This is a genomic window from Amycolatopsis sp. NPDC114505, from assembly GCF_055633615.1.
On sequence record NZ_JBVKDV010000001.1, the window covers coordinates 1,392,634 to 1,504,011 of the forward strand.

At 69.8% G+C, this 111,378-nt stretch carries 111 protein-coding genes and 1 tRNA gene (2 of these 112 cut by a window edge); 63 read left to right on the plus strand and 49 right to left on the minus strand.

Annotation, left to right across the window (positions count from 1 at the left end):
- The 4 genes in view from ACZ7OU_RS07040 to ACZ7OU_RS07055 are tightly spaced (at most 56 nt apart) and all read left to right on the plus strand, a layout consistent with a single transcriptional unit that may run on beyond the window.
- Nucleotides 1-676 carry the 3' portion of an ABC transporter substrate-binding protein gene (locus ACZ7OU_RS07040; RefSeq protein ID WP_470254493.1) on the plus strand. The gene continues 260 nt to the left of window position 1, outside the view, so 676 of the gene's 936 nt are visible here — the last part of the coding sequence; its start codon lies off the left edge, out of view; it ends in the stop codon at nt 674-676.
- Between the two features lie 16 nt (nt 677-692).
- Nucleotides 693-1,625, plus strand: coding sequence for an amino acid ABC transporter permease (locus ACZ7OU_RS07045; RefSeq protein WP_470240272.1), 933 nt, complete (start codon nt 693-695; stop codon nt 1,623-1,625).
- Nucleotides 1,622-2,395, plus strand: coding sequence for an amino acid ABC transporter ATP-binding protein (locus tag ACZ7OU_RS07050; protein WP_470240273.1), 774 nt, complete (start codon nt 1,622-1,624; stop codon nt 2,393-2,395). The genes ACZ7OU_RS07045 and ACZ7OU_RS07050 overlap by 4 nt, the downstream gene beginning before the upstream one ends.
- Before the next feature lie 56 nt (nt 2,396-2,451).
- Nucleotides 2,452-4,767, plus strand: a complete 2,316-nt coding sequence (locus tag ACZ7OU_RS07055; protein ID WP_470254494.1) for an oxidoreductase — start codon at nt 2,452-2,454, stop codon at nt 4,765-4,767.
- Nucleotides 4,768-4,815: 48 nt separating this feature from the next.
- On the opposite strand, the gene ACZ7OU_RS07060 is transcribed toward ACZ7OU_RS07055, so the two are convergent.
- A complete protein-coding gene (locus tag ACZ7OU_RS07060; protein ID WP_470254495.1) occupies nt 4,816-5,391 on the minus strand; it encodes a hypothetical protein in 576 nt (191 codons plus the stop codon).
- Nucleotides 5,392-5,566: 175 nt separating this feature from the next.
- Between ACZ7OU_RS07060 and ACZ7OU_RS07065 the strand changes: the two genes are divergently transcribed.
- The 3 genes from ACZ7OU_RS07065 to ACZ7OU_RS07075 are packed head-to-tail and all read left to right on the plus strand — an operon-like array spanning nt 5,567 to nt 9,769.
- Nucleotides 5,567-7,378, plus strand: coding sequence for an NHL domain-containing thioredoxin family protein (locus ACZ7OU_RS07065; RefSeq protein WP_470255892.1), 1,812 nt, complete (start codon nt 5,567-5,569; stop codon nt 7,376-7,378).
- Between the two features lies 1 nt (nt 7,379).
- On the plus strand, nt 7,380-7,712 hold the full coding sequence (locus ACZ7OU_RS07070; protein ID WP_470254496.1) for a GroES family chaperonin: 333 nt from the start codon (nt 7,380-7,382) through the stop codon (nt 7,710-7,712).
- 8 nt (nt 7,713-7,720) lie between these two features.
- Entirely contained in the window at nt 7,721-9,769 is a 2,049-nt protein-coding gene (locus ACZ7OU_RS07075) for a VanW family protein (RefSeq protein WP_470254497.1), read from the plus strand.
- Nucleotides 9,770-9,773: 4 nt separating this feature from the next.
- On the opposite strand, the gene ACZ7OU_RS07080 is transcribed toward ACZ7OU_RS07075, so the two are convergent.
- Together ACZ7OU_RS07080 and ACZ7OU_RS07085 are read right to left on the minus strand one after the other, a co-directional pair.
- Nucleotides 9,774-10,481: a leucine-rich repeat domain-containing protein gene (locus ACZ7OU_RS07080; RefSeq protein WP_470254498.1), complete on the minus strand. Its 708-nt coding sequence runs from the start codon at nt 10,479-10,481 to the stop codon at nt 9,774-9,776.
- Nucleotides 10,478-11,317, minus strand: coding sequence for a helix-turn-helix transcriptional regulator (locus ACZ7OU_RS07085; RefSeq protein WP_470240278.1), 840 nt, complete (start codon nt 11,315-11,317; stop codon nt 10,478-10,480). The genes ACZ7OU_RS07080 and ACZ7OU_RS07085 overlap by 4 nt, the downstream gene beginning before the upstream one ends.
- Nucleotides 11,318-11,451: 134 nt before the next feature.
- On the opposite strand from ACZ7OU_RS07085, the gene ACZ7OU_RS07090 reads away from it, so the two are divergent.
- A complete protein-coding gene (locus ACZ7OU_RS07090) occupies nt 11,452-12,831 on the plus strand; it encodes an MFS transporter (protein ID WP_470254499.1) in 1,380 nt (459 codons plus the stop codon).
- Here ACZ7OU_RS07090 and ACZ7OU_RS07095 read toward each other — a convergent pair.
- The 5 genes from ACZ7OU_RS07095 to mug form a co-directional block, all read right to left on the minus strand.
- Nucleotides 12,821-13,114, minus strand: coding sequence for a GlsB/YeaQ/YmgE family stress response membrane protein (locus tag ACZ7OU_RS07095; RefSeq protein ID WP_470240280.1), 294 nt, complete (start codon nt 13,112-13,114; stop codon nt 12,821-12,823). The genes ACZ7OU_RS07090 and ACZ7OU_RS07095 overlap by 11 nt on opposite strands.
- Before the next feature lie 145 nt (nt 13,115-13,259).
- Complete coding sequence (locus ACZ7OU_RS07100; protein ID WP_086671054.1) at nt 13,260-13,535, minus strand: GlsB/YeaQ/YmgE family stress response membrane protein; 276 nt, start codon at nt 13,533-13,535, stop codon at nt 13,260-13,262.
- Nucleotides 13,536-13,669: 134 nt separating this feature from the next.
- Nucleotides 13,670-15,505: an acyl-CoA dehydrogenase gene (locus ACZ7OU_RS07105; RefSeq protein WP_470240281.1), complete on the minus strand. Its 1,836-nt coding sequence runs from the start codon at nt 15,503-15,505 to the stop codon at nt 13,670-13,672.
- A 147-nt stretch (nt 15,506-15,652) separates the two neighbouring features.
- Complete coding sequence (locus ACZ7OU_RS07110) at nt 15,653-16,438, minus strand: response regulator transcription factor (protein WP_470240282.1); 786 nt, start codon at nt 16,436-16,438, stop codon at nt 15,653-15,655.
- A 285-nt stretch (nt 16,439-16,723) separates the two neighbouring features.
- Nucleotides 16,724-17,284, minus strand: a complete 561-nt coding sequence (gene mug, locus ACZ7OU_RS07115; RefSeq protein WP_470240283.1) for a G/U mismatch-specific DNA glycosylase — start codon at nt 17,282-17,284, stop codon at nt 16,724-16,726.
- A 105-nt stretch (nt 17,285-17,389) separates the two neighbouring features.
- Between mug and ACZ7OU_RS07120 the strand changes: the two genes are divergently transcribed.
- The gene (locus ACZ7OU_RS07120; protein ID WP_470240284.1) at nt 17,390-17,566 is read left to right on the plus strand and encodes a hypothetical protein; all 177 of its coding nucleotides are present in this window, start codon (nt 17,390-17,392) and stop codon (nt 17,564-17,566) included.
- On the opposite strand, the gene ACZ7OU_RS07125 is transcribed toward ACZ7OU_RS07120, so the two are convergent.
- Entirely contained in the window at nt 17,507-18,142 is a 636-nt protein-coding gene (locus ACZ7OU_RS07125) for a VanZ family protein (protein ID WP_470240285.1), read from the minus strand. The genes ACZ7OU_RS07120 and ACZ7OU_RS07125 overlap by 60 nt on opposite strands.
- A 301-nt stretch (nt 18,143-18,443) precedes the next feature.
- Here ACZ7OU_RS07125 and ACZ7OU_RS07130 point away from each other — a divergent pair, with 301 nt between their 5' ends.
- The 5 genes from ACZ7OU_RS07130 (at nt 18,444) to ACZ7OU_RS07150 (ending at nt 23,052) form a co-directional block, all read left to right on the plus strand.
- Nucleotides 18,444-18,917 carry a GNAT family N-acetyltransferase gene (locus tag ACZ7OU_RS07130; RefSeq protein WP_470240286.1) on the plus strand — a complete coding sequence of 158 codons (474 nt, stop codon included), beginning with the start codon at nt 18,444-18,446 and terminating at the stop codon, nt 18,915-18,917.
- A 52-nt stretch (nt 18,918-18,969) separates the two neighbouring features.
- Nucleotides 18,970-20,049, plus strand: a complete 1,080-nt coding sequence (locus ACZ7OU_RS07135) for a Gfo/Idh/MocA family protein (protein ID WP_470240287.1) — start codon at nt 18,970-18,972, stop codon at nt 20,047-20,049.
- A gap of 51 nt (nt 20,050-20,100) precedes the next feature.
- The gene (locus ACZ7OU_RS07140) at nt 20,101-20,883 is read left to right on the plus strand and encodes an alpha/beta fold hydrolase (protein ID WP_470240288.1); all 783 of its coding nucleotides are present in this window, start codon (nt 20,101-20,103) and stop codon (nt 20,881-20,883) included.
- A 110-nt stretch (nt 20,884-20,993) separates the two neighbouring features.
- Entirely contained in the window at nt 20,994-22,688 is a 1,695-nt protein-coding gene (locus ACZ7OU_RS07145; protein WP_470254500.1) for a bifunctional metallophosphatase/5'-nucleotidase, read from the plus strand.
- 37 nt (nt 22,689-22,725) lie between these two features.
- Nucleotides 22,726-23,052, plus strand: coding sequence for an MmcQ/YjbR family DNA-binding protein (locus tag ACZ7OU_RS07150; protein WP_470254501.1), 327 nt, complete (start codon nt 22,726-22,728; stop codon nt 23,050-23,052).
- Here the strand turns inward: ACZ7OU_RS07150 and ACZ7OU_RS07155 are convergent.
- Entirely contained in the window at nt 23,042-23,569 is a 528-nt protein-coding gene (locus ACZ7OU_RS07155; RefSeq protein ID WP_470254502.1) for a GNAT family N-acetyltransferase, read from the minus strand. The genes ACZ7OU_RS07150 and ACZ7OU_RS07155 overlap by 11 nt on opposite strands.
- Before the next feature lie 100 nt (nt 23,570-23,669).
- Between ACZ7OU_RS07155 and ACZ7OU_RS07160 the strand changes: the two genes are divergently transcribed.
- Nucleotides 23,670-24,320 carry a hypothetical protein gene (locus ACZ7OU_RS07160; protein WP_470240292.1) on the plus strand — a complete coding sequence of 217 codons (651 nt, stop codon included), beginning with the start codon at nt 23,670-23,672 and terminating at the stop codon, nt 24,318-24,320.
- Here ACZ7OU_RS07160 and ACZ7OU_RS07165 read toward each other — a convergent pair.
- Nucleotides 24,317-25,516, minus strand: coding sequence for a cytochrome P450 family protein (locus tag ACZ7OU_RS07165; RefSeq protein WP_470254503.1), 1,200 nt, complete (start codon nt 25,514-25,516; stop codon nt 24,317-24,319). The genes ACZ7OU_RS07160 and ACZ7OU_RS07165 overlap by 4 nt on opposite strands.
- Before the next feature lie 118 nt (nt 25,517-25,634).
- On the opposite strand from ACZ7OU_RS07165, the gene ACZ7OU_RS07170 reads away from it, so the two are divergent.
- Both ACZ7OU_RS07170 and ACZ7OU_RS07175 read left to right on the plus strand, forming a co-directional pair.
- Entirely contained in the window at nt 25,635-25,985 is a 351-nt protein-coding gene (locus ACZ7OU_RS07170; protein WP_470240294.1) for a YciI family protein, read from the plus strand.
- Complete coding sequence (locus ACZ7OU_RS07175) at nt 25,982-27,166, plus strand: RNA polymerase sigma factor (protein WP_470254504.1); 1,185 nt, start codon at nt 25,982-25,984, stop codon at nt 27,164-27,166. Before ACZ7OU_RS07170 ends, ACZ7OU_RS07175 begins: the two co-directional genes overlap by 4 nt.
- A 3-nt stretch (nt 27,167-27,169) precedes the next feature.
- Here the strand turns inward: ACZ7OU_RS07175 and ACZ7OU_RS07180 are convergent, their stop codons facing one another.
- A complete protein-coding gene (locus tag ACZ7OU_RS07180; RefSeq protein WP_470254505.1) occupies nt 27,170-28,903 on the minus strand; it encodes a GmrSD restriction endonuclease domain-containing protein in 1,734 nt (577 codons plus the stop codon).
- Nucleotides 28,904-29,082: 179 nt separating this feature from the next.
- Nucleotides 29,083-29,153, minus strand: a tRNA-Gly gene (locus tag ACZ7OU_RS07185).
- A 109-nt stretch (nt 29,154-29,262) separates the two neighbouring features.
- Here ACZ7OU_RS07185 and ACZ7OU_RS07190 point away from each other — a divergent pair.
- Both ACZ7OU_RS07190 and dcd read left to right on the plus strand, forming a co-directional pair.
- A complete protein-coding gene (locus tag ACZ7OU_RS07190; RefSeq protein WP_470254506.1) occupies nt 29,263-30,456 on the plus strand; it encodes an oxygenase MpaB family protein in 1,194 nt (397 codons plus the stop codon).
- A 23-nt stretch (nt 30,457-30,479) separates the two neighbouring features.
- Entirely contained in the window at nt 30,480-31,061 is a 582-nt protein-coding gene (gene dcd, locus ACZ7OU_RS07195; protein ID WP_329053741.1) for a dCTP deaminase, read from the plus strand.
- On the opposite strand, the gene ACZ7OU_RS07200 is transcribed toward dcd, so the two are convergent.
- A complete protein-coding gene (locus ACZ7OU_RS07200; protein WP_470254507.1) occupies nt 31,058-32,254 on the minus strand; it encodes an FAD-dependent oxidoreductase in 1,197 nt (398 codons plus the stop codon). The two genes, dcd and ACZ7OU_RS07200, sit on opposite strands and share 4 nt — an antisense overlap.
- A 73-nt stretch (nt 32,255-32,327) precedes the next feature.
- On the opposite strand from ACZ7OU_RS07200, the gene ACZ7OU_RS07205 reads away from it, so the two are divergent.
- The 3 genes from ACZ7OU_RS07205 (at nt 32,328) to ACZ7OU_RS07215 (ending at nt 38,168) form a co-directional block, all read left to right on the plus strand.
- Nucleotides 32,328-32,798 carry a MarR family transcriptional regulator gene (locus ACZ7OU_RS07205; protein WP_470240303.1) on the plus strand — a complete coding sequence of 157 codons (471 nt, stop codon included), beginning with the start codon at nt 32,328-32,330 and terminating at the stop codon, nt 32,796-32,798.
- A 106-nt stretch (nt 32,799-32,904) separates the two neighbouring features.
- On the plus strand, nt 32,905-37,323 hold the full coding sequence (locus ACZ7OU_RS07210) for a DUF7507 domain-containing protein (protein WP_470254508.1): 4,419 nt from the start codon (nt 32,905-32,907) through the stop codon (nt 37,321-37,323).
- Nucleotides 37,324-37,478: 155 nt separating this feature from the next.
- Complete coding sequence (locus ACZ7OU_RS07215; protein WP_470254509.1) at nt 37,479-38,168, plus strand: CAP domain-containing protein; 690 nt, start codon at nt 37,479-37,481, stop codon at nt 38,166-38,168.
- 1 nt (nt 38,169) lies between these two features.
- On the opposite strand, the gene ACZ7OU_RS07220 is transcribed toward ACZ7OU_RS07215, so the two are convergent.
- The 3 genes from ACZ7OU_RS07220 to ACZ7OU_RS07230 form a co-directional block, all read right to left on the minus strand.
- Nucleotides 38,170-39,174 (minus strand): cation diffusion facilitator family transporter, encoded by a 1,005-nt coding sequence (locus tag ACZ7OU_RS07220; RefSeq protein ID WP_470254510.1) that lies wholly within the window; start codon nt 39,172-39,174, stop codon nt 38,170-38,172.
- Nucleotides 39,175-39,191: 17 nt separating this feature from the next.
- A complete protein-coding gene (locus ACZ7OU_RS07225; RefSeq protein ID WP_470240306.1) occupies nt 39,192-39,665 on the minus strand; it encodes a DUF742 domain-containing protein in 474 nt (157 codons plus the stop codon).
- A gap of 315 nt (nt 39,666-39,980) precedes the next feature.
- Nucleotides 39,981-42,194 (minus strand): (Fe-S)-binding protein, encoded by a 2,214-nt coding sequence (locus ACZ7OU_RS07230; protein ID WP_470240307.1) that lies wholly within the window; start codon nt 42,192-42,194, stop codon nt 39,981-39,983.
- Between the two features lie 153 nt (nt 42,195-42,347).
- Here ACZ7OU_RS07230 and ACZ7OU_RS07235 point away from each other — a divergent pair, with 153 nt between their 5' ends.
- From ACZ7OU_RS07235 to ACZ7OU_RS07245, 3 genes are read left to right on the plus strand one after another with little or no spacing between them, the layout of a single operon-like run.
- Nucleotides 42,348-42,677 carry a DMT family transporter gene (locus ACZ7OU_RS07235; RefSeq protein ID WP_470240308.1) on the plus strand — a complete coding sequence of 110 codons (330 nt, stop codon included), beginning with the start codon at nt 42,348-42,350 and terminating at the stop codon, nt 42,675-42,677.
- Nucleotides 42,674-43,234, plus strand: coding sequence for a TetR/AcrR family transcriptional regulator (locus tag ACZ7OU_RS07240; protein WP_470240309.1), 561 nt, complete (start codon nt 42,674-42,676; stop codon nt 43,232-43,234). Before ACZ7OU_RS07235 ends, ACZ7OU_RS07240 begins: the two co-directional genes overlap by 4 nt.
- Before the next feature lie 21 nt (nt 43,235-43,255).
- A complete protein-coding gene (locus ACZ7OU_RS07245) occupies nt 43,256-43,690 on the plus strand; it encodes a GNAT family N-acetyltransferase (protein WP_470254511.1) in 435 nt (144 codons plus the stop codon).
- Between the two features lie 42 nt (nt 43,691-43,732).
- Here the strand turns inward: ACZ7OU_RS07245 and ACZ7OU_RS07250 are convergent, their stop codons facing one another.
- Nucleotides 43,733-44,266: a YbhB/YbcL family Raf kinase inhibitor-like protein gene (locus tag ACZ7OU_RS07250; protein WP_470240311.1), complete on the minus strand. Its 534-nt coding sequence runs from the start codon at nt 44,264-44,266 to the stop codon at nt 43,733-43,735.
- A 174-nt stretch (nt 44,267-44,440) separates the two neighbouring features.
- Here ACZ7OU_RS07250 and ACZ7OU_RS07255 point away from each other — a divergent pair, with 174 nt between their 5' ends.
- The 7 genes from ACZ7OU_RS07255 to ACZ7OU_RS07285 all read left to right on the plus strand — a co-directional run bounded on the left by ACZ7OU_RS07255 (nt 44,441) and on the right by ACZ7OU_RS07285 (nt 51,379).
- Nucleotides 44,441-45,211 (plus strand): DUF4097 family beta strand repeat-containing protein, encoded by a 771-nt coding sequence (locus ACZ7OU_RS07255; RefSeq protein ID WP_470254512.1) that lies wholly within the window; start codon nt 44,441-44,443, stop codon nt 45,209-45,211.
- A gap of 29 nt (nt 45,212-45,240) precedes the next feature.
- Nucleotides 45,241-45,474: a hypothetical protein gene (locus ACZ7OU_RS07260; RefSeq protein ID WP_470240313.1), complete on the plus strand. Its 234-nt coding sequence runs from the start codon at nt 45,241-45,243 to the stop codon at nt 45,472-45,474.
- Nucleotides 45,475-45,541: 67 nt separating this feature from the next.
- Complete coding sequence (locus ACZ7OU_RS07265) at nt 45,542-46,984, plus strand: alpha/beta hydrolase (RefSeq protein ID WP_470254513.1); 1,443 nt, start codon at nt 45,542-45,544, stop codon at nt 46,982-46,984.
- Nucleotides 46,985-47,163: 179 nt separating this feature from the next.
- A complete protein-coding gene (dnaK, locus tag ACZ7OU_RS07270) occupies nt 47,164-49,035 on the plus strand; it encodes a molecular chaperone DnaK (RefSeq protein ID WP_470240315.1) in 1,872 nt (623 codons plus the stop codon).
- Nucleotides 49,032-49,739, plus strand: coding sequence for a nucleotide exchange factor GrpE (grpE, locus tag ACZ7OU_RS07275; RefSeq protein WP_470240316.1), 708 nt, complete (start codon nt 49,032-49,034; stop codon nt 49,737-49,739). The genes dnaK and grpE overlap by 4 nt, the downstream gene beginning before the upstream one ends.
- A gap of 36 nt (nt 49,740-49,775) precedes the next feature.
- The gene (gene dnaJ, locus ACZ7OU_RS07280; RefSeq protein WP_470240317.1) at nt 49,776-50,948 is read left to right on the plus strand and encodes a molecular chaperone DnaJ; all 1,173 of its coding nucleotides are present in this window, start codon (nt 49,776-49,778) and stop codon (nt 50,946-50,948) included.
- 5 nt (nt 50,949-50,953) lie between these two features.
- A complete protein-coding gene (locus tag ACZ7OU_RS07285) occupies nt 50,954-51,379 on the plus strand; it encodes a heat shock protein transcriptional repressor HspR (RefSeq protein WP_470254514.1) in 426 nt (141 codons plus the stop codon).
- A 52-nt stretch (nt 51,380-51,431) separates the two neighbouring features.
- Here ACZ7OU_RS07285 and ACZ7OU_RS07290 read toward each other — a convergent pair whose 3' ends face one another.
- The 6 genes from ACZ7OU_RS07290 to ACZ7OU_RS07315 form a co-directional block, all read right to left on the minus strand.
- Nucleotides 51,432-52,982: an ABC-F family ATP-binding cassette domain-containing protein gene (locus tag ACZ7OU_RS07290; RefSeq protein ID WP_470254515.1), complete on the minus strand. Its 1,551-nt coding sequence runs from the start codon at nt 52,980-52,982 to the stop codon at nt 51,432-51,434.
- Between the two features lie 277 nt (nt 52,983-53,259).
- A complete protein-coding gene (locus ACZ7OU_RS07295) occupies nt 53,260-53,793 on the minus strand; it encodes a DUF305 domain-containing protein (RefSeq protein WP_470240320.1) in 534 nt (177 codons plus the stop codon).
- On the minus strand, nt 53,790-54,539 hold the full coding sequence (locus ACZ7OU_RS07300) for a lytic polysaccharide monooxygenase (protein WP_470240321.1): 750 nt from the start codon (nt 54,537-54,539) through the stop codon (nt 53,790-53,792). Before ACZ7OU_RS07300 ends, ACZ7OU_RS07295 begins: the two co-directional genes overlap by 4 nt.
- Nucleotides 54,540-54,684: 145 nt before the next feature.
- The gene (locus ACZ7OU_RS07305) at nt 54,685-55,401 is read right to left on the minus strand and encodes a dienelactone hydrolase family protein (protein WP_470240322.1); all 717 of its coding nucleotides are present in this window, start codon (nt 55,399-55,401) and stop codon (nt 54,685-54,687) included.
- A gap of 53 nt (nt 55,402-55,454) precedes the next feature.
- Nucleotides 55,455-56,630 carry a globin domain-containing protein gene (locus ACZ7OU_RS07310; RefSeq protein ID WP_470254516.1) on the minus strand — a complete coding sequence of 392 codons (1,176 nt, stop codon included), beginning with the start codon at nt 56,628-56,630 and terminating at the stop codon, nt 55,455-55,457.
- Nucleotides 56,631-56,904: 274 nt separating this feature from the next.
- Nucleotides 56,905-58,083 (minus strand): globin domain-containing protein, encoded by a 1,179-nt coding sequence (locus ACZ7OU_RS07315; protein ID WP_470240324.1) that lies wholly within the window; start codon nt 58,081-58,083, stop codon nt 56,905-56,907.
- Nucleotides 58,084-58,405: 322 nt separating this feature from the next.
- On the opposite strand from ACZ7OU_RS07315, the gene ACZ7OU_RS07320 reads away from it, so the two are divergent.
- The 4 genes from ACZ7OU_RS07320 (at nt 58,406) to ACZ7OU_RS07335 (ending at nt 63,801) form a co-directional block, all read left to right on the plus strand.
- The gene (locus ACZ7OU_RS07320) at nt 58,406-58,891 is read left to right on the plus strand and encodes a MarR family winged helix-turn-helix transcriptional regulator (RefSeq protein WP_470240325.1); all 486 of its coding nucleotides are present in this window, start codon (nt 58,406-58,408) and stop codon (nt 58,889-58,891) included.
- Between the two features lie 99 nt (nt 58,892-58,990).
- Complete coding sequence (locus ACZ7OU_RS07325) at nt 58,991-60,178, plus strand: MFS transporter (protein ID WP_470254517.1); 1,188 nt, start codon at nt 58,991-58,993, stop codon at nt 60,176-60,178.
- A gap of 94 nt (nt 60,179-60,272) precedes the next feature.
- Nucleotides 60,273-62,867, plus strand: coding sequence for an ATP-dependent chaperone ClpB (gene clpB / locus ACZ7OU_RS07330; RefSeq protein ID WP_470240327.1), 2,595 nt, complete (start codon nt 60,273-60,275; stop codon nt 62,865-62,867).
- A 178-nt stretch (nt 62,868-63,045) separates the two neighbouring features.
- Entirely contained in the window at nt 63,046-63,801 is a 756-nt protein-coding gene (locus ACZ7OU_RS07335; RefSeq protein WP_470240328.1) for a type III secretion system chaperone family protein, read from the plus strand.
- Here ACZ7OU_RS07335 and ACZ7OU_RS07340 read toward each other — a convergent pair.
- A complete protein-coding gene (locus ACZ7OU_RS07340) occupies nt 63,798-64,484 on the minus strand; it encodes a hypothetical protein (RefSeq protein WP_470254518.1) in 687 nt (228 codons plus the stop codon). The two genes, ACZ7OU_RS07335 and ACZ7OU_RS07340, sit on opposite strands and share 4 nt — an antisense overlap.
- 71 nt (nt 64,485-64,555) lie before the next feature.
- Here ACZ7OU_RS07340 and ACZ7OU_RS07345 point away from each other — a divergent pair, with 71 nt between their 5' ends.
- The 4 genes from ACZ7OU_RS07345 (at nt 64,556) to pyrE (ending at nt 69,177) form a co-directional block, all read left to right on the plus strand.
- On the plus strand, nt 64,556-65,323 hold the full coding sequence (locus ACZ7OU_RS07345; RefSeq protein WP_470240330.1) for an SDR family NAD(P)-dependent oxidoreductase: 768 nt from the start codon (nt 64,556-64,558) through the stop codon (nt 65,321-65,323).
- Nucleotides 65,324-65,398: 75 nt separating this feature from the next.
- Nucleotides 65,399-66,139 carry an ABC transporter ATP-binding protein gene (locus ACZ7OU_RS07350; protein ID WP_470254519.1) on the plus strand — a complete coding sequence of 247 codons (741 nt, stop codon included), beginning with the start codon at nt 65,399-65,401 and terminating at the stop codon, nt 66,137-66,139.
- Nucleotides 66,139-68,586 carry an ABC transporter permease gene (locus ACZ7OU_RS07355; protein ID WP_470254520.1) on the plus strand — a complete coding sequence of 816 codons (2,448 nt, stop codon included), beginning with the start codon at nt 66,139-66,141 and terminating at the stop codon, nt 68,584-68,586. The genes ACZ7OU_RS07350 and ACZ7OU_RS07355 overlap by 1 nt, the downstream gene beginning before the upstream one ends.
- A gap of 27 nt (nt 68,587-68,613) precedes the next feature.
- Nucleotides 68,614-69,177 (plus strand): orotate phosphoribosyltransferase, encoded by a 564-nt coding sequence (gene pyrE / locus ACZ7OU_RS07360; RefSeq protein WP_284749843.1) that lies wholly within the window; start codon nt 68,614-68,616, stop codon nt 69,175-69,177.
- 43 nt (nt 69,178-69,220) lie between these two features.
- On the opposite strand, the gene ACZ7OU_RS07365 is transcribed toward pyrE, so the two are convergent.
- A complete protein-coding gene (locus ACZ7OU_RS07365; RefSeq protein WP_155548112.1) occupies nt 69,221-69,406 on the minus strand; it encodes a CsbD family protein in 186 nt (61 codons plus the stop codon).
- 160 nt (nt 69,407-69,566) lie between these two features.
- On the opposite strand from ACZ7OU_RS07365, the gene ACZ7OU_RS07370 reads away from it, so the two are divergent.
- The 7 genes from ACZ7OU_RS07370 (at nt 69,567) to ACZ7OU_RS07400 (ending at nt 73,213) form a co-directional block, all read left to right on the plus strand.
- Nucleotides 69,567-70,121, plus strand: coding sequence for an RNA polymerase sigma factor (locus ACZ7OU_RS07370; RefSeq protein WP_470240333.1), 555 nt, complete (start codon nt 69,567-69,569; stop codon nt 70,119-70,121).
- Complete coding sequence (locus ACZ7OU_RS07375) at nt 70,112-70,696, plus strand: Asp23/Gls24 family envelope stress response protein (RefSeq protein WP_470254521.1); 585 nt, start codon at nt 70,112-70,114, stop codon at nt 70,694-70,696. Before ACZ7OU_RS07370 ends, ACZ7OU_RS07375 begins: the two co-directional genes overlap by 10 nt.
- Nucleotides 70,693-71,049 (plus strand): Asp23/Gls24 family envelope stress response protein, encoded by a 357-nt coding sequence (locus ACZ7OU_RS07380; RefSeq protein ID WP_470254522.1) that lies wholly within the window; start codon nt 70,693-70,695, stop codon nt 71,047-71,049. The genes ACZ7OU_RS07375 and ACZ7OU_RS07380 overlap by 4 nt, the downstream gene beginning before the upstream one ends.
- Nucleotides 71,046-71,357, plus strand: a complete 312-nt coding sequence (locus tag ACZ7OU_RS07385) for a hypothetical protein (protein ID WP_470240335.1) — start codon at nt 71,046-71,048, stop codon at nt 71,355-71,357. Before ACZ7OU_RS07380 ends, ACZ7OU_RS07385 begins: the two co-directional genes overlap by 4 nt.
- Nucleotides 71,358-71,426: 69 nt before the next feature.
- The gene (locus ACZ7OU_RS07390; protein WP_470240336.1) at nt 71,427-71,849 is read left to right on the plus strand and encodes an Asp23/Gls24 family envelope stress response protein; all 423 of its coding nucleotides are present in this window, start codon (nt 71,427-71,429) and stop codon (nt 71,847-71,849) included.
- A 300-nt stretch (nt 71,850-72,149) separates the two neighbouring features.
- Nucleotides 72,150-72,542 carry a DUF2784 domain-containing protein gene (locus ACZ7OU_RS07395; RefSeq protein ID WP_470240337.1) on the plus strand — a complete coding sequence of 131 codons (393 nt, stop codon included), beginning with the start codon at nt 72,150-72,152 and terminating at the stop codon, nt 72,540-72,542.
- A 14-nt stretch (nt 72,543-72,556) separates the two neighbouring features.
- Nucleotides 72,557-73,213, plus strand: a complete 657-nt coding sequence (locus ACZ7OU_RS07400) for a TrmH family RNA methyltransferase (protein WP_470240338.1) — start codon at nt 72,557-72,559, stop codon at nt 73,211-73,213.
- A 98-nt stretch (nt 73,214-73,311) separates the two neighbouring features.
- On the opposite strand, the gene ACZ7OU_RS07405 is transcribed toward ACZ7OU_RS07400, so the two are convergent.
- Nucleotides 73,312-75,447 carry a molybdopterin oxidoreductase family protein gene (locus ACZ7OU_RS07405; protein WP_470254523.1) on the minus strand — a complete coding sequence of 712 codons (2,136 nt, stop codon included), beginning with the start codon at nt 75,445-75,447 and terminating at the stop codon, nt 73,312-73,314.
- 72 nt (nt 75,448-75,519) lie between these two features.
- On the opposite strand from ACZ7OU_RS07405, the gene ACZ7OU_RS07410 reads away from it, so the two are divergent.
- A complete protein-coding gene (locus ACZ7OU_RS07410) occupies nt 75,520-76,542 on the plus strand; it encodes a glycoside hydrolase family 76 protein (protein WP_470254524.1) in 1,023 nt (340 codons plus the stop codon).
- On the opposite strand, the gene ACZ7OU_RS07415 is transcribed toward ACZ7OU_RS07410, so the two are convergent.
- The 3 genes from ACZ7OU_RS07415 to ACZ7OU_RS07425 all read right to left on the minus strand — a co-directional run bounded on the left by ACZ7OU_RS07415 (nt 76,507) and on the right by ACZ7OU_RS07425 (nt 78,516).
- Nucleotides 76,507-77,028, minus strand: coding sequence for a GNAT family N-acetyltransferase (locus ACZ7OU_RS07415; protein WP_470254525.1), 522 nt, complete (start codon nt 77,026-77,028; stop codon nt 76,507-76,509). The genes ACZ7OU_RS07410 and ACZ7OU_RS07415 overlap by 36 nt on opposite strands.
- Nucleotides 77,029-77,118: 90 nt before the next feature.
- Entirely contained in the window at nt 77,119-77,355 is a 237-nt protein-coding gene (locus ACZ7OU_RS07420) for a hypothetical protein (protein WP_470254526.1), read from the minus strand.
- 144 nt (nt 77,356-77,499) lie between these two features.
- On the minus strand, nt 77,500-78,516 hold the full coding sequence (locus ACZ7OU_RS07425; RefSeq protein ID WP_470254527.1) for a hypothetical protein: 1,017 nt from the start codon (nt 78,514-78,516) through the stop codon (nt 77,500-77,502).
- 167 nt (nt 78,517-78,683) lie between these two features.
- On the opposite strand from ACZ7OU_RS07425, the gene ACZ7OU_RS07430 reads away from it, so the two are divergent.
- Nucleotides 78,684-81,047, plus strand: a complete 2,364-nt coding sequence (locus ACZ7OU_RS07430) for a hypothetical protein (RefSeq protein ID WP_470254528.1) — start codon at nt 78,684-78,686, stop codon at nt 81,045-81,047.
- Here ACZ7OU_RS07430 and ACZ7OU_RS07435 read toward each other — a convergent pair whose 3' ends face one another.
- Both ACZ7OU_RS07435 and ACZ7OU_RS07440 read right to left on the minus strand, forming a co-directional pair.
- A complete protein-coding gene (locus tag ACZ7OU_RS07435; RefSeq protein ID WP_470254529.1) occupies nt 81,048-81,914 on the minus strand; it encodes a LacI family DNA-binding transcriptional regulator in 867 nt (288 codons plus the stop codon).
- 69 nt (nt 81,915-81,983) lie between these two features.
- Nucleotides 81,984-83,021: a LacI family DNA-binding transcriptional regulator gene (locus tag ACZ7OU_RS07440; RefSeq protein ID WP_470240343.1), complete on the minus strand. Its 1,038-nt coding sequence runs from the start codon at nt 83,019-83,021 to the stop codon at nt 81,984-81,986.
- 119 nt (nt 83,022-83,140) lie between these two features.
- On the opposite strand from ACZ7OU_RS07440, the gene ACZ7OU_RS07445 reads away from it, so the two are divergent.
- The 8 genes from ACZ7OU_RS07445 to ACZ7OU_RS07480 all read left to right on the plus strand — a co-directional run bounded on the left by ACZ7OU_RS07445 (nt 83,141) and on the right by ACZ7OU_RS07480 (nt 89,877).
- Nucleotides 83,141-84,157 carry a substrate-binding domain-containing protein gene (locus tag ACZ7OU_RS07445; RefSeq protein ID WP_470254530.1) on the plus strand — a complete coding sequence of 339 codons (1,017 nt, stop codon included), beginning with the start codon at nt 83,141-83,143 and terminating at the stop codon, nt 84,155-84,157.
- Nucleotides 84,154-85,155, plus strand: coding sequence for an ABC transporter permease (locus ACZ7OU_RS07450; RefSeq protein ID WP_470254531.1), 1,002 nt, complete (start codon nt 84,154-84,156; stop codon nt 85,153-85,155). Before ACZ7OU_RS07445 ends, ACZ7OU_RS07450 begins: the two co-directional genes overlap by 4 nt.
- A complete protein-coding gene (locus ACZ7OU_RS07455) occupies nt 85,152-85,961 on the plus strand; it encodes an ATP-binding cassette domain-containing protein (protein WP_470240346.1) in 810 nt (269 codons plus the stop codon). The genes ACZ7OU_RS07450 and ACZ7OU_RS07455 overlap by 4 nt, the downstream gene beginning before the upstream one ends.
- Before the next feature lie 2 nt (nt 85,962-85,963).
- On the plus strand, nt 85,964-86,791 hold the full coding sequence (locus ACZ7OU_RS07460; RefSeq protein WP_470240802.1) for a PfkB family carbohydrate kinase: 828 nt from the start codon (nt 85,964-85,966) through the stop codon (nt 86,789-86,791).
- Nucleotides 86,788-87,423, plus strand: coding sequence for a nucleoside/nucleotide kinase family protein (locus ACZ7OU_RS07465; protein WP_470240347.1), 636 nt, complete (start codon nt 86,788-86,790; stop codon nt 87,421-87,423). Before ACZ7OU_RS07460 ends, ACZ7OU_RS07465 begins: the two co-directional genes overlap by 4 nt.
- 2 nt (nt 87,424-87,425) lie before the next feature.
- The gene (locus ACZ7OU_RS07470) at nt 87,426-88,166 is read left to right on the plus strand and encodes an SDR family oxidoreductase (protein ID WP_470254532.1); all 741 of its coding nucleotides are present in this window, start codon (nt 87,426-87,428) and stop codon (nt 88,164-88,166) included.
- A 72-nt stretch (nt 88,167-88,238) separates the two neighbouring features.
- Entirely contained in the window at nt 88,239-89,279 is a 1,041-nt protein-coding gene (locus tag ACZ7OU_RS07475) for a 2OG-Fe(II) oxygenase family protein (protein WP_470254533.1), read from the plus strand.
- A 184-nt stretch (nt 89,280-89,463) separates the two neighbouring features.
- Nucleotides 89,464-89,877: a VOC family protein gene (locus ACZ7OU_RS07480; RefSeq protein ID WP_470240350.1), complete on the plus strand. Its 414-nt coding sequence runs from the start codon at nt 89,464-89,466 to the stop codon at nt 89,875-89,877.
- A 1-nt stretch (nt 89,878) separates the two neighbouring features.
- Here ACZ7OU_RS07480 and ACZ7OU_RS07485 read toward each other — a convergent pair whose 3' ends face one another.
- From ACZ7OU_RS07485 to ACZ7OU_RS07500, 4 genes are all read right to left on the minus strand, one after another.
- On the minus strand, nt 89,879-90,547 hold the full coding sequence (locus ACZ7OU_RS07485; RefSeq protein WP_470240351.1) for a DedA family protein: 669 nt from the start codon (nt 90,545-90,547) through the stop codon (nt 89,879-89,881).
- A 133-nt stretch (nt 90,548-90,680) separates the two neighbouring features.
- On the minus strand, nt 90,681-91,502 hold the full coding sequence (locus ACZ7OU_RS07490; protein ID WP_470240352.1) for a YceI family protein: 822 nt from the start codon (nt 91,500-91,502) through the stop codon (nt 90,681-90,683).
- Nucleotides 91,499-94,105 carry a DHA2 family efflux MFS transporter permease subunit gene (locus tag ACZ7OU_RS07495; protein ID WP_470254534.1) on the minus strand — a complete coding sequence of 869 codons (2,607 nt, stop codon included), beginning with the start codon at nt 94,103-94,105 and terminating at the stop codon, nt 91,499-91,501. The genes ACZ7OU_RS07490 and ACZ7OU_RS07495 overlap by 4 nt, the downstream gene beginning before the upstream one ends.
- Nucleotides 94,102-94,632, minus strand: coding sequence for a MarR family winged helix-turn-helix transcriptional regulator (locus ACZ7OU_RS07500; protein WP_470240354.1), 531 nt, complete (start codon nt 94,630-94,632; stop codon nt 94,102-94,104). The genes ACZ7OU_RS07495 and ACZ7OU_RS07500 overlap by 4 nt, the downstream gene beginning before the upstream one ends.
- Before the next feature lie 186 nt (nt 94,633-94,818).
- On the opposite strand from ACZ7OU_RS07500, the gene ACZ7OU_RS07505 reads away from it, so the two are divergent.
- Entirely contained in the window at nt 94,819-95,244 is a 426-nt protein-coding gene (locus tag ACZ7OU_RS07505; RefSeq protein WP_470254535.1) for a PPOX class F420-dependent oxidoreductase, read from the plus strand.
- A gap of 72 nt (nt 95,245-95,316) precedes the next feature.
- Nucleotides 95,317-96,708, plus strand: coding sequence for an FAD-binding oxidoreductase (locus ACZ7OU_RS07510; protein WP_470254536.1), 1,392 nt, complete (start codon nt 95,317-95,319; stop codon nt 96,706-96,708).
- Nucleotides 96,709-96,759: 51 nt separating this feature from the next.
- Here the strand turns inward: ACZ7OU_RS07510 and ACZ7OU_RS07515 are convergent, their stop codons facing one another.
- The 4 genes from ACZ7OU_RS07515 to ACZ7OU_RS07530 all read right to left on the minus strand — a co-directional run bounded on the left by ACZ7OU_RS07515 (nt 96,760) and on the right by ACZ7OU_RS07530 (nt 99,710).
- Nucleotides 96,760-97,461, minus strand: a complete 702-nt coding sequence (locus ACZ7OU_RS07515) for a DedA family protein (protein WP_470254537.1) — start codon at nt 97,459-97,461, stop codon at nt 96,760-96,762.
- Nucleotides 97,462-97,506: 45 nt separating this feature from the next.
- Nucleotides 97,507-97,869, minus strand: coding sequence for a hypothetical protein (locus ACZ7OU_RS07520; RefSeq protein WP_470240358.1), 363 nt, complete (start codon nt 97,867-97,869; stop codon nt 97,507-97,509).
- A gap of 25 nt (nt 97,870-97,894) precedes the next feature.
- Entirely contained in the window at nt 97,895-99,046 is a 1,152-nt protein-coding gene (gene nagA, locus ACZ7OU_RS07525; protein WP_470255893.1) for an N-acetylglucosamine-6-phosphate deacetylase, read from the minus strand.
- Nucleotides 99,047-99,137: 91 nt separating this feature from the next.
- The gene (locus tag ACZ7OU_RS07530) at nt 99,138-99,710 is read right to left on the minus strand and encodes an RNA polymerase sigma factor (protein WP_470240804.1); all 573 of its coding nucleotides are present in this window, start codon (nt 99,708-99,710) and stop codon (nt 99,138-99,140) included.
- A 189-nt stretch (nt 99,711-99,899) separates the two neighbouring features.
- Here ACZ7OU_RS07530 and ACZ7OU_RS07535 point away from each other — a divergent pair, with 189 nt between their 5' ends.
- Complete coding sequence (locus tag ACZ7OU_RS07535) at nt 99,900-100,181, plus strand: YciI family protein (protein ID WP_470254538.1); 282 nt, start codon at nt 99,900-99,902, stop codon at nt 100,179-100,181.
- Here the strand turns inward: ACZ7OU_RS07535 and ACZ7OU_RS07540 are convergent.
- The 6 genes from ACZ7OU_RS07540 to ACZ7OU_RS07565 form a co-directional block, all read right to left on the minus strand.
- Nucleotides 100,176-101,168: a PDR/VanB family oxidoreductase gene (locus ACZ7OU_RS07540; RefSeq protein ID WP_470254539.1), complete on the minus strand. Its 993-nt coding sequence runs from the start codon at nt 101,166-101,168 to the stop codon at nt 100,176-100,178. The two genes, ACZ7OU_RS07535 and ACZ7OU_RS07540, sit on opposite strands and share 6 nt — an antisense overlap.
- Entirely contained in the window at nt 101,165-102,022 is an 858-nt protein-coding gene (locus tag ACZ7OU_RS07545) for a metal-dependent hydrolase (RefSeq protein ID WP_470254540.1), read from the minus strand. Before ACZ7OU_RS07545 ends, ACZ7OU_RS07540 begins: the two co-directional genes overlap by 4 nt.
- Nucleotides 102,019-103,491 carry a flavin-containing monooxygenase gene (locus tag ACZ7OU_RS07550; RefSeq protein ID WP_470254541.1) on the minus strand — a complete coding sequence of 491 codons (1,473 nt, stop codon included), beginning with the start codon at nt 103,489-103,491 and terminating at the stop codon, nt 102,019-102,021. Before ACZ7OU_RS07550 ends, ACZ7OU_RS07545 begins: the two co-directional genes overlap by 4 nt.
- 83 nt (nt 103,492-103,574) lie before the next feature.
- Nucleotides 103,575-104,048 (minus strand): pyridoxamine 5'-phosphate oxidase family protein, encoded by a 474-nt coding sequence (locus tag ACZ7OU_RS07555; RefSeq protein ID WP_470240362.1) that lies wholly within the window; start codon nt 104,046-104,048, stop codon nt 103,575-103,577.
- Between the two features lie 2 nt (nt 104,049-104,050).
- Nucleotides 104,051-104,962, minus strand: coding sequence for an SDR family oxidoreductase (locus ACZ7OU_RS07560; protein WP_470254542.1), 912 nt, complete (start codon nt 104,960-104,962; stop codon nt 104,051-104,053).
- A gap of 82 nt (nt 104,963-105,044) precedes the next feature.
- A complete protein-coding gene (locus ACZ7OU_RS07565; RefSeq protein WP_470254543.1) occupies nt 105,045-105,953 on the minus strand; it encodes an aldo/keto reductase in 909 nt (302 codons plus the stop codon).
- 63 nt (nt 105,954-106,016) lie between these two features.
- Here ACZ7OU_RS07565 and ACZ7OU_RS07570 point away from each other — a divergent pair, with 63 nt between their 5' ends.
- Nucleotides 106,017-106,838, plus strand: a complete 822-nt coding sequence (locus tag ACZ7OU_RS07570; protein ID WP_470254544.1) for an LLM class F420-dependent oxidoreductase — start codon at nt 106,017-106,019, stop codon at nt 106,836-106,838.
- A 153-nt stretch (nt 106,839-106,991) separates the two neighbouring features.
- Nucleotides 106,992-108,023 carry a class II fructose-bisphosphate aldolase gene (gene fbaA / locus ACZ7OU_RS07575; RefSeq protein ID WP_470240366.1) on the plus strand — a complete coding sequence of 344 codons (1,032 nt, stop codon included), beginning with the start codon at nt 106,992-106,994 and terminating at the stop codon, nt 108,021-108,023.
- 49 nt (nt 108,024-108,072) lie between these two features.
- On the opposite strand, the gene ACZ7OU_RS07580 is transcribed toward fbaA, so the two are convergent.
- Together ACZ7OU_RS07580 and ACZ7OU_RS07585 are read right to left on the minus strand one after the other, a co-directional pair.
- Nucleotides 108,073-108,939 (minus strand): HIRAN domain-containing protein, encoded by an 867-nt coding sequence (locus tag ACZ7OU_RS07580; RefSeq protein ID WP_470254545.1) that lies wholly within the window; start codon nt 108,937-108,939, stop codon nt 108,073-108,075.
- 114 nt (nt 108,940-109,053) lie between these two features.
- Nucleotides 109,054-110,226: a hypothetical protein gene (locus ACZ7OU_RS07585; protein WP_470254546.1), complete on the minus strand. Its 1,173-nt coding sequence runs from the start codon at nt 110,224-110,226 to the stop codon at nt 109,054-109,056.
- A 286-nt stretch (nt 110,227-110,512) separates the two neighbouring features.
- Between ACZ7OU_RS07585 and ACZ7OU_RS07590 the strand changes: the two genes are divergently transcribed.
- Nucleotides 110,513-110,923 (plus strand): DUF3151 domain-containing protein, encoded by a 411-nt coding sequence (locus tag ACZ7OU_RS07590; RefSeq protein WP_470240369.1) that lies wholly within the window; start codon nt 110,513-110,515, stop codon nt 110,921-110,923.
- A gap of 69 nt (nt 110,924-110,992) precedes the next feature.
- On the opposite strand, the gene ACZ7OU_RS07595 is transcribed toward ACZ7OU_RS07590, so the two are convergent.
- Nucleotides 110,993-111,378, minus strand: the 3' end of a protein-coding gene (locus tag ACZ7OU_RS07595) for a lipase family protein (RefSeq protein ID WP_470254547.1). Its footprint extends 838 nt past the window's final position; 386 of the gene's 1,224 nt are visible here — the last part of the coding sequence; the start codon falls outside the window, past its right edge; it ends in the stop codon at nt 110,993-110,995.

Sequence of the window (111,378 nt, forward strand, 5' to 3'; positions counted from 1 at the left end):
CGACGGCGGCAAGGCGACCGGCTTCGACGTCGACCTCGGCACCGCGATCGGCCAGGTGCTCGGCGTGCAGATGGAGTTCCAGAACTCCTCGTTCGACGGCATCATCCCCGGCATCGGCGCCAAGAAGTACGAGCTGGGCATGTCGTCGTTCAGCATCAACGCCGAGCGGCTGCAGTCGGTCGACATGATCTCCTACTACAGCGCGGGCACGTCGCTGGCGGTGCTGAAGGGCAACCCCGACGGCCTGAAGGTGGACGACCTCTGCGGCAAGAAGATCGCCGTGCAGAAGGGCACCACGCAGGTCGAGGACCTCGACAAGAAGACCGCCGCCTGCACCGGCGCGGGCAAGCCCGCCATCGAGGTCACGCAGCTGCAGGCCCAGACCGACGTCAACCTCGCCCTCACCGCCAAGCGCGTCCAGGGCGAGCTGGCCGACTCCCCGGTCATCGACTACGCGGTCAAGCAGACCAACGGCCAGCTGGAGTCGGTCGGCGCGCCGTACGACACGGCGCCGTACGGCATCGTGCTGCCGAAGAACAGCGGCGACTACGGCAAGGCCGTCCAGGGCGCGATCCAGAAGCTGATCGACAGCGGTGCGTACAAGAAGATCCTGGACAAGTGGGGCCTGAACGCGACCGGTGCGGTCACCAAGTCGGAGATCAACCCGGCCTCTTGAGTTAAGGACTGAGTTCGTGAGCTCCTCCGAAGCGCCTCCTCCCGAGGCGCCGATCGACGCCGCGCCCATCAAGGCCGTCCCGGTGCGCCACTACGGGCGCTGGGTGGCCGGCGTGATCATCGTGTTCGTCGCGTTCATCGTGATCCGCAGCGTGATCACGAACGACGCTCTGCAGTGGCCGGTCGTCGGGGACTACCTCTTCGACGACCGGATCCTGCGCGGCCTGCAGAACACGCTGATCCTCACGGTGATCTCGATGCTGATCGGGATCTTCGGCGGGATCCTGCTGGCCGTCATGCGGCTGTCCCCGAACCCGCTCACGTCCGGCGCGGCGGCCCTCTACATCTGGCTGTTCCGCGGAACTCCGCTGATCACGCAGCTGATCATCTGGAACTTCCTCGCGCTGGCCTACCCGCGGCTCGGGCTCGGGATCCCGTTCGGCCCGGAGTTCGTCAGCTGGGACACCAACCAGCTGATCACGCAGTTCACGGCGTCCCTGCTCGGCCTCGGTCTCAACGAAGCCGCGTACATGGCGGAGATCGTGCGCGGCGGCATCCAGTCGGTCGACTCCGGCCAGCTGGAGGCGTCGAGCGCGCTCGGCATGAGCCGGACGAAGACGCTGCGGCGGATCATCCTGCCGCAGGCGATGCGGGTGATCATCCCGCCGACCGGCAACGAGACGATCTCCATGCTGAAGACGACGTCGCTGGTCGTCGTCATCGGGTACTTCGAGCTGATGGTCGCGGCGCAGACCATCTACTCGCAGAACTACAAGACGGTGCCGCTGCTGATCACGGCCGCGGCCTGGTACCTGTTCATGACGTCCGTGCTGACGCTGGTGCAGATCCAGATCGAGAAGCGGTTCTCGCGCGGCACTTCGCGCGACGTGTCCGGGCGCCAGGGCTGGGCGTCGAGGCTGTTCAGCCGGGGTGGAGGGAACGTCACATGACCCCCGTGGTCTCCGCTCAGCGGATCTGCAAGAGCTTCGGCAGCGTCGACGTCCTCAAGGGCATCGACCTCGAGGTGCACGAGCGCGAGGTGCTCTGCCTGATCGGGCCGTCCGGCTCGGGCAAGTCGACGCTGCTGCGCTGCATCAACCACCTCGAGAAGATCGACGCGGGCCGGCTGTATGTCGACGGCGTGCTCGTCGGCTACCGGCAGCGCGGCGACAAGCTGCACGAGCTGCGCGAGAAGGAGGTGGCGTTCCAGCGCAAGGACATCGGGATGGTGTTCCAGCGGTTCAACCTCTTCCCGCACATGACCGCGCTGGAGAACGTCATGGAGGCGCCGATCCAGGTGCGGCGCGAGCCGAAGGCCCAGGTGCGGGAACGCGCGCTGGAGCTGCTCGACCGCGTCGGCCTCGGCGACAAGGCGAAGAACTACCCGGCGCAGCTGTCCGGCGGGCAGCAGCAGCGCGTCGCGATCGCCCGGGCGCTCGCGATGAAGCCGAAGCTGATGCTGTTCGACGAGCCGACGTCCGCGCTGGATCCGGAGCTCGTCGGCGACGTCCTGGGCGTGATGAAGCAGCTGGCCAAGGACGGCATGACGATGGTCGTCGTCACGCACGAGATGCAGTTCGCGCGCGAGGTGGCGGACAAGGTCCTGTTCATGGACGGCGGCGTCGTCGTCGAAGAGGGCCCGCCCGACCAGGTCATCGGAAGCCCGCGCGAAGAGCGGACCAAGTCGTTCCTCGCGCGCGTTTTGAACCCGAACGCCTGACGAATTCCGTTCACGTTCGCTACCTTGGGAGTGGGTGAGGGAGGGGGGCTGCCGTTTTGACGACCGAAAGCGCATTGCCCCCGCTCGACCCGTTCGCGGGCATTCCCGACCGCCGGTACGAGGTCAAGGCCTCCGACCTGCTGAAACCCGGCAACGGCGGCCTGCTGCGCTGGCGGCGAACGGCCACGAACGCGCCGATCGTCTACGTCGAGGACGCCTACATCACCGGCACGCTGGACCTGCGTGCCGCGGACCTCAAGTACCTCTTCCGGTTCGAGCGCTGCCGGTTCGAACAGCCGCCGGACGTGCGCGAGGCGAACCTGCTCGGGCTCGTGTTCCGCAAGTGCTGGCTGCCCGGGCTCAAGGCCCGCAACATGCGCAGCCGCAACGACGTCCGGCTGATCCGCAGCGTCGTGCAGGTCGACGGCGCCGACCGCGAGATCGAGGAGACCACCGTCCAGCGCGGCGACGACCGCGAACGCGGGATGCCGAACGCCGCGGTCAACCTCACCGACGCCGTGATCGAGGGGTCGCTGGTGCTGACCCGCACGGTGATCGCCCACCCGCACGGCAAGGCCATCCACGCCGACCGGCTGGTGCTCGCCGGCGCGCTGCTGGCGTACCGGATGGTCGCGAACGGCGAAGTCCGCCTCCCCGGCCTGCGGACCGGCGGTAACGTCAACTTCTCCGGCGCCACGCTGAACAACCCGGACGGCTTCGCGCTCAACGGCAACGGCCTGCACATCGGCGGCAGCCTGCTCTGCGAGGTCGACAACTACGGGCCCGCCAGCCAGCGGAAACGCTTCTCGGCGACCGGGATCATGTACCTGCCGAGCGCCACGGTGGACAGCGACATCGTGCTGCGCGAGGCCAAGCTGACCGTGTCCCAGCAGGGCCCGATCGCCGTCGACGCGTGGAAGTCCAACGACCCGTACCTCGACCCGCGGCCGGCGCTGGTCGCCGACCGGATGCGCGTCGACGGCAACGTCGAGCTGTCGGACGGCCTGCAGGCGCTCGGCACGCTGCGCATGGTCAACGCCCGGATCGGCGGCTCGCTGCGGCTGGCCGGCGCCGAAATCAGCGTCGTGCGCGGCAAGTCGCAGCCGTACTACGACCGCGCGCTGCACCTGGACGGCACCGAGATCGGCGGCGACATCGAGGCGACCAGCCTGCGCGTCCCGGCCGGTCAGCTGCGCCTGGCCGACGTCTCCGTCGGCGGCAACTTCCTGGCCTGGAACTCGATGTTCCGCCACCCGGGCCGGGACGTGTTTTCGGCGCGCCGGTCGAAGATCGCGGGCAACTTCCAGCTCACGGACGCGACGATCCACGGCACGCTGCGGCTGCAGGGCGTCGAGGTCGGCGGCTCGATCAACCTGGCCGGGACGCGGCTGACGGAGCCGGGCCTGCGCGCGACCAGCAGTTTCTCGCTCGACATCCGCACCGGCCGGATCGGCCGCGACCTGACGCTGCGTGACAACAACGGCCGCCCGTTCGTCGCCGAGGGCGGCGTCAACCTCGACGGCGCCCAGGTCGCCCGCCGCGTCGACCTGCGTGGGTCGCAGCTGGGTTCGCTGCCCCCGTTCATGGTCGCGTTCGACGCGGGCGACGTCGCGGCGGACGAGTTCACGCTGACGCCGAACCTGGCCCCGGCCGGACGCGTGGTGCTGCGCCGCGCGCACTGCGGGACGCTGACCGACAACGAGGAGTTCTGGGCCGCGTCCGAAGGCATCGAGCTGGAGGACTTCCGCTACGACGCGCTGGGCAAGAGCATCCCGCTGGCCGACGACAAGGCGCTGGACCACCGCATCGACCTGCTTCGCAGGGCGATGCGCGGCTACCGGCCCGGCCCGTACGACCAGCTCGCGCACATGCTCCGCGCGGCGGGCAACGAAGAGCACGCGTCGACGGTGGCGTTGCGCAAGCAGCAGTTCCGGTACGAGGCGCTGGCCCGCGGCTTCAAGTTCTTCGGGCCGGGGGTCCGGCTGTGGAGCTGGCTGCAGCGGTCGATGGTCGGGTACGGCTACCGCCCGGTGCGCGCGCTGGGCTGGCTGTTCACGCTGCTGGTGCTGGGGAGCCTGTGGTTCGGCCTGGGAACAGACGACTGCGTCCACTGGGCCACGTCGGATCCCGCGCACCAGATCATCGCGAACGGCCCGCGGTGCGTGGTGAACCAGCAGGACACCGGGCTGCAGTGGAACCCGGTGATCTACACGGCGGATCTGCTGGTGCCGATCGTGGACTTCGGCAACAAGTCGCGCTGGTACATGCACGGCACGGACAACTGGATGGCGGCCGGGTTCACGGCGTCGGGCTGGATCCTCGCGACCACGGTGGCGGCGGGCGTGAGCCGGATGCTGCGGCGGGAGAGCTAGCCGCTTCTAAGCTTTTCTAGCTTTCGCGCTAGACGGCGTCAGATTCGGCTAGTCGATGAAGCGGGACCAGAAGTCTATGTACCTCGGGCCGTCCGGCGGGGCCGTGCTGATGCCGCCCGTCGCGAACTCGCGGTGCAGGTAGTCCCGCAGGTCGGAGCCGTAGACGATGATGTCCGTCTGGTACACCGACAGCACCGGGTAGCCCGCCGTTTCCGGCAAACCGGGCAGATACCGGTGCCCGCAGACCGGCACCAGCTGCGGGACGTCGGCCAGGCGCCGCCGGGCTTCGCGGACCGCGTCCTCCGGGCCGACCGGGCGCGTGCCCCAGTCCGGCAGCCAGAAGCCGTTGTGTTCGACGTCGTACAGCACGCCGTCGACCGGCCAGGCCAAACGTTTGCGCAGCTGGTCCGCGTTGCCGCAGCGCCAGTCGGGCCAGCGGTCGCCGATCGGAATGCCGGCGGACAGGAACGTGCGGTGGTCCGCGGCGAAACGGAAACCGAACCGGCGCTCGACGTCGTCGAGCTCGGGTCCGGTCAGCCCGGGACGCACCGGTTCCCGGAGGTTCTCCTGCAGGTGCCGTGCCTCCTCGAAGGTGAGGGCGCCGGCCGGCTGGACGGGGGTCATGAGCCGAGCCTAAGCGGCGGTTCACCCCGCCGCGCGTTCTTTTCCGCCGTCTTCACGCCCTGACCGGGGGTGCTCCCGTGGGGTGAGTTTGTTCTCTCATCGGCTGAACTCCGGAACAGAGCGTGAACACATGTAGTTCACTCTTGCCGTGACTTCACCTCGACCGCAGGCTCGCGTGCGCGCCCCCGAGCTGCGCGGCGACGTCTGGCTGAACACCGGCGGACGCGCGCTGACCCTCGCCGAGCTGCGCGGGCGCATCGTCCTGCTGGACTTCTGGACCAGCGGCTGCATCAACTGCCTCCACGTGCTCGACGAGCTGCGTCCGCTCGAAGCCGAGTTCGCGGACGTGCTCGTCACGATCGGCGTCCATTCGCCGAAGTTCCTGCACGAGGGCGAGCGCGCGTCGATCGAGGCCGCGGTCCGGCGCTACGACGTGCACCACCCCGTGGTGAACGACCCGAAGATGGAGCTGTGGTCGCAGTACGCGGTCCGCGCGTGGCCGACGCTGGCGGTCGTCGACCCCGAGGGGTACGTCGTGCACGTCGCCGCGGGCGAAGGGCACGAAGAGGCGCTTCGCCGCATCATCGCGGACCTCGTGAAGAAGCACGAAGCGAAGGGGACGCTTCGCCGCGGCGGCAGCCCGTACGTCCCGGTCGAGGAGCAGGTCAGCGAGCTGCGCTTCCCGAGCAAGGCCGTCGCGACGGCCGAGGGTCGCGTCCTCGTCGCGGACACCGGGCACCACTCCGTCGTCGAGTTCGCTTCGGACGGCGAGACGGTCATCCGGCGCTTCGGCAGCGGCGAGCGCGGTGGCCAGGACGGGCCGTTCGACATCGCGACGTTCGCCGAGCCGTCCGGCATCGCGCTGCTGCCCTACGACGTCGCCGAGCGCGCCGGCTACCACGCCGTCGTCGCCGACACGGCCGGTCACCGGCTGCGCGGCCTCGACCTGATCACCGGCGAGGTGACCACGGTCGCCGGCACCGGCGCGCAGTGGCGCACCGGACCCGACGCCGGCAAGGGCGTCGACGTCGACCTCACGAGCCCGTGGGACGTCGCCTGGTACGGCCCGGTCGGCGGAGTCGTCGTCGCGATGGCCGGCAACCACACGCTGAGCGTGTTCGACCCGGTTTCCGGCACCATCCGCCGCTTCGCCGGCACGACCGTCGAAGGCCTCCGAGACGGCGACGTCGGCGAAGCGTTCTTCGCGCAGACGTCGGGCCTCGCCGCGGACGGCGACAAGCTGTGGCTCGCCGACGCGGAGACGTCGGCGCTGCGCTGGATCGAGCCCGACGGCGAGTCGTTCACGGTGCACACGGCGATCGGCGTCGACCTGTTTTCGTTCGGCCACACCGACGGCCCGGCCGACCAGGCGCTGCTGCAGCACCCGCTCGGCCTGGCCGTGCTGCCCGGCGACAAGATCGCGATCGCGGACACCTACAACAGCGCCGTACGCCGCTTCGACGTCTTCACCCGCGAAGTCACCACGATCGCCACGGGGCTTTCGGAGCCACAGGGCCTGCTGCTGCACGACGGCGAACTGCTGGTCGTCGAGTCGGCGGGCAACCGGGTCGGCCCGCTGCCCGCCGGCGAGCCGACGCTCGTCGCGGGTGACGCGCACGCCGTCCGCAGGCCGCCGACCGTGCTCGCACCGGGCGAGATCGAGTTTTCGGTCGTCTTCACCGCACCGCCGGGCGAGAAGCTGGACGACCGCTTCGGCCCGTCGACGCGGCTCGAGATCAGCGCGTCGCCGCCTTCGCTGCTGGCCGACGGGGTCGGCACCGGGACGGATCTTTCGCGCAAGATCCGGTTCGCCGACGGCGTCACCGAGGGCGTGCTGCAGGTGGTGGCGCAGGCCGCGAGCTGCGACGACGGTGGCGAGCACCCGGCGTGCCGGATCACGCGGCAGGACTGGGGCGTGCCGGTGCGGCTGCAGGCGGACGGGGCGCGGGAGCTGAGCCTGGTCATGGCGGGTGAGCCCGCCGAGTAGCATGCCAACCGTGTCTGACGGGGCGAAACTCGAGATCCAGATGCTGCACGACCGCGTCCTGGTGCGGCTGTCACCGGAAGAGGGCGAGCGCCGCAGCAGCGGCGGCATCGTGATCCCCGCCACGGCGCAGGTAGCGCGGCGGCTCGCATGGGGTGATGTGCTGGGCGTCGGCAACAGCGTGCGCAACGTCAAGACCGGCGACCGCGTGCTCTTCAACCCGGAGGACCAGCTCGAGGTCGAGATCCGCGGCGAGGGCCACCTGGTGATGCGCGAACGCGACATCCACGCGGTGGCGACCGAGCGAACCGAACACGGAACGGGGCTCTACCTGTAGGCGGGGTCGTGGACAACGAGGCGCGCGAGCCTGCCGAGGTGCGGCAGCTCGAGCCGGTGACCCCGGAGCCGGCCGCCGAGCCCACGCCCGGGGAACCTACGCCCGCCGAGCCCACACCCGGGGAACCTGCGCCGGCCGAGCCGCCAGCCGCCGAGTCGAGCGCGGAACCCGAAGCCACGACCGCGGCGGCCGAACTCGCCGCGGATCCGCCCGCCGAGACCGAACCCGTTGCGGAGCCGCCTGTGCCGGAGGCGGCCGTCGACGAGGCTGCCGTCACCGTTGATCTCTTCGCCGATGATCTGCTCGGTGAGCTCCTCGAAACCCCCACCCCACCTCCCGCTCCCGAGACTCCCGCGCGGAGGCTTCGGACCGGCCTCGCCCGGACCATGATGTCCGTCGGGATCGCGCTCGGGCTCTTCGTCATCCTCTACGCCATCGACCTCGTCGCCAGCGCCGGTGATGTTCCGCGGGGGGTCACCGTTGCCGGGATCGATGTCGGTGGGCTTACCCATGCCGAAGCGGAAGCCAAGCTGCGCAAGGAACTCGAGCCGCGGCTCACCCGGCCAGTGGTCGTCCACGGGGGCGATGTGCAGGCCGAGCTCGTGCCCTCGCGGTCCGGGCTCGGGCTCGACTGGCCGAACACCCTCGGGCTCGCCGGGCACCAGCCGCTGAGTCCGATCACGCGGGTCATGTCCTTCTTCAGCTCCCGTGAGGTCGGGGTCGCGACGCGGACCGATCCGAACCAGATCAGCCAGGCCGTGCGGGAGCTCGCCGAGGGCAGGCTGAACCACCCGGCCACCGAAGGCGCGGTCGGGTTCACGGCGGTCGCCGATGGCGGGGTCACGCCCTATCCGATCCTGCCGCGGCAAGGGCAGCAGCTGACCGACCTCGACGGTGCCGTGCACGCCGTCACCGACCACTGGCTCGATCCCGGTGGCGTCAAGCTCGGCATGGCGATCACGCCCGTGAAGGCGACCGCCGCCGGCGTGCAGGCCGCCTACCGGCAGATCGTCTTGCCCGCCGTCGCCAAACCGGTCGTCGTGCACGGCCAGGGCAAGGACGTCCCGCTCACGCCGGCCGCGATCGCGGCGTCGTTCCAGTTCGCCGCGGTCGAGGGCGGGGCCGTCGAGGTCCGCATCGACCAGGGCAAGCTGCAGGCCGCCCTGAAGGACGGGCTCGCGAGCACCGAGACCGACGGCAAGGACGCCCAGATCGTCTTCACCGGCGCCCAACCGGCCGTCGACCCGTCCGAGGACGCCAGGAAGATCAACTGGGAGAAGACCTTCCTGCCGCTCATCGACGTGCTGAAGAAGACCGACGGCCGGGACCTGCCCGTCGTCTACAGCGCGTCGAAGCCCGGCGTGACCACCGACGCCGCCGGCGCGCTCGGCATCAAGGAGGTCGTCGGCGAGTTCACCACCGGCGGCCTGGCCGGCCCCGCCGCGACGAACAACCGGACGCTCGCCGACCGCGTGTCCGGCACGATCGTCAAGCCCGGCGAGACGTTCAGCCTCGGCGCCCGCTCCGGTCCGCGCACCGCCGACAACGGGTACGTGCCCGCCCCGGCCGACGAAGACGGCACCGGCTCGACCGTCGTCGGCGGTGGCGTCTCGCAGCTCGCGTCCACTTTGTACAACGCGGGCTACCTCGCGGGCCTGACCGACGGCGGCCACCTCGAGCACGACCACTACCTCGACCGCTATCCCGCCGGCCGCGACGCCAAGGCCGTCAACGCCGACGGCAGCCCCGTCGAGCTCAAGCTGACGAACGACTCGCCGACCGGGATCGCCATCCAGGCCACGGTTTCCGGTGACTCCGTGACGGTCCGGATCTGGGGCACCCGCCACTACCGCGTCGAGGGCCAGACCGGCGCGCAGACACCCGGCGACCCGCCACCGGTCCAGTTCGGCGGAACCAGCCCGTGCCAGCCCGCCATCGGGACGCCCGGCTTCAGCGTCACCGACACCCGCGTGCTCTACGACGTCTCGACCGGCGCCGAAGTCCACCGGACGTCGCACACCGCGACCTACGGTCCGCGTCCGACCATCCTCTGTTGAGTTGTCAGCGAAGGACCATGCACCCCGCCTCCTCGAAGTCGCGCAGCCACGCCGGCTCCCGGAAGTGCTTGTTCCACCGCAGATCCAGCTTGTCCAGTTTGGACAGACGAGCGATCGACGGAGGAAGGGAGACCAAGAGGTTCTCCCGCAGGTCCAGCTGACGCAGCTCGCCCAGCGAACCGATCGACTCGGGCAGCGCAGTCAACCCGTTGCCCCGCAGGTGCAGCTCCCGCAACGCACCCAGAGAGCCGATCGACTCCGGCAGCGTGGTCAACGCGTTGCGGTACAACCGGAGTTCGCGCAGCGAGGTGAACCCGGACAGGTCCGCGGGCAGCGAGCTCAGCCGGTTGTCCGTGCAGCCCAGGTACCGCAGCCGGCCCAACCGGCCCCACGCCGACGGCAACGTCGTCAGCCGGTTGTCGCTGACGTACAGGTATTCGGTCAGCCCGGCGAGGTCACCCAGCTCGTCCGGCAGTGCATCGAACTCGTTGTGCGCCAGGTCGAGCGTGTGCACCGACTTCAACGCCGAAATCCCCGGCGGCAGCGAAGAAAGCCGGTTCGTCGCGAGGTTGAGCACCTCCAGTTCGGTGTGCTCCCACAACGACGCGGGCACCGACGTGAGCGAGTTCTTGTACAGGTCGAGCCGGGTCACCCCCGGTGGCAGCGAGGGAAACGACGTCAGCCCCCGGCCGCTCAGCTCGAGTGACGTCATGACGGCCGCCGCGTCGAAGGCAGCAACGCCCAGCTGCGCGGGTCGTCCGGAGTGGACACCTGGATCCGCAGCCCCGGTGCCTCGGACACCGCCAGCTCGGTCAGCCGGAGGTCCATCCGGCCGGTCCGCGGGTGGTTCAGCCGCCGCAGCCGGGCCTGGGGTTCGGCGACCTCGTGCCGGGCCCACAGCCCGGCGAACTCCGGGCTCAGCGCCGACAGCCGGCGGATGTCCTCTTCCCAGGACGGATCGCCGACGTGGCTGCCGTACTCGGCGCGCATCCGCGCGACCATGTAGGGGACCTCCTCGTCGTAGTTCACGAAGAACTGCCGCGCGTTCGGTTCGGTCACGCAGCACCACAGCAGGTTCTTGTGCAGGCACGGCAAGCTGTGCCACTCCCAGAACAGCTCCTCCTGGGCCGCGTTCGACTCCAGGATGTCGAACCGGCCGTTGACCAGCGTGGCGGGCAGCGGGTCGAGCGCGCGCAGCACCTCGCGCACCGTGTCCGGCACCGTTTCCACCGTCGACGGCAGCCGCGACGGCGTCAGCTCCGCCAGCCGGTACAGGTGCTCCCGCTCCGGGGGCTCCATCCGCAGCGTGCGCGCCACGGCGTCGAGCACCTGCGAGCTCGCGTTGATCGGCCGCCCCTGCTCCAGCCACGTGTACCAGGTGACGCCCACGCCGGCGAGCAGCGCCACCTCCTCGCGGCGCAACCCGCTGAGCCGGCGACGGGGGCCGGGCGCGAGCCCGACCTCCGCCGGGCCGATCCGCGCGCGGCACGCCTTGAGGAACTGGCCGAGTTCCTCTCGGCGGCTGGTGTGGACCGGTGTCGGGGCCATGCGGACATGGTGCCCGAGGGGTACGACAGTTTTCGACGGATCAGCGGACGACTCAGCGGGCGAAGCAGGTACTCCCAGCACCAGCACCACCAGGCTCTCTCCGCCCGCGACCGAACAACCGCAGGGTCAGAGGCATGACTCTGACCACCCCTGCCCCGGCCACGGACCAGGCCGCCCGGCCGGACCGGCGGCCGTGGTTCGTCCTGGCCGTCCTGCTGCTCGGCCAGTTCATGGCGCTGCTCGACGTCACCGTCGTGAACGTCGCCATGACCGACATCCGCACCGACCTGCACGCGTCCGGCGCCGCGCTGCAGCTCGTCGTTTCCGGCTACACCGTGGGTTACGCGATGTTGCTGATCACCGGCGCCCGCCTCGGCGAGCTGTTCGGGCGGCGACGGCTGTTCGTCACCGGCACGATCGCCTTCACCGTCTGCTCAGCGCTGTGCGGCCTGGCGCCGGACGAAATCGTCCTCATCGCCGCGCGGATCACGCAGGGCGCGGGTGCCGCGCTGATGATGCCGCAGGTCATCAGCGTCATCCAGGCGCAGTTCACCGGCGCCGCGCGGGCCAAGGCACTCAGCGCGTACACCGCGGTCATCTCGGTCGCCTTCGTGGCCGGCCAGGTGCTCGGCGGGGTGCTCGTCGGCGCGGACCTGTTCGGGGCGGGCTGGCGGCCGATCTTCCTGGTGAACGTCCCGATCGGCGTGCTCGTCGCGGTGTTCGCGCTGAAGCTGCTTCCCGCCGGCGCCGCGAAGGCCGGCCGCCGGCTCGACCTCGCCGGGCTCGCGATCGCCGTGCCCGCGGTGGTGCTCGTCGTGCTGCCGCTGGTGCTCGGGCACGAGACCGGCTGGCCGGCCTGGACGTACGGCTCGATGGCCGTGGGCGTGCTGCTGGCCGTGCTGTTCGTGGTCGTGGAACGCCGTGTGCGCGACCCGCTCGTCGACCTCGCCGTGCTCAAGATCCGCGGGGTCGCGCCGGGTCTGGCCACGCTCGCGGCCGGTGTCGCGTCCTACGGCGGCTTCCTCTTCTGCGTCTCGCTGCACCTGCAGTCGGGCCTCGGCAAGACGGCGATGGCCGCCGGCCTGGCGATGGCTCCGGGCGGCATCGTCTTCGGCCTGTGCGGGTTCTTCTGGAACCGGCTGCCGACGCGGGTGCACGCGTGGCTGACCCCGTGTGGTTACGTCGGATCCGCGCTCGCCTACGCGCTGCTCGGGCTGGGCCGCGACGGCGGCGCGTTGTTCTTCGTGGCCCTGCTGCTGTTCGGGCTGTCGATGGGGCCCGCGTTCGGCTCCCTGATGGTGAACGCGCTGACGCACGTCCCGCTCGAGCGCGCGGCCGACGTCAGCGGCCTGCTGACCAGCACGCTGCAGCTGGGCCAGGTCGTCGGCGTGGCCACCTTCGGCAGCCTGTTCCTGACCCTCGCCGTGACGTCGTCCGCGCACGCCCTCACCGTGACGATGACCTGCGCCGCCGTGCTGCTGCTCGCCGGCGCAGGCCTGGCCGTCAGGCGGTAGTGCGGTTGCCGCCCTTGACCCTCGCGTAGATCGCCGAGGCCGCGATGACCCCGACGACGGCGGCGACGATCTGGAAGATGTGCCGGATCCAGTCGATGCCGGAGGTGTCCTTGACGCCGAACACGCCGGCCAGCCAGTTGCCGATGAACGCCGCCACGATGCCGACGACGATGGTCAGCCAGATCGGGATCTTCTGGTCGCCCGGCGCGAACAACCGGCCGAGCACACCCAGGACCAGGCCCACGATGATCGTCGAGATGATGCCCCAAAGTCCGCCGAGCACAGCTGCCTCCTCGGATAGCGCAATAAGCGCCACGGTGACACCGATCCCCGCGAGTCGCCTGCGCAGACCCCCGATGGAGTGAGGGCAAAAAGATCCGGCCCGGTTCGCCCGACGGCGAACCGGGCCGGATCGGCCTGGGAAGGGGTTACCTCGTCACGCCACGGCGTCCGTAGGCGCCCGCGGCGATGCTCACCCCGATGGCGGCGAGGACGACCTGCGTCAGGATCTCCAGCCAGTCGATGCCGTTGGTGTCGGCGTACCCGAGACCGCGCGCGATGGCCGTGCCGATGAAGGCGGCGATGATACCGATCACGATGGTCAGCCAGATCGGGATGCTCTGCTTGCCGGGAGCGACCAAGCGGCCGAGAACACCGATGATCAGCCCGACGATGAGTGCGCTGACGATGCCGGCGACAGTCATCACTTTCTCCTCTCAAGGATCCGCGAACCCGGCCACTCGGGTCCGTCGGACTCGGTGAGCGGAGTGCCCGCACCGGCCGGCCCTGAAACGCGAAAAGGGCCCTCCTCACGTGAGAAGGGCCCTTTTCGTGACCATCAGAAGGCAGCTTCGTCGAGCTCCATCAGCGCGTTGTCGGCGGCTTCGACGATCGCGCGGCGGGCCGTCAGCTCCGGCAGCACCTGCTTCGAGAAGAACGACGCCACGGCGATCTTGCCCTCGTAGAACGGGACGTCCTTGGCGGACGCGCCCGCGTCGAGCTTCGCGATGGCGACCTCGGCGTGCTTGAGCAGCTGCCAGCCGATGAGCAGGTCGCCGACCGACATCAGCAGGCGGACCGTGTGCTGGCCGACCTTGTTGATGTTCTGCGGGTCTTCCTGCGACGTCGTCAGGTAGCCGATCAGCGAGCCCAGCATGCCCTGGGTGTCCTCGAGGGCCTGCTTGAGCAGCCCGCGCTCGTTCTTGAGCCGGCCGTTGCCCGCCTCGGACTCGATGAACTTCGTGATCTCGCCGGCGACGAAGGCCAGCGACTGGCCCTTGTCGCGGACGATCTTGCGGAAGAAGAAGTCCAGCGACTGGATCGCCGTGGTGCCTTCGTACAGCGAGTCGATCTTGGCGTCGCGGATGTACTGCTCGATCGGGTAGTCCTGCAGGAAGCCGGACCCGCCGAGCGTCTGCAGCGACTGCACGAGCTGCTCGGTGGCGCGCTCGGAGCCGACGCCCTTGACGATCGGCAGCAGCAGGTCGTTGACGCCGTGCGCGACCTTCTGGTCACCCTCGCCGGTCCACAGCTGGTCCTGGAAGGACGCCGTGTACAGGTACGTCGCGCGCAGGCCCTCGGCGTACGCCTTCTGCAGCATCAGCGAGCGGCGGACGTCCGGGTGGTGCGTGATGGTGACGCGCGGGGCGGCCTTGTTCAGCATGTTCGGCAGGTCGGCGCCCTGGACGCGCTCCTTGGCGTACTCGAGCGCGTTGAGGTAGCCGGTCGACAGCGTCGCGATGGCCTTCGTGCCGACCATCATCCGGGCGTACTCGATGACCTGGAACATCTGCGCGATGCCGTCGTGGACCTCGCCGAGCAGCCAGCCCTTGGCCGGGGTGCCGTGCTGGCCGAACGTCAGCTCGCACGTCGTCGAGGCCTTGATGCCCATCTTGTGCTCGACGTTCGTGACGTAGGCGCCGTTGCGCTCGCCCAGCTCGCCGGTCTTCGAGTCGAAGTGGAACTTCGGCACGAGGAACAGCGACAGGCCCTTGGTGCCCGGCTTGGTCTCGATGCCGGGACCCTCGGGGCGCGCCAGCACGAGGTGCATGATGTTTTCGCTCATGTCGTGCTCGGCCGAGGTGATGAACCGCTTCACGCCGTCGATGTGCCAGGAGCCGTCCTCCTGCTGGACGGCCTTGGTGCGGCCCGCGCCGACGTCGGAGCCGGCGTCCGGCTCGGTCAGCACCATCGTCGCGCCCCAGGCGCGGTCGATCATCAGCTGCGCCCAGTGCTTCTGCTCTTCGGTGCCGTTCTTGTTCACGATCATCGCGAAGTTCGGGCCCGCCATGTACATGAACAGCGGGGCGTTGGCGCCGAGGATCAGCTCGGACGCGGCCCACTGGACGGTCGGGGGCAGGCCGAAGCCGCCGAGGTCGTTGGTCAGGCCCAGGCGCCACCACTCGCCGTCGAGGAGCTGCTGGTAGCTCTTCTTGAACGACTCGGGGATCTTGACGCTGAAGGTCTTCGGGTCGTACACGGGCGGGTTGCGGTCGGCGTCGGCGAAGGACTCGGCGAGCGGGCCGGTCGCGAGCTTGTTCAGCTCGGTCAGCACACCGCGGGCGGTCTCTTCGTCGGACTCGGCGAGCACACCCTTGCCCAGGCGCTCCTGCACGCCGAGTACCTCGAAGAGGTTGAACTCCAGGTCTCGGACATTGCTCTTGTAGTGGCCCATGTCGTCACTCCAATGTGTTCGGCTCCCCGGCCGGGCACACGTCGCCTTACTCGCCGGTAACTTCAGGATATTACCTGCGGGTAACTGGAGCAAGCAGATCCGCACTTCCGAGTACGGAAATCCGGGCTTCTTCCCGGGAAACAGGGGTCAGCGCTGCCCCGGAAGGGCGGTTGTGTCGGCAGTCACGGGCACGTGACCGTCCTCCGCCCTGGCGACCAGTATCCCGCCGCGGAAGGCGATCGTCACGGCGTGCGTCCGGTCCCGTGCGGACAGCTTGCGCAGGATGCTCTTGACGTGGGTCCGGACCGTCTCGACGGACAGGAACAGCAGCTTCGCGATCGCCGAGTTCTCGAGACCCTCGGCGACGAGCTGGAGCACCTGGTACTCGCGCCGGGACAGCGGCATCCCGCCGCGCGGCCCCGGGGGGCTGTCGTGGGCGAGGCCGTCCTTCGGCACGGTCGACCGCTTCGGCCGGGCGGTGAGCGCGGCCAGCGCCGGATCGATGTACCGGCGCTCGGTGTGGGCCCGCCGGATCGCTTCGGCGAGCCGTCGCGAGTCGATCGACCGCGGCACGATCGCGTGCGCGCCCGCGGCGATCGCGGCCGCGAGGTACTGCTGCGTGCGGTTCGTGTCACGGATGAGCGTGACCAGGACCAGTGCCGGGTCGCCGGCGTTGAGCAGCTTCGTCAGGTGGCAGTTCGGGTCGAGTGCCGAGTCGAGCACGACGACGTCCGGCTTGACCTGCTCGCACAGCTGCAGCGCGGCGTGGTGGCTGGCCGCCTGGCCCGCCCAGTGCAGCCCCTGGCTGCGGTGGACGAGCGCGGCGAGGCCGTCGCGGAAGATCGGGACCGGGTCGACGACCGCCACGCCGAGACTTCGCCCGCCGGGTCCGGCCGGCCCGATCGGCCTGCGGGTGGGCTCGATGCCGTGCATCGTGGGCCTCCGTCTCTGCGCCGTCACTCCTGGGACGCCTGACGCGACCCCTCGGTTCACACGTCCGGCACCGTCCGGTCCCCCCTGCCGGGACCGGCCAAAAGTGACTCCTCCTGCTTGGTACGAGTCGCGATTGCGCAGCTCATGACGCCATCTCCCCCTCATGGCCTAATCCGCCGGTCACAGCAAACTTTGAGTAGAAAACCGTCGGAAGAAGGCGGCTCGACCGGGCTGGGAAGGACCTGATGGGGCGGTGGACGCTACTGAGGGTTGCCCGCTCCGTATTCAACGATTTCGACGACGTTCGGATGCGGCCCGCAGCTCCGCGAACTCCGCCGCCAGCCCGGCCGGCGTCCAGTGCGCGTTGAGGCCGCTCGGGTTCGGCAGCACCCACACGTGGGTGTCCCCGATCCGGTGCTCCTGCCGGCCGACGCGCGCCTTCGGGAAGCCGAACGCGGTCCGGTACGCGGTGATCCCGACGACGGCCAGCCACCGCGGCCGGTGCTCGAGCACCTTCGCCTCCAGGATCCGGCCGCCTTCGCGGAGCTCGTCACCGGTGAGCTCGTCGGCGCGGGCCGTGGTCCTGGCGACGACGTTCGTGATGCCGAGCCCCAGGTCGAGCAGCCGGTCCTGCTCGGCCGGGTCGTAGCGGCGGGGCGTGAACCCGCCGGCGTGGAGGGCGGGCCAGAAGCGGTTGCCGGGACGGGCGAAGTGCAGTCCCAGCGCTCCTGAGTAGAGGCCGGGGTTGATGCCGCAGAACAGGACGTCGAGGCCGGGCGCGATGACGTCCGGGATGGTCGTGTCCTGCGCGGCGGCCAGCTGGTCCTTCGTTGGTCGGGAGCTCACCCGTCCAGGGTTCCCCGGTCTTCCGTCGCGGGGGGTGGCGAACTGACCACAGACCTGCGTAACCTGTTGTGATCTCCCGCACAGCGCCGTACCGAGGAGGATTTCGTGCAGCTTCCGATCGTCCTCGGGCTGGTCGCGCTCGTGCTGGCCGTCGCCGCCCTCGTCGTCGTCCTCGAGGACCGCCGGTCGGCCAAGCGGGCCGCCCTGCGGCGGAAGGCCCGGTTAGCGCGTCTCGGCGAGGTGGACCCGCTCGCGCCGGGCCGGCTGCACGCGGACCGGTGAACGCAGGACCGCCAGCAGCAGCGCCCCGAACACCCAGCCGACGCCCGCGCCGAACGTGTTGTTCATGAGGTCGTCGACGTCGAAGATGCGGTAGACGTACGGCGCCGTCCCGAAGTTCGCCGTGACCTGCGTGAACTCGATCGCCAGTGACGCGGCGAAGCCGATCAGGACCGTGCCGGTCAGGCCGCGGCGCCACAGCACCCGGGCGAACACGCCCAGCGGGACGAACAGCAGCACGTTCAGGCAGGCCTGCTGGAACGTCTGCGTCGTGAACCACTGCGACAGCGGCTCGCCGTGCTTCAGCAGTTCGGTGTGGATGTCGGTGATCCACTGGAACGGGTGCAGCTGCACGGTCTGGCTCAGCCGGCGCGTGCCGAGGCCGGGCAGCGGCAGGAAGACGACCGCCAGGGTCATGCAGCCGTACAGCAGCACCGCGCCGGTGGCCACGATGCCGCGCGGGCGCAGGCCGCCGTGCCGGGCCAGCTGCGTGATCAGCTGCGGCACCAGCACCACGCTCCACAGCGCGAGGAAGCCGATGAACCCGTACTGCAGGGCGGTGACCTGTGCGTTCGTCATGCCACCGACGTTATGGATCATGGCCCGGGCGGCGCTTCGGTCGATGAGCCGGACGCCCCGGACGGCCATCGGCCACTCGGCTGAAGCGACCCTCGGCCGATCGGTCAGTCGTCCTCGCGTTCCTCGGAGCGCTCGGCCCGCCACGCGCTGAACACCGTGCCGCCGATCAGCAGCACGACGACGGCCAGCACCACGAGTACGACCTCGATGCCCATTTTTCCCCCAGTTGCCGGATCGATCGCCTCATCGCGCGCGCGTTAATGGGTGTTACCGAACCCTCCGTGCGTGCGAGCCTGCCCGGATGGTCCACGTGCGACAGCTGACTCCCGACGACGTCCCCGTGCTGCGTGAAATCCGGCTCCGCGCGCTGGCGGACACGCCCGAGAACTTCGGCTCGCTCGTCGCGGTCGAACGCGCCAAGCCCGATGAGGACTGGCGCGAGTGGATCCGTGACCGCGCCTGGTTCGCCGCGTTCGATGGTGAAGACGCCGTCGCGCTCGTCTGCGGCTGGCCCGCGGAGCCGGAATGGCTGGTCTTCTCGATGTGGGTTGCGCCACAGGCGCGTGGCCGCGGAGTGGCCGCGGACCTCATCGCCGCCGTCCGCGAAGCGGCCGTCAAAGCCGGCGCGGAAGCGATCGGACTGCACGTCTTCGAGGGAAACGACCGCGCGCGACGGGTCTACGAACGACTCGGCTTCGTCCTCACCGGCGAGTCCGAGGTCATCACCGGGAAAGGGAGACGTAACCGGATGCGGCTTGCGCTGAACCGGGAATGACCACGACGCTCGGCACGTCGAAGACTTGTACAGGGCAAGGGAAGGAACGCTCATGGCACCGGTCCGGGTCGGCATCGTCGGGCTCAGCGCGAACGGCGGCTGGGCCGCCACCGCGCACGTGCCCGCGCTGGCCGCCGTGGACGGCTACGAGCTCCGCGCGCTGAGCGGGAGCAGCGCCGAGTCGGCGCGGGTGGCCGGGGAGAAGTACGGCGTGCCGCTGACCTTCGGCGACGCCGGGGAGCTGGCGCGGCACCCGGAGGTCGACCTGGTCGTCGTCGCGGTGAAGGTGAGCGAGCACCGCGCGCTGATCGAGCCCGCGCTGGCCGCGGGCAAGCAGGTGCTGAGCGAGTGGCCGCTCGGCGTGAGCCTGGCCGAAACCGAGGCGCTGGCCGAGGCCGCGCGGGGGAAACCGACCGCCGTCGGCCTGCAGGGGCGGTCCGCGCCCGCGTTGCGCTACCTGCGCGACCTCATCAAGGACGGCTACGTCGGCCGCGTGCTCTCGACGTCGTTGATCGGCTCGGGCGGCAACTGGGGGCCGTCGGTCCGGGCCGGGCGCGACTACCAGCTGCACCCCGAAGGCGGGGCGACGATGCTGACGATCCCGTTCGCGCACACCGTCGACGCGTTCGACATGGTGCTCGGCCGGTTCGCCGAGCTGTCGGCGACGATGGCGACCGTCCGGTCCCGGGTGCGCGACGAGGTCACCGGCGACTCGGTCGTGATGACCGCGCCGGACCAGATCGCCGTCAACGGCGTGCTGAACGGCGGCGCGGTCGCGTCGCTGCACCTGCGCGGCGGGTCGTCGCCCGCCACGGACTTCCACTGGGAGATCAACGGCACCGAGGGCACCCTGGTCGTCACCGCGGCGGACCCGCTGTTCTGGATCGCGAAGCTGACGTTGCGCGGCAGCCGGACCGGCGTGCTGGAGAAGCTGACCGTGCCCACCCGGTACGAGCTGCCGCAGCTGGCCGGGCGCAGCGCCGAGCCGTCGTACAACGTCGCGCACGCCTACGCCCGGCACCTCAAGGGCGACCTGCCGGACTTCGCGCACGCCCTGCGCGTGCACCGCGTGCTCGACGCCGTCCAGCGGTCCGCCGACGCCGGGACGCGGGTTCACCCGGACGCAGAGTAACTGTTACCGACGGTAGTAGCTTTTCCGCGGACCCCGACCTACTCTCGGGTAATGGACGACGTTGTCTACGACCGCGCGGGCCGGGGCGAGCCGCTGGTGCTGATCCACGGCATCGGCCACCGCCGTCAGGCGTGGGCGCCGGTGTTTCCGCTGCTCACGCCGCATCGCGACGTCATCGCCGTGGACCTGCCGGGCTTCGGCGAGTCGCCCGAGCCCGCCGGTGGGTACGGCGTCGAGCCCGCGCTGGTGATGTTCAAGGAGCTCTTCACCGAGCTGGGTCTCGACCGCCCGCACGTCGCCGGCAACTCGCTCGGCGGCCTGCTGTCGCTGGCGCTCGGCCAGGCCGGGCTCGTCCGCAGCGTCACGGCGTTGTCGCCGGCCGGGCTGTGGACCCGGCCGCAGAAGATGTACGCGATCGCCACGCTCAAGGCCCACCGCGCGCTCGCCCAGCGCACGCCACCGCACGTCGTGCGCCGCATCGCCGCGACGCCGGCCGGGCGCCGGGCGCTGGTCGGGATGATCGTCGGGAAGCCGGGCCTGCTGACCCCGGACGCCGTCGTCGAGGACGCCCACGCGCTCGCGACCGCGCCGGGGTTCGAGCCGACCGCCGCGCAGTCGCGCGGGGACTTCCGGTTCACCGGCCCGGTCACCGGCGTCCCGGTGACCATCGCCTGGGCCGAGCACGACCGGATCCTCGCCCGGCCACGCGTCGCCGACCTGCGGAAGGTCGCTCCTCGCGGGACGTTCCGGCTGTTGCCCGGCTGCGGGCACGTGCCGATGAACGACGACCCCGAACTCGTCGCGCGGGTGCTGCTCCAGGGAAGCGTTAGGTGACATTCGCTTTACGTCCGTCTTTTGACCCTGGTAGCTGACTGTTCCGCGAGGCAGAATCCTCCGCCGTGCGCCCGTTTGGGGACCTTGGGCGCGAATCGGAGGAAACACGCATGAGGCTTTCAACCCGGCTCGTGGTGCTCGCCGCGGCCGCGCTGGCGACGACCGCGGTGACCACCGCGCCCGCGTCCGCGGGCCAGCGCCCGGACCCCACCACCGACGTCCGGATCATCGGGTTCAACGACCTGCACGGCAACCTCGAGCCGCCGACCGGCTCCAGCGGTCGCGTCGTGCAGTCCGACGGGACCACTGTGGACGCCGGCGGTGCCGCTTACCTGGCCACGCACGTGAAGCAGCTGCGGTCGCAGGTGCGCGACTCGTTCGTCGTGTCCGCCGGCGACAACGTCGGCGCGTCGCCGCTGACCTCGGCGCTGTTCCACGACGAGCCGACCATCGACTTCCTGAACATGCTGGGCGTCAACGCGTCCGTCGTCGGGAACCACGAGTTCGACGAGGGCTACAAGGAACTGCAGCGCATGCAGTTCGGCGGCTGCCACCCGACGGACGGTTGCCAGTTCGACAAGACCTTCAGTGGTGCGAAGTTCCCCTTCCTCGGGTCCAATGTGTACTTCACCAACGGCCTGCCCGCGTTGTTGCCGTTCACCGTCAAGTTTGAGGGCGGCGTGCCGATCGGCGTCATCGGCGCGACGCTGAAGGACCTGCCGTCGGTCGTCACGCCGGAGGCGATCAAGGGCCTGAAGTTCGGCGACGAGGTCGAGGCGATCAACCGCACGGCGAACCTGCTCGACTTCTTCGGCGTCAAGGCCCAGGTCGTGCTCATGCACCAGGGTGACAGCACCGAGCTCGAGGGGCCGAACGACTGCAAGGTCCTGCCGGGCCCGGCCACCGCGATCGCGAAGGCCGTGACCCCGAAGGTCGACGCGATCTTCACCGGCCACAGCCACCAGCAGTACAACTGCGTGATCAACGACCCGGCCGGCCAGCCGCGCCCGGTCATCCAGAGCGCGTCGTTCGGCCGTCTGCTGTCCGTCGTGGACCTGAAGATCAACCTGAAGACGCGCGACGTCGTCCGGTCGGCGACGCAGGCCCGCAACGAGATCGTCACGCGCACGGTCACCCCGGACCCGGCGGTGGCGGCGCTGGTCGCCAACGCCGTGGCGAAGTCGGGCCCGATCGCGAACAAGCAGGTCGGCACCATCACCGCGGACCTGCCGGCGGCGGGCAACGCGGCCGGCGAGTCGCCGCTCGGCGACGTCATCGCCGACGCGCAGCTCGCGGGCACGCAGTCGAACAGCGCGGTCATCGCGATGACCAACCCGGGCGGCATCCGCGCCGACATCACCTACGCGTCGTCCCCGGCCGGCGAAGGCAACGGCGTGGTGACCTACGGCGAGGCGTTCAAGGTCCAGCCGTTCTCGAACATCATGCAGACGATCACGCTGACCGGCGCGAACCTGAAGAACGTGCTGGAGCAGCAGTGGGCGCCGGGGGTGAACCCGAAGTTCCTGCAGATCTCGAGCTCGCTGCACTACAGCTGGTCGGCGTCCGCGCCGCAGGGCTCGCGGGTTTCGAACATCACGGTCAACGGCACGCCGGTCGACCCGGCGGCGACGTTCCGCGTGTCGGTGAACAACTTCCTCGCCGCCGGCGGGGACGGCTTCACCGAGTTCACCAAGGGCACGAACCTGGCCGGCGGGCCGGTCGACCTGGACGCGCTCGTCGCGTACCTGGGCGCCCACCCGAACGTGGCCCCGCCCGCGGCGGACCGGATCACCCAGCTGCCGTAGTCCGGTTTTTCCAAGACGCCGGGTCGACAATGAACCCATGACGACTTGGGAAGACGTCGTCCGCCTGGCCTCGGAACTCCCCGAGGTCGAGGCGGCGACCTGGTACCGCACGCCCGCGCTGAAGGTGGCGGGCAAGGGTTTCGCGCGGCTGCGCACCGAGGCCGAAGGCGGCCTGGTCGTGATGTGCGGGCTCGACGAGAAGGCCGCGTTGCTGGACTCCGGCGACGCGGCCTTCTTCACGACAGCGCACTACGACGGGTACGGCTCGATCATCGTCGACCTCGAGAAGGTCGACGTCGATCAGCTGCGCGAGCTGCTGGAAGAGGCGTGGCGGCTGAAGGCGCCTCGCCGGCTCACCACTTGAGCTCGCCCTTGAGCATGCTCATCAGGATCATGTCGTGGCGCTCGCCGTCCATCGCGACGAACGCCTCGCGGTGGCGGCCGTCCTCGGAGAACCCGACCTTGCGGTAGACGTGCCTCGCGCGCTCGTTCTCGGCGACCACCCAGAGCGTGATCATGTGCAGGCGCATGGAGTTGAAGCCGTAGCGGCACATCAGGCGCAGGGCTTCGGTGCCGTAGCCGCCGCCGTTGCGGTAGCCGGCGTCGCCGATGTAGATGTCCAGCTCGGCGTTGCCGATCTCGGGTTCGGCGTCCCGGAGGTCGACGATGCCGATGAGCTTGCCGTCGGCCTCGATTCCGAGCACGACGAGCTCGTAGCTGTTGACCGGGCGTTCTTCGGCGCGTTTGCGGATCTGCGCGAGCGACCGCGGGTGGCCGTTGTTCATCCACCGGCCGACCTCGGGATCGCTCAGCCACGGGTGGATCTTCTCGGCGTCCTCCGGCTCGAGCGCGCGCAGCCGGACCAGTTGACCTTCGAGCATGGCCTCATCGTGCCCGAATCCGCCGCGGGGTTCGCCTGGTTTTCGCCGTCCGGGCGACCCGGCTCCCGGCCCGCGGTCGCCCGATGGTGGGATATGGCGCATGTCGACCGAATGGCCGCTGCGCCAGGATCCGGAAGCGCCGGTCATCATCGCTCTGGCCCTGGTGAACGCCCCCGACGCCCTCGGCTTCGTCGTGCTGGACGACGAGGACGACTGGTTCATCAGCGACGGCACCGAGCTGTCCGACGACGTGGTGGTCAACCGCGAGAGCTTCGGCAAGATGTCGGTGCGGGAGGCCCTCGAGCTGCTCCCGCAGCTGGCCGCGCTCGCCGGGCTGCCGACGGGGATGGCCGCCGACTGGGACCCCGAGCGCCGCACGTGGCTGCTGTCGTCGGTGACCGGTTCCGACGACGAAGACGAAGACATCCGCCTGCTGTCCCAGCGCCGCGCGGCCTGGGAGTTCGCCGGCTCGCCCGACGACGAAGCCCAGATCAGCACCGGCCTCACCGAGATCCCGGCCGGCTGGCAGCAGCCGGTCCGCGCGGTCCGTCAGGTCGTCCGCGAGCAGGACGGCACCTGGCTGTTCGTCGGCTTCGAGGTCCCCGAGGCGGAGGACTTCGAGGTCGAGGGCCTGGAGCTGGAGCACGTCGCGAACCTGTACCCGGACGTCCGGGCGGTCCTGAAGGCGGCACCGGGCCAGGTCTATGACCGCGAGACGCCGGAGTCCGACTGGGAGCTCGTCGAGGGTTAGACCTCGACCGGTAGGTGGAACAGCCCGCGCGTGATCGGGCTCGGCCACCAGTCGAGTTCGGCTTCTGGTCGGGAGAGCCGCGCGGTCGGCAGCCGGCGGAGCACCGTCTCGAAGGCGACGTCAGCCTGCAAGCGGGCCAGCGCGGCGCCGATGCAGAGGTGAGGCCCGGCGCCGAACGCGAGGTGCCGCCGGTCGGCAGCACGTCGTCCCGGTCGGAACGCGTCCGCGTCGTCGAACGCGGCGGGATCCCGGTTGGCCGCCAGCACCGAGACCAGGATCGGGTCGCCGGGCCGCATGACCTGCCCGCCGATCTCGACGTCTTCGGTCGGAAAACGCCAGGTCGCGTTCTGCAGCGGCGAATGCAGCCGCAGCGTCTCCTCGATGACGGCGGCGCGGTGGGCCGGGTCGGTCCGTGCTCGCGCGGCCTCTTCCGGATGGGTCAGCAGCGCGAGCGCGCCGGTCGAAATCAGCCCGACCGTCGTTTCGTGGCCGCCGATGAGGATCAGGAAGGCCGTCGACGTCACCTCGTCGGCGGACAGCGTGCCCGCGGACTCCTGCGCGACGAGGTCGCTGATCAGGTCGGTCCCCGGCGTCGCGCGCTTGGCGTCGACGACCTCGGTGACCAGCCGTTCCAGGACGTCGGTGGCTTCGCGGACCTTCGAGCCGTCGGTGTCGTCGGCCGAGTCGATGACCAGCGACCACTCGTGGACGTCCTCGCGGTACCGCTCCGGCACGCCGAGCAGGTCGCAGATGATCGCGATCGGCAACGGGTAGGCGAGTTCGGTGACGAGGTCGCCGTGCCCGCGTTCCGCGATGGCGCCGACCAGGTCGTCGGTCACCGTCCGGGCGCGTTCGCGCAGGTTCTCCATCCGGCGCGAGCCGAACGCGCCGGCGCACGCGCGGCGCAACCGCGCGTGGTCGGGCGGATCGGTGTTGATCATGTTCGACGCGAGCGACGGCCGGTGGTCGAGCGGCAGACCCATGCCGGAGCGCCGCCACTCGTCGTTGCCGGCGAACGGGCTCTTGACCAAGGCGGGGTGGTCGAGCGCCGCCACGGCGTCGTCGTACCGGGTGATCAGCCAGGCCCAGGTGCCGGTCGGGCAGGCGAGCCGGTGCGGCGGTCGTTCGCGCAGCCACGCGTACGCGGGTGAGGGGTCGCGATCGAAGTCCGGACCGAACAGTGCGGGCTCTCCCATGCCTCCCACCTTGCCCGCGGAACTTTTCCGGGGACAAGTGTCCCGGCGCGCCTTCGCCCGTTCGTCCTTACAGTGAAAGCCGGCGATCGGCGCCGGTCAGGATCTGTGAGGAGCAGCCATGCCCCAGTACGCCGCGATCATCTTCGCCTCCGACGTCGACCCGACCAAGCCCGAGGCCGCGGACCTGATGAAGGACTACAACGAGTTCCACGACGGCGCCCAGGCCGTGATCCGCGGCGGCGCGGCGCTGTACCCGACCGCGACCGCGACGACGGTCCGCGTCACCGGCGGCAAGGGCGGCGACGTCGTCACCAGCGACGGCCCGTACGCGGAGACGAAGGAAGCCCTGACCGGCTTCTACCTCATCGAATGCGCTGACCTCGACGAAGCCGTCAAGGTCGCGTCGCGCATCCCGGGCGCCTGGGACGGCGCCATCGAAGTCCGGCCGGTCGTCGACTTCAGCAAGTGACGCACGCCGGAGACGCGGTCGCGCGGCTGGTCCGGGACGAGGGCACCCGGGTACTGGCCACGCTGGTCCGCGTCACCGGCAGCGTCGACCTGGCCCAGGACGCCGTCCAGGACGCCGTCGTGCGCGCGCTGGAGACGTGGCCGCGCGACGGCGTCCCGGACAACCCCCGCGGCTGGCTCCTGGTGGCGGCCCGCCGTCGCGCGGTGGACGTCGTCCGCCGCGAAGCGAAGCGCCTCGGGAAGGAGGCGGACGCGATGCCCGCCTTCGACCCGTTCCCCGACCCGGTCTCGGTCCGCGACGACCTCCTGCGGCTGGTGTTCACGTGCTGCCACCCGGCGTTGTCCGTGGACGCGCAGGTCGCCCTGGCGCTTCGGACGCTGGGCGGTTTGTCGACGGCGGAGGTGGCCCGCGGCCTGCTGGTTCCCGAAGCGACGATGGCGAAGCGGCTGACGCGCGCGAAGCAGAAGATCGCCCAGGCCCGGATTCCGTACCGGGTGCCGTCCGCCTCGGAACTGCCGTTGCGTCTTTCCGGAGTGGCGTCGACGGTGTACTTGATCTTCAACGAGGGTTACACCGGCCGGGCCGCTCTCATCGACGAGGCCGTCCGCCTGGCGCGCCTGCTGGCGGAGTTGATGCCCGACGAGCCGACGGCGCTGGGGCTCTTGTCGTTGGTGCTGCTGCAGGACGCCCGGCGTGCGGCGCGCTTCGATTCGTCCGGTCTGCCGGTGTTGCTGGCCGCGCAGGATCGCTCGGCGTGGGACGGTTCGCTGATCAAGGAAGGCGTCGAACTGGTGGGCGTGGGGCTGCGCCGGACGCCATCGGTCCCGAACCCGTACGTCGTCCAGGCGGCGATCGCGGCCTGCCACGACCTGGCGCCGTCGTACGCGGAGACGAACTGGGACGCGGTGATCTCCTGGTACGACGTGCTGGCGTCGGTCCAGGACACCCCGGTGGTCCACTTGAACCGCGCGGCCGCCGTAGCGGAGCGCGACGGACCCGCCGCCGGGCTGGCTTTGGTGGACGCTTTGGAGGCGCTGGACGATTACCCGTGGTGGCACGCGTCGCGGGCGGAGTTGCTGCACCGCCTGGGTTCTCCGTCGGCCGTCGAGGCTCTTGAGCGCGCGGTGGAAACGGGGCTCCCGGACGCCCACGCGGCCCATTTGCGGAAACGGTTGAACTAGCCGTTACGCTATAGGTCCACTCAGGTCCATCGTCACCTTGTCCCAAGTCACCTCCTGAATCAGGACGATGATTGAGGCCAGCCGTTCTGCTATGAATTTGTCGTAGTCGTTCTGCTCGATCGCTGATTCTTGGCCAGCTGCGATCAAGTGAGAATCGAGGACGTCTTCAAGTTTCTGGGCTCCGTAGGTGATGCGCATAAGGTCGAGATAGGCACTGGGTGCCTTCTTTCCGATAACTCGGTTCGTCTCGCTGTCTATTAGTGCACGATTGAGAATCAACTCACTTAGCGTCGCGTTGTTCAAGTAGCCTTTGGGAAACACGTGGTGCGAGTCAACCTTGCGTTCCTGAACTTTGCTGACAGTCAGTTTTTGGGCGGTGTGGAAGTCCTTGGCGCCAGCCCGGATGGTTAGCGCCATGACGCCGGCATGTAGGGCTTTACGTCGGACTGTCGCGAGCCTGAGCTGGGATTCGCTGAGCGAGAAGCGTGCTACGGCTTCGGGTGCCTCGTCGTGCGGATTGATAAGCCAATTTCGTAGCTTCGCGTAGTCGGCGCCGGCCTGACTGTTCGCACCTTGATCAAAGTTCGCGGTGAATGTCGTACACCAGAAGTATCGACTGAGGCGTTCGAGGGCTTCTCCTCTTTCAAGGGTCTTTAACGCCTTGACCTCAGGCCAAGATGCTGCCATTGGAACGACGAGCATGCCGTATGGCAACCAACGTTTGCCAAGTACGCCGTATTCACTCTGCATCAAGTCGAGGACGCCTGCAAATCCCGAGACCACTGGACTCCAGTGTTCGTTAATGTCAGATGCCTTGAGTTTGTTCAGCACGTCGGATCGTTGAGCGGAACCGCGTGCGCGTAGGCACACCGCCTGCAGAATCGCGTAGGGTTCGACGTCGAACTCGCCGAGAATGGAGTGATTGTCTCTAGCCTCGTCCCAGAGATCTCTGAGATTGACTTTTTTCGGATAAAGCTGCGCTGTCAGTAGATCGAATGCGCCCAGCGGTTTACCGGTCTTGTTAAGGGTCTCAAAGATATTGCACACGGCCTCTAAGGGGGTTGATGCCGGGAGTGTGATAACCGGAAAACCGTAGCTCTTGAGCGGAACAAGGTAAGCGTCGCGAACTGCGCGGAGCTGTTTCTTTATGCCCCCTTCGTCTGATGGTCGGGCGACGATGGTTGATGCGTAATTGTCGAGCCATTCGTCGAATTGGTCCAGATTGTTGAAGGGGAAGGCTCCTTCTTTGAATTGCCAATCTAGGGAGTCGACATCGTAGCCGAGCTTGGATGAACGATCAACGGCGAAGATCGCATTCTCCCACTCGACCTCGTCTACGGGCAGCACGCCGCCGTGCTCCGAGAGGAAAGATTGGAATCGGATGAAGTAACGATCATCCGAGGTTCCCATGAGAACTCGGTAGAGCGCGGTCAGGCGTTGCTGACCGTCCAGAACCAGTTCGTCTGGGCGCTTCTCCGTGGGAAGCTCTGGAGCGCCTTCGACCGCGCGCGCGGCGAAGCTGGCACTGGAGTCGCCTTGCTTCCAGAAGAGCAGTGATCCAGCTGGATATCGTGACATGATCGTTCTAAGGAGCTCTAGTGTGCTCATTTTGTCCCACACGAAGTCCCGCTGGAAATCTGGCAGTGCGACCTCCTGGTTGAAGATCCGCTGTAGTAGGTAGCTAATCTGCTTCGCGTTCGCGTCGAACACGGGATCTGCGGCGTATGCGGAGGTCAAGCTGGTCGCTCCTCGTCAGCGTCGGCGAGACGCGTCCAGTGAGCCTCGGACGCGATAACACTCTGCTGAATCGTGTGGGAGCTGCCGCTTGTTACTGATGGGCCGCCCTAGATGTGAAGAAGAGGTGTTCCCGGAACTTCGGGAACACCTCTTCTGAGATGTGTACAACGTGCTCTATGAGCGGATGACGGGAATCGAACCCGCGTATTCAGCTTGGGAAGCTGATGTTCTACCATTGAACTACATCCGCAGTGCGTCGCAAGCATACACGGCGGCGTGATCCCCGTGTCCAGACCCTCCCTCCTTGACGTTAGCGCTTCAAGTGACAACACTTGTTGTCGACCTTGGAGGTGAGCGCCGTGGACGATCCTGAGCTGTTCCGGCACGGTGGGTTCCGGCTGGCCCAACGACTGTTCGTCGCCGGGGACATCCGGGGTGACGAGCGGCAGGTCGCGCGGCTGCGGGAGTTCGCTCAGGTCCAGGACCGGCGGGCCGACGACGTCGTCGCCTGGATGGCGCGGCAACCGAAAGGGCAGGGACGCAGGCTGTTCGAGGATGCCCTCAAGGACGGCGTCAAAGAGGAAGGGCCGCTCAAGGCCTTCTTCGACGAGGTCGACGCCAAGCCCTACTGGGTCGATGACGAGCGGCTCGAGCGTGGCGCCAGGGCCATCACCCGGGCCGGCCTGCTCGGCCTCTTCCCTCTCGGTGACATGTCGCTCATGGGCGGCTACCTCGCGTCGCGCGCCACGAAAGCGCTGGTCGGGACCGGGGAGATCGAATACCAGGCCACGCGGCGGCTCGTCGAGACCGCCACCTGGTGGATCGACGTCACGACCCCCGGTGCCCTCAAGCACGGTGAGCAGGGCTACGCCTCCGCGCTGCGGATCCGGCTCGTGCACGCCCACGTGCGCGCCGCCATGAACCGGCGGGACGACTGGGACTACGACGCCTGGGACCGGCCCGTCAACCAGGTCCAGACCGCCGGCACCCTCCTGCTCTTCTCCCTCGTCTACGTCTTCGGAACGCAGCTGCTCGGCCTCCGCTACTCCGCGCGCGAGCGCGGCGACATCCTGCACCTCTGGCGCTACATCGGGTGGCTCATGGGTGTCGACGACGAGTTGCTGCCCACGTCCGAAGAGGACGCCTGGCGGCTGCTCTGGCTGCTCGCCGCCACCGAGTTCATCCCGGACGACGACTCGAAGCGGCTCGCCAAGGCGCTGGTCGAGGCCAACGCCGCCGTCGGTGAGGGGCGCGGGCCTGTCGGGAAGGTGCTCTCGCACGTCTCCGTCGCCGTGCACTCGTCGATCAGCCGGCTCGTGCTCGGGAAGACCAATGCCGACTTCCTCGGGCTGCCGAACGACCCCGTCGCGCAGGCCGCGATCGTCGCCGTGGCGGGGGTCAACTTCGCCGCCGAGACCGTGCGGCGGTTCATCCCCGGGGCCACCGCGCTGCAGGAACGGATCGGCAAGGCCGGGCGCCGCGGGTACGTGAAGCGGCTCGAGAAGATCTTCGCGCCGGACACGACCTACGCGCAGCACATGCGGGCCGCCTGATCCCACCGGATAGGCTTCCGCCCGTGCTGCTCAGTGACCGTGACCTCCGCAAAGAGCTCGACGCCGGCCGGCTCGGCATCGACCCCTTCGACGCCGGCATGGTTCAGCCGTCGAGCGTCGATGTCCGGCTTGACCGGTACTTCCGCGTCTTCAACAACAGCAAGTACACCCACATCGACCCGCAGCTGCAGCAGGACGACCTGACCTCCCTGGTCGAAAAGGAGGGCGACGAGCCCTTCGTGCTGCACCCGGGTGAGTTCGTCCTCGGCTCGACGTTCGAGCTCGTCACCCTGGCCGACGACCTCGCCGGCCGCCTCGAAGGCAAGTCGTCGCTCGGCCGGCTCGGGCTGCTCACGCACTCGACCGCCGGGTTCATCGACCCGGGCTTCTCCGGGCACATCACCCTGGAACTGTCGAACGTCGCGAACCTGCCGATCACGCTCTGGCCGGGCATGAAGATCGGCCAGCTGTGCATCTTCCGGCTCTCCAGCGCGGCCGAGTTCCCGTACGGCTCGAGTGAGGCCGGGTCCCGCTACCAGGGGCAGCGCGGCCCGACCCCGAGCCGGGCGTACAAGAACTTCCACCGCGTCGACACCTGGCGCTAGGCGGAGATCTTCTCGTTCCAGTCGATGCGGTGATTCCACATGAAGGCGTTCGGGTCCTCGTCGAACGGCTTCGAGAACACCCGCTTGATGAAGAAGTCGCGGATGACGCGCCCGACCGGGCCGATCACCTTCTGGTCGCCGTTGCGCTTTCCCGCCGCGACGACGGCTTCGACGCGCTCGCGCCGCAGACCCTCGTAGGTGGCCAATGCCCGCGCGACGTCCGGCACGTCGCGCAGGCACTTGCCCAGCGTGACGGCGTCTTCGATGGCCATCGACGCGCCCTGGCCCGCCGCCGGTGACGTCGCGTGCGCCGCGTCGCCGATGATCACCATGCGGCCGCGGTGCCAGACCGGGACCGTGGGGAAGTCGAACGTCGGCCACGCCGGGTAGACCTCGCGGGTCGCGCGGATGATGTCCGCCGCCGGCGTCCGGTCGGGCGCCACCAGGTGCAGCAGCTCGGCGCGCAGTTTCTCGCCCGCCAAGCTCGCCAGTTCGGACGTGGTCGGCTCGGTCTTGCGGGCCGGGTTCGCGAACCACCAGACGCGCCCGTCGACCGGGCTGACGACGTGGCAGAAGAACACCCGCTTGCCGAACACCATGTTCAGCACGCCCGGCTCGTCCGGCAGGGTCAGGCCTTCGGCGAACCCGCCGGTGTTGAGCAGCGGCACGTACCGCGGCGCCGGCGCGTCCGGGTCGATGATCGTGCGGACGCGCGAACGGAGCCCGTCGGCGCCGACCAGCAGGTCGCCGGTTGCGTGTGAGCCGTCCGAGAAGTCCGCTCTGACCTGCGAAGACGTCTGGCTCGCGCCGATCAGGCGTTTGCCGTACTCGGCGTGGATCCCGCGCCGGGCGGCCTCGTCGCGCAGGGCGACGTAGAGGTCGGAGCGCAGCACGGTCTGGCTCACCGTGCCGTCCGGCAGCGTGCCGCCGAGGGTGAATTCGGTCAGCCGGGTGCCGTTGCCGAGCCCGATCGACATGCGCGGCGAGTCGAAGCCGGTGCTCTTGACGACGTCCTTGAGGCCCAGCGGCAGCAGCGCGTCCAGGCCGTTCACCGCCAGGGTGAGGAACGCGCCGACGCCCTCCGCGCCCCGGTCGTACGCCTCGAACAACACGGGTTCGTGCCCGGCTTCGTGCAGGGCGATGGCCGTGATCGTGCCTGCGATGCCGCCTCCGATGATCAGTGCCTTGGTCATCTCGTTCGTCCCCTCGAATCTCTTAGAAACTAATTCGTTCTGTCGAACTAAAGAGTGGGCTAGGCTGGGGCCCGTGTCAAGCGAGCGAGCGCAACTGGTCGAAGAAGTCCTGCTCAGGTCGCGGGAGCTGTCGACGGAGACGGTCATGTTCCACACCGCGATCTCCGAGACGCGGGGGCTGTCGGCGGTCGACAGCAAGGTCTTGGACTACCTCGCGCGGTTCGGGCCGCAGACGCCGAAGGACCTCGCGCGGCTCTCCGGCCTGGCGCCCGCGTCGGTGACCGCGATGATCGACCGGCTGGAACGCAAGGGCATCGTCGACCGCCGCCCGCACCCGGACGACCGCCGTCGCGTCCTCATCGCGCTGGACGAACAGGCCATCGCGAGCGGCGTGCACCTCTGGGACAACCTCGTCAAGCGCATGTACGAGTTGTGCGACCGCTACACCGACGACGAGCTCCGCACGGTGATCGGGTTCGTCGAGGGGGCCACCGCCCTCACCCACGAATCGACGGCGAAGCTGACCGGCGCCACGGACGGGTGAAGGTAGAGGCGCGAAGGGCTCGCTCGTGCCAGGCTCCGAAAGGTCGTCCAGGCCCCGGAGGTAGCGCGGAATGCGGTTGTCCGATAGACCGCTTCGCCTAGTTCTCGTGCTGGCACTGGTCTTACTGGCCGCGGCGCTGACGCCGTCGGCCGGCGCGGCGGGCGCCCCGCCCTTCGCGGTGGGCTACGACGACGTCGTCTACGGCGACTTCCTGTACGCGGGCAACGGCGTCCTGCGCTGCCCGGTCGCCGCCGACCACGCGCCGGCCGCCGGCGCGGTCGACACCCCCGCGGCGTGCGCGAACACCGCGGACCGCAAGGACACCCTGGTCAACGACGACTTCTTCATGCAGTGGGCCGACGTCGACGCCGACCCGGGCACGTTCGACTCCGCGAGCGCGTCCGTCCGCATCCCGCCCGGTGCCCGGATCGTCTTCGCCCGCCTGAACTGGGCGGGCAACACGACGGGGACGACGTGCGGCTTCCGCGAGGGCGTTCCCGCTGTTCCGCCGCCGGGGAACCCCGCGACGCAGAACGTGCGGCTTTCGGTGGGCAGCGCGAAGTCCGTCGACGTCAAGCCGTCGGCTTTCGCCGAAGACGGCCCCTATTACTCCGCCCACGCCGACGTGACCAGCCAGTTCGCGGCCGCGCCGACCGGCGCCGCGCTCGACGTGACCGTCGGCAACGTCTGGGCCCCTCGGGGTTTCGACTGCGCCGGCGGCTGGTCGATCGCCCTGGTCTACGCGTACCCGTCCCGCAACCCCGACTTCGCGCCGAACAAGCGCAAGGTTGTCGTCTACGACGGACACGTCCGCCAGGCCTCGGACGTCCCCACGGAAACGACGATCACCGGCTTCCGCGCGGCGGCCGCCGACGCGCACATCGGCGTCACCGCCTACGACGGCGACTGGGGTGGCTCCGGCGACCAGTTGCTCGTCGACGGCACCCCGGCCGCCGAGCCCGCGACCGGCGGGACGTCGAACTTCTTCATCTCCAACGCCGACAACGCGGCCGCGCCGGGGGTGAAGAACAACTTCAGCGTGGACGCGAAGGCGTTCGACGTCGACAGCATCCCCGCGGGCGCGACGAGCGCGAAGCTCGGCTTCGTCACCAGCGGGGACAGCTATCTCGCGCAGAACATGGCGTTTTCCGTGCCGGTGCCCGAACTCCAGGTCGCCCTGCGCGCGACGCGGCCGAAGGCGCACGCCGGCGAGCCCGTGACGTTCGCCGTCGCCGTCACCAACCCGGGCGGCATCGCGGCGTCCGGGGTGCAGGCCGCCGACGAGACCTTTCCGGCCTGCGCCAAGCCTCTCGGCACGCTCGCCCCAGGTCAGACGGTCACGTACGAGTGCACCGGCCCCGCCCCGGCCGACGACTTCACCAACGCGGTGAAGGCGACCGGCACGAGCGCACTCGGCGACGCGCTCGACGGCGCCGCGACCGCCGCCGTCGACGTCGTGCACCCGTCCTTGGGCATGACGAAGACCGCCGAAAAGCCCGCCTACCGCGCCGGCGACACCGCGACCTTCGCGATCAAGGTCACGAACACCGGCGACACCGGGCTTTCCGGCCTGCTGGTCAACGACCCGAAGGTGCCTTCGTGCGCCGTCACCGGGGCTCTCGCGCCCGGCGAAAACCGCACGACGACGTGCACGGCGAAGGCCCCGATCGCCGACGGCGTCAACACCGCGACCGCCGCCGCCACCGACGAGCTCGGCAAGCAGATCACGGCCTCCGCGGACGCGCCCGCGCCGACGATCGCGCCCGCCGTCGAGGTCACCAAGACCGCCGACCCGCCGGTGATCCACGCCGGCGACGCCGTGACGTTCACCGTCGCGGTCACGAACACCGGCGACAGCCCGCTCGCACCGGTGAAGCTCACCGACGACACGACGACGTCGTGCTCGCGCACGTTCGACGGCCTGGCCGCGGGCGCGACACGGACGTACACGTGCACGGCGAACCCGTCCACCACGACGACGTCGCACGTGACCGCCGCCGGCACCGACCTCGCGGGGCAGCCGGTGGCCGCCATTGCGTCGGCGACCGTCACGGTGATCACGCCGGCCCTGACGCTCACGAAGGACGCCGCACCCGGAGTCGTCCGCGCCGGCGACCCGATCATGTTCACGATCACGGTCGCCAACGCCGGCGACGCGCCGCTGACCGAGGTCGCCGTCACCGACGACCGCACGCCGGCGTGCGCCAGGACGATCGGCGCGTTGCCGCCGCGGGCAAGGCAGACGTACACCTGCACGGCACCGGCCCCACCGGACGACTTCACCAACACGGCGGCCGCGTCGGGCAAGGACCAGCTCGGCCGCACGGTGAAGGTCACCGACGACGCCGTGGTCGACGTGATCCACCCGGGGGTGGCGCTCGCCGCGCAGGCTTCGCCCGCCGCGGTCCGCGAAGGCGACAAGGTGACGTGGACGATCACCGCCACCAACACGGGCGACGTGCCGCTGACCGGCGTGACGGTCGCGGACGACCAGGTCGCGGAGTGCGCGAAGTCGCTCGGGACGCTTCAGCCGCAGGCGACTTCGGCGTACAGGTGTACGACGGTCGCGGGCGCCACCGGCTTCACGAACAAGCCGGCGGTGACGGGTGTCGACCCGACGGCCCGGCCGGTGACGGCGAGCGCGGAAGCCGCGTTCACCGTGCAGCACCCCGGCGTGACGATCACCGCGGCGGTCACCGGCGGACCGTTCCGCGAGGGCGACGCCGTGCCGCTGCGGATCACCGTGCACAACACGGGTGACGTGCCCCTGACCGCCCTGCGCGTCACGGACTCGCAGACGCCCGGCAGCCGGGCCACGAGCACCCCGGCCACCGGCCCGCAGGCGCGAGCCACGGGCTGTGCGCAAGCCCTCGACGGCGCCCTCGAACCCGGAGGCACCCGAGACTTCGGCTGCACCCTCACCGCGCCGGCTGACGACGTCACCGCCGCCGTCCAGGTCACCGGCACTCCGCCCACCGGCCCCGCGGTCACCGCGAACGCCCAGGCCACCGCCGACGTCATCCACCCGGCCATCGCGGTCACCAGGACCGTCGACCCGCGAGTCGTCCGCTCCGGCGACACCGTGACCTCGACGATCACCGTCACCAACACCGGCGACAGCGTGCTGCACGACGTCTCCGTGGCCGATCCCGGCGCACCGGCATGCGCCAAACCCCTGGGTTCACTCGAACCGCGAGCCACGCAGAACTACAGCTGCACTCAAGTCGCCGGCGAAGCCGACTTCACCGCCACCGCGAAGGTCACCGGCACCGACGCCACGAACCGTCCCGTGACCGCCACCGCCGGGGAACCGGTCGATGTCATCCACCCGGCGGTCACCATCACGGACGACGCGACGCCCGCGCGGGTTCGGCAAGGCGACACCGTCACGTTCACCCTCGTCGTCATGAACACCGGCGATGTCCCGCTGACCGACGTGTCCATTGCGGACAGTCGCACTCCGGCGTGCGCTCACTCCATCGGCACCCTCCCTCCCGGCGCTCTCCAGCACCACTCCTGCACGGTAAACGCCGGCACCGACAGTTTTGTGAGCTCCGCCACCGCGACTGGCACCGATCCGACGAACCGCCAGGTCGGCGCGACCGACGACGCGGCCTACACCGTCCTGCACCCCGCCCTCGAGATCACGCAGAACGTGCGGGGTCCCTTCCGCCAGGGCGACGCCGTGCCGTTCACCCTCACCGTCACGAACACGGGCGACGTCCCGTTGACCGACGTGAAGGTCAGCGAGCCCTGTGTGAAGGCCTTCGACCGGCTCGAAGCCGGCGCGAACCAGAAGTTCGACTGCGCCACGACCGCGCCGCAGGACGACGTCGTGAGCAAGGCGAAGGTCGTGGCCACGGCCCCGACCGGCCCGCCGGTCACCGCCGAGGACGCCGACGAGGTCGATGTCATCCACCCGGCCGTGAAGATCGCCCAAGAAGCGACGCCGGGCACGGTCCGCGCGGGCGACGACGTCACGTTCACGATCAGCGTCACCAACACCGGTGACGTGCCGCTGACCAGCGTGTCCGTTGTGGACGACGATCCGTGCGCCAAGAAGTTCGCCGCACTGGCGGCCGGCGAAAAGCGGATCTACACCTGCACTCGAAAAGCGCCGGACGACGACTTCACCACCACGGCCGAAGTGACGGGAATGGACTCGACCAATCGCTCCGTGCAAGCAAAAGCCGAAGCGAAAGTCGACATAGTCCACCCCGAGATCGCGCTCATGAAGGACGCGACGCCGTTCGAAGTCCGCCAAGGCGACACCGTCACGTTTTCGATCCTGGTCAAAAACACCGGTGACGTGCCGCTCACCGCCGTGTCCGTCGTGGACGACCACACGACGTCGTGCGCGCGCACCACGCCGGTACTGGCCGCGGACGCCGAAATCACCTACACCTGCACGACTGTCGCAGGTGGGGAAGGCTTCACGGGCAAGGCGACCGTCACCGGCCAGGACCCGACCGGCCGCCCGGTGAGCGCGTCCGGCGACGCGACCTTCAAAGTCCGAAGCGGCTGAATGGAGTAACGCCGGAGCGTCCGATTGCCGCCGGTTCCCGGTCGGTCGTCGAATGCCCGGCGCAAGAAATGTGACCAGTGCGTTCGTAGGGTTCTCGGTGTAATCGTTCCGTGATACGTTCTCGCGCCGTGTCCCCCATTGGTGAACGTGGTCGCGTGGTGATGGTGTCACTCAGTGTGCTGCTCGGCGTTTTCTCCGCCGCGACAGGCACCTGGATGGCCACCGCGGAAGGAAACACGGCCGAACTCGGCGCCGCGGCCTTGGTGCTGCCCGATGCGCCGGGCGGTGCCGGGGGCGGCAGCGGCACGGACCTCGCCGGTGGGCAGTCCCCGACCCCGAAGCAGGCCACGACCGGCGCCCCCGCGCCGACGACGTCCAGCGCGGCACCGACGCCGACCGAGACCTCCGAAGCCCCGAAGCCGACGACGTCGGAACCGGCCCCGCCGCCGACCACCAAAGCCGCGGCCCGCGTCGCGTCCTCGACCGTCGACCAGGTCGTCTCCCTCGTCAACGACGAGCGTGCGCAGGCGGGCTGCAAGGCGCTGACCGCGGAGTCGCACCTGACCGAGGCCGCGCAGGACTACAGCGACGACATGTCGGCCCGGAACTTCTTCGCCCACACCAACCCCGAAGGCGTCACGTTCGACGTGCGCATCAAGAACGCCGGCTACTCGAAGCCGGGCGCGGAGAACATCGCGAAGGGGCAGACGTCGGCGGCGCAGGTCATGGACGCCTGGATGAACTCCGAGGGCCACCGCGCGAACATCCTGAACTGCTCGCTGACGAAGATCGGCGTCGGGTTCACCAAGGCGGGCAACTACTGGGTCCAGGACTTCGGGTACTGAGCTAAGCCGGGTTGTTCCACCGCTCCGCGATGTCGCCGTAGCGGGCCAGCACGGTCGCCCGCAGCTCGGGATCCGTCCGCGGCACCGGCTCGATGAACACCTCGGTGACGTCGTTGAAGGACTCGGTCAGCTCGGCCGCGATCCGGACGCAGGCGCGTTCGAGGTCCGCGGCGCCGAGCGAGTCGTCGAAGTCGACGCGGGTGCAGACGAGGACCTGGTCGGTGCCCATCAGCATCGTCTGCAGGTCCACGACGGCCTCGATCTCCGGCGCGGCGGACAGGTGGTCGCGGACGCCGCGGACGATCTCCGGGTTGGCCTGGCGGCCGATGAGCAGGCCGCGGTTCGTGCGCCCGAGCAGGTAGGCGACGCAGGCGAGCAGCACGCCGATGACGATCGACGCGACGCCGTCCCAGACCTCCGAGCCGGTGAGCTGGTGCAGGCCGATGCCGGCGAACGCGACCAGCAGGCCGATCAGCGCGGCGGAGTCCTCGAAGAGCACGGTCTTCGGGGTCGGGTCGTCGATCATGCGGAGGTACGCCCAGATCGTCCGGTTTTCGGCCTTCGACTCGCGGACGACCTGGCGCACGGCTTGCACCCACGACGTGCCTTCGAGCAGGAAGGCCACCGCCAGGACGATGTAGCTGAGGATCGACGTGCTCTGCGCTTCGCCGTGGCCGAAGAGCGTCGAAACGCCTTCGTAGAGGGCGAACATCGAGCCCGACGCGAAGATCGACACGGCGGCGAGCAGCGACCAGAAGTAGCGCTCCTTGCCGTAGCCGAAGGGGTGCACGCGGTCGGCCGGGCGGTCGGAACGTTTCAACGCCGTCAGCAGCAGGACTTCGGTGAACGTGTCGGCCACCGAGTGGGCCGCTTCGGAGAGCATCGCGCCCGAGCCGGTGATGATGCCCGCGATCAGCTTCATGATCGCGATCGCCAGGTTCACCCCGCCGGCCAGCAGGACGGTCAGCGTGCTTTCGCCACCGGGCTTTTCGGGTTCCTCGCTCACCTTGGTGAGCGTAATGGTCAGAGGCGACGCAGGCCGTGCAGCACGCGTTCCATGAGCGCCGCGGCCGGTCGGCCGTCGGTGTTCACGCGGTTGTCGTGGATCGTGATCAGGCCCTGCTCGGCCATGTCGTCGAGGAGCACGCGGGCGACGCCGAGCGGCACGCTGAGCCTGGCCGCGACCTCGGCGACCGAGCGCGGGTGGTGGCACAGCGTGCGCACCGAGCGGAACTCGCCGGTCAGCCGGGCGCCGTTCCAGTGCGCGCCGGCCCGCGTCGAGACCATGGCCTCGATCGCCAGGTGCCGCCGCGACTGCGTCCGGCCGCGCGTGAGGACGTACGGGCGCACGAGCGTCCGCTGGACGGGAACGTAGCCGATGGGTTCGCCGGTCCGGCGCTGTTCGAAGGGTTCCTCGCTGCGGAGCGCGTGGCGGCCGGAGGAGGGGTGCCGATCGTCCCCGCGTCCAGCCGCTGTGGTCCGCGGGTCCTCGCCCATCCTCGCTGCCCCCTGATTCCGTGATAGTCGAAGTGGCCTCGCTGGCAGCGGTGGCGGCGAGGAAAGGCCAGGATACGCCGGACCACTGGGCTTTTGGCCAAGGTTTCTTGTTGGCCTGATGGGCCATTTCGGTGAATATCATGAACATTATTCGGGAAATCGATTGCCGTGACAAAATCCCAGCTAGTGGACGTGAAGATCCGTGACAACGGGTAGCTCGGCGGCTACGGAAATGCGTGAATAACGCGTTTTCCGCAAAGAAAACGGCCCCGGCCAGGAAGTCCTGACCGGGGCCGTGCACATTTTCGATCTGTGTCACTCTTCTGCGAGTGACGGCGCTCCGAGTGCGATCGGCTTCGGCTCCGGCTTGCGCTTGACGGCTTCGAGCAGCATCTGCGCGACGTCGACGATCTCGACCTTCTCGCTCGCGGCGCCGTCGGCCTGCCGCGCGGTGAGGCCGTCGTTCAGCATCACCTTGCAGAACGGGCAGCCCGTCGCGATCTTCGACGGCGCGGTGCCGAGCGCCTCGTCGACGCGCTCGACGTTGATCCGCTTGCCGATCTTCTCTTCCATCCACATCCGCGCGCCGCCCGCGCCGCAGCACATCGACTTGTCGCCGTGCCGAGGCATCTCGCGCAGCCGTGCGCCGGTCGCGCCGACGAGCTCGCGCGGCGCCTCGTAGACCTTGTTGTGACGGCCGAGGTAGCACGGGTCGTGGTAGGTGACGTCCTCGGCGACCGGCGCCACCGGCACCAGCTGCTTCTCGCGAACCAGGCGGTTCAGCAGCTGCGTGTGGTGCACGACGTCGAACTGGCCGCCCAGCTCCGGGTACTCGTTGGCGAGGGTGTTGAAGCAGTGCGCGCAGGTCACGACGACCTTGCGCGCCTTGCGCTCACGTCCCTCGAACACCGAGTTCAGGACCTCGACGTTCTGCTGGGCGAGCATCTGGAACAGGAACTCGTTGCCCGCGCGGCGGGCCGGGTCACCGGTGCAGGACTCCTCCGAGCCGAGCACCTTGTACTTCACGTCGGCCATGTGGAGCAGCTCGGCGACCGCGCGCGTCGTCTTCTTCGCGCGGTCCTCGAACGCGCCGGCGCAACCGACCCAGAACAGGTACTCGGCGTCGCCCATCTCGCCGTCGAACACCGGGACCTCGAAGTCCAGGTCCTCGGTCCAGGCCAGCCGGTCCTTGGCGTTCTGGCCCCACGGGTTGCCCTTGTTCTCCAGGTTCTTGAACATGCCGTTCAGCTCGCTGGGGAACGACGACTCGATCATCACCTGGTAGCGGCGCATGTCGACGATGTGGTCGACGTGCTCGATGTCGACCGGGCACTGCTCGACGCAGGCGCCGCAGCTGGTGCACGACCAGAGGACGTCGGGGTCGATGACACCGCCGTCGTCGCCGATCAGGGCCTTCTGGGACTCGGCGATCGCGAGGACGTCGATGCCGGCGTACATGTTGTCCCCGGACAAGCCCACTTCGTCGCCCGCCATGTCGCGCTTGCCGCCGGCCATCAGGTACGGCGCCTTCGCGTAGGCGTGGTCACGCAGCTGCGTGATCAGCAGCTTCGGCGACAGCGGCTTGCCGGTGTTCCACGCGGGGCACTGCTCCTGGCAGCGGCCGCACTCGGTGCACGTCGAGAAGTCCAGCCAGCCCTTCCAGCTGAAGTCCTCGATCTTGCCGACGCCGAAGGTGTCCTCGTCCGGGTCGGCTTCCTCGAGGTCGAGGACCTTGCCGCCGCTCATCATCGGCTTGAGCGCGCCGAGGGCGACGCCGCCGTCGGCTTCGCGCTTGAAGTAGATGTTGAAGAACGCGCTGAAGCGGTGCCAGGCGATGCCCATGGTCATCGTGCGCGCGACGACGATCAGCCAGACCGTGGCGCTCATCAGCTTGACGAACGCGAACACCGTGACCAGGTTCGGGCTGGCCGGCAGCAGCTCGCCGAGCGGGTTCGAGACGAAAGCGGCCCAGGTCGGCGTCTCGTGCGCGCCGAGCGCGGCCTTCGCGGCGCGGACGCCGATGATGCCGATGCCCTCGACCAGGACGACGGCCTCGATGAAGTACGCCCACTTGAAGTTGGAGCCCTGGAAGCGCGACTGGCGGTCGGCGCGGCGCGGGTGGTTGCGCTGGCGGATCGCCATCAGCACCAGGATGCCGACGATGGTGCCGAGGCCGAGCAGCTCCATTAGCAGCTGGAACGGCGGGAAGTCGTCGAGGATCGGCCAGCCCCAGCTCGGGACGAAGACCTCGCCGTAGGCCTCGAACAGGGCGAGCGAGCCGAGCAGGAAGCCCCACATGACGAGCCAGTGCGCGGGACCGACGCTGCGCTTGCGGTTCATCCGCGTGTGCGCGGCGAACTCCTTGACCAAGGTCTTCATGCGCGGCATGAAGGGACCGTTGCGCGTCGAGTCGGGCTGCCCGAGGCGGATCACCCGCACGAAACGGGCGATCGTCGCGGCGAACATTCCCCAGGCGACGACGCCGAGCAGGACCGAGATCCCGCCGAGCGTCAGTTGCAGAGCGCCCATCGTTCGGGTGCCTTTCGTCCGGATGGATCAGTGGTGGTGCCGGGAGACTAACCGTCCTTACTGATGAGTAACCCGTTGAGTGGCCCTAAGTCCCACCGATGTGGTGTACGTCGCTCTTTGTTTCGGGACGATCGTTCAGGTAGTTTTCACCCTATGGGTGCGTACCTTCTTCTCGCGTTGGCGATCGTCGCGGAGGTCTCCGCGACGGTCTCCCTGAAGCTCTCCGAGGGCTTCTCCAAGCTCGGGCCGTCGATCGTCGTGGTGGCCGGCTACGCGGTGGCGTTCGTCGCGCTTTCGTACGTGCTGAAGCTGGGGTTGCCGATCGGCGTCGCGTATGCCATCTGGGCCGCGGCCGGCGTCGCACTGGTGGCGATCGTCGGCGTCGTGTTCCTGAAGGAGCCGGTCAACGCGGCCATGATCGCGGGACTGGCACTGGTCATCGGCGGTGTCGTGCTGATCGAAATCGGGAGTGCATCGACGTGAAACTGCAGGTCGACGGCCGCAAGGCCCGCGGGGACAAGCGGCGCGCGGAGATCATCGAGGCGACGCTGCGGGTGATCGAGCGCGACGGCGTCGCCGGCGTCACGCACCGGATCGTCGCGGCCGAGGCCGGCGTGCCGACGACGTCCACGACGTACCACTTCTCGTCACTGGACGACCTGCTGATCGCGACGCTCATCTCGTGCGCCCGCGACATGGCCACCGAGGTCTACTGGATGATCGACCGGGCCCGGTCCCGCGGTTCGCGCGGCGCGGATGAGGTCGCCGGCCTGCTGGCCGAGGCCTTGGGGCCGCGACGCGGGCGCACGATGGCCGAGTACGAGCTGTACCTGCTGGCGGCGCGGAAGCCGGAGCTGCGCCCGGCCGCGCGACGCTGGCTGGACGTACTGACGTCGATGGTCCGCCACGACGACGAGGTGGCGTTCCGGGTGTTCCTCGCGGGCATCGACGGGCTGCTGATCCAGGGCCTGATCGACGACGAGCCGCCGTCCGCGGACGAGCTGCGGCCGGTGGTGGCCTACCTGCTGAAACCGCGTTGACGCGGTCGTTAGCTTCGGATCATGCGGACCTTCGGTGACTACGAGCTCGACGACGACCGGACGCGGCTCGACCTCGACGCGGTGTGGAAGTTCCTCTCGACCGAGGCCTACTGGGGCCGTTGGCGCACGCGTGCACAGGTCGAAGCGGCGATCGACGGGTCATGGCGGATCGTCGGCGCATACCGCGGCTCAGAGCTGGTCGGTTTCGCACGCGCTTTCTCCGACGGCGTCGGCTCGGCGTACCTCGCCGACGTGTTCGTCCTCGGCTCCGCGCGCGGCACCGGCGTCGGCAAGGAGCTGGTCCGCGAGATGATCGACAACGGGCCCGGCGCGGGTTTCCGCTGGATGCTGCACACCGCCGACGCTCACGGGCTGTACCGGCAGTTCGGCTTCGACGAGCACACGAAGGGCCGCTACCTGGAGCGCGAGGGCGTCAACAAGGAAGCCCTGCGCTGACCCGGCGCTGTTGCGGCACCAGCGCCGGGCCCTCCTGCTGACTCAGCCCTTGTTCTCGTACACCGGCGTGATCACCGCGCGGGCCAGGGTGTGCCCGAACATGTTGAAGCCGAGGAACGCCGGTGTCGCGTCCTCCGGGACGTCCAGCTTGTCGACGTCGAGTGCGTGCACCGCGAAGTAGTAGCGGTGCGGGCCGTGTCCGGGCGGGGGCGCCGCGCCGAGGAACTGCTTGACCCCGCCGTCGCCCTTCAACGTCACCGCGCCCTCGGGGAGGCCGGAGCCGTCGCCCGCGCCGGAGGCCAGCTCCGTCAGCGACGGCGGGAGGTTGAACACCGCCCAGTGCCAGAAACCGCTGCCGGTCGGGGCGTCCGGGTCGTAGCACGTGACCGCGAAGCTCTTCGTCTCCGCCGGGAAGCCTTCCCAGGCCAGCTGCGGCGAACGGTCCTCGCCGCCGGCGCCGAAGATGCCGGAGAGGTGGGGCGTGGCCAGGGTTTCGCCGTCGGCGACGTCGGTGCTGCGGAGGGTGAAGGACGGCACGTCGGGCAGGGATTCGTACGGGCCGGGTGCTTGCGGCATGGATCCTCCTGATCACGGAACTGGAGCCTGGCGCCAGGTTAGGCCCCTCGCGCCGCCCCCGCGTGTCAGGGACGGATCTCAGGGTTCTTCGGGGGGTTACCCCCATGTGCCGGGCCCGTGCCGGGCCATAACGTTTTCTCACGCAGAGGAAACAACACTGAGGGGACCACGACCATGGCGCGCCCGCTTCTGGCTCTGGGTGGCATCGTCCTGATCGGCGTCGGCCTGGCGACCGCGTTCGGCTGGGGCTGGGGATCGGACTTCGAGAACAGCAAGACCCTTTCGGAGACCATCCGCAGCGTGAAGCTGGAAGGCGACTCGGGGTCGGTGAAGATCCGCACCGGCACGGGACCTTCGACGGTGCACGAAAAGATCAATTACCACTGGCGCGGCAAGCCGGGCGACACGTTCTTCCGCGTCGACGGCGACCAGCTGGTGCTCACCGACTGCGGGAACAACTGCTCGGTCGACTTCGAGGTGGTCGTGCCCGCGGGCGTGCCGGTCAGCGGCAAGGTCGACTCCGGTGGGCTGGACATCGCCGGGGTGGCGAGCGTGGACGTCCAGGCGGACTCGGGCCACGCCCGCGTCGAAGACGTTCCCGGCCTGGTGAAGCTGCGGCTGGAGAGCGGCGGGATCGACCTGTCGGACGTCGGCGAGGTCCAGGTGCACGCCGACTCGGGCAGCATCAAGGCCGAAGGCGTGCGGGGCCCGGTCGACGTGACGGCGTCGAGCGGGAGCGTCGACTTCACGCTGGCGCGGGCGAACAACGTCAAGATCAAGGCCGACAGCGGGAGCGTCGACGTCGAGGTGCCGGGCGGGCCGTACCGCGTCATCGGCGACAGCGACAGCGGGCGTCGCACCATCGACGTCCCGACCGACGGCTCCGCGCCGAACACGCTCGACCTCACGACCGAAAGCGGGAGCGTCACGGTCCGCGCGGCCTGACCTTTTCCTTACTACGGGGGCTTTTCACCATGGTCAAGATCGAACGGCGCGTGCTGGCGGCCGCGCTGCTGGGGGCCATCGCGATGTTCGGCGTCGTGGGGTTCACCCGGGGGGAGGGGTCCGCGGCGCCGGCGCAGGGGGTGCCGGTCGCCGCGGATTCCCACTATCGAGTGACTTCCTGGGTCGGTACTCCGGCCGAAGTCGTTGTGCAGCAAGGAAACTCGGATTTCTTCCTTTCTTCCTGGACCGGCCACCGCTCCTGAACCGTCGGTGGTCGCTGTTAGGAAGGGTGCACGCCGAAAGCCGGCGTGCAGGGGGAGGAACAAGATCATGGACGTGCGCCGGGTCGCCGCGGTCATCGCGGCGGTCGTGGTCATGGCGGCGGTACCGGCCGTCGCCGCGGCGTCTTCGCTTGCGTGGCACGCATGTGCGACGCCGCAGGAGCCGACAGCCGAATGCGCGACGGTCGACGTGCCGATCGACCACGCGCGACCAGAGCTGGGGTCGGCGCGGCTCGCGCTGGTCCGGTTGCCCGCGCTCGAACCGGGCCGGCGGATCGGCTCACTGCTGGTGAACCCGGGCGGGCCAGGCGGTTCCGGCGTCGGGTTCGTGCAGTTCGGCGGGCTCGCCTCGCCGGACCTCGCGCGGCTGCGGCAGCGGTTCGACGTCGTGGGCTTCGACCCGCGCGGCGACTGGTTCAGCACGCCACGCATCACGTGCGACCCGGCGACGTTGTTCGACCCGGCGCTCGACCGGTTCCCGTCGACGCGGCCGGCGTTCGAGGCGCTGGTGGCGCACAACCGCGCGGCGGGCGAGGACTGCCTGGCCCGGACCGGGCCGTTGCTGGCGAACGCGGACACGCAGAGCGCGGCCGAAGACATCGAGACGATCCGCGCGGCCCTCGGCGAGCCGAGGATCTCGTGGCTGGGTCTGTCGTACGGCACCGAACTGGGTGCGGTCTACGCGTCGAGGCACCCCGGGCGAGTGCGGACGATGGTGCTCGACGGTGCCGTCGACCACGCCCGGCCGCTGTGTCAGGCGATCCTCGAAGAGGCCGCGGCGACCGAAGACGCGCTGGTCCGGTTCGCGGACTGGTGCCGCGGTTCCGCCGACTGCGCCTTGCGGGGGCGCGATGTCCTGCACTTCTACGACGACGTCGTGGCCCGGGCGGCGCGCGGCTCGGTGTGGGCGAGCGACCTGGGCCGCCCGGCGACAGCCGACGAGATCTCGGCGGGCGTCTACAACCACCTCTACATCCGGGCGGAGTGGCCGGCGCTGGGCAAGGCGCTGGCCGCGGCCGGCGGTGAGTTCCCCGACGCCAGGGGGCTGACCGAGCGGAACCAGTTCCTCTCCCCGATCTACGGGGCTTACCGGGCGATCGGCTGCCACGACTTCCCGTCGCCGTTCACCGGTCCGGCGGACATGGGCGCGCTGGCCGGGCTGCTGCGCGCGGTGGCGCCGCACAGCTGGCGGTACTCGGAGTTCTGGGACTTCACCAGTGGCTGCACGGGCTGGCCGGTCCCGGCGAAGAACCCACCACAGCCGCACCCGGTCCACGGCGCCCCGCCGATCCTGGTGGTCGGCGGCGCCCACGACCCGGCGACGCCGTTGGCCTGGGCCCGCGGCCTGGCGGCGAGCATCGACGGAGCGGCCCTGCTGACCCGTACCGACGACGGTCACACGGGGTTGTTCAACTCCGCGTGCGCCCGCGCGGCCGAGGTGGACTACCTGGTGAGTGGGGTCACACCCGCTTCGGGCCAGATCTGCCGCTGAACCCGGGAACAAGAACCCGGACCGGCTCGTTAGGCTGGTTACGAAGGTTGAGTGCAGTCGGCTCAAGTACGACTTGACGAGACGCACGAAGGCCCGACTAAACTTGCCAGAGCCTCGCTCAAGGCGAGGAAGAACGTGCAGGTCACGTACATAGCAGGCTTACACAGGAGGAAAGCACCATGGCGCGAGCGGTCGGCATCGACCTCGGCACGACCAACTCGGTCGTAGCCGTCCTTGAGGGCGGCGAGCCGACGGTCATCGCCAACTCCGAAGGCTCCCGGACCACCCCGTCGATCGTCGCCTTCGCCAAGAACGGCGAAGTGCTGACCGGTCAGCCGGCGAAGAACCAGGCGGTGACGAACGTCGACCGGACGATCAGGTCCGTGAAGCGGCACATCGGCACCGACTGGAAGACCGAGATCGACGGCAAGAACTACACGTCGCAGGAGATCAGCGCCCGCGTGCTGATGAAGCTCAAGCGCGATGCCGAGGCGTACCTGGGCGAGACCATCACCGACGCGGTGATCACCGTCCCGGCGTACTTCGAGGACGCGCAGCGGCAGGCGACGAAGGAGGCCGGGCAGATCGCCGGCCTGAACGTGCTCCGCATCGTCAACGAGCCGACCGCCGCCGCGCTGGCGTACGGCCTGGACAAGGGCGAGAAGGAACAGACCATCCTGGTCTTCGACCTCGGTGGCGGCACGTTCGACGTCTCGCTGCTGGAGATCGGCGAGGGCGTCGTCGAGGTCCGCGCGACCTCCGGTGACAACCACCTCGGTGGCGACGACTGGGACGAGCGCATCGTCAAGTGGCTGGTCGACAAGTTCAAGGCCACGAACGGCATCGACCTCACCAAGGACAAGATGGCGCTGCAGCGCATCCGTGAGGCCGCGGAGAAGGCGAAGATCGAGCTGTCCAGCTCGAACTCGGCCGGCATCAACCTGCCGTACATCACGGTCGACGCCGACAAGAACCCGCTGTTCCTCGACGAGCAGCTCTCCCGCGCCGAGTTCCAGAAGATCACCTCGGACCTGCTCGAGCGCACCCGCAACCCGTTCAACAACGTGATCCGCGACGCGAACATCGCCGTCGGCGACATCGACCACGTCGTGCTCGTCGGTGGTTCCACCCGCATGCCGGCCGTGTCGGACCTGGTCAAGGAGCTGACCGGCGGCCGCGAGCCGAACAAGGGCGTGAACCCGGACGAGGTCGTGGCGGTCGGCGCGGCGCTGCAGGCCGGTGTCCTGAAGGGCGAGGTCAAGGACGTCCTGCTGCTGGACGTCACGCCGCTGTCGCTGGGCATCGAGACCAAGGGTGGCGTCTTCACCAAGCTCATCGAGCGCAACACCACGATCCCGACCAAGCGTTCGGAGATCTTCTCCACCGCGGACGACAACCAGCCGTCGGTGCAGATCCAGGTGTTCCAGGGTGAGCGCGAGATCGCCGCGCACAACAAGAAGCTCGGCATGTTCGAGCTGACCGGTCTCCCGCCCGCCCCGCGTGGCGTGCCGCAGATCGAGGTCACCTTCGACATCGACGCGAACGGCATCGTGCACGTCCTGGCGAAGGACCTGGGCACGAACAAGGAGCAGTCGATGACGATCACCGGTGGCTCCGCGCTGCCGAAGGACGACATCGAGCGGATGGTCAAGGACGCCGAGGCGCACGCCGAGGAGGACAAGACCCGTCGCGAAGAGGCCGAGACCCGCAACCAGGCCGAGACGCTGGTCTACCAGACCGAGAAGTTCCTCAAGGACAACGACGACAAGCTGCCCGAGGACCTCAAGGCCAAGGTCAAGTCCGCGATCGACGAGTCGAACGAGGCGCTCAAGGGCACCGACTCGGCGAAGATCCGTGAGTCGATCGAGAAGCTGAACACCGCTTCGCAGGAGCTGGGCACCGCCCTGTACGCCAACGCGAACGCCGATGCGGCAGCCGGTGCGGCCGGAGCTTCGGGTGCGGCCGGTGGCGACGCCGGTGCGGCCGGCGGCCAGGCCAAGGCCGATGACGTGGTGGACGCCGAGATCGTCGAAGAGGACGAAAAGAAGTGACCCACAGCTACGACGAATCCGAGAACCAGGGCCGCGGCCCCGAGGAGCCGGTGGTCGTGCGGGATCGGCGGCGGGTGGACCCCCAGACCGGGCAGGTTCGCCCGCCCGGTCCGGCCCACGCCGCGCCGGAGCCGGAGGACGCGCCCGTGGAACACGCGGGCCCCTCGCTTGGCGAGTCCATTGTGGACGACTCGGTGTCGGTTTTCTCCGACGTCGAGAAGGAGCTGGCCGAGCGCACCGCCGACCTCCAGCGCCTGCAGGCGGAGTACGCCAACTACCGCAAGCGGGTCGAGCGTGACCGCGAGGCGGTCGTGCTCGGGGCCAAGGCGACGGTGGTGAACGACCTGCTGCCGCTGCTCGACGACCTCGAGCGGGCCGAGCAGCACGGCGACCTCACCGGGGCGTTCAAGGCCGTCGGCGACAAGCTGATCAGCGGCCTGCAGCGCGCGGGGCTCGAGTCGTTCGGCAGCGAGGGCGAAGCCTTCGACCCGAGCGTGCACGAGGCCGTGCAGCACAACACCTCGCCGGAGGTGGCGGGCCCGACGGTGACCGTGGTCATGCGTCGCGGCTACCGCTTCGGCGACCGGGTGCTGCGGGCGGCGCTGGTCGGGGTCACCGACCACGAGCCAGGCGGCCCGGCGGAGCACCCGCCCGTCGGTGGCGAGCTGCCGCTCGGCGGCGGACTCGATGACCAGCAGCAGTAAGCAACATCCGGTTCGACTGGAAGGAGGAGGCGCCCGATGAGTGCTCGGGAATGGGTCGGCAAGGACTTCTACCGTGAACTGGGCGTCTCCTCCGACGCCACCCAGGACGAGATCAAGAAGGCCTACCGCAAGCTGGCCAAGGAGAACCACCCGGACGCGAACGCCGGCAACGCGCAGGCGGAGCAGAAGTTCAAGGCGGTCTCCGAGGCCTACGGCGTGCTCTCCGACGCGAGCAAGCGCAAGGAGTACGACGAGGCGCGGCGGCTGTTCGGCGGCGCCGGGGGCGGGTTCAACTTCCCCGGTGGCGGCGGTACCGGCAGCTTCGACGTCGGCGACATCTTCGGCCAGGCCGGTGCCAACCAGCAGGGCGGCTTCGGCGGGCTCGGCGACATCCTCGGCGGGCTGTTCGGCCGCGGCCGCACGACGGCGGGCGCGACGGCCAACCGGCCGCAGCGCGGGGCCGACGTCGAGACGGACGTCAGGATCGACTTCACCGAGGCGGTCAAGGGCGCGACCCTGCCGCTGCGGCTGTCGAGCCCGGCGACCTGTTCGACGTGCGGTGGCAACGGCGCGAAGCCGGGCACCTCGCCGCGGACCTGCCCGACCTGTTCCGGGTCCGGGCTGGTCAGCCGCAGCCAGGGCGCGTTCGCGTTCTCGGAGCCGTGCCGCGACTGCCGTGGGCGCGGGCAGATCATCGACGACCCGTGCCCCGAGTGCGGCGGCGAAGGGGTCAGCACGCGGACTCGCACGCTGACCGTCCGGATCCCGTCGGGCGTCGACGACGACCAGCGGATCCGGCTGGCCGGCCAGGGCGAGCCGGGCCGGGGTGGCGCGCAGGCGGGCGATCTGTACGTCCGGGTGCACGTGGCCCCGCACGCGCTGTTCGGGCGCAAGGGGCTCGACCTGACGATCACCGTGCCGGTCGACTTCACCGAACTCACGCTCGGCACCACGATCACGGTGCCGACGCTCGAGGGCAAGGTCTCGCTCAAGGTGCCGCCGGGTACCGCCAGCGGACGGGTGTTGCGCGTGCGCGGCAAGGGCATCGCCAAGCGTGACGGCTCGCAAGGTGATCTGCTCGTCACCCTCACCGCGGCGATTCCCGCCAAACTGGACGACAAGGCGCGCGAAGCACTGCAGGCGTACGCCGAGTCGATGGCCGGGCACGACCCCCGGCCCGAGATCACCGAGCTGCTCGAAGGCAGGTGAGTGGGATGTTCGGCGGGATCCCTCAGGAAGGCGACGAAGAGACCCCGGTGTTCGTCATCTCGGTGGCGGCACAGCTCGCGGGGATGCACGCTCAGACGTTGCGCACCTACGACCGGCAGGGCCTGGTTTCCCCGGGCCGCACTTCCGGTGGCGGGCGGCGCTACTCGATGCGGGACATCGCGCTGCTGCGCGAAGTCCAGCGCCTGTCGCAGGAAGACGGCGTCAACCTGGCCGGCATCAAGCGGATCATCGAGCTGGAGAACCAGGTCGACGCGCTGCGGGCCCGGCTCGCGGAGCTGACCGAAGAGCTGGCCGCGGCTTACGTCGCGGGCGAACAGGCCGCGGCGGCGGCGCACGCGTCCTACCGCCGGGACCTGGTGCCGCTCAAGCCGCAGACCGCGATGGTGGTCTGGCGTCCCAAGCGCCGCTGACGTTTCCGACGTACCGAAGGCCTCCCCGGGTGACCGGGGAGGCCTTCGTGCGTCAGAGGACCAGCTGGGGCCAGGTCGCGAGATCCGTCAGCATCCGGCGGTCGTGCGTCGCCACGACCACCGCCGCCGGGGTCTCGAGCAGAGCCTCGGTCAGCTCCTCGACGAGCACCGCCGACAGGTGGTTGGTCGGCTCGTCGAAGACGAGGACGTCCGGGCGTCCGGCCAGCCGCAGGGCCAGGTCGAGCCGCCGCTGCTGCCCCTGGGACATGCGGCCGATCGTTGTCCGCAGGGCTTCCGAGTCGAGCAGGCCCATGGCCGAAACCGGGACACCCGCTCGCTCGAACAGCCGGCGAGCGGTGAGCTCTTCCGGCCACGCCGGGACTTCCTGGCCGATCAAGGCCACCTTCGCGCCGGGCAGGTGCCGGACCGATCCCGTCGTCGGCGTGAGCTCGCCGGCGAGCGCCGACAGCAGCGTCGACTTGCCCGCGCCGTTCTCGCCTGTCACGAGCAGCCGGTCGCCGCGGTCGAGGGAGAGCGTCACCGGGCCGGCGAGACGGCCGGCGACGCCGACGTCGTGCAGGCGGACCAGCGCTTGAGCGCCGGAGCCGAGATCGGGCCACCGCAACGACAACGGCGGCTCGGGCACGGTCACGCGGTGGGCCTCCAGCGCCGCCCGCTCCCGGTTGAGCGCCTGGACGACGCCGGGTGCGCGGGACTGGCGCTGGTGCCGTCCGGTGCCCTTGTCCGGCCGCCAGCCGGTGCTGAGCCGGTCGCGCGCCTGCGTCACCGCGAGCGTCAGCTGCCGATGCGTGTCCTGTTGTTCCTCGAACTCCTGCGTCCAACGTTCGCGGTCGCGCCGGCGGCCGTCCTGCCAGGCCTGGTAGCCACCCGCGTAGCTGCGCGGACGGCCGTCCTGGCTGGGGTCGAGGTCGAGGAACTCGGTCGCGACGTCGCCGAGCAGCGCACGGTCGTGGCTGACCAGCGCGACGCCGCCGTCGTGGCCGCGCAGGCGGTCAGTGAGAAATGCGAGGCCGTCGGCGTCGAGGTGGTTGCCGGGCTCGTCGAGCAGCAGGAAGTCGTGCCGCGCGCCGAGCAGGCAGGCCAGCCGCACGCGGTAGCGCTGCCCGACCGAGAGCGTGCCCAGTTCGCGGGTCCGGTCGGCGCACGCGCCGAGGGCTTCGAGCGCGATGTCGACGCGACGTTCGGCGTCCCAGGCGTCGAGGCGGGTCGCCGCTTCCAGCGCGGCGGCGTAGTGGTCTTCGTCGAAGTCGGAAACCGCCGCGTCGAGTGCTCGCAAGGCCTCATCGACGTCGCGCAGTGCCTCGGTGGTCAGCGTGCCGACGGTTTCGCCGGACCGGAACGGCAGCGCCTGCCGCGCGACGCCGACCGTGCCCGTCCGGTGGACGGTGCCGTGGTCGGGCGCCCGGAGCCCGGCGAGGACGTGCAGCAGCGTGGTCTTGCCGCGCCCGTTCTCGCCGACGATCGCCAGCCGCGACCGGGCCGAAACGGTGACGCTCACGTCGTGCAGGACGCGGCGGGAGCCGAGCGTGACGCCGACGTGCTCCGCGCGCAGGTGGGCGTGGTCGAGTAGAGGGGAATTCAAGGGATGCTCCGCAGCTCTGGAGGGAGCCGGGCAGCACGAGAGCGGCCGCCCGGCGAAGGCCGGAACGGCGGGCAGGGAAAGGAGATCGGTGCGCCGCCGTCAGCGGCGGCTGCGCAACCTCGCGAAGACGGCGAAGGAGAACGTCATGATCACGAGGCTAACGCGACCCGCGAGCGCGGCCAACCGAATATATCGGCACGAGGCGGGCAGCGAACGCGCGACCGCGAGCAGCTCGGCAGGAGGCTGCTCGCGGTCGCACCCCGGGGCCGCGGGGACGTCACACCTTGAAGTTCAACAGCTGCTTGACCTCGGCGTTCCTCGACTCGATGACCCGCCGGGCCAGGTCACGGGACTGGGCGTTGACGCCGCCGCCCGCTCCGTTCTCCGTCTGGGCCAGCTCGACCGCGCCCTGCTGCTGGCCGGTCAGGACGTCGAGGAACTTGCGCGGGAACTCACCCGGCGGAGCCGTCCGTAGGGCGCTCACCAAGTCCGGCGATGTCATCTTCATGCCGCCGTGACCCGCGTGGGCGCCGGGGTTCATGTCCATCGTCTCGGGCTGGCCCCAGGCGCGTAGCCAGTTCTTCATGTCCGTGATCTCGGTCTGCTGGGTCGACTCGATCGCCGCCGCCAGCTCCTTCAAGGCCGGAGGCAGCGGGTGGTCCGCGGCCAGGCGGACGATCTCGATGCCCTGCTGGTTCTGGGGGATCAGCATCTGCAGGAACATCACGTCGGCCGCGTTGTACGTGGGTGGGGCCGCCGTCGCGCCGCAGCCCGTGAGCAGCAGCGCGACGACGGCCAGCAGCACTCTCACTGACGCTGCCAGAGCGCCGGCGTGTTCGGCGGCTCCCAGCCCGCGATCGCCGTGTGCGGCTGGAGGCAGCGGTAGCTCACGCCGTTGTACGTCACCACGTCGCCGGCCTTGTACGCCGTTCCGGCCGCCCACGTGCCGCTCGACGGCGGCGTGGTCGGGGTCGTCGTCGGCGGACGGGTCGTCGTCGGGGGCGGGGTCGTCGTGGTCGGCGGCGGGGTTCCGCCGCCGCCGATCTGGAGGTCGACGCAGCTGTAGAACGCGTTGGCCGTGTCGGAGATGTTCCAGATCGCCAGCACCTTCACCCGGCCGGAATACCCGGCCAGGTTCACCGTGTGCTGCACGGTCGCCGGCGGCTGCTGGCCGTTGCCGTCGAACGACTTGATGAGCGTGTTGCCGACGTAGTACTCGTAGCTCTTGGTGGCGTGCCGGGCGGTGAACACCCAGTTGAACGTCACCGAAGTGCCGACCGACTTGGCCGGCCATGGCTTCGACTCGTCGGCCAGCTCGGCGAACTGACTCAGCCCGGCGTTGCAGCTGCGCAGGCCCTTGGGACCTTCGACGCTCTGGGGTTCGTAGACGATCTGGCCGCAGTCGGGCACCTTCCCGGCCTTGCAGTTGGCCTGCCGGCTGGGCGGATCGGAGATGTACCCATGGGCACTCGCGGAGGTGGCGGGGAGGACGACGACCAGCACCGGGGCGAGGAGAGCACCGGCTGCGGCCGCGAAAAGCTTTCGCTTCAGGGTCATTTCGGCTCCTCGAGGGGGAACAGCTTTGTTCCGGAGGGAGGACGAACGAGCACATCCGGGGAAGATGTGGTCTAGACCATAAGGCGATTCGGGCACAACGGTCAATCAACTACAGCCGTTCAGCAGAAACGCTAGCCCGCTCGGCTCAGTGCGAAGGTCGGGCCGGTTGCTGCAGGTGATCGCCGAAGAACGCCGTCACCCGGCGCCACGCGTCCTCGGACGCCTCGTGGTGGTAGGTGAACCCGACGACCTTGAGCAGCAGGTTCAGCGGCGGCGCGACTTCGATCTTGTTCGCGAACCCGTGGCTCGCGCCGTCGTACTCCTTGACGTCGTGCGGGATCTCACGCTCGGTGAGCGCCGTCTCGAGCTTCGCCGCCGCGCCGCGCAGCGAGAAGTCCTTCTTGCCGAAGCTGGCGACGATCGGGCACGCGTCGTCGAGGACGGCCAGGTTCTTCGGGAGCTGCCCGTAGTACGGCGCCGACGCCTCGAAGCCGCGTGACGCCGCGACGAGCGCGAAGCCGCCGCCCATGCAGAACCCGGCGATGCCGATCCGGCCCGAGCAGTCCGCGCGGCCGGCCAGGAGTGTGCGGGCCGCCTCGATGTCGTCGAACGTCCGGCCTTTGTTCGCGAACATGTCCGAGAACACGCGACGTACGCAGCGGCGGAACCCGCCGCGCGAATACATGTCCGGGCTGAGCGCGAGGAAGCCCTCGGCGGCGAAGCGGTCGGTGATGTTCTTCGTGTCCTGGCTCAGCCCGAACGCGTCGTGGATGAGCACCACGCCCGGGTGCGGTCCCTCGCCGGCGGGCTCCGCGAGGTAGCCGCCGATGGTCCCGTCCGAAACCGGAATAGTCATCTCCATATCGGTGAAGATAGCGAGAATCCGCCCCGCCCGCGCGGCCCGCTGAGAGTTCCTCAGTCCAGGGTGAACGGGTCGAAGCGGATGCGTTCGAGCTCGATGCCGGCGGTCAGCAGCTTCGCGATCGTCGCCCGGATCATCGGGGGTGAGCCGGAGACGAGGATGTCGTGGTCCTTCCAGGAACCGCGCTGGGTCACCGCGTGGGCGAGCGTGCCGCGGTCGCCGCCCGGGATCGCGCCCTCCTCGGTCACCGGGGTGACCGTCAGCCACTTCGACACCGCGGTCAGCCGCCGGAGGTCGTCCAGCGCGTACAGGTCCTCGGGTCTTCTGCCGCCGAAGAACAGGTGCACCGGCGGGTTGCGCTTCCAGTGCGCGAGGTCGTCGAGGATCGAGACGAACGGCGTGACCCCGGTGCCGCCGGCGATCATCAGCAGCCGCTTCCTCGTGGCGGTCGGGCGCACGTTGAGCGTGCCCATCGCCGGCCCGAGCCGCCACGTGTCCCCCGGTTTGGTGTGGTTGACGATGGCGCCGCTGACCCAGCCGCCGGGGACCGTGCGCACGTGGAACGTCATCTGGCCGTCGCCGCGCGGCGCGGTCGCCGGGGAGAGGTAGCGCCACATCCGCGGCCGCTGTGGCACCTCCACGCTCACGTAGCTGCCGGCGCGGAAAGGCAGCAGCCCTTCGGTCTGCACCCGCACCATCGCGACGTCGCGGGACAGCTTGCGGTGGTCGAGCACCCGCGCCGCCCACGACGCCGGCCCGGTTTCGGCCTGCGCGGCCTCGCGCATGGTCTTGGCGATGAGCCCGTACGCCGTCGTCCACGCGGACTCCACCTCGGGCGTCCACTTCTGCTTGAGGAACCGTTTCAACGCGGCCAGCAGCGCGACCCCGACGGCGTCGTAGTGGCGGGCGACGACGGCGAACTTGCGGTGGTCGCGGCCCAGCTGCCCGAGGAAGGTGATCAGCTCGTCGGGCCGGTCGACCATCTGCACGACGTAGACGAGCGCGCGCAGCAGCCGGCTCCGCTGGTTCGCCATGGTGACCGGGAACAGATCCCGGCAATCGGGCGCGACGACGAACAACACGCCGTAGAAGTACTGCGCGACTTCGTCGGCTTTCGGTTCGATCTCCGCAAAACTTTCACGAATCAGCCGAGCTTGTTCGCGACCTTCCACTGTGGAAACGGGGACGGCCTTGGGTGGTGCGGAGATCTTCACGGATTCAGCAGTCATCGGGAACGGTAATCTCCAGTCGTGCAAAGGCTTTTTTGCGCCGTGCATGCGGCGACGCTGTGGCGGTGCCGCCCCCGAGGGTTTCCGACTGTATGCGAATTCCCGTGCAGATGCGCGTGATTCCGCGCGGTCCGCTCGAACGGACCAATTTCGCCACACCGGGTAAACCCCGTCTGTCACAGCGTAAAAACGATCACCCGGAAGATTTACCCGGTTCGCGTAACAATTATCGTCGTTCGTTCGATTTGTGCACCGGATCGGTGCGTCTATTCGACTAGTCGATCGTGAACGGGTCGTACTGGATCTGGTCCAGCACGCTGCCCGCGACCAGCATGCGCGACACCGTCGCGCGGATCATCGCCGGCGAGCCGGACACGAGGATGTCGTGGCCGGGCCAGGAGCCGTACCGCGTGATCGCCTCGGCCAGCGTGCCCTGCTCGAACCCCGGGACGTCGCCGCCGCGCTCCACCACCGGCGTCACGTTCAGCCAGGGGTTCACGGACGCGAGCGCGCGCAGTTCCTCCAGGTCGTAGAGGTCTTCCCGGGACGGCCCGCCGTAGAACAGGCGCGTCTTCGGGTTCTCGCCCCACAACGCGAGGTGGTCGAGGATCGACCGCAGCGGCGCGACGCCTGTCCCGCCCGCGACCATCAGCACGCCGCGCGATGATTCGCGGTCGACCGTCAGCCGGCCGAGTGGCGGGCCGAGCCGCCAGACGTCGCCGGGCTGGGTGTGGCTGACTATTGCCCTGGACACCCAGCCGCCGTCGATCGCGCGGACGTGGAACTCGATGCCGCCGTCCTCGCGCGGCGCGTTCGCCGGCGAGAGGTAGCGCCACAGCCGTGGCCGCTGCGGGACTTCGACGCTCACGTACTGGCCGGGGTGGTAGGGCACGGGCTGGTCGGGCATCAGCCGCACCAGCGCGAGGTCCCAGGTCAGCCGCCGGTGCTCGACCACGGTGGCCTGCCACGACGGCGGGTTCGTGTCGGACGCGGCCGCATCCTGCATGGCCCGCGCGGCGATGGTGAACGCCTCCGCCCAGGCCCGTTCGACCTGGGGTGTCCACTCCCGGCCGAGGTGGTTCTTGAGCGATGCCAGCAGCGCGGTGCCGACGGCTTCGTAGTGCCGGGGCGCGACGCCGAACTTGCGGTGGTCGCGGCCCAGCTGGCGCAGGAACGGCGCGAGGTCGTCGGGCCGGTCCACCATCTGCACGATGTGCACCAGCGCGCGCACCAGGCGGCCGCGCTGGATCTCCATGTTGATCGGGAAGAAGTCGCGCGTGGTCGGGGCGAGGGTGAACAGCATCCCGTAGAAGAACTGGGAGATGTCCGCGATGTACGGCTCGGACTTCGCCCAGCTTTCGCGGATGAGCCCGACCATCGCGACGACGCCGGCGGGCGCTTGACGCGGGGACGAAGAAGACCTGGGGAGCGGGCTGACGGAGTCGGCTGTCATGGCGTGGTGTTCGCTGCTCGGGGACGGTGGAGCGGTGGTGCCGGGTCAGTCATCGACGGCCCGGGCGCGGAGACGGCCTTCGTGCACACGGCCGCCTCCTGAGTCCATCGCCACTGCATCCGCCTCGTTACTCGCGCGGGCCGCGCGCGCGGCCCGTCCGCAGGGTAGCCGCCGGGCGCCCTTTTGCTCGCATTGTTGCTCCGACCGGGTGTATCGCTCCCGGTCACGGCGTGGGCGACCTCACCGGGAAGATTCTTGCCCGCGCAAGCGTTCCACAATAAACTTGTATTGGACAAGTAATAGCTGCGGCAGGGAGGGTCCGATGGGCTTCGACGACACCGACGACGACGTCCGGGTCGAGCTCATGCGCGAGCTGAAGACCGCGTCGCAGCTCCAGCACGCCTGGATCATGCAGGCCTGGCAGGACCAGCCGGGGTTGCACCCGGCGGCCGCGATGCTGCTGTCCGACCTCGCGAAGAACGGCGAAGCCAGGCCGTCCGAGCTGGCCAAGCGCCGGTTCGTCGACCTGTCGGTGGTCAGCAGGCAGATCACGCAGCTGTCCGCCGCCGGGCTGGTCGACCGCCGTCCCGCGCCCGAAGACGGCCGCGCGTCCCTGGTGAGCGTGTCCGAGAAGGGCCGGGAGGAGCTCGCCCGCTGGCGGGCCAACTACCTCGAGTTCATGGAGAAGGCGCTCGGCGGCTGGGACGACGAGCGCGTCACCGACCTCATCGGCAGGCTCGCCGAGATGAACGCCGACCTGCGCCGCGCGCTCGGCAGCGCCGCCTGCCTCGCCGACACGACCAAGTGACGCCGGGCGAAGCGGTAACACCGGGAGTTGCATTTTGCACGCCGGATTATGTCCGTTCGGGCCTGACTTGGCGGTGTGCCACAGGGTTACCGTCGGTAGGTGACGCGTAGCCGGGTCGCACTGCTGTGCGCGTTGGGGATCGACAACTTCGGCTCAGGTCTGTTCCTTCCGTTGGCGCTGGTCTACGTGACGCAGGTGGTCGGTGTCCCGCTCGTGATGGCGGGCACGGCCGTCACGCTCGGTACCGTCGGCGGGCTCGTCGTGCCGCCGCTGGCCGGGCGCCTCGTGGACCGCGTCGGGCCGCGGGCCGTGGTGATCGTCGCCCAGTTGCTGCAGGCCGCCGGTGCGGGCGCGTACCTGCTCGCCGACGGCGCGGGCACGGTCGTGGCCGCCGCCGTCCTGCTCGCCACCGGGCAGCAGCTCTTCTACAGCTCCCTGTTCACGCTCATCGCCGACGTCGCGGGCGACGTCCCGAAGGATCGGCCGTTCGCCGAGGTGGGGATGGTGCGGGCCGGCTGCTTCGGCCTCGGTGGTCTCGTGGCGGGAGCGCTGCTGACGTGGCTCGGGACGGGCGGGTACCGGATCGCGCTCGGGCTCGACGTCGTGACGTTCTTCGCGGCCGCGTCCATCCTCGCGCTGTTCGTCCGGCTCGAGCGGCCGCACCGGCGCCACTGCGAACGGTCCGTCAAGGTGCTGCGCGACCGGCCGTACCTCGCCCTGATCCTCTTCAGCGGGCTCTTCGGCCTCTCGCTCGAGTTCTTCCTGATCGGCACGCCGGTGTTCGTGCTCGACCGGCTGCACGGCCCGGCCTGGCTGCCCGGCGCGATCCTCGCCCTGCTGACCGTGCTGACGAGCGTCGGCGGCACGCTCGCGCTGCGGCTCACCGCTCACCTGAGCCGGATCACGGCGATGCGCGCGGGCTCGGCGCTGTTCTCCGCGTGGTGCCTGGTCAGCCTGGGCGTGCTGCTCGTGCCCGCCGACTGGGTCGTGGCGTACCTGCTGGCGTCGACGCTGATCTTCGCCGCCGGTGACCTGGTCTTCGGCCCGCGTTCGGGTGCTCTCGCCGAGGCCGCGGCACCTCCGGTGGCCCGCGGCCGTTATCTCGCTGCGTACCAGTACGCGTTCACCATGGCGCAGGTGCTCGCGCCCGCCGTGGTGGCGTTGTTCTCGGTCGCCGACTGGTTACCCTGGGTGCTGGTCGGGGCGTGCGCCGGCCTCGCCGTGGCCGGGCTCGGCCCGCTGGGGTCCCGGCTGCCGGCGAGCGCCGTCGCACCCGGTCAGAGTTGAGCGGAACAGACTCAAGTTTTCGTGCGTTAAGGATAGTGTCAGGTCTCGGTCAGGCCTGTCACCAGGACTTTCGGTATTGAGCATGAGGTGAGGGATGGACGCTTTCAACCCGACCACGAAGACCCAGCAGGCGATCTCGTCCGCGGCGCAGGCGGCCACCATGGCCGGCAACCCGCACGTGTCGGCCGCCCATCTGCTGGGCGCCCTGCTGGCGCAGGGTGAGGGGCTGACCGCGCCGCTGCTGACCGCGGTCGGGGCCGACCCGGGGGTGGTGCACAAGGAGCTCGAGCCGCTCATCGCGGCGCTGCCGTCCGCGACCGGCGCCACGGTGTCGAGCCCGCAGTTCGACACCTTCGCCGTGAAGTCGCTGACGCACGCGCAGAAGCTCGCCACCGAGCTGGGCGACGAGTACGTCTCGACCGAGCACCTGCTCGTCGGGCTCGCGACCGAAGGCGGCCAGGTGGCCGACCTGCTCAAGCGCCACGGGGCGACCCCGGACGCGCTGCGGGAGGCGTTCGTCAAGGTCCGCGGCTCCGCCCGGATCACCAGCGAGGACCCGGAGAGCACGTTCAAGGCGCTGGAGAAGTACGGCGTCGACCTCACCGCGCGCGCCCGCGCCGGCGAGCTCGACCCGGTCATCGGGCGCGACACCGAAATCCGCCGCGTCGTGCAGGTGCTGTCGCGGCGCACGAAGAACAACCCGGTCCTGATCGGCGAGCCGGGCGTCGGCAAGACGGCCATCGTCGAGGGCCTGGCCCAGCGGATCATCGCCGGTGACGTCCCCGAGTCGCTGCGCGGCAAGCGCGTCATCGCCCTCGACCTCGGGTCGATGGTGGCCGGCGCGAAGTTCCGCGGCGAGTTCGAGGAGCGGCTGAAGGCCGTGCTCAAGGAGATCACCGACTCCGCGGGCGAGGTCGTCACCTTCATCGACGAGCTGCACACGATCGTCGGCGCCGGCGCGACCGGCGAGGGCGCGATGGACGCCGGCAACATGATCAAGCCGATGCTCGCCCGCGGTGAGCTGCGGATGGTCGGCGCGACCACCCTCGACGAGTACCGCCAGCACATCGAGAAGGACGCCGCCCTGGAGCGGCGCTTCCAGCAGGTGCTCGTCGGCGAACCGTCGCCGGAGGACACCATCGCGATCCTGCGCGGCCTGAAGGAGCGTTACGAGGTGCACCACGGTGTCCGGATCACGGACGCCGCGCTGGTCGCCGCCGCGACGCTGTCCGATCGCTACATCACCGCGCGCTTCCTGCCGGACAAGGCCATCGACCTGGTCGACGAGGCCGCGTCCAAGCTGCGCATGGAGATCGACTCGCGGCCGGTGGAGATCGACGAGGTCGAGCGTGCCGTCCGTCGGCTGGAGATCGAGGAGATGGCGCTCGCCAAGGAGAGCGACGCCGCTTCCAAGGAGCGGCTCAACGCGTTGCGCGCCGAGCTGGCCGAGAAGCGCGAGACGCTGACGGCGCTGACCGCGCGCTGGCAGAACGAGAAGGGCTCCATCGAGAAGGTCCGTGAGCTCAAGGAGCAGCTGGAGCAGCTGCGCGGCGAGTCCGAACGCGCCGAGCGCGACGGTGACCTGGGCAAGGCCGCCGAGCTGCGCTACGGCCGGATCCCGGCGCTGGAGAAGGAGTTCGAAGCGGCCACCGCGGCGAGCGAGGCCAGCCAGCAGAACGTGATGCTGAAGGAAGAGGTCGGCGCGGACGACGTCGCCGACGTCGTGGCCGCGTGGACCGGCATCCCGGCGGGCCGGCTGCTCGAAGGCGAGACCGGCAAGCTCCTCCGGATGGAGGACGAGCTGGGCCGCCGCGTCATCGGGCAGAAGGAGGCCGTGCAGGTCGTCGCGGACGCGGTGCGCCGCAGCCGGGCCGGCGTCGCCGACCCCGACCGCCCGACCGGCTCGTTCCTGTTCCTCGGCCCGACCGGCGTCGGCAAGACCGAGCTGGCGAAGGCGCTGGCCGAGTTCCTGTTCGACGACGAGCGGGCGATCCAGCGCATCGACATGAGCGAGTACGCCGAGAAGCACTCGGTGGCGCGCCTGGTCGGTGCCCCGCCGGGCTACGTCGGGTACGACCAGGGCGGGCAGCTGACCGAAGCTGTCCGGCGCCGGCCGTACTCGGTGGTGCTGCTCGACGAGGTCGAGAAGGCCCACCCGGACGTCTTCGACGTGCTGCTGCAGGTCCTCGACGACGGGCGGCTGACCGACGGCCAGGGCCGGACGGTGGACTTCCGCAACACCATCCTGGTCCTGACCTCGAACCTCGGTTCGCAGGCCATCGCCGACCCCGGGCTCGACGAGCGGCAGCGGCGGGACGCGGTGCTCTCGGTGGTGCAGCGGCAGTTCAAGCCGGAGTTCCTCAACCGGCTCGACGACATCGTCGTGTTCCACTCGCTCGGCACCGAGCAGCTGACGTCCATTGTGGACATCCAGGTGGCCCGGCTGGCCGCGCGGCTGGCGCAGCGCCGGCTGAACCTGGAGGTCACCGACGGCGCCCGCGAGTGGCTCGCGCTCAACGGCTTCGACCCGATCTACGGCGCCCGCCCGCTGCGGCGGCTGGTCCAGTCGGCGATCGGCGACAAGCTGGCGAAGAAGCTGCTGTCGGGCGAGGTCCGCGACGGCGACACGGTCCGCGTCGACCTCCCGGAGCTGGAAGCCGGGGACGCGCTCACGGTCGAACGCGTCTGACCGGTCGTGAGTGTTCAGTCGGGGTTCCGACCTGACTGAACACTCACGCCGGCGGGCGTCCACAGTGGCGTCTTGTAGCGATTTGTCGACCCGGGAGCAGGGAATTGGTCCGAACGGGCCCGGCGACACGGGTACCGGCGATCATCTCTTCGGCGTAGCAGGCGATACCCTGCACGTCGTGGGTATTCCGGCGTGGATCTGGTTCGTCATCGCGGCCGTCGCCCTGGTGGCCGGCCTCGGGCTGCTCGCTGCCGACCGGGCGAAGGAGGGCTCGCGCAACCGCGAGCGCATGCGCTGGGCCCAGTTGCGCGGCTGGCAGTTCGTCGAGGAGGACGAGCGGCTGCCGCAGCAGTGGTCCAACGGCGCGATCGGCTACTTCGGCGCGGACGCCGCCGTGAACGTCGTCGCGGGGTCGACCTTCACCTCCGACGGCCGCCGTCCGGTGTTCATCTTCGACATCGAGTCCGAGGGGCAGATCCCGGCGGTCGTCGTCGCCGTGCGCTGCAACAAGAAGCACCGGATCCCGATCGAGATGTGGCTGTCGAGCGTGCCGTTCCAGCGCGCCGACATGCCGGAGATGCTCGGCCCGATCGGCTCGCGCTACGCCTTCGCGGACGACGCCGACGGTGCCCGCGCGGTGATCACCCAGGAGCTCGTCGACGCCGCGGACCAGCTCGGCGGCGACGTCGGCGTGGCCTGGCTCGAGGCCGAGTGGGTGCTCGCCAGCGTCGTCCCGACCGCCGGTCCGTCGCGGCTCGAGCGGCTGCTCAGGGACCTGGGCGAGATCGCGGACATCGTCGACCCGTTCGACGAGGACTACGAGGCGGGCCGCCACCAGGCGAGCGCGCCCATCCCCTCCGCCGGCGGCACCCCGCCCACCCCGGCGGCGGGGATCCCGGTGCAGCAGCCGCCCGCGGACCCGCAGAACAACTAGAGGCCGAGCACCGGCTGGTCGAGCGCGCTGATCGCGAGCGTGCCGCGCAGCGACGTCGTGCCGCCCTGGACGTGGACGACGTGGTCGACGCCGAGGTCACCGCTGAACGAGCCCGATGACAGGCTCCGCGACGTCTTGACCAGGCCGGACGCCGGACCCAGCTGGCCGCCGAGCTCGTGCGTCTCGCCCACGTCGAGGTCGCCGGCGAAGCTGCCGATCGCGTGCACCTCGGACGTCGTGCCGACCGCGCCCAGCTGACCGAGGTCGACGGCCTGGCCGGACGACCGGCGGGCGGCGATCCCGCCGGTGAGGTCGCCCGCGAACAGCCCGGCGTCGAGCTGTTCGGCGTTTTCGCTCAGGACGTCGACACCCTTGGCGAGCCAGACGCCCTGGCGGGCCCGCTCGACGGCGCCCGCGCGGTCGCCGCGCGTGGCGACGGCCTCCGACAGGTCGGACGCGATCCTGGTGTCGCCGAGCTGCTTGAAGACGACGTCGCGACGGCTCGCGGAGAGCGTGTCGCCGTCGTTGTCGAGCGTGGTGGTGTGCCGGTGGTCGAGCGGCAGGGTGAGCTCGGCCGGGGCCGCGAGGGCCGCCGCCGGAGCCGCGAACAGGAGGGCCACGGGCGCCGCGCCGGCGGCGATCTTGGGCAGGTAGCCGCTTTTGCGCCTGGTGTGCTTACCCATGATCGGGACGATAACCCGGCGAGGAAACGACTGCACCCGGAGGCCCTGACCTGTGGGTATCGTTCACCCACATGACCACCACCGCCGTGATCACCGGGGCCACCGCGGGCATCGGCGCGCAGTTCGCGCGCACGCTCGCCGCCGAGAAGTACGACCTGGTGCTCGTCGCCCGCGATGCCGCGCGACTCGAGACCTACGCCACCGAACTGCGGGACCGCCACCGCGTCGCCGTCGAAGTGCTCCCCGCCGATCTGTCCGAAGTGGACGGACGGACGAAGGTCGAGGAGCGGCTCGCCGCCGGTCCGGTCGACCTGCTGGTGAACAACGCCGGGTTCGGGCTGAACGGCGACTTCTGGACGATCCCGCCGGACGCGCTGCAGCGTCAGCTCGACGTCAACGTCACCGCCGTCCTGCGGCTGACCCGTGCGGTGCTGCCCGGCATGATCGAGCGCGGCCACGGCGACGTCATCCAGGTCAGCAGCGTCGCGGGGTTCTTCAGCGGCCGCGGATCGACGTACACCGCCAGCAAGAACTGGGTCACGTCGTTCACCGAAGGCATCGCCGCGTCGCTGCCGAAGGACGTCCGGATGATGGCGCTCTGCCCCGGTTTCACCGCGACCGAGTTCCACCAGCGGGCCGGCATCGGCAAGCCGGGCCCGAAAATCGCCTGGCTGGGCGTCGAACAGGTGGTCGGCGAGGCGCTCGCGGACCTGCGCCGCGGCAAGGTGATCTCGGTGCCGAGCCTGCAGTACAAGGCCGTCGTGGCGATCGGCGGGCTGCTGCCGCGCGCGGTGCTGCGGAAGATCAGCGGCGGCTTCGGCGGCAAGGGCCGTACCTGAGTAGGGCTGTCCCTACCTCGAAGACGCGCGTGCGCACCAGGGTGATCGGGGCGCTGTCTCCCTAGCGTTTTCCCCATGACGAATGAGGCGGTTCGGCTCGAGGCCGTGCGCAAGGAGTACGACGGCGTGGTCGCGCTGGACGGGGTCTCGATCTCGTTCCCGCGCGGCGGGTTCACCGCGGTGATGGGCCCGTCCGGGTCGGGCAAGAGCACGTTCCTGCACTGCGCGGCCGGGCTCGACCGCCCGACGTCGGGCCGTGTCGTGCTCGACGGCCAGGACCTCGACGGAAAGAGCGAGACCTACCTGACGAAGCTGCGCCGCGACCGCGTCGGGTTCGTCTTCCAGGCGTTCAACCTGCTCTCGGCGCTGACGGTCGAGCAGAACGTCGTGCTGCCGCTGCAGCTGGCCGGCAAGCGCCCGGACAAGCGGCTCGTGGCGCGGATCCTCACCCACGTCGGGCTCGACGGGCGCCGCAAGCACCTGCCGGGGCAGCTGTCCGGCGGGCAGCAGCAGCGCGTCGCGATCGCGCGGGCCCTGGTCACGGACCCGGCGGTGCTGTTCGCCGACGAGCCGACCGGCGCGCTCGACACCCGCACCGCCGCGGATGTGCTCGGCCTGCTGCGCGAGTCCGTCCGGGCGTCGGGCCAGACGGTGATCATGGTGACGCACGACCCGGTGGCCGCGTCCTACGCCGACGAGGTCGTGTTCCTGGCCGACGGCCGGATCGCCGGTCGCCTCGCGCGGCCGACCGCGGAAGCCGTCGCCGAGCGGATGACCCACCTCGGGGCCTGGGACCGGTCGGCGGTGCGGGCCTGATGTTCAAGCTCGCGATGCGGACGCTCCGCTTGCGCAAGGGGGCCTTCCTGGCGACGTTCGTCGCCGTGTTCTTCGGTGCGCTGATCGTCTCGGCGTGCGGTGGCCTGATGGAGACGGGCATCCGGTCCGAGACGCCGGTGCAGCGGCTGGCCGCCGCGCCGATCGTGGTCGGCGGGCAGCAAACGCTTGCGCTGCCCAGAGAGGACCCGGCGACCCTCGACCCGGACGACAAGCACAAGGTCAAGAACGCGACCCTGCCCGAGCGCGTCCGGGTCGACGCGGCTCTGGCCGACCGCCTGCGCGCGGTCCCCGGCGTCACGAACGTCGTCGGCGAGGTCAGCTTCCCGGCGCAGATCGGCGCCGCGAGCGCCCTCGGGCACGCGTGGGATTCCGCCGCGCTGACGCCGTACACGCTGAAGGGCGAAGCGCCGAAGCCGGGCGAAGTCGTGGTCGACGCCGGGCTCGGGCTCGCCGTCGGGGACACGCTGCCGGTCGCCGCGCACGGCAGCGTCGGTCAGTACCGGATCTCCGGCGTCGCCGAAGCACCGCAGGCCATGCGGGACTCCGCGCTGTTCTTCGCTGCTTCGGACGCTTCGCGAATCTCGGGACACCCCGGTCAGTTCGACGCGATCGGCGTGTTCGGCGGTGACGTCGCCGCGGTGACGGCGGCCGTCGGGGACGCGGGGGTCGTGACCACCGGCGCCGACCGCGGTCTCCTCGAGTTCCCCGAGGTGAGCAAGAGCGGGGAGAACCTGATCGTCCTGGCCGCGGTGTCGGGCGGGCTGTCGGCGATGGTCATGGTGTTCGTCGTGGCGGGCACGCTCACGCTGTCGACCCAGCAGCGCCAGCGCGAGCTCGCGCTGCTGCGCGCGATCGGCACGACCCCGCGCCAGCTGCGGCGGATGGTCCTCGGCGAGGCGCTGGTCGTCGGCGTGCTGGCGGTCGCCGTCGCGGTCGTGCTCGGCCCGGTGCTGGGGAACTGGCTGTTCGGGGAGCTCGCGGCCAACCACGTCGTGCCGGACGTGCTGGTGTTCGAGCAGGGCTGGCTCCCGGCGACGGTCGCCGCGGGCGCGTCGTTGCTGGCCGTCATCGCCGCTTCCTTCGTCGCCGGACGCCGTGCGTCGAAGGTCCGCCCGACTGAGGCGCTCGCGGAAGCGGCCGTCGAACGGCGCTGGCTGACACCGATCCGGCTGATCACCGCGATCCTGTGCTTCGCGGGCGGGACGGCCTTGGCGATCGTCACGGTCGCCGTCATGACCGGCCCGGTCGCGGCCAGCACGGCCGGCCCCGCGGTGATGCTGTGGGCGTTCGGGCTCGCGGCGATCAGCCCCGGCGTCACCAAGGTGACGGCGATGCTGCTGCGCTGGCCGGTCCAGGCCTTCAGCGGCGTCACCGGCCGGGTCGCGCTGCTCAACACGCGCGTAGGCGCGGTCCGCACGGCGGGCGCGGTCACCCCGATCATGCTCGCGGTCGGCATCGCGACCGCCAACATCTACCTGCAGACCACCCAGGAAGCCGTCTCGAACCAGGCGTACACCGAGGACCTGCGGGCGGACGCCGTCGTCGCGGGGCCGAGTGGGCTGGATCCGTCGCTGCTCGGGCGGGTCGCCGCGGTGCCGGGGGTCGCCGGCGCGTCGGAGTACGTCACCAGCACGGTGTTCGTCCAAAAGCCGTACGACTCGAACAACGACGAAGACGGCTGGCCCGCGCTCGGCGTCAGCGAGCTGACCGGGAACGCCGTCGAGGTGCCGACGACGCTCGGTCGCCACGTCGGCGACACGCTGTCGCTGCGGCTGGGCGACGGCGTGCCGGTCGACGTGCGAGTAACGGCGGTCGTGAGCCAGCGCGCCGGGTTCGAACGGCTCGTGCTGCCCGCGTCGCTGCTGGCTCCGCACACGACGCTCGGGCTCGCGCCGCAGCTGCTGGTGCGGGCGGCCGAAGGCGTCGACACGGCGACGCTCACTTCGCGGCTTCGCGAGGCGACGGCCGGAATGCCGGTGATGGTCGGTGATCGGGACGCGCTCATCGCGGCGCACGCGAAGGGCAACGAGATCGGCGCGTGGGTCAACTACCTGCTCGTCGGGATGATCATCGCGTACACGGTGATTTCGGTCGTCAACACGCTGGTGATGGCCACGGCCAAGCGGCGCCGGGAGTTCGGGCTGCAGCGGCTGAGTGGGTTCACGCGCGGCCAGGTGCTGCGGATGGCCGGCGTCGAAGGCGGGCTGATCGCCACCATCGCGGTGCTGCTCGGGACGCTGGTCTCGGCGGGCTCGATCGTGCCGTTCTGCCTCGTGGTGAGCGGATCGGTGCTGCCGTCCGGGCCGCTGGCGATCTACCTGGTGGTGCTCGCGATCGCCGTGGTGCTCTCGCTCGTCGCGATCCTCGTCCCGGCCTGGGCCGCGACGCGCGGGCGTGCGGTCGACGCCACATCCATCGGTGAGTGAGAACGGCCGTGTGTAAGACTCTCGGCCGTGGCGTACCCCGGGTTGGATCAAGCGGCGAAACTCGAACTGGCCAGGCTGGTCACCGATCTTTCCGTGGTGCACGGAAAAGTGACCCTGGCGTCCGGCAAGGAAGCCGACTACTACATCGACCTCCGGCGCGCGACGCTGCACCACGCCGCCGCGCCGCTGATCGGCAAGCTGCTGCGCCAGCTCACCGCGGACTGGGACTACGTCGCCGCGGGCGGGCTGACACTCGGTGCCGACCCGGTCGCGCTGGCGATGCTGCACTCCGCGGCGACCGACGGCGTCGTGCTCGACGCGTTCGTCGTCCGGAAGTCCGTCAAGGAACACGGCATGCAGCGGCGCATCGAGGGCATGGAGGTCCGCGGCCAGCGCGTGCTGGCGGTCGAGGACACCTCCACGACCGGCGGCAGCGTGCTCGAAGCGGTCGCGGCCCTGCGTGAGGCGGGCGCGAACGTGATCGGCGTGGTGACGGTGGTCGACCGCGACACGGGGGCGCGTGAGGCCATCGAGAAGGAAGGCCTGGAGTACCGCTACGTCCTCGGCAAGGACGACCTCGGCCTGGACTGATCGGCCGGACCCGGGGACCACCGCGGTCCCCGGGCCGCCCGGCTCACTTCTTGAACAGGTCCTTCGCGGCGTCCTTCACGTTCTCGACCGCGCCCTTCAGCCCGGCCTTCGCCTGGTCGGCCTGGCCTTCGGCCTGCAGCTGCTCGTCGCCGGTGGCCGAGCCGGCCGCCTCCTTGGCCTTGCCGCCCAGCTCTTCGGCCTTGTTGCTGATCTTGTCGCCCAGCGACATCGCGCACCTCCGGTTCCGCCGGCGCCCCGGCGGGGCACCCTCGTGCCGGAAAGACCACCGAGGCGCGTGATCGTCACGGACTCGCCCCGGTGACGCGGGTCACCGACAATCACCCCGTGACGTTTTCCGCGCCTCCGTGTCTTACCGTCGAGGAGGTGCCGTGACGACCGCTGCCACACCGCTTGACGACGCGACCCTCGTCGGACGCGCGAAGGACGGCGACGTCCACGCCTACGAGCAGCTCGTGCTGCGCTACCAGGGCCCGATGTTCCGGCTCGCCGTGAAGATGCTCGCGCACCGCGGCGACGCTGAGGACGTCGTGCAGGAGGTCTTCCTCAACGCCTGGCGCAAGCTCGGCCAGCTGGGCGAGGACGCGGCGTTCGTCGGCTGGCTCTACCGGGCCACGACGAACCGCTGCCTCAACACGATCCGGGCGCGCAAGCCCCAGGCGGACGTCGACCTGGACACCGCCGAGTCGCCGCGGGTGGACCTCCAGCCGGAGCGGGCCGCCCAGGTCAGCGGTCAGCTCGCGGCGTTGAACGCGGCGCTGGCGCAGCTGACGCCGGAACAGAGAGCGTGCTGGCTGCTGCGCGAAGTGCACGGCCGGTCCTACGAGGAGATCGGCGAAGTCGTCGGCGCTAACGCGACCGCGGTCCGCGGCCGGATCGCGCGGGCCCGGGCTCAGCTGGCGGAGGTGATGAAGCCATGGCGATGACGGACTACGAACTGCCCTGCGAACGCGATGTCGAGCAGGTGTGGGAGCGGCTGGACGCGGTCGGCGCCGGGCTGGCCGACGAGCACGAGCTGACGTGCCCGCACTGCCGGGCCGCGCGCGAAAGCCTGCTGGCCCTGCGCGAGGCCACCGCGGAACTGGTGGCCGAGGACGACGTGCCACCGGCCTTGTTCGGCCGGATCATGTCGGCCGTGCGGGCCGAGGTGCGGCGCGGCTCGATGGTGGCGCTGCCGACCCCGGAACCGGGGGTCGTCGAGATCAGCGAGCAGGCCGTGGCCGCGGTGCTGCGGTACGCGGCGGACACGGTCGACGGCGTCCGGGCGCGACGCTGCCGGGTGCGGACCGGAGCGGACGGAGTCGTTGAAGTCGAACTCACTCTCGCGGTGAGTTTGCGGAACGTCACCGGCGGTGAAGCGTTGGCGCTGGTGCGGGAGCGGGTCACCACGGCGGCCGCGGCCCGGGTAGGGCTGACGCTGGCGAGGCTCGACCTGCTGGTGGACGACGTTTTTGAGGAAGACGCTGTCGAAGAAGACACTGCCGGGGAGCCAGGGGAATGAGCGTGGACTACGTCATCGCCGATCCGGTGATCGCCAGCGTGGCGGCCAGGGCGGCGATCGGAACGCCGGGCGTGGTGCGGCTCGAACCAGGCCTGCGCGGCCTGGTCACGGCGTGGACGCGAGCCGCCCGGCAACGCTGGAAGGGCCTCGACCCGGCGCCGGCCGACGGCGTCCGGGTGCGCACGGCGGGCGGCCGGGTGACCGTCGAGATCGACCTGGTCACGGCGTCGGCCGACCAGGCTGCCGCGGTGGGCCGGGCCGTGCAGCGCGCGGTCGGGCGGTTCGTGACCGAGCAGACCGGCCTGGTCGTCGACGAGGTTTCGGTGTCCATCATGGACATCGAGGACCGGTGACCGGGTCCGAAGCCGTCGAGAAGATCGTCGGCGCCCTCGAAGCGGTGGACGGCCTCCGGCCGGCGACCCCGGTTTCCCCCGGGACGACGTGGCTGCCGGTGGACTGGGCCGGCCTGGCGGTCGACCTGTCGGCCGAGGTGGTCGAGCTCCGCCTGATCGCGACTCGGCTGCCGATCCCGCCGCTGCTGGAGCAGGCCGCGGCCGCGGTGCGTCCGGTGCTGGCGGGGACAGAGTGGGCGAACGCGCGGCTGCGGCTGGTGGTCACGGACCTCGACGGCGCGGCGTTCGCGAGACCCACATCACAGTGATCCCCGCCCGTTCACGGGGTCCTTGGCTACGAAGAGCCAGGGGGCTCAGGACATCCAGGGAGGAACTCCATGACCGCGACCGCCGAGGTAATCGACACCGCCGCCCTCGTCACGAAGCAGGGCACGACCACGATCGCCGACACCGTGGTGCAGAAGATCGCCGGGCTCGCCGCGCGCCAGGTCACCGGCGTGCACGACCTCGGCGGCGGCGCGGCGCGGGCGTTCGGCGCCCTGCGCGACCGCATCCCGGGCGCGTCGGCCAGCGCCGGCCAGGGCGTCTCGGTCGAGGTCGGCGAGAAGCAGGCGGCCGTCGACCTGCAGATCCTCGTCGAATACGGCGTCGCCATCGCCGACCTCGCGCGGTCGGTGCGCCGCAACGTCATCACCTCGATCGAGCAGATGACCGGGCTGCAGGTCGTCGAGGTGAACATTGACGTCAGCGACGTCCACCTGCCCGGCGACGAGCCCGCGCCGAGTGACCGGGTGCGCTGACCCCGCCCGGCGTACCGTCGGGAGCATGGACGAGCCGCCGAAGCCCGACGAGCCGCCGGAGCCGCCGGAGCACCAGCCGCCGTGGAAGAAGCCGCCCGAGCAGTACCCACACGAGACGCCGACGAAATACCCGGCGAAACGCCCACCGGAATTCCCACCGGGCGTGACGCCTCCGTCACCGCCCAGGTGAACGGGTTGCTCCGGTGGGTTAAACATCACACCACCGGGCATTCCTAAGGGCGGCCGAACTCGATCAGCGGAGTAAAGTCGCTGGTGGGGGGTCGGTGAAGGGGGCGTGTGGTGGCGAAGTTCTTGGCGGAAGTGACTGTCGCGGTACACCTTTTGGCCTTGCTTCTCATCGGTTTCGGCGGATTTGTCGCGTGGCGCTGGCCAAAGCTGATCTTCGTCCACATGCTCGCCGTCGCCTGGGGAATCCTGGTCAACGTGGCGCCGGTGCCGTGCCCGTTCACCGCGCTGGAGAACTACTTCCGCCACCAGCAGGGCCTCGGTGACCTGCCCGGCGGGTTCAACGCCTACTACCTGTACGGCACGGTGTTCCCCCAGTCGTGGCTGCCGGCGATCGGCGTCGTCGCGATCGCGGTGGTCGTCTACTCCTACGCCGGCGTCTACCACCGCTGGCGCCACCGCGACCACAGCGAGGACGCCCGGACGCACCGCGTCCGTCTGGGCTAGGCGACAATCGGGGGGTGAGCACCTCCCCGGACGCCGGACCCACCGAGTGGGTGAGCCGCGAAGAGGTCGGCGTCGGCCCGTGGCCGGGTGACTGGCCCTCGGACGAGCGGTACGACCCGGACCTGCTGCGCGACGGCGACCGCCGCAACGTCGTCGACGCGTACCGCTACTGGCGCCGCGAGGCGATCGTGTCCGATGTGGACCGCCGGCGGCACCCGTTCCACGTCGCGATCGAGAACTTCCAGCACGACCACAACATCGGCACTGTGGTCCGCACGGCGAACGCCTTCGCGGCGGCGGAGGTCCACATCGTCGGCCGCCGCCGCTGGAACCGCCGCGGCGCGATGGTGACCGACCGCTACCAGCACCTCCGGCACCACGACGACGTCTCCGGGCTGGTGACCTTCGCCGCGTCGCAGAACCTGGCGGTGGTGGCCGTCGACAACACGCCGGGGTCCGAGCCGGTCGAGACGGCTTCGCTGCCGCGTGAGTGCGTGCTGGTGTTCGGCCAGGAAGGGCCGGGGCTGTCCGAGGGCACGCAGGAAGCGGCGTCGCTGGTCGTGTCGATCGCCCAGTTCGGGACGACGCGCTCGATCAACGCGGGCGTGGCGGCGGGGATCGTCATGCACGCCTGGGTCCGCCAGCACGCCGACCTGTCGACGGCCTGGTAGCTACAGACCCCAGCCCCAGCGCAGCTGCTGGGGGACCGTGAGCAGGGGTGCGGTGAGGATCGCGATCAGGATGGTGCGCGCGCGACGGTCGATGCGGGTCATGCCGGCGCGACCTCGACCGGAATCCCGTTCAGCACCGACGTTCCCGACGGCACGTCCAGCAGGGTCTCGTCGGCGACCAGGTTCGAGTTGACGCCCGGGTTCGCGCGCGCCACGCGGGTTCGCGAGCCGTCGACGTCGTGGCCCCAGCCGTGCGGGATGCTCACCACGCCCGGCCGGATCTCGTCCGTCACCTCCACCGGGACCTCCAGCTTTCCGGCGCGCGAGGTCACCGACGCCAGCGAGCCGTCGGTGAGGCCCAGGCGCGTCGCGTCGGCCGGGTGCACCAGGACCGTGCAGCGGTTTCCGCCGCGGACCAGGGGCGCGAGGTTGTGCATCCACGAGTTGTTCGAGCTCAGGTGGCGGCGGCCGATCAGCACGAGGCCGTCGTCTTCGGGCTTGGCGAGCTCGGCGCGCAGCCGCGGGACGTCGGCGACGATCGTCTCCGAGGCCAGCTCGATCCGGCCGGACGCGGTGCACAGCACCTCGGGGATCCGCGGCTGCAGCGGCCCGAAGTCCATGCCGTGCGGCGCGGCTTCGAGGTCGGCCAATGTGACGTCGTAGGGGCCGGCGCGCAGCATCAGGTCGACCAGCCGCGCGGGACCGGTGCGGTCGTGGGTGACCTCGAGCTTGGCGCGGCGCGCGACGTCGGCGGCGACGAAGTCGTCGAGTGCCTCGACGTCCGCTTCGGGGCCCTGACCGGTGACGATGCCGGTGAGCCGCAGCATCGTCTCCCACTCCTGCGGCAGCTTCGACGGCAGCGTCGCGGGCGTCCAGTTGGCGACGTTGCGCACCGAGAGCTGGTAGAAGGCCAGGTCGAAGTGCGGGCGCTCGAGCGGCGACGGGCCGGGCAGGATCACGTCGGCCTGGCGCGACGTCTCGTTCAGGTAGACGTCGACGGAGATCATGAAGTCGAGCTTCTTCAGTGCTTCGGCGAGGCGTCCCGCGTTCGGTGTGCTGAGGCAGGGATTGCCGCTGACCGTGATCAGCGCGCGGACCTGGCCGTCGCCCGGGGTTTCGATCTCGTCGGCGAGCGTCGCGACCGGCAGTTCGCCGACGACCTCGGGGTACCCGCGCACGCGGCTGTGCCAGCGCCCGACGGCGAACGGGCGCCGGTTGCCGGTCGGCTGGCACGCGGCCAGCGGGAACATCGCGCCGCCCGGCTCGTCGAGGTTGCCGGTGAGCACGTTGAGGACGTCGACCAGCCAGCTCGCGACCGTGCCGAACGTCTGTGTCGTCGTGCCGATCCGGCCGTAGACGACGGCGTTTTCCGAGGCCAGCTCGAGCGCCATCCGGCGGATGTCGGCGGCGTCGATGCCGGTGCGCGACGCGACGGCTTCGGGCGTGAACGGCTCGGCCAGCGCCCGGACCTCGTCGAGGCCGTTGAGGTGCGCTTCGAGCTTTCGAGGCTGGACGCGGTTCTCCGCGAACAGGACGTTGACCAGCGCGAACAGCAGCAGCGCGTCGGTGCCGGGCCGGATGGCGTGGTGCTCGTCGGCGAACGCGGCGGTGCGCGTGCGGCGCGGGTCGACGACGACGATCTTGCCGCCGCGCTCGTGGATCCCGCGCAGCCGGCCGCGGATGTCCGGCGCGGTCATCAGGCTGCCGTTCGAGACGAGCGGGTTGGCGCCGAGGATCAGCAGGTGGCGCGTGCGGTCGAGGTCGGGAACGGGGATCGCGAGCGGGTCGCCGAACATCGTGCCGGACGAGTAGTGCTTCGGCATCTGGTCGACGGACGTCGCGCTGTAGAAGTTCTTGGTGCCCAAGGCTTTGTAGAGCACACGGCCGTAGAGCGTGAGCGCGATGTTGTGCACGCCGGGGTTGCCCGCGTACACGGCGACGGCGTCCCGGCCGTGCTGCTCGAGGATCGGCGGGAGGCGGCGGTCGATCTCGTCGTAGGCCTCCTGCCAGCTGACCTCGACGAACTCGCCGTCGCGCTTGAGCAGCGGCGCGGTCAGCCGGTCGGGGTCGTGGTGCAGCGCGCCGAGCGAGGCGCCCTTCGGGCAGATGTAGCCCTTCGAGAAGACGTCGTGCTCGTCGCCCTTCACGCGCGTGACCTGCTGGTTTTCGTCGAGCGTGACCTCCAGGCCGCAGGTGGCTTCACACAGCGGGCAGGTGACGTGTGCTGTGGTCATGGGCACCTCGCAGGCCATCGGGGTCCTTCAACATACCGAGCGGTATGTCGATGGGCAAGGCAGGATTGCGCCATGGACGTCTCGGCTGCCGAACGCGCGGTGACTGCCCGGCACCTGCGGCGGGTGTGGGGGCTGCCCGGGACGGTGCTGGGCCGCAGCCGCTGGCCGGCTTCGGTGGATCAGCGGTTGCACTGGCATTGGAACTACTGGTGGCAGGCCCATTTGCTGGACACGCTGGTCGACGCGCAGCTGCGTGCGCCCACGTCCGCGCGGCTGGCGTTGATCCGGTCGTTCGTGCGTTCGGTGCGGCTGCGCAACTTCGGCCGCTGGACGAACGAGTACTACGACGACATCGCGTGGCTCGGCCTCGCACTGCAACGGGTTTCGTCGCTGGGCATCGACGTCGGCCCGGCGGTGGCGGCGATCGACACGCAGCTGCTTTCGGGCTGGACGGCCGCGGCCGGCGGCGGAATCTGGTGGCGCCGTGGCGACGACTTCAAGAACGCCCCGGCCAACGGCCCGGCGGCGATCTTCCACGCCCGCTCGGGAAACCTCACCCGCGCCCGGGCGATGCTGGACTGGATGACGTCCACTTTGGTCGATCCGGAGTCGGGCTTGGTCTGGGACGGGATCCGCGCGGACACGGGCGAGCTGGTGAAGCACATTTACACGTATTGCCAAGGTGTCTATCTCGGCGCGTGCCTCGAACTGTCCGAAATGGACTCGGCTGCGCGGACGGTCCGCGCGGTCGCGGCCCACTGTGCGCCGGACGGAGTGATCCGCGGCCAGGGCGGCGGCGACGGCGGGTTGTTCGCGGCGATCCTGGCGCGCTACCTGGCGTTGGCGGCCCAGGCGTTGCCAGGCCCGGAAGCCGCGATCGCGCGGTCGCTGGTGCTGACGTCGGCCTCGGCCTGCTGGTCCGGAGCCGCGGAAGGGCTGGTGTTCAGCGCGTTCTGGGACCGCCCGGCGCCGCCACTGCCCCTGCCGGAAGACGCGCCGGAGCGGGACATGTCGGTGCAGGTCGGCGGCTGGATGCTCCTGGAGGCGGCGGCAACGCTGTCACCAGACGTCGCCGGCCCGCCAGTCGGCGGTTAACTCCCCGTCGAGGTCGAGAGGTGCCCGGCCGGGGAAGACGTAGACGCTGCCGTCGTCGTCCTCGGTGCGCTGAACCCCGTCGGGCGTCAAGGCAAAGGTGGGGCCGCGCCACTGCTGCCAACCGCGTCCGGCGTAGAGCGGCGCGCCGGCCCGGCTGGCACTCAACGCGCCGGCCTCGTACCCGGGCAGCAGCTCCTCCATCGCCGCCATCAAGGCACTGGCGATCCCACGCCGCCGGTGGTCCGGGTGCACGGCGACGCCTTCGACGTATCCGGTGTTGAGCACGCGACCGCCGTGCAGCAGCCGCCGTTGCACGAGCGAGGCGTGGCCGATCAGCTGGTCACCGTCGAAAGTCAGGGCGTGCATGCCGCCGAGAGTGTTCTCCCAGCCGGGGAGGTCGAAGTCCCGAAAGGCACCTTCAAGCAGGGTCCGGACGGCGGCGAGTTCGGCGGCCGGTAGCTGGGCGGTGTGCGCGAGCCGGATCATGGTGAGGATTCTCCAGCGTGACGCCGAACCACGACAGGCGCACCGCCTGGTGGCGGTGCGCCTGTCCTCGGGGCTCGGTTCGCTTCGCGGCTAGTTCGACTTGTCGTCACGGAGCGCGGAATCGTCTTCGGTCTCGTCCTCCTTCGGCTCGTCGTCCGGGCGGTCGGCGCTGTTCTGGATCGCGCGGATGACCGCCGCCGTCCCGGCGAGCACCGGCGGGACGCCGGCCAGCAGCCACGGGCTGGAGCTGGCGAACAGCAGGATCGTGAACACCAGTGCGACCGCGACCGCGGCCGTGACCGGCACATTGTTTCGGCTTTCTCCCATGTCTGATTTCTACCGCGAAAAACACCACCGGCGAAATTTGATGCCTGAACGCTCGCGGCAAGCGTCAAACGTGAACATGTCCAGGTCATTCGTCGATCGTCAGTCGGTGGGCGCAATACCTGAAACCTCAACGACGGGTGCCGATCATGAATTACGGGTGATCGCCCGCAGTGTCCGGTACAAGTTGCGCAGGTCCTCTCGTGAACCCTTCCGGCCCTCGCGGTGCGACGGCCGGGCGAAGTACGGGAACCTGTCGTTGAGTTCTTTGACGAGGTCGCGGACGGCGCGGGCGCTGTTCTCGACGTACGAGGTCTCGGCCCGGCCCCGCTCCGGTTCGGGCAGCGTGCTCAGCATCGGCGGCCGGGCGTCGAGCTCACCCTCCAGCACGAGCACGAGGTGGTTCATGTCGGGCCGTTGCGGCAGCGGCCGGTACATCGCCTTGTACTTGGGATCTTCGTAGAGCAGACGCCGCTGGTCGATGAACTCCTTGATCTCGTTCGCCTGGTCGATGGTGGTGATCCCCCAGAGCGACAGCTGGACGCGCAAGTAGTCGAGCGATGCGGTGAGCTGGTCCTTCTTGGGCTTTGCGCCGGGCTGGTAGACGTCGAAGAGGTCCACGGCGTCGAGGTCGCCGATTTCGGCGGCTTCGTGTGCGGCGCAAGCTTTGTCCAGTGCGAACTGGACACTCGGCTCGGCGAGCGCGTCGCCGGGGTGGACGACCTGCAGGACACCCGCCGCGTACCACCGTCCCGTTCGCGTGCTCAGCAGCTGCCGGCCGCTCGGGCGCCGTCGCCGGTACGCCTGGACGAGATCCATGATCTTGCGATCCGTGGTGGGGAACCGGCGGAAGGCCGCCGCCGCCGGCACCACGAGCACCAGGGACGGGAACATGCCGAGCTCCTCGGCGACCACCTCGTCGATGGGGAGCAGCTGGGGGCGCACGCCTCGCATCTGGCAGCGCAGCGCGATGGCGCGTCCCAGTTCCTCGCACTTCGGGCCGTGGCCGTACACGACCAGCCAGGGCACCGCGAGGTCGCCGGCCGTGGTCAGCCAGCCCGCGTCGACGTGCTTCCTGGCAATGGCCGGATGCTGCTCGACGCCGCCATTCCCGGTGCTGCTGAGCTGGACCCTCTCAGCGCCGACGCCGTCAATTTCGGTCATGCGGGCAATGATACGTAATCATGCAACTACGGATTCGCAGTCGATCATCAACGTCGTGTCGAATGCCTGATTCAGGATCGGTGGACCGTGTTCATGATTGACGAATAAGGAGCCGCGTTCAGGAATAGGTTTTGTCATCGGCGGTCGGGGGAGGCAACCATTGCGCCGTGGCCGATCAGATTATGACTCGCTTCGGTGCTCTCGACCGGGAGCTCGCGGAAGCGGTGCTGCACACGATGATCCTGGTCGCACGTGACGGCGTCCAGGCACTCGACGATGTGCACCGTCGCTTGGAGCACACTGCCGTACCGGACGAACCGGTCCGGCCGGCGCCGCCTGGTGAACGGTGGCGGTTGCTGCTCGGGGAACTGTTCCGGACCAGGGTGCGCTCCTCCGACCTGGCCGCGGCGGTGGCCGGCCGCCCACCCGACCTGGCGGACGACGAGCGCAGTGCCGAGGTGGTCCGCAGGCTCGTGGGCGCGGCGGGTGCGTTCCTCACCGCCGAATCCCTGGGGTTCGAGGAGCGGCTGGAGCAACGGGTGCCGTTCGGGTACCGGGACGTGATCAAACCGGACGACGCGGACTCGGAGACGGCCAGGTTGCGGCTCCTGCTCGGCCAGGCGTCCACCGTCGCCGACGAAGTGCTCGACCACGCCGGCTCGACGGGGTGGCCCGTCCTGCTCGAGCGTTACCAGGTGCCGGTGCAGACCCGTGCGGACTTGCGACCTCCCGCCCCGGTCGACGCTCCGGAGCCGGACAGCCGTGCGGAGTTCCCGGTGATGGTGCTCGCCGACCACGCCGGGCTCGGGGACGTGGCGCTCGTCGTCCACCGGCAGATCCTGAAGCTCCGCGAGCGCCACCACGACCTGGATCTCGACGTACGGTTCCGCTCGGCCCAGCACCTTTGCGAAGTGATCGACGCCGCTCGCGATCGGATGTGGGGAGACCTGGACGCCCGGATCAGGTTCCGATGTGCGGCGGACGGCGAACCGCCCGAGCCACCCAGCACCCCCTGCCACCCGGTCGCCGTGCAGTTCCGGCAACTGGTGCAGGACGACCGGCCGCCGCGTCCCGGTCACCTCATCATCATCACGGACTGGGCGGGTGTGGTCCCTGACGCCACGCAAGCGGATCAGCAGCTGGCGGTACTCGATCTCGACGCGCAGGGTCTCCTGCCGGATCTCGGTGACTGGACGGTCACCTGTATCGGGCCCGGCTCCGGTGTCCCGAACGACTGGCGCACGGGCTATCTCCGTGCGCTGTGCCTGGCGGGCGGCGCCCGCTCCTTCGACTACGTCACCGGGGTGCAGCCGCCTCTGCCGCAGCCCGCCCGGAGTCGTGACCGAGCGGTCGAGCCCGTCACGCACGGCCCTCGTGAACTGCGCGGACTGCTCGGGAAGCACCGGCTTGCCCGGCCCTTGCGCAGGTTGGTGGCCGAGCCGGACCGGGAACCGGTGCCGCGACCGGAGAACGTCGTCGCGGCCGGTCTCGTCCAATCGCTCGGCACGCGCATCCGCGACCTGCGCCAGCGGTCGGCTCAGGTGCTGGAGGCCCACGTCGTCGGCCCCCACGGGCAGAACTTGACGGTGCGGGAAGCACAGGCCAGGGCCGACCTGCTGGACGGCCGGATCGAGATGGACCAGGTCCGGGGCAGCTTGCGGCACCGGAGGGTCTCCCGGTTGACGCGGGCGCTCGTCCTGCTGGTCGTGACCCTGCTCGACCTGCCGATCATGCTGTGGTTGACGATGTCCGGCATCAGCGGTGCGTTGGACGTTCCGACGTGGCTGGCCGGTACGGCCGGCACCTTGGTGGCGTTGTTCACCACTGCCGGCGCGGCCGCCGGACTGCATCAGCTGGGCCGCAACCAGCGTCAGCACAAGAACTTCCGCCGCCAGCTCGTGTGGGCGACCATGCCGGCCACGACAAAAGGCGTGCTGTGCGGGGTTTCCGGGCTGACCACGTCGTTCGGGACGATCGCGGCCACCAGGATCTACGCCGACCTGGCCCGGTCCGAGCTCGCCGCGGCGAGCGGATTGCTCGCCGGCCTGGCTGGTGCGGCGCTGATCGCGTCGGCCGCGTTCGTTTTCTGGGCGGCGTTCCGGGACGGTTCGCTCGAACATGACGATCTTCGCCACTACAGCGACTGCGTTCGCCCGCTGCTACTGCAGAAGGCGCGGTGCGACCGGGAAGAGTACGAGCTGCGGTGCGAATACCTGCGGCTCGCCGGAACCAGGGAACCTTCCATCGACCTGGAGACTTCGCTCGACGATCTCCGCAGGCAAGCGGGTGACCCGACCGACGCGCAGCTGATGGACCGGAGTCTCGACGAAAACGGCGCGAGCCCGGTGCTCTTGGCTTACGCCGAGCAGTGCCGCCGGACGGAGGCCGGTCAGCGGTTGCTCACGATGGTCCGCGACGCCTCCGTGCAAGCCGTGCAGAATGTGCTTGCCGAGCGCCACCGGAGCCGGGTGTCCGGCAGGCGCACGATGCTGCCCGCGGCCGACGGCCAGGTAACCGCTCATTCGGAATAGTCAGCACCCGCAAGAAGCGCCGTGCAGGAAACGCGGCGTCAGCGACACCGATTCCGGCGGCCGGTCCGGGTCGGCCATGCGGGACAGCAGCAGCTGCACCGCCCGGTGCCCGATGTCCGCCACCGGCTGGGCCAGCGTCGTCACCGCCGGGCTCACCCGGCGGGCCCACTCCATGTCGCCGTAGCCGACCACCGCCAGCTCCGAACCGATGTGGATGCCGCGGCGGTGGGCCTCGTACTGGACCCCCACGAGCATCGACTCGTCCGCCACCACCAGCGCCGTCGGGGAGGGCCAGCCGTCCAGGAGCTTGGCCGTCGCGCGCGCCGCTCCGCCGGACGTCGACAACCCGGACTCCACCAGTTCGCGGTTGAAGCGCAGTCCCGCCTGCTCCAGCCCCAGCCGGTAGCCGCGGACGCGCTCGCGGCTGATGTCCATGCCCTCGTCGCCCGAGATCAGGCCGATCTTGCGGTGCCGGCGCTCGGTCAGGTGGCGGACCAGCGACGCCACCGCGTGCACGTTCTCCGTGCCCACCTGGTCGACGTCGTTGCGCGCGGCGACGCGGTCGACCAGCACCGTCGGCACGCCCATCCGGACCAGGCCGTTGATCACCGCTTCGTCGCCGGGCGATGGCACCAGCAGGACGCCGTCCACGAGGTCCGCCCGCAGCGCGCGTACCAGCGACGCTTCCTCACTCACCGTGTCGCCCGTGTCGGCCAGCGTGACGTCGCATCCGGCCTGCGCCGCGGCCGCCCTGATCGAGCGCAGCAGCTCACCCGAGTGGGGGTTCGCGCGCGTACCCATCGCGACGCCGATCCGGTAGGTGACCGGGGGGTCCCACAACCGGAGCTCTGGCGAAAGTGCGGTCATTGGCCCTCGCAGACGCTCAGCCGAAAGGTATCCGCTGAGCGGCCACGCCGAGGCGTCAGGACCGCAGAATCACTGATGTGAGTGAACCGGCGGGCAGCCGCACGACTCGCGGTGACGCAGAGTGGGTGCCAGCCGGACCGTCTCGGCCTTGCGCGCGGGGTCGTTGATCCGGGCCAGCAGCAGCCGCACCGCCTGCCGGCCGATCTCCTCGATCGGCTGCGCCATCGTCGTCAGCGGCGGGTCGACCAGGTCCGCCCACTCGACGTCGTCGTAGACCACCACCGGCAGGTCACGCCCGATCTTCAGCCCGCGCCGCCGTGCTTCGTGCAGCACCCCGACCATCATGCTGTCGTTGCCGACGACCAGCGCCGTCGGCGGCTCGGGCAGCGCGAGCAGCTGGCTCAACGCCAGCGAACCACCCTCGTGCGACGAGTTCCCGCAGGCCACGAGGTCGGACGACCACGTGAGCCCGGACCGGCCGAGCCCCAGCCGGTAGCCCAGCACGCGCTCCTCGCTCGTCGACAGCCCGGGCGTGCCGCTGATCATCCCGATCCGCCGGTGCCCGAGCGTCGCCAGGTGCGCGGTCAGCGCCGACGTCGCCTGGATGTTCTCCGTGCCCACCTGGTCGACGTCGGCGCGGGTGGTCAGCCGGTCGATCAGCACCGTCGGCACGTCCAGCGACACCAGCTCGCCGATCACCGGGCCGTCGCCCGGGGCCGGGGTGATGAGCAGGCCGTCGACGCGCCGCGAACGCAGGGCGCGCACGGTGTCACGCTCCGTGCCCGCGGTGTCGTGCGTGTCGGCCAGCAGCACGGTGTACCCGTGTGCCGACGCCTCCCGCTCGATCGCCTGCATCAGCGTCGCGAAGTACGGGTTGGCCACCAGCGAGATGGCCATCCCGATCGACCGCGTCCCGCCGGTGACCAGCGACCGGGCGATCGCGTCGCCGGTGTAGCCGGTCGTCTCGATCGCCCGCAGGACGGCCGCCTTGGTGTCCTCGGCGACCGCCCGCGTCCCGTTGACGACGTGCGAGACGGTCGTGATCGAGACGCCGGCGAGCTCGGCGATGTCCCGCTGGGTCGGCCGCGATGATCTCGGCTGGGGCATGCCAATCCTTTCCGGCAAGCGTTTGCGCAAACGCTTGCGTCCACCGTGCAGTCTGTCTACCTTCCCGACCATCGGCAAGCACTCGATCACACCGTGTCTTCCATGAGGAGTGGGAACCCATGAGACAGCGAAGTCTCACCGCACTCACACTGGCCGCCGTCCTCGCCGCGACGACCGGCTGCACCGTCGAGCGCCACTGGGGTGGCAGCACGAACACCGGCGGGAGCGGCAAAGCGAAGGTCGGCCTCGTCACCAAGACCGACACCAACCCCTACTTCGTCGAACTGCGCAACTCCGCCAGAGCGGCCGCGCAGGCCAACGGCGCCGACTTCAACGCACTCGCCGGCCAGTTCGACGGGGACAACGACGGCCAGGTCCGCGCCATCGAGAACCTCATGCAGCAGGGCGTGAACACGATCCTCATCACGCCCAGCTCGTCCACGGGGGTGCTCAAGGCGATCAAGGACGCCCGCGACGCCGGGGTCCTGGTCATCGCGCTCGACACCGCCACCGAACCGCCCGACGCCGTCGACGCCACGTTCGCCACCGACAACTTCGCGGCCGGCGAGCAACAGGGCGCGTACGTCAAGGCGGCGCTCAAGGGCGTCCCGCCGAAGCTGCTCATGGTCGACGGCACGGCCGGCAGCTCGGTCGACACCCAGCGCCACGGCGGCTTCCTCAAGGGCATCGGGCTGACCGACGGCTCGCCGGAGATCAAGGGCCACACCGCGGCCAACGGCGACCAGAGCCTCGCCCAGCAGGGCATGGAGAACCTGCTGCAGCGCAGCACCGACATCAACGCCGTCTACTCGATGAACGAGCCGATGGGCCGCGGCGCGTACGCGGCGCTGAAAGCCCGCGGGCTCACCGGCCAGATCGTCATGGGCTCGATCGACGGCGGCTGCGAAGGCGTCCAGAACGTCAAGGACGGCCAGTACGCCGCGACCGTCATGCAGTTCCCCAAGAAGATGGCCGAACAGGGTGTGCTCGCCGCCGTCGAGTACGCGAAGACCGGCAAGAAGCCGACCGGCTTCGTCAACACCGGGTCCGCCGTGATCACCGACAAGCCCCTGCCCGGGATCGAAAGCCACGACAGCGCGTGGGGCCTGCAGAACTGCTGGGGAGGCACGAAATGACGACGGCGACAGTGTCCACACGGGATACTAAGGATCGCGAGTCACTCGGCGACTTCCTCCTCCGCGCCCCCGCGGTCGGCCCGGCGCTCGCGCTGGTCGTCGCGATCGTGGTGTTCTCGCTGGCCACGGACACGTTCTTCGACCTCGACAACCTGTCCACGGTGGTCCAGCAATCGCTGGTCGTCGGGACGCTCGCGCTGGGCCAGACGCTCGTCATCCTCATCGCGGGCATCGACCTGTCCAACGCGGCCTCGATGGTTGTCGCGACGCTGATCATGGCGAAACTCGCCGCGGCCGGCACCAACGGCTTCGTCGCGCTGCTGGCCGGCGTCGTGCTGACGATCATCGTCGGCATGTTCATCGGCGGGCTCGCCACGCGGGTCAAGCTCCCGGCGTTCATCATCACGCTCGGCACGTTCACCATGCTGACCGCGGTGTCGAAGCTGATCGCCGGCGGCCAGGCCGTGCCGGTGACCGACGGGGTGCTGCAGTGGCTCGGCACCAAGCGCTACCTCTTCGGTGGCATCCCGATCACCTACGGCATGACGCTAGCACTGCTGATGTACCTCGGCGTCTGGTACGCGCTGACGAAAACCGCGTGGGGCAAGCACGTCTACGCGGTCGGCAACGCGCCGGAGTCCGCGCGGCTGTCCGGCATCAAGGTCAACCGGACGGTCCTCTCGGTCTACATCGTGGCCGGGCTGACCTTCGGCATCGCCGCCTGGCAGGCGCTCGGCCGGACGCCGAACGCCGACCCGAACCAGTTCCAGCTCGGCAACCTCGACTCGATCACCGCCGTCGTCCTCGGCGGGACGAGCCTCTTCGGCGGCCGCGGCTCGGTGCTCGGGACGCTGATGGGCGCGCTGGTCGTGGCGGTGCTGCGGTCCGGGCTGACGCAGATGAACGTGGACGGCAACTACCAGGACCTCGCCACCGGCGCCCTGCTCATCGCCGCCGTCGTGGTGGACCGGATCGCGAGGAGGCAGCAGCAGTCATGACCGAACCGATCCTGCAGGCCCGTGGCCTGGTGAAACGCTACGGCCGGGTGACCGCCATCGACGGCGCCGACTTCGACCTGCTCCCCGGCGAGGTGCTCGCCGTGGTCGGGGACAACGGCGCCGGGAAGTCGTCGCTCATCAAAACCCTTTCCGGGGCGGTGATCCCGGACGAGGGTGAGATCAAAGTGGACGGTCAGACCGTCCACTTCAAGTCCCCTTTGGACGCTCGCCACTACGGCATCGAGACGGTGTACCAGGACCTCGCCGTCGCGCCCGCGCTCGACATCGCGTCGAACATGTTCCTGGGCCGCGAAAAGCGTCTCAAGGGCCCGTTGGGGCTGTTCCGCAAGCTCGACACCGCGACCATGCGGTCCGAGGCGCAGCGGATCCTCGACGAGCTGGGCATCAACATCAAGTCGATCTCCCAGCCCGTCGAGACGCTTTCCGGTGGTCAGCGCCAAGGTGTCGCCGTGGCTCGCGCCGCGGCGTTCGGCACCAAGGCCGTGATCATGGACGAGCCCACCGCCGCGCTCGGCGTCGCCGAGTCGGGCAAGGTGCTCGACCTCATCGGCCGGATCCGCGACCGCGGCCTGCCGGTGGTGCTGATCAGCCACAACATGCCCCACGTCTTCGACATCGCCGACCGCATCCACGTGCACCGCCTCGGCAAGCGCGTCGCGGTCGTCTCGCCGAAGACGCATTCGATGAACCAGGTCGTCGGCCTGCTCACGGGTGCGTTGCGGCTCAACGAAAACGGCGAAGTGGAAGAAGCCGCGGCCGCGACCCATGTGGCCGGCTTGAAGTGAGAGTGCTGCTGGCGGGCTTGTGCACCGTGGACGTCGTCCAGCGGGTCGACGAGCTTCCGGCACCGGGTGAGAAGGTGCAGTCACTGCGGGTGGACGTCGCGGCCGGGGGGCCCGCGACGAACGCCGCGGTGACGGCCGCCGCGCTCGGCGCCGAAGCGACCCTGCTGACCGTCCTCGGTGCACACCCGCTGGCCGCGCTCGCCCGCGCCGACCTCGAAGCGCACGGGGTCCGGGTCGTCGACCTGGCTCCCGAACTGCCCGATCCGCCGCCGGTCAGCGCCGTCGCCGTCCGTGACCGCGACGGCGAGCGCACGGTCGTCTCCCGCAACGCCGCCAACCGCCACTTTCCGGTGAAAGTGGCGCTTCCCGAGACGGACGTCGTGCTGCTCGACGGGCACTACCCGGAGCTCGCGCTGGCGGTCGCGCGGGGAGCGAAGGCGCCGGTCGTGCTCGACGCCGGGAGCTGGAAGCCCGTGCTCGACGAGCTCCTCCCGCTGGTCGACGTCGCCGCCTGCTCCGCGCACTTCACCGCGCCGGAGCCGGGGCTGCACCAGCGCGGCGTCGCCACCGTCATCACCACCGCGGGTCCCGGCCCGGTGCGGTGGTCCACTGCGGACGGCAGCTCGGGTGAGGTGCCTGTCGCGGGCGTGGAAGCGCGGGACACACTAGGTGCGGGCGACGTCTGGCACGGCGCGCTCGCCGTGGCCGTGACACGCGAACCGACGGTGACGGACCGGATTCGCTTCGCCAACGAGGTGGCCGCCGAACGGGTGCGGCATGTGGGACCGCGGTCGTGGACGACCGCGATCGCAGGAAGGAACAGGACATGACGGCGTTCGACGACCTGCTGGCCCGGGCCGAGGGCCTGACCGTGCGCGGGCAGCGCAACGTGCTGGGCATCATCGGCGCGCCCGCGTCGGGCAAGACCACGCTGGCCTGGGCGCTGGCCAACGCGCTCGGCTCGCGGGCCGCGGTGGTCGGCATGGACGGCTTCCACCTCGCGCAGGTCGAGCTGCGCCGGCTGGAGCGCTCCGAGCGCAAGGGCGCGCCGGACACGTTCGACGCGGCCGGCTACTACCACCTGATCCGCCGCCTCGCCGAAGGCCGCGAGACGGTGTACGCGCCGGAGTTCCGCCGCGAGATCGAGGAGCCGATCGCCGGGGCCGTGGCGGTGCCGCCGGAGGTCCAGCTGGTGATCACCGAGGGTAACTACCTGCTGCTGCCGGACGACCCGTGGAGCGCCATCCGGCCGCTGCTCACCGAGGCCTGGTTCCTCGCGCCGGACGAGCCCGAGCGGATCGAACGGCTCGTGTCGCGCCACCGCCGCTACGGCCGTTCGCTGGTCGAAGCGAAGCAGCGCGCGCTCGGTTCGGACCAGCGCAACGCCGACCTCATCTCGCAGACGCGCGACCGCGCGGACCTCGTGCTCGAGAACCTGCCGCTGGCCAACTTCGCGATCTGACGATGACGCTCATCGTCACCGGCGGCAGCCGGGGGATCGGCGCGGCCATCTGCTCGCTGGCGGCCGAGCGCGGCCACGACGTCGTGGTCAACTTCTCGGGTGATCCGGTGCCCGCCGAAGCGGTGGCCGACGAGGTGCGGGCGCGCGGCCGTCAGGCGCTGGCGGTCCGCGCGGACGTCTCCAGCGAGGACGACGTCCGTGCGCTGTTCGACGCGGCCGAGGCGCTCGGGCCGGTGAAAGCGCTGGTCAACAACGCCGCGATCGTCGGCAACACGCCCGGGCGGCTCGACTCCTACGACGTCGAGGTCGTCCGGCGGACGCTCGACGTCAACGTCACCGGGGTGTTCCTGTGCTGCCGCGAGGCGGTCCGCCGGATGTCGGCGCGGTACGGCGGCGACGGCGGCGCGATCGTCAACATCTCCTCGACGGCCGCGCGCACCGGGTCAGCCGGGGAGTGGGTGCACTACGCGGCGTCGAAGGCCGCTGTCGACACCCTGACGTTCGGGCTCGCCCAGGAGGTCGCGGGCGAGGGCATCCGGGTCAACGCGGTCGCGCCCGGGATGATCCACACCGGCCTGCACGAGGCCGCCGGACTGCCGGACCGGATGGCGAAGTACGCGCCGCAGATCCCGCTGGGACGCGCCGGTCAGCCGGCCGAAATCGCCGAGGCCGTGCTGTTCCTGCTGTCGTCCGCGTCGTCGTTCACCACGGGGGCGGTGCTCGACGTCGGCGGCGGCCGCTGATCCCCCTGAACCGGCAATTCCTGCTATTCGTGTGGTGAACGTTCCCGAAACCGCGCGAAAGGTGAACAGGAAATGACTGCTTTGCGTACGTTCGAACTCCCTGGTTCGGTGAGTGGGACGACGGTTGATCGAATACTCGGCCGTCAGCTGATCCGCACCTGGGAAACCGACGGGATCTTCCAGGTCGCCGCCACGGCGGAGCAGGACCGGATCACCGGGGAAGCGCTTGCTGCGAGTCATCGGTTCTTCGCCAGACCCTTGCCGGAAAAGGCGAAGTTCGTCAGCGATCTGACCTACAGCGGCTACATCGCCTCCGGGGAAGAGGTGACCGCGGGCGAAGCCGACTACTCCGAGATCTTCACCGTGTGCCCAGATGTCCCGCTCGCCGACACCCGGGTCACCGAAGCCTGGCCGTGTCACGGTCCGGTGCCCTGGCCGGACGAGGACTATCGGACGGCGATGAAAAACTATCTCCACGAGGTCGGGGAAATCGGTGAGAAATTGTTGAAGCTCGTCGCACTCGGTCTCGAGGTGGAGATGGATCGACTGACGCGGCTCACTCACGATGGCTGGCACCACATGCGCGTGCTGCGGTTTCCCGCCCGGTCCGCGACGACCGAACGCGGGATCGGCGCGCACACCGACTACGGCCTGCTCGTGATCGCCGCGCAGGACGACGTCGGTGGCCTCTCGATCCGGCCGCCGGTGCCCGGCGAGGCCCGCAACCGCAACTGGCTGCCGGAGGAGAGCACGGCCGGGATGTACCAGGACGAGGAGCCGTGGCACTTCGTCGAACCCGAGCCGCGGGTGTTCACCGTCTTCCCCGGCGACATCCTCCAGTTCCTCACCGGCGGCCGGCTGCTGTCGACCCCGCACAAGGTCCGGCTCGCGACGCGCGAGCGGTACACGATGGCGTACTTCCACGAGCCGTCGTTCGGCGCCGCCGTCCGCCCCCTGGCCGGGGGTGACGAGTACATCCACTACGGCACGCACTTCACGAACATGTTCACCCGCTGCTACCCCGACCGGGTGACCACGCACCGCATCAACCGTGAAGGGCGGCTGGCCACGCTCGACCGGATCCGGGTGGGGAGCCTGGCCGCGAGCGAGTGATCGACGTCACCGTCGGTCACCATCCGTAAGACGGGGGTGACCGGCGGTAGGTTGTTTCCGCAGTATGAGACGTCCGGAGACGGCGAGATCACGATCGGACGGGGAACTTGGTCACCCTCGTTTCGCCAGGCGAACGCTGTGCAACTCTGGGGAGCCGCCACGCGAAAGGACGGCTTCGAAAGCCATGGCAAAACTCATGTCCGTGCACCATCTCGCGCTCACCGTGACCGACGTGGACCGCAGCGTGCCCTGGTACGTCCGCGTTCTCGACCTCGAGGAGGTCATCCGGCGAGAAGAGCCGGACACGGGACTGCGCAAGGTCGTGCTCCGGTCCGCCGGGGACGAGTTCTCCGTGGTGCTGGTCCAGCACGCGGACACCGGAAGACGCGGGTTCGACGAACGCAGAACCGGGCTCGACCACGTCGCCTTCAAGGTCGGTTCCGAGGCCGAGCTGGCCGAATGGGAGAGCCGCCTCGCGGAGTTCGGGGTTTCCTACCTGCCGGCCGCGCCGTCTCGGACGTTCGAGGGCTCGCGGGTGGTCGTGTTCCGCGACCCGGACGGCATCCAGCTCGAAATCTGGGCCGACCCGGAGCTTTGAGTCAGGCCCGCGCGTCGTCGCGTTCTTCGACCGGGCGGCGCATCTCCTGGCGGTAGCGCAGCACGCCGTACCCGGTGCCGATCACGAAGAACGCGATGCTGCCCCACAGCGCCGCCGTCTTCAGCCACGGCAGGACGTCCAGCAGGCCCGCGCCGTAGTAGCCGAGCAGCACCAGCGTCGGTACCCACAGCAGCCCGCCCAGTGCCGTCGCCGCCATGAAGCGGCGCGGGTCCATGCGAGCCGCGCCGGCGATCAGCGGCGCCAGCGTGCGGATCCACGGGATCCAGCGGGCCGCCACGATCGCGAAGAAGCCCCTGCGGTCCAGGAACCGCTGTGCGCGTTCGAGAGCCTGCCGGTTCAGCACCTTGCCGTCGCGGCGGGCGATGAGCTTGGTGCCGCCGGTGCGCCCGATGTAGTAGCCGATCTGGTTGCCGAGCACGGCGACGATCAGCGCGGCCCCCGAGAGGAACCACGCGTTCGCGTCCGAGCCGTGCTGGGCCAGCACCACGCCGGCCCCGAACAGCAGCGAGTCGCCGGGCAGGAACAGCCCGATGATCAGCGCGCATTCGACCAGCACGAAGCTCAGCACGATCACCCAGACGAGCAGCGGACCGGCGGTGTCCAGCCAGCTCACGCCGACGCCCGCGGCCTCGAAGCTCACGACGTTCACACCTGGAGCCTACGTGGCCCAGGTGAACGGGCCACGGCGAACGGTCGAATCGAGCGCACTGGGATATTCAGGATCTACGAACGGTGAAGGCCCCCTCACCAGCGGTGAGAGGGCCTTCCCGAACGAGGAGACTTCAGAACTGCGGCAGTGACTCGCCCTGGACCGCTTCGACGTCCAGCTCGATCTTCACGACCGTGCCGACCGCCGCGACGCCCGCCCGGACCATCGCGCTGTAGTTGATCGCGAAGTCGTTCCGGTGCAGCGTCGTCTCGGCGTGGAACGCCACGCGCACGCCGCCCCACGGGTCCGGGCCCCAGCCGCCGTAGGTCAGCTCGAGCTCGATCTCGCGACGCTCGCCGTGCAGCGTCAGGTCGCCCAGCAGCGTCCACGAGTCCACGCCGCGCTGGCGCATCCCCGTGCTCGCGAACGTGATGACCGGGTGGACGTCGACGTCGAGGAAGTCCGGCGAGCGCAGGTGGTCGTCGCGCATCCGGATGTTCGTGTCGATGCTCGCCGCCTTGATCTCGGCGTGCACCGACGACCGCTCGGCCGGGCGGCCGATCTCGATCCGGCCGGACACGTCCGGGAACCGTGCCTTGATGCTCGCGATGCCCAGGTGCCGGGCGGTCGCGACCACCGACGAGTGCATCGGGTCGATCGTCCACGGCCCGGCGGGCGGCAGGTCGATCGCCTCGGCGACCGGGGCCAGCACGACGTCGCCGAGCGAGCCCGAGCCGTCCGAGGCGACCTGCGTCATCCGGGCGACCGGGGTGTACCCGGCCGCAGTGACGACGGCGGTGTAGGTGCCCGCCGGGAGGGCGTCGGTGACGACCTCCCCGCGGACGTCGGCCGCCTGCCGGGCGACCTGCCGCCCGGCCGGGTCGGTCACGGTGAGCACCGCGTGCTCCACCGCCCAGCCCTCGGCCGTGCGGAAGGTCGCGCGCAGACCGGTCATGACCGGTCGACCAGCTCGTCGAAGGCCTGGTCGTAGCTCAGCCGGACGTCGTGGCCGGCCTCGCCGCCGGTCAGCTCCACCTGGCTGGTCGCCGGCGGGTAGCCGCTCGCGACCACGGTGTACGAGCCCGCGGGCAGGTCGCTCACCAGGTACCGGCCTTCGCCGTCGGTCCGGGCCACGGCCGCGACGTTGCCTTCGGCGTCGAGGACGGTGATCCGCGCGTCCGGGACCACCCGGTCGCCCTCGGTCCGCGCGACCCCGCTGAGCTGCACCGAGCTGGACAGCTCGACGTCGTGGCGCAGCACGCCGCTGTCCGGCACGGTCAGCGTCACCGCGACGGGCCGGTGGCCCGCGCCGCTGGCGACCAGGGTGTAGGCCCCGGCGCCGACTCCGACGAAGGCGTAGGTGCCGTCCGTGGTCGTGATGAACGCGCCGTTGACCTCGCCGCGGCTGTCGGTCAGCGTCACCGTGACGTTCGGCAGCGGCGAACCGGTCGCGGCGGCCTTCACGGTGCCGGTCAGCTCGCCGGACCCGGTGAGCGTGACATCGACCGTCGCCGGCCCGTTGCTGATCACGACGCTCGAGGCCTGCGGCTGGTGACCGTGGGCCGACACGATGAGGACGTACGCGCCCGGGCCCTGGCTCGGGACCGAGTAGCTGCCGTCCGAGGCACCGGTGGCCCGCGCGACCTGGCGGCCGCGCTGGTCGATCAGGGTCAGTGCCGCACCGGACACGTGGGTGCCGTCCTGACGGCGCACGTGCCCGACGACCGGCACCCCGCCCGCGCCGACGGGGGCGTCGAGCTCGGACTCGGAGACGGAGTTCGTGATCGGCATCGGCAGCGCGCCCGACACGGCCTGGTAGTCGCCGTGCCCGTTGGTGCTCAAGGCGTGCTTCCCGCCGCCGACCAGTGCCGGCTCGCGGTCGACCGGCTTGACCGGCTCGACGATCTCGGTGGGCTCGTCGGCGAAGTCGTGCTGGTCCGAGTCGAGCAGCGCCTCGCCGCCCTCCATGGTCGCCGCGGCCGGAGCCGCGTTGGTCAGCGGGATCTCCTTCATGAACAGCAGCACCACCGTGGCCAGCAGGGCCACCGCGCCCGCGATGTAGAACACCGTGGTGATCGACTCGGTGAAGCCGACCAGGATCGGGGTCTTGATCGCGTCCGGCAGCGACTGGATCACGCTGGTGTTCTCGGACAGGTTGCCGATGTTCGCGCCGGCACCGGCGGGCAGCTGACCGCCGAACGCCTTCGTGATGTTGGGCATCAGGGTGTTGAACAGGACCGTCAGGAAGATCGCGACACCGGCGGTACCACCGATCTGGCGGAAGAACGTCGCCGACGCGGTCGAGACGCCCATGTCGCTGCGCGGGCCCGCGTTCTGCACCGCGATGATCAGCGTCTGCATGCACTGGCCGAGGCCGAGACCGATGATGGCGGCCGCGACCAGCGGGTGCCACAGCGGCGAGTCGTACTTGACCTGCGCGAAGAAGAACGCGCCACCGGCGATCAGGATGGTGCCGACGATCGGGAAGATCTTGTAGCGCCCGGTCTTCCCGGTGAGCCGGCCCGAAACGATCGAGCTGGTCATGATGCCCGCCATCAGCGGCAGCATCAGCAGCCCGGACTCGGTCGGCGTGTAGCCCTGCACGACCTGCATGAACTGCGGGATCATCGTGATCGCGCCGAACATCGCGACACCGACGATGATGCCGCCGATGATCGCCACGGTGAACGTCGAGTTCTTGAACAGCCGCAGCGGGATCAGCGCGGCTTCCTTCATCCACCGTTCGATCGCGATGAACGCGAGCACGCCGACGGCACCGACGACGTAGCAGAGGATCGCCTTGCCGTCGCCCCAGCCCCACTTCTGACCCTGCTCGGCGACGATCAGGAACGGCACCACCGCGACGACGAGAGCGAGCGCGCCCCACCAGTCGATCTTGTGGTCGTGCCGCTCGTGCGGCACGTTCAGCACCCGGGCGACGACGAACAGCGCGAGGATGCCGATCGGGACGTTGATCAGGAAGACCCAGCGCCAGCCGTGGATGTCGTAGCCGAAGATGCTGCCGGCGTGGTCGATGCCGGCGAAGAAGCCGCCGAGCACCGGGCCCAGCACGGTGGACAGGCCGAACACGGCGAGGATGTAACCCTGGTACTTCGCGCGTTCGCGTGGCGGCACGATGTCGCCGAGGATCGTCATGGCCAGCGACATCAGGCCGCCGGCGCCGAGGCCCTGCACCGCGCGGAACGCGGCCAGCTGGTACATCGACTGCGCGAAGGCCGAGGCCAGCGAACCGGCGACGAAGATCGTGATCGCGGCCAGGTAGAACGGCTTGCGGCCGTAGATGTCGGAGAGCTTGCCGTAGATCGGCGTGACGATCGTCGAGGTGATCAGGTACGCCGTGGTCGCCCACGCCTGCAGGTCGAAGCCGTGCAGGTCGTTGGCGATCTTGACGATCGACGTGCCGACGATCGTCTGGTCGAGGGCGGCGAGGAACATGCCGCACATCAGGCCGCTCAGGATCGTGACGATCTGGCGGTGGCTCAGCCGGGGTGGTTGACCCACCTCGGTCAGGGCCGGCGTTTCGGTGGTGGAACTCATGCGTTGGCCCCCTTGGCCGGAGCACCGGCGGACGCGTGGGCGTCGGCCAGTTGTGGAGAGTGGTTCTCGATACCTGTGTTGAGTCGGCCGAACAGCTTGTTCAGGGTCTGGACTTCCCCGTCGGTCCAGTCCCCGAGTACGTCGGCCAGCCATTGGTTGCGCTGCTTGCGGTTCTCTTCGAACACCCGCATGCCCTCGGAGGTCGGCGCGAGCAGGCACGCCCGCCCGTCCTCGGGGTCGGCCTGACGCTCGACCAGGCCGTGCTGGACGAGCGAGCTCGACTGCCTGCTGATCGTGGAGATCTCGGAGTGGAGCGACTCGGCGAGCCGGCTGGTGCGCTGCGGGCCTTCGTGGATGAGGGTGAAGAGGATCGCGTAGGCCGCCCGCTCGATCCCGTCCGGTCCCTGCTTGGACACCTGGGACTTCGCCTTGTTGATCAGGCGGACCAGGCGGACGAGCTCGTGCCCGAGCTGGTCGGCGAGGTCCAGCTCGGCTTTGGGCCGGGTGGCGGAGCTGTTCGGTGCCATGAGGGATCCTTCAACGGCGTTGGTTGGCGGCTGCAACTAGTTGCCTCAGGCAAGGATGTGCCTTCACTAGCGGTTATGCAAGCGGAGGGTCGGACGATGTGTCGGAACACACTTTAGTTGCCGTATGCAAGCAGATTTCCTCCGGGCTGCTGGAACAAGGGCGCCGCTCACGGGTTGGGTAGGGGTATGACCGACGACACAGCGCTGAAGGACTTCCTCGCCGCCCACCGCCACGGCGTCCTGGCCACCATCCGGCGCGACGGGCGGCCCCAGCTGTCCACGATCACGCACCTGTACGACGCGGAGACGGGCACGATCACCGCGTCGATCACGGAGACGCGGGCGAAGACGAAGAACATGCGCCGCGACCCGCGGGTGACCTACCACGTGGGCAGCGAGGATGGCTGGAGCTACGTCGTCGCGGAGGGGACCGCTTCGCTCACCGCGCCGGCGGCGTCACGGGACGACGAGACCGTCGAGGCGCTCGTCGACTACTACCGCCGCGCGGCGGGCGAGCACCCCAACTGGGACGAGTACCGCGACGCGATGGTCAGCGACCAGCGGGTGCTGCTGACGATCCACATCGACAAGCTGCTCGGCCTGGTTCGCTGACGGGCTGGTCCGCGCGGCTGGTTTTGAAACTTTAGTTCCGCAGTGCGGACTGTCCGGGCTTACGATGAGGCCATGAGCAACGAAGCCCTGGTCACCCGGCTCCGCGACCTGCTCGGCAAGAGCGCCGTGCTCACCGACTCCGACGTCACCGCGTCGTACGCGCGCGACATGATGCCGCTGGCGCCGTCCGGCCGGCCGCTCGCCGTCGTGCTGCCCGCGAACGTCGAGGAGGTGCAGGCCGTCGTCAAGGCGTGTGCCGAGGCCGGGGTGCCGATCGTGCCGCGGGGGGCGGGCAGCGGCCTGTCCGGGGCCGCGAACGCCATCGACGGCTGCGTGACGCTGTCGCTGACCAAGCTGAACGAGATCGTCGAGATCGACCCGGGCAACCGGCTCGCGGTCGTGCAGCCGGGCGTGGTCAACCTGGACTTCCGCAACGCCGTCGAGAAGCACGGGCTCTTCTATCCGCCGGACCCGTCGAGCTACGACTGGTGCACGATCGGCGGCAACCTCTCGACCAACGCGGGCGGCCTCTGCTGCGTGAAGTACGGCGTCACGACGGACTCGGTGCTGGGCCTGGAGGTCGTCCTGGCCGACGGGTCCCTGCTCAAGACCGGACGGCGGACGGTCAAGGGCGTCGCCGGGTACGACCTGGCCCGGCTGTTCGTGGGCAGTGAGGGCACGCTCGGCGTCATCACGCAGGCGACGGTCCAGCTCAAGCCGCTGCCCCAGGCTCCGTCGACGCTCGTCGCGGGCTTCACGACCACTGAAGCCGCCGGCGAGGCCGTGGCCCGGATCGTGCGCGAGGGGCTGGTGCCGTCGCTGCTGGAGATCATGGACGCGTCGTCGATCAAGGCGTCCGAGACGTACTTGAAGACCGATCTGGGGGCGGGGTCGGACTGCCAGGCGCTGCTGCTGGGCCAGTCGGACGCGGGCGGCGAGGTGGCCCGCCGCGAGCTGGCGGCGATCGAGCAGATCTGCACCGACTGCGGCGCGGACCTGGCGTACACGACGGAGGACCTCGAAGAGGGCCGGATGCTGCTGCAGGCCCGCCGGGTGGTCTTGACGGCGCTGGAGACGTACGGCCAGTGGCTGACCGACGACGTCTGCGTCCCGCGCACGCGCATCGCGGAGCTGATCCGCGGCTGCGAGAAGATCAGTTCGGAGGTGGGGTTGCGGATCGCGGTGGTCGGCCACGCGGGCGACGGCAACATGCACCCGACGATCGTCTACCAGCCGGACGACGCGGACGAGTTCGCGCGGGCCCAGAAGGCGTTCGACGCGATCCTCGAGGTGGGGTTGTCCCTCGGCGGGACGGTGACGGGCGAGCACGGGGTCGGGAAGATCAAGCGCGAGTGGCTGGCGCGGGAGATCGGGCCGGTGGGGCTGCGGGTCCACCGCCAGATCAAGGCGGCGCTGGACCCGGAGAACCTGTTCAACCCGGGCTCGATGTTCTCGATAACCTGACGAAGAAGGGCCCCACCGCCGACCGGTGGGGCCCTTCTCGTCGGGCAAACCTCAGTCCCGCACCCGCGGAATCTTCTGCGTCACCTCGGCATCGGTCTCTGCCGAAGCCTTCTTCTCGCGCCGCGCCTTCAGGTACTCGATCACGATCGGGACCACCGACACCAGGACGATCAGCACGAAGATCGCGTCGACGTTGTTCGCGATGAACGACACGCCGCCGAGGAGCGAGCCCAGCACCGTGATGCCCGCGGCCCAGAGGATGCCGCCGATCACCGTGTACGTGAAGTAACGCTTCGGGTCCATGCGGCCGATGCCCGCGATCCACGTGATGAACGTCCGGACGAACGGCACGAACCGGGCCAGCACGACCGCCTTGGGCCCGTGTTTCTCCAGGAACTCGTGCGTCTTGTGGACGTACTCCTGCTTGAAGATCTTCGAGTCCGGCCGGTTGAACAGCTTGGGCCCGACGAAGTAACCGAGGTAGTACCCGACCACGTTGCCGAGCAGCGCCGCGACCGTCACCAGGACGCAGACCAGCCACAACGGCGCGTCGAGGGTGCCGTTCGCGATGAACAGGCCGGCCGTGAACAGCAGGGAGTCACCGGGCAGCACCGGGAAGACGCTGCTCTCGATGAAGATGATCAGGCAGAGCACCGCGATGACCGGCGTGGTCAGGCCGCTCAGCAGGTGCTGCGGGTCGAGCCATGACGGCAGCAGGGACATCGTGTTGACCGTGCTCTGGGCGAGAATCACCCCAAAAACGGTACAGGGTCACCCTGAGTTGTTACTGAGACCCGGTCAGACCAGCGTGAGCAGGCCCACCACGGACCCCGCCGCGAGCCCCAGCAGCACCGCGAGCAACAAAATCCAGTACGCGGGCAGCTGCGCGCCCAGCCGGGGCGGCTCCGGGGGACGCGGGACGTAAGCAGTGGGCGCCTCGGGGGCCGGGTCCAGGGCCGCGCGCTCGCGCTCCAGGGAGTCCGCGCTCGCCCCCGACAACAACCCGTACGCCGAAGGCAGCTCGTTGATCGCGCTGGTCGGGACGGCGTCCGTGGCCGGCTCGGAGTCGCGAGCCGGCGCCGGTGACGCCGAAGGGGCGAAGACGGCTTGCGCGCGAAGGGCGTCCGCCAGCAGCTGCTCGGGGTCCTTCGGCTCGCTCATCTCCGCCCGTTTCGCTCGTCGGCACTCAGGTACTCAAGGTAGCCGTACCCACCTCGGCGACCCATTCACCCCGGCGCAGCACCTTCGCGGGCCGCAGGTCCTGGTCGAGGACGACGATGTCGGCCACGTACCCGGGGCACAGCATCCCGGTGTGACCGGCGATGCCGAGCAGCTCGGCGGGTCGTTGCGACGTCGCGTGCACCGCGTCGAGGATGCCGAGTTTCGCACCCCGGACCAGATTGCGGAAGGCGGTGTCCATCGTCAGGGTGCTGCCGGCCAGCGAACCGTTGTCGGCCAGCGTCGCGACGCCGTCGTGGACGTCGACCTCGAGCCGGCCCAGCGTGTAGCGGCCGTCGGCGGCGTCGGTGGCCGACATCGCGTCGGTGATCAGCACCGTCCGGTCGCGGCCCGCGTGCTTCGCGGCCAGCCGCACCACGGTCGGGTGCAGGTGCACCAGGTCGCAGATGAGCTCGATCGTGATGCGCTCGTCATCGAGCAGTGCCCCGACCGGCCCGGGTTCGCGGTGGTGCAGCGGCCGCATGCCGTTGAACAGGTGCGTCGCGACCGACGCGCCCGCGTCGATGGCAGGCAACAGCTGCTCCTCGACGCCGTCGGTGTGCCCGATGGCGGCGATGACGCCCGATTCGGCCAGCTGCCGGACGGCCTTGATGCCGCCGTACAGCTCCGGGGCGATGGTGACCATCCGGATCGCGCCCTGGCCGGCGCGCAGGAGCTTGTCGACCGTGCCGGTGTCCGGCTCGAGCAGCGTCTCCGGGTCGTGCGCCCCGCAGCGGGCCTTCGAGATGAACGGGCCCTCCAGGTGGATGCCCGCGACCTCGCCGTCCTGGACGATCTCACGCAGCGCGGCGACCTGCTCACGCAGGATGTCCACCGGATCGGAGACCAGGCTGGCGAGCATGGTCGTGGTGCCGTGACGGCGGTGCGCTCGCACCGCCGTCAGGAGCTCCTCCGGATCGAGGGAGGTGAACGAAGCACCTCCCCCGCCGTGGCAGTGGGTGTCGACGAATCCGGGCACCACCAATGCCCCGCCGACGTCGACGTATTCGCCCGACGGCGGGGTCCCGGAACCCACGCCGGCGATCCGCCCGTCGGAGACGGCTACCCAGCCGTCATCGAGTACACGGTCCGGGGCAGCGACCCGGCCGCCCATGATCACGAAATCTCCGGCGCCTCTCACGCACCCCAGCATATATTGGTCTGGACCAAGCATGGTGATACGACTCAGTGACTGGAATGGTCCACCCGGGTCACTGCGGGGCCTGCATGGCCTTCTGGAGTGCCTCGAGCGCCCGGCTGGCGGTCGACTTAACGGTACCCTTGGAAATGCCTGCGGCCTCAGAGATTTCCGCTTCGCTCAGCCCACCGTAGTAACGCAGCACCAGCACCTCGCGCTGGCGGGGCGGCAGCTTGGACAGGGCGCTGACCACGGCTTGGTGCTCGCTGGAGAGCATCGCGAGGCTCTCCGCAGACCGCGCGTTGACCGCGTGCGGCGGCACGTATTCGCGGGCCGTCTTGCGCCGGCGCAGCACGCTGCGAGAACCGTTGACCACGGCCGTGCGCAGGTAGCCGACGGCGGCCGCGGCGTCCCGGAGCCGTCCCCAGTTGCGATGCAGGCCGGTGAAGGCCTCCTGGACGACGTCTTCCGCCGTCGCGGGCTCGTCCACCAGCAGAATCGCCAGCCGGACCAGCCGCATGCGGTGCTGGCGGTAGAGGTCTTCGAGGGTCAGGGGCACCGGCACCTGTGCCGGGGCCGGACCGTCCATGACCCGCAGGTGGCCGAGGGTCGCCTCGACACTGCGTTCCGCATTGCCCTCGAGCATGAACCCCTGCCTGTCCTCGACCCCGGTTTGCACGGTCCGTCGCGTCAGCAGGCTCACGGTATTCACAGCGCTCACACAGGTACTGACGCACGCCCAGCCTATCGGGTTGGCCCCGCCTCGCCAGCGTTCGGATACTGGGACACAGGGTAGCGTCGGTCGCATCCCGCCCGTCCGAGCACGGAGATCCACATGGCTTGGTACCTCGTCGAAATCACCTACGTCCAGGAAAAGCTGCAGGAGGTGCGCCCGCGCCACCGCGACTTCCTGGCCAAGCTCGCCGCAGAAGGCCGGGTCGCGGTGGCCGGCCCGCTCGGCGACGGCACCGGCGGCGTGACGCTCTACCAGGCCGACGACGAGGCGCACCTGCAGGAGACGATCGGCCAGGACCCGTACTACCTGGAAGGCGTGATCGCCGAGCGGACGGTTCGGGAGTTCAGGCCGGTCATCGGCGCCTGGGTCCCCGAGTCATAGGTCGAGCACGGTGGTGCCGCGGTCGACGCAGATCCGCATCGACCCGCCGCCGGCCGCCGGCACCGCACACGTCCCGCAGAAGCCCTGGCGGCACGAATAGGGCGTGCCGGGGCGCGTCTCGAGGAGGACGTCGAGGGCGGTCCGGCCGGCGGGAACGTCCAAGACCTGCCCTGACCGGCGGAGAGTCAGCCGGAACGGCTCGCCGTCGACGATCGGCGGCGGGGCGAACCGTTCGAAGTGGACGGCTTTCGCGCCGGTCAGCTCCAGGTCGACGCGGACGCCGGTGATCATCGGCACCGGGCCGCAGCAGTACACCGATGCCCCTTCGGGCAGATCTGCCAGCAGTTCCGCGCCCGAGGCCGGGACGCCGTACTCCGTGTCCGGGCGGATCCACACGCGGTCGTCGCCTTCCAGTTCGTCGAGGAACGGCATCGACTCCCGGCTGCGGCCGGTGTAGACGAGCCGCCAGTCCGCGCCCGACGCCCTCGCGCGGTGGACCATCGGCAGGATCGGCGTGATCCCGATGCCGCCGGCGACGAACAGGAACGGCCCCTCGCCGACGAACGGGAACGCTGTCCGCGGGCCGCGCACGACGACTTCCTGACCTGGCCGGAGGGCGTGCACCTCGGCCGACGCGACGCCGATCTTCCGCACCGCGATCCGGTAATGGTCCTTTTCGGACGGATCGCCGCACAGGGAGTACTGCCGGACCAGCCCGGACGGCAGGACGAGGTCGAGGTGCGCGCCCGGGCGCCACGCGGGGAGCGGCCCGCCGTTCACGAGCCGCAGGCTGACCACGTCTTGAGCTTCGGTTTCGACGGCTTCGACGAGCAGCGGCAGGTTCCGGTCGACGGCCCGCACCGCCGGCCGCCGCTTGCCGCTGAATTCCGACAACCGGCGGTAAACACCGACGACACCGACCAAAGTGGACATCAGGCGGTCGGTGCGGTCGCTGCCGTCCAGCCGGGTCGGCCGGCCGAGGGTCATTCCGCCGCCCGTGCGGCCGGTGAGCTCGCCAGGTACGCCACCGCCTGCTCGGTGTTCCCGGTCGCCGTCGGGTGGTAGGTTTTCCGGAAGTACGGCCGGATCTCGCGCACCAGCTGGCGCCCGGTCGGCAGCAACCGCCGCTTCGCCGCGCGCCGGTAGCCCCGCAGCGTCGCGCGGCCGGGCCGCGTCGGGTCGTTGCGCATCAGGTACCGCGTGCCGCGGGAGAACACCCAGGCCAGCACCGGCGTCACCGCGGCCATGCTGCGCACGCGCCGGGTGTACCGCCCGTCCAGGTGCATGAACAGGTCGAACGCGACGGACCGGTGCTCGACCTCTTCGGCGCCGTGCCAGCGCAGCAGGTCGAGCATCACCGGGTCGGCGCCCGCGGCCTCCAGGGGCGCGTCGAGCACCCACTGGCCGAGGAACGCCGTGTAGTGCTCGATCGCGGCGACGATCCCGAGCCGTTCGACCAGCCACTCCTCGGCCGCCCGGCCGGTCAGGTCGCGGTCGCCGAGCAGCTTGCGGAACAGCCACTCCATCTGCGCGACGAACGGCCGCACCGGCAGGCCCGCGGCTTCGAGGTGCGCCGCCGCGCCGTCGTGCGCCTCGGCGTGCACCGCCTCCTGGCCGATGAAGCCGAGGACGTCCGCCTTGAGCCGCTCGTCGCGGATCAGCGGCACCGCCTGCTTGAAGACCTCGACGAACCAGCGTTCGCCCTCGGGCAGCGCCAGGTGCAGGACGTTCATGGTGTGCGTGACCTGCGGTTCGCCCGGGATCCAGTGCATCGGCAGCGATGCCCAGTCGAACTCGACGTTCCGCGCGTGGAGGACGAGCTGCTCGTCCTCGGCGGTCACGACGCCCGGCCGGACAGCTCGTAGTCGGCCGGGTCCACCTTCCGCGTCTCCAGCCAGTAGCGCCAGGTGAAGCCGGGCCAGATCGTCCGGTTGACGCCCTTGGCGTCGAGGTACCAGCTCTTGCAGCCGCCCTGCGTCCAGACCCCCTTGACCAGCTTGTCCTGGATGTCCCGCTGGAACTTGTCCTGCACGCCCGGCCGGACGTCGAGCGCGGCGGCGTCACGCGAGCCGGCGAGCTTGATGGCGTCGACGACGTACCGCGACTGCGACTCGATCATGAACACCACGGAGTTGTGGCCCAGCGCGGTGTTCGGGCCGAGCAGGAAGAAGAGGTTCGGGAAGCCGGAGACGGCGATGCCCTTGTGGGTCTGCATGCCCTCGGCGGCCCACTCCTTGGCGAGGTCGCGGCCGTCGACGCCGGTGATGTCGAGGTACTCGAGCGCGTCGGTCACCTTGAACCCGGTGCCGTAGATGATCGCGTCGACCTCGTGCTCGACCCCGGCGGAGTCGACGATCGAGTGCGCCTTGACCTCCTTGATCCCGGAGGTGTTCACGTCGACGTTCGGCCGGCCCAGCGCCGGGTAGTAGTCGTTGGAGATCAGGACGCGCTTGCAGCCCATCGTGTAGTCGGGCGTGACCTTCTTGCGCAGCGCGGAGTCCTTGATGCCCTTCGCGATGTTGCGCTTGGCGATCAGCTCACCGGCCTTCATGATCGCCGGGTGGCCGTTGAAGCCGATGGCCCGCGCTTCGAGCAGCCAGTACAGCGCGTTGCGGTAGAGGCGCTGGGTGCCGGGGACGCGCTTGAACAGCGTCTGCGCCCACGACGGCATCGCGTGGTCGGGCTTCGGCATGATCCACGGCGGCGTCCGCTGGAAGAGCGTCAGCTCGGCGACGTCGGGGGCGATCTTCGGGACGAACTGGACCGCGCTGGCGCCGGTGCCGACGACGGCGACCTTCTTGCCGCGCAGGTCGTACTCGTGGTTCCACTGCGCGGAGTGCCAGGTCTGGCCCTTGAAGCTCTTGATCCCGGGCAGCTCGGGGACCTGCGGGATGTGCAGGCCGCCGACGCCGGAGACGAGGAACTGCGCGACGAACTCGCGGCCGTCCTTCGTGGTCGCCGTCCAGCGGCGCTCGCGCTCGTCCCAGTGGGCGCCGGTGAGCTCGACGCCGAAGCGGATCTTCTCGCGCAGCCGGTACTTGTCCGCGACGCCCTTGAGGTAGTCGAAGATCTCCGGCTGCGGCGAGAACGACCGCGACCAGTCCGGGTTCTGCTCGTACGAGAACGAGTACATGTGCGACTGCACGTCGCACGCGCACCCGGGGTAGGAGTTGTCGCGCCAGGTGCCACCCACCTCGGTGGCCTTCTCCAGGATCACGTAGTCCCGGATGCCGGCCTTTTCGAGCTGGATCGCCTGGCCGAGCCCGGAAAATCCGGTGCCCACGATCACGACCTTGAACCGCTCGGTCATCTGTCTCGGCCTCCGCTGCTTCGAGGAAACTGCGGAGATGACGTTACCTCAAGTAACAGTTACTTGGAAGTACTGTCTACCGACTAGTAGGTCCCGCCGAGCTTCGTGTGGTCCCAGCTGACGATCTTCGTCGGGCGGAAGACCAGCCCGATCCGCTTGGGGGCCTGACCTGCGATGAAGGCGCTCAGCTCGGACGGTACGGGGTCGCCCGGCTTGGCGCCCGCGTACCGCTGCATGAGTGTGATCCCCATCTGCGTGACTTCCGCGGTGTCCTCGATGAGCTCGACGTCGGCCTCGAGCGAGATGCCGCGGAGCTTCTCGTAGCTGTCGCCGTCCTCGATCAGCACCGTCGCCTCCGGCAGCCGCCGGAGGTTCTTCGCCTTCTGCGAGGTGCCGTACGTCCAGGTCGCGACGCCGTCCTCGTGCGGGTAGTACCAGAGCGGCGCGAGGTGCGGGCGGCCGTTCGGGCCGACGCTGGCGACGTTGATGACCTTCTGCTCGGCGAAGTACGCGCGCACTTCGTCCTCGGTCATCCGGATCTGGTCGCGACGGGACATGCTCACCCCTTGGTGGCGGCCCGGCCGCCGTGGCCGGTGACCGCCGACTCGAACGCGCCGCGCGCCTCGATGTCGGCCAGCGCGGCCTTGTCCGCCGAAGGTACCCGGCTGCGGGACCCGATTTCGATGATCGGCGGCAGGAACGCGCGGAACAGCTTGAGGCCGCCGACCCAGCGCGGCACGTGGATGGTCCGGGCGCGCTTGAGGATGCCGGCTTCGAGGTCGTCCAGCGCGGTGTCGATCGGGTAGGTCTTGCCGATCAGGCCGGGCATCGACGCGCGGAGCTTGCCGAACACGGGGTGCGCGTCGGCGCTCTCGACGAGGTCGGTGCGGATCCACGTCGGGTGCGCGACGCCGACCTTCACGCCCAGGTGGGCGACCTCGGCGCGGAGGCTGTTGGAGAACGCCTCGACGCCGGCTTTCGCGGCGGAGTAGTTCGCCATGCCCGGCGCGTGCGTGATCGCGGCGAGGCTCGAGATGGCCAGCAGGTAGCCCTTGCGCTCGATGACGTGCGGGAGCGTGACGCGGAACGTGCGCCAGACGCCGAGCAGGTCGACCTCGATGACCTTTTCGAACGCGGCCCGGTCGACCGAGCGGACGAAGCCCGCGGTCGCGATGCCGGCGTTGGCGATGACGATGTCGATCCCGCCGAAGTGCTCGACGACGCCGGCTGTCGCCGCTTCGAGCGCGTCCCAGCTGGTGACGTCGGCTTCCCAGGAGCGCGCGTTCGCGCCGATGCGGTCGGCGACCTTCTGCTGCTCCTCGGCTTCGAGGCCGACGAGGGCGACCTTCGCGCCGCGGGCGGCGAGGCGTTCGGCCAGCCCGGCACCGATGCCGCGGGCGGCGCCGGTGATCAGCACGACCTTGCCGTCGACCTTCTTGGTGCCGCTCAGCAGCGAAAACGGGTTGGCCACGGTGCCCTCCTGGACGTCGAACGTCGCTTCCGGAGGGCACCGTACCTCACCTTACTGGCAGTAAGCTACCCAGAAGTAGGTTCTAGGCTTCACTCAACGCGGCGACTTCGGCGTCGGTCAGTTCGAGGCTCACCGACGCGATCAGGTCGGTCAGCTGCTCGGTCGTCCGGGCACTGGCGATCGGCGCGGCGACTGTCGGCTGCTGCCGCAGCCAGGCGAGCGCCACCGCGGCGACCGAGGTGCCGTGCGCCGCCGCCACCTCGTCGAGCTTCGCGAGCACGCGTTCGCCGTGTTCGTCCAAATAGGACTCCGCGCGGGCGGCGCGCGGGCTGTCGACGTTGTGGTCCTTCGTCCGGTACTTGCCGGTCAGGAAGCCCTTCGCGAGCGAGAAGAAAGGCAGGGTGGCCAGGCCTTCGCTCGCGACGAGCGGGGCGAGCTCGCGCTCGTAGTCCCGCTCGACGAGGTTGTAGTGCGGCTGCAGCACGGCGTAGCGGGCCAGGCCGTTCTTGTCCGAAATGGACAGTGCGTCGGCGAGCCGCTCGGCGCTGTAGTTGGACGCGCCGAGGTGGCGCACCTTGCCCGCGCGGACCAGCGCGTCGAACGCCGTGAGGGTCTCCTCGAGCGGGGTGTCCGGGTCGTCCCGGTGCGCGTAGTAGAGGTCGATGTGGTCGGTTTTGAGGCGGCGCAGCGAGTCTTCGGCCGCGGCCTGGATGTTCTTCGCGGACAGGCCCGGCCGGCCGTCCCACATGCCGACCTTGGTCGCGACGACGACGTCGTCCCGGTTGCCGCGCGCGGCGAGCCAGTTGCCGAGGATCTCCTCGGAGCCGCCGCCCCCGCCGTAGAGGTCGGCGGAGTCCACGAAGTTGCCGCCGGCCGCGGCGTAGGCGTCCAGCACGGCGAAGGACTGCGCCTCGTCCGCCGTCCAGCCGAAGACGTTGCCGCCGAGGTTGAGTCCGTACACGTCGAGGTCGGTGTTGCCCAGCTTGGTCATGCCTTCGACGTTAGTTCGCCGATCCCGGGAGGAAAATCGCTGTCCCACGCGTTGGAGTGTTCCATGGCAATCGAACTGGGCAAGATCGGTATCTGGCGGCACTACGCGCAGGTCGACGCGAGCTTCGCGGCCGAGGCGGAGAAGCTCGGCTACGGCGCGATCTGGCTGGGCGGCTCACCCGGTGGTGACCTCGCCTACGTGGACGACCTGCTGGCGGCGACGGACTCGCTGGTCGTCGCGACCGGCATCGTGAACATCTGGCAGGACGAGCCCGCGGACATCGCGAAGGCGTACGAGCGGATCACCGGGAAGTACCCGGACCGGTTCCTGCTCGGCGTCGGCGCGGGGCACCGCGAGGCGACGAAGGAGTACAAGAAGCCGTACGCGGCGCTGGTCGACTACCTCGACGGTCTCGACGCGGCGGGCGTGCCGGTTTCCGGCCGGGCGCTGGCCGCGCTCGGCCCGAAGGTCGTCAAGCTGTCCGCCGACCGCACCGCCGGCGCGCACCCCTACCTGGTGACGCCGGAGCACACCCGCGACGCCCGGGAGATCCTCGGCGCGGGCAAGCTGCTGGCCCCGGAGCACAAGGTCGTCCTCGAGACCGACGCCGAGAAGGCCCGCGCGATCGGCCGCAAGACCGTGAAGTTCTACCTCGGGCTGTCGAACTACACCGCCAACCTGCGGAAACTCGGTTTCACCGACGAGGATCTCGCAGGCGAGGGCAGTGACCGCCTGGTCGACGCGCTGACCCTGCACGGTGACGCCGAAACGGTGGCGCGCGGCCTGTCGGCCCACTTCGAGGCGGGCGCGGACCACGTGAACGTCCAGGTGCTCAACGACGACCCGTGGCCGGCCTACCGCGCGCTGGCCGCCGAGCTGCTGTGATCCTCGTCCGGCCGCCGGTTCGCCGGCGGCCGGACGAACCTCCTTCTGAACCGATTCCACGTGCGGAGAAGTTTCTCCCCGGGGACCGGTGTGCGGCGGCGGTCCACCTCGTACGATGCGGTCGGGACCCATCCCTGCCAAGGAGGAACACCGATGCCCATCGCGACCCCCGAGGTCTACGCGGAGATGCTCGACCGGGCCAAGGCGAACGAGTTCGCCTACCCGGCCATCAACGTGACCTCGTCCGAGACCGTGAACGCCGCCATCCGCGGGTTCGCCGAGGCGGAGAGCGACGGGATCATCCAGTTCTCCACCGGCGGCGCGGAGTTCGCGTCGGGCCAGAAGGTCAAGGACATGGTGACCGGCTCGGTCGCGCTGGCCGAGTTCGCGCAGGTCGTGGCGGCGAAGTACGACGTCAACGTCGCGCTGCACACCGACCACTGCCCGAAGGACAAGCTGGACGGTTTCGTCCGGCCGCTGATCGAGATCTCGGCCGAGCGCGTCAAGAACGGCCAGAACCCGCTGTTCCAGTCCCACATGTGGGACGGCTCGGCGATCGACCTCGACGAGAACCTCGACATCGCGCAGGAGCTGCTCGCGAAGACGGCCGCCGCGAAGATCATCCTCGAGGTGGAGATCGGCGTCGTCGGCGGCGAAGAGGACGGCGTCGAGGCCGAGATCAACGAGAAGCTGTACACCGCCGAAGGCGACTTCCTGAAGACGATCGACGCGCTCGGCTCCGGCGACCGCGGCCGCTACCTGCTGGCGGCGACCTTCGGCAACGTCCACGGCGTGTACAAGCCGGGCAACGTGAAGCTGCGCCCGGACGTGCTGAAGGGCGGCCAGGAGGCGGCGTCGAAGAAGCTCGGCCTGCCGGCCGGCTCGAAGCCGTTCGAGCTGGTCTTCCACGGCGGCTCGGGCTCGCTCCCGGAGGAGATCCGCGAGGCGGTGTCGTACGGCGTGGTGAAGATGAACGTCGACACGGACACGCAGTACGCGTTCACCCGCCCGATCGTGGACCACTTCTTCAAGAACTACGACGGAGTGCTGAAGATCGACGGCGAGGTCGGCAACAAGAAGGTTTATGACCCGCGCTCGTACCTGAAGGCCGCTGAGGCCGGGATGGCTCAGCGTGTGGTGGAGGCTTGCCAGGCCCTGGGCTCGGCGGGCACGAAGGTCAAGTAGTCACACGCGAAGGGGCCGCTACGACGTCTGTGGCGGCCCCTTCGTCGTATTATTTGTCGCGTCGCGGGTCCCGTGGCATCAGAAGCTCCACCTCGACACCCTTGGCTGTTCTGGTCGTGTAGGCCTCGCACCGGACTACCAGGTTCTGCTCCGAGAACCGCTCGACCATCGTTCGGTACCTCTCGGTCATCGCGTGGGTGAGCTGGCCGACGCGGTGATCGCCGAGGCGGACTTCGATGGCCCGCCGGCCCTGGTACTTGCCGCTCTCGATCGTGCAGAACGTCAAAGACGCCACGACCTCCCGGTACTCCTGCTTGCCCGTGGGGGCGAAGTCGCGGAGAACATCCTGGTGGTTCTCCTCCTTGGTCACCGTGCACGACCAGGCGTTCCGGAGAAGCACGTCCGAGGCCGTCAGCTTCGCGACCACCGGGTCTTCGGGTTCTTTGCGGGCGTGCAGCTCGTCGGGGCCGGCCACGTGGAGGTAGATGCCGTACGACTTCGCTCCGCCACCGGTGATCCGCGCCGGGCAGGTGCCCAGCGCGCCGGCGGCTCGAAGTTTCAGCAGTTCAGGCTGGTAGTCCTCGGCCCAGGTGCTGGACAGGTAACCGACCTTGAGCGGGCGGTTGCCCAGCAGGGCGTCCACCCGCACGGCGTTCCGGTCCCAAGGATTCTCCGGCTCTGGTACCAGTACCGCCGTCGCGGGCAGGTGTGCTTCGAAGTCCGTGCCGAAGGCTCTTCCGCCGGCGACCTGCCGGAGTGCGTCCTGGTAGTGACTTTCGCCGACGACAGCGAGCCGGCCGTCATCCGAAAGGGGGACGAGCTCGAGGCGCGCCGCACTCGGGCTCGGCGGCTGGACGGCGACCTGCCGGCCTCCGGCGGAGACCGGTTGCCGAGGGGGCCGGGCGGGAGCCGGCACCCCTTGAGGGTGCGGCGCCTTATTCTTCCGCGAGAAGGGCCACATGTCCTCGTCCTCCGACCTCGGCGCAGTTGGCTCACGCGTGCATCGGAGTCGCCGTCGTCCGGCTCGTTGTTACGGGAGCCGTGTGGACCACTTCCGGGTGGCCGGACCAGCCGCCGCCCACAACGCGAACACCCCCACTAACACCACCAGCGCCGTCCAGTACGCCACCGGCGGCGCCGACTCCGTGTGCGCGTCGCCCAGGACCCACGGCCGGAACTGCGACTGCACCCACAGCGCCCCGTACCCGAACGCCGTCACCAGCAGCGCACCCGCGCCGGCCGTCAGCAGCCCGTGACCACGGCCGATCGCGAACGCCAGGTCCACCGCCAATCCCACGAACAGCAGGTAGAACGGGATCGTCGACACCGGGAAGCCCATCCCGAGCAGCAGCGGCCACATCACGCCGCGGTACGCGATGTACGCCACCGCCACCGAAGAAGCCGCCCAGCGGAACCCCAGCGTTCGCCGTGCCAGCACCAGGATCAGCGCCATCACGCCGATGCCCCACAGCGGGTACACCCACTCCGGGATCGGCATCGTGAAGTGCATGACCGCCGTCCGGTCGACCGGGTGCCCGATCTGCTTCGCCGCGAAGTCCAGCAGCGACGGCTCGGCCTCCGGCGTCCCGCGCTCCCACGCGCGCAACCCCAAGATGCCGTACTCCTGCTGGCCGTTCGGGAAGAACGTGTTCTCCAGGAAGAACGCCCACAGCGCGAGCAGCACGCCCGTCCGGAACCTTCCCAAGGGTGCAGACCTCAGCCACCCCAGCAGCACGCCCGCCTGCATGATGCCCGTGCCCAGGTAGAGCATCATGTGGGACGGGCTCCACGCGGTCAGGTCGAGGCCGTTGACGCGGTGGTTGATCACGTCCAGCGGCGCCGCCACCAAGAACGTCAGCAGGCCGATCTGCATCAACCTCAATGACGTCTTGTCGGCGCCCAGGCCCGTGTAGCTGTGGATCGTCACCAGCACGACGATGATCACCGTGCCGACGGTGTTGATCAGGTGCGGCGGCGCCAGGTCGTCGCGCAGCCACATGAAGTGCCACGACATGTCCCACGACGAGCCCACCAGCTTGAACGCGAACGCCGCCAGCCACATCCCGTAGCAGAACCGGAGCACCCAGTCCGGGGTCGGCCGGCCGGGGGCGCCCCGGTGCCAGTGCCGCGTGAAGAACAGCCGCGTCTTGCCGATCGGGCTGCGCGGGATCACGTCCACGGGGACGTCGACTGCCTTGGCCATGCCGGACATCATGGCCGGTCATGGTCACGAGCGGGTCAGGACCGTGGCGAAAGACGCGAAAATCGGGATTCCCCCGACCTTCTTCCCCACCACCACCCTCAACGGAGGCGCTTCGCGCCAGGGTTCACCCTTAGGGGTGGACGATTTGCCTCCGGCGTGCATCGGTTGGCAGGGTGTGCCGCCATGATGCCGAAACGAGTTGTGGCCGCCGTCCTGATCGGCGCACTGGTGCTGGCCGGTGGCGGGGTTCTCGGAGCGCTGTTCTTCTGAGGGCAGAATGGGCGGCATGACGCACAACCTGCTCGGCCCCGAGCCGACGCTGCTGCCCGAGCACACCACCGCCCAGGCCGCGCTCGACGCCGGGAACGACCCGGCCGCCGTCGCGGCCGAACACCCCGACTACAGCGAGGCGTGGGCCGCGCTGGCCGAGAAGGCCTTCGACGCGGGCGAGACCGTCGCCGCGTACGCGTACGCCCGCACCGGCTACCACCGGGGCCTCGACCAGCTGCGCCGCGCCGGTTGGAAGGGCTTCGGCCCGGTCCCGTGGGCGCACCGCCCGAACCAGGGGTTCCTGCGCGCCCTCGCCGTGCTCGGCAAGGCCGCCGGGAAGATCGGCGAGACCGAGGAGTACGACCGCTGCCGGACGTTCCTGGCCGACTCCGACCCCGCCGCTTCCGAGGCCACCGGCCTGAAGTGACCCATCGGTCGTGAGTGAGAAACAGTGTTCTAACCCTGTTTCTCACTCACGACCGAGCTGCGGCAGACCTCAGAACAGGCCGCAGTTGCTGAACGCCGGGAGGCCGGCGAAGCGGGCTTCCAGCCAGGCGAACGCCTCCGGGTACGCGCGCACCGCGGCGAGCACGTGCGTGGGCACCAGCGTCGTGCTGAACTGCACCTTCACGCCCTTGCCGCACCACGTCCGGCCCAGGTCGCGGTCCTGCGCGTAGGGCACGATGTCGTCGAGTGCGCTGTGGACGATCAGCACCGGCGCCGTCGGCTTCAGCGCCCCGATCTTCTGCTCGGCCACCCGTGACGCGTACGGCTCCTCGCCGAGGTAGGCGACGAGCGAACGGCCGTCGTTCGTCAGCGTCGACGACTGCGTGAACGCGTGCGCGGCGATCGCCTCCACCGTGCACTCGGTCCGGACCTGCT

Bases quoted from the DNA above. Each gene is read 5' to 3' on its own strand.
- ACZ7OU_RS07050 (WP_470240273.1), top strand. From the start codon at position 1,622: ATGACCCCCGTGGTCTCCGCTCAGCGGATCTGCAAGAGCTTCGGCAGC.
- ACZ7OU_RS07060 (WP_470254495.1), bottom strand. From the start codon at position 5,391: ATGACCCCCGTCCAGCCGGCCGGCGCCCTCACCTTCGAGGAGGCACGG.
- ACZ7OU_RS07070 (WP_470254496.1), top strand. From the start codon at position 7,380: ATGCCAACCGTGTCTGACGGGGCGAAACTCGAGATCCAGATGCTGCAC.
- ACZ7OU_RS07080 (WP_470254498.1), bottom strand. From the start codon at position 10,481: ATGACGTCACTCGAGCTGAGCGGCCGGGGGCTGACGTCGTTTCCCTCG.
- ACZ7OU_RS07085 (WP_470240278.1), bottom strand. From the start codon at position 11,317: ATGGCCCCGACACCGGTCCACACCAGCCGCCGAGAGGAACTCGGCCAG.
- ACZ7OU_RS07090 (WP_470254499.1), top strand. From the start codon at position 11,452: ATGACTCTGACCACCCCTGCCCCGGCCACGGACCAGGCCGCCCGGCCG.
- ACZ7OU_RS07100 (WP_086671054.1), bottom strand. From the start codon at position 13,535: ATGACTGTCGCCGGCATCGTCAGCGCACTCATCGTCGGGCTGATCATC.
- ACZ7OU_RS07105 (WP_470240281.1), bottom strand. From the start codon at position 15,505: ATGGGCCACTACAAGAGCAATGTCCGAGACCTGGAGTTCAACCTCTTC.
- ACZ7OU_RS07110 (WP_470240282.1), bottom strand. From the start codon at position 16,438: ATGCACGGCATCGAGCCCACCCGCAGGCCGATCGGGCCGGCCGGACCC.
- ACZ7OU_RS07125 (WP_470240285.1), bottom strand. From the start codon at position 18,142: ATGACGAACGCACAGGTCACCGCCCTGCAGTACGGGTTCATCGGCTTC.
- ACZ7OU_RS07130 (WP_470240286.1), top strand. From the start codon at position 18,444: ATGGTCCACGTGCGACAGCTGACTCCCGACGACGTCCCCGTGCTGCGT.
- ACZ7OU_RS07135 (WP_470240287.1), top strand. From the start codon at position 18,970: ATGGCACCGGTCCGGGTCGGCATCGTCGGGCTCAGCGCGAACGGCGGC.
- ACZ7OU_RS07140 (WP_470240288.1), top strand. From the start codon at position 20,101: ATGGACGACGTTGTCTACGACCGCGCGGGCCGGGGCGAGCCGCTGGTG.
- ACZ7OU_RS07145 (WP_470254500.1), top strand. From the start codon at position 20,994: ATGAGGCTTTCAACCCGGCTCGTGGTGCTCGCCGCGGCCGCGCTGGCG.
- ACZ7OU_RS07150 (WP_470254501.1), top strand. From the start codon at position 22,726: ATGACGACTTGGGAAGACGTCGTCCGCCTGGCCTCGGAACTCCCCGAG.
- ACZ7OU_RS07155 (WP_470254502.1), bottom strand. From the start codon at position 23,569: ATGCTCGAAGGTCAACTGGTCCGGCTGCGCGCGCTCGAGCCGGAGGAC.
- ACZ7OU_RS07160 (WP_470240292.1), top strand. From the start codon at position 23,670: ATGTCGACCGAATGGCCGCTGCGCCAGGATCCGGAAGCGCCGGTCATC.
- ACZ7OU_RS07165 (WP_470254503.1), bottom strand. From the start codon at position 25,516: ATGGGAGAGCCCGCACTGTTCGGTCCGGACTTCGATCGCGACCCCTCA.
- ACZ7OU_RS07170 (WP_470240294.1), top strand. From the start codon at position 25,635: ATGCCCCAGTACGCCGCGATCATCTTCGCCTCCGACGTCGACCCGACC.
- ACZ7OU_RS07200 (WP_470254507.1), bottom strand. From the start codon at position 32,254: ATGACCAAGGCACTGATCATCGGAGGCGGCATCGCAGGCACGATCACG.
- ACZ7OU_RS07225 (WP_470240306.1), bottom strand. From the start codon at position 39,665: ATGGGCGAGGACCCGCGGACCACAGCGGCTGGACGCGGGGACGATCGG.
- ACZ7OU_RS07230 (WP_470240307.1), bottom strand. From the start codon at position 42,194: ATGGGCGCTCTGCAACTGACGCTCGGCGGGATCTCGGTCCTGCTCGGC.
- ACZ7OU_RS07235 (WP_470240308.1), top strand. From the start codon at position 42,348: ATGGGTGCGTACCTTCTTCTCGCGTTGGCGATCGTCGCGGAGGTCTCC.
- ACZ7OU_RS07245 (WP_470254511.1), top strand. From the start codon at position 43,256: ATGCGGACCTTCGGTGACTACGAGCTCGACGACGACCGGACGCGGCTC.
- ACZ7OU_RS07250 (WP_470240311.1), bottom strand. From the start codon at position 44,266: ATGCCGCAAGCACCCGGCCCGTACGAATCCCTGCCCGACGTGCCGTCC.
- ACZ7OU_RS07255 (WP_470254512.1), top strand. From the start codon at position 44,441: ATGGCGCGCCCGCTTCTGGCTCTGGGTGGCATCGTCCTGATCGGCGTC.
- ACZ7OU_RS07260 (WP_470240313.1), top strand. From the start codon at position 45,241: ATGGTCAAGATCGAACGGCGCGTGCTGGCGGCCGCGCTGCTGGGGGCC.
- ACZ7OU_RS07265 (WP_470254513.1), top strand. From the start codon at position 45,542: ATGGACGTGCGCCGGGTCGCCGCGGTCATCGCGGCGGTCGTGGTCATG.
- dnaK (WP_470240315.1), top strand. From the start codon at position 47,164: ATGGCGCGAGCGGTCGGCATCGACCTCGGCACGACCAACTCGGTCGTA.
- dnaJ (WP_470240317.1), top strand. From the start codon at position 49,776: ATGAGTGCTCGGGAATGGGTCGGCAAGGACTTCTACCGTGAACTGGGC.
- ACZ7OU_RS07285 (WP_470254514.1), top strand. From the start codon at position 50,954: ATGTTCGGCGGGATCCCTCAGGAAGGCGACGAAGAGACCCCGGTGTTC.
- ACZ7OU_RS07300 (WP_470240321.1), bottom strand. From the start codon at position 54,539: ATGACCCTGAAGCGAAAGCTTTTCGCGGCCGCAGCCGGTGCTCTCCTC.
- ACZ7OU_RS07305 (WP_470240322.1), bottom strand. From the start codon at position 55,401: ATGGAGATGACTATTCCGGTTTCGGACGGGACCATCGGCGGCTACCTC.
- ACZ7OU_RS07310 (WP_470254516.1), bottom strand. From the start codon at position 56,630: ATGACTGCTGAATCCGTGAAGATCTCCGCACCACCCAAGGCCGTCCCC.
- ACZ7OU_RS07315 (WP_470240324.1), bottom strand. From the start codon at position 58,083: ATGACAGCCGACTCCGTCAGCCCGCTCCCCAGGTCTTCTTCGTCCCCG.
- ACZ7OU_RS07320 (WP_470240325.1), top strand. From the start codon at position 58,406: ATGGGCTTCGACGACACCGACGACGACGTCCGGGTCGAGCTCATGCGC.
- clpB (WP_470240327.1), top strand. From the start codon at position 60,273: ATGGACGCTTTCAACCCGACCACGAAGACCCAGCAGGCGATCTCGTCC.
- ACZ7OU_RS07340 (WP_470254518.1), bottom strand. From the start codon at position 64,484: ATGGGTAAGCACACCAGGCGCAAAAGCGGCTACCTGCCCAAGATCGCC.
- ACZ7OU_RS07345 (WP_470240330.1), top strand. From the start codon at position 64,556: ATGACCACCACCGCCGTGATCACCGGGGCCACCGCGGGCATCGGCGCG.
- ACZ7OU_RS07350 (WP_470254519.1), top strand. From the start codon at position 65,399: ATGACGAATGAGGCGGTTCGGCTCGAGGCCGTGCGCAAGGAGTACGAC.
- ACZ7OU_RS07355 (WP_470254520.1), top strand. From the start codon at position 66,139: ATGTTCAAGCTCGCGATGCGGACGCTCCGCTTGCGCAAGGGGGCCTTC.
- ACZ7OU_RS07365 (WP_155548112.1), bottom strand. From the start codon at position 69,406: ATGTCGCTGGGCGACAAGATCAGCAACAAGGCCGAAGAGCTGGGCGGC.
- ACZ7OU_RS07375 (WP_470254521.1), top strand. From the start codon at position 70,112: ATGGCGATGACGGACTACGAACTGCCCTGCGAACGCGATGTCGAGCAG.
- ACZ7OU_RS07380 (WP_470254522.1), top strand. From the start codon at position 70,693: ATGAGCGTGGACTACGTCATCGCCGATCCGGTGATCGCCAGCGTGGCG.
- ACZ7OU_RS07390 (WP_470240336.1), top strand. From the start codon at position 71,427: ATGACCGCGACCGCCGAGGTAATCGACACCGCCGCCCTCGTCACGAAG.
- ACZ7OU_RS07405 (WP_470254523.1), bottom strand. From the start codon at position 75,447: ATGACCACAGCACACGTCACCTGCCCGCTGTGTGAAGCCACCTGCGGC.
- ACZ7OU_RS07410 (WP_470254524.1), top strand. From the start codon at position 75,520: ATGGACGTCTCGGCTGCCGAACGCGCGGTGACTGCCCGGCACCTGCGG.
- ACZ7OU_RS07415 (WP_470254525.1), bottom strand. From the start codon at position 77,028: ATGATCCGGCTCGCGCACACCGCCCAGCTACCGGCCGCCGAACTCGCC.
- ACZ7OU_RS07420 (WP_470254526.1), bottom strand. From the start codon at position 77,355: ATGGGAGAAAGCCGAAACAATGTGCCGGTCACGGCCGCGGTCGCGGTC.
- ACZ7OU_RS07425 (WP_470254527.1), bottom strand. From the start codon at position 78,516: ATGACCGAAATTGACGGCGTCGGCGCTGAGAGGGTCCAGCTCAGCAGC.
- ACZ7OU_RS07435 (WP_470254529.1), bottom strand. From the start codon at position 81,914: ATGACCGCACTTTCGCCAGAGCTCCGGTTGTGGGACCCCCCGGTCACC.
- ACZ7OU_RS07440 (WP_470240343.1), bottom strand. From the start codon at position 83,021: ATGCCCCAGCCGAGATCATCGCGGCCGACCCAGCGGGACATCGCCGAG.
- ACZ7OU_RS07445 (WP_470254530.1), top strand. From the start codon at position 83,141: ATGAGACAGCGAAGTCTCACCGCACTCACACTGGCCGCCGTCCTCGCC.
- ACZ7OU_RS07450 (WP_470254531.1), top strand. From the start codon at position 84,154: ATGACGACGGCGACAGTGTCCACACGGGATACTAAGGATCGCGAGTCA.
- ACZ7OU_RS07455 (WP_470240346.1), top strand. From the start codon at position 85,152: ATGACCGAACCGATCCTGCAGGCCCGTGGCCTGGTGAAACGCTACGGC.
- ACZ7OU_RS07465 (WP_470240347.1), top strand. From the start codon at position 86,788: ATGACGGCGTTCGACGACCTGCTGGCCCGGGCCGAGGGCCTGACCGTG.
- ACZ7OU_RS07470 (WP_470254532.1), top strand. From the start codon at position 87,426: ATGACGCTCATCGTCACCGGCGGCAGCCGGGGGATCGGCGCGGCCATC.
- ACZ7OU_RS07475 (WP_470254533.1), top strand. From the start codon at position 88,239: ATGACTGCTTTGCGTACGTTCGAACTCCCTGGTTCGGTGAGTGGGACG.
- ACZ7OU_RS07480 (WP_470240350.1), top strand. From the start codon at position 89,464: ATGGCAAAACTCATGTCCGTGCACCATCTCGCGCTCACCGTGACCGAC.
- ACZ7OU_RS07490 (WP_470240352.1), bottom strand. From the start codon at position 91,502: ATGACCGGTCTGCGCGCGACCTTCCGCACGGCCGAGGGCTGGGCGGTG.
- ACZ7OU_RS07495 (WP_470254534.1), bottom strand. From the start codon at position 94,105: ATGAGTTCCACCACCGAAACGCCGGCCCTGACCGAGGTGGGTCAACCA.
- ACZ7OU_RS07500 (WP_470240354.1), bottom strand. From the start codon at position 94,632: ATGGCACCGAACAGCTCCGCCACCCGGCCCAAAGCCGAGCTGGACCTC.
- ACZ7OU_RS07505 (WP_470254535.1), top strand. From the start codon at position 94,819: ATGACCGACGACACAGCGCTGAAGGACTTCCTCGCCGCCCACCGCCAC.
- ACZ7OU_RS07510 (WP_470254536.1), top strand. From the start codon at position 95,317: ATGAGCAACGAAGCCCTGGTCACCCGGCTCCGCGACCTGCTCGGCAAG.
- ACZ7OU_RS07520 (WP_470240358.1), bottom strand. From the start codon at position 97,869: ATGAGCGAGCCGAAGGACCCCGAGCAGCTGCTGGCGGACGCCCTTCGC.
- ACZ7OU_RS07530 (WP_470240804.1), bottom strand. From the start codon at position 99,710: ATGCTCGAGGGCAATGCGGAACGCAGTGTCGAGGCGACCCTCGGCCAC.
- ACZ7OU_RS07535 (WP_470254538.1), top strand. From the start codon at position 99,900: ATGGCTTGGTACCTCGTCGAAATCACCTACGTCCAGGAAAAGCTGCAG.
- ACZ7OU_RS07540 (WP_470254539.1), bottom strand. From the start codon at position 101,168: ATGACCCTCGGCCGGCCGACCCGGCTGGACGGCAGCGACCGCACCGAC.
- ACZ7OU_RS07550 (WP_470254541.1), bottom strand. From the start codon at position 103,491: ATGACCGAGCGGTTCAAGGTCGTGATCGTGGGCACCGGATTTTCCGGG.
- ACZ7OU_RS07555 (WP_470240362.1), bottom strand. From the start codon at position 104,048: ATGTCCCGTCGCGACCAGATCCGGATGACCGAGGACGAAGTGCGCGCG.
- ACZ7OU_RS07565 (WP_470254543.1), bottom strand. From the start codon at position 105,953: ATGACCAAGCTGGGCAACACCGACCTCGACGTGTACGGACTCAACCTC.
- ACZ7OU_RS07570 (WP_470254544.1), top strand. From the start codon at position 106,017: ATGGCAATCGAACTGGGCAAGATCGGTATCTGGCGGCACTACGCGCAG.
- fbaA (WP_470240366.1), top strand. From the start codon at position 106,992: ATGCCCATCGCGACCCCCGAGGTCTACGCGGAGATGCTCGACCGGGCC.
- ACZ7OU_RS07585 (WP_470254546.1), bottom strand. From the start codon at position 110,226: ATGGCCAAGGCAGTCGACGTCCCCGTGGACGTGATCCCGCGCAGCCCG.
- ACZ7OU_RS07590 (WP_470240369.1), top strand. From the start codon at position 110,513: ATGACGCACAACCTGCTCGGCCCCGAGCCGACGCTGCTGCCCGAGCAC.